We start from the raw sequence: 98,660 nt of genomic DNA, 5'->3' as shown, positions 1-98,660 counted from the left end.
CGCCCGGTCAGGAAGCCGGTGGCGGCGGGGCCGGCGGGACGAACGTGTCGCCGCCGCCCGTCGAGGGCTCGTCCTTGTGCGCGAGCCGGTCCATGGCTCCCTTGGCCTTGTCGGCGCCCGTGTGGATCCGGTCGCTGTATTTGCCCTTGGTCTTCTCGTCGACGACCTTGGCGGCCTTGTCGAGGCCGTGATGGACCTTGTCCCCGTGCTGCTGTGCGAGGTCGGAGACCTTGCCCTTGGCCGGGGCGAGCCTGGCCTTCAAATTGTCCAAGAGACCCATGGGCCACCTTCCTCGCGGGTGTGTCACGTGCGGGCGCCGTCGTCGGCGGCCTCACTGTCGGCCGTCTCCTCGGGGGACTGCTGACGGGGGATCCCGACGCCGTCGACACCGTCGTCGTCGGCGACCGGCTCCTTCGACGCCCCGGCGTGCGGGGCGTCGTCGGCCTCGGCCGCCTCCGGGGAGGCCTCCGCGGCCGCTTCCGCTGCGACTGCGTCCTCCGTCGGGCCGACCCCGGCCTCGGCGGCGGTGTCCGCCTGCTCCGTCGCCGGCTCCTCCACGGGCTTCGACCTCCGGAAAAGTCGCGCCAAAACGCCCATGTCCACTCCATACGGTACTCGTGCGGGCGAAATCCCGCGTCGTCCGGTGCGTCCGTTCGCGCCACCGGGGGAGGGCGCCGCCCTTGCGCAGGGTGACGGGAATCCCACAACGGGGAACGACCCCGGACCGGCGTCGTCACGTAACTCGTTCGGGGGCGGGCGCGAGGTTTGCGAGACTGGTGGGGTGAGCAGCGCACCCCCCGCCCCCCGTGTCATCGCCGTCGTCGGACCGACCGCGGCCGGAAAGTCCGATCTGGGCGTTTTCCTGGCCCGACGGCTCGGCGGCGAGGTCGTCAACGCCGACTCCATGCAGCTCTACCGAGGGATGGACATCGGCACCGCCAAACTGACGCCCGAGGAGCGCGCCGGAGTCCCGCACCACCTCCTGGACGTCTGGGACGTCACCGTCACCGCCTCCGTGGCCGAGTACCAGCGGCTGGCCCGTGAGCGGATCGACGCGCTGCTCGCCGAGGGGCGCTGGCCGGTCCTCGTCGGCGGCTCCGGGCTGTACGTCCGCGGCGCCGTCGACAACCTGGAGTTCCCCGGCACCGACCCCGAGGTGCGCGCCCGGCTGGAGGACGAACTCACGCTGCGCGGCTCGGGGGCGCTGCACGCGCGGCTGGCGGCCGCCGATCCCGAGGCGGCGCGCGCGATCCTGCCCGGCAACGGGCGCCGCATCGTGCGGGCCCTCGAAGTGATCGAGATCACCGGCAAGCCCTTCACGGCCAACCTCCCCGGCCACGACTCCGTGTACGACACCGTCCAGATCGGGGTCGACGTGGCGCGTCCCGAACTCGACGAGCGCATCGCCGCCCGCGTCGACCGGATGTGGGACGCGGGGCTCGTGGACGAGGTCCGCGCGCTGGCGGCGCGGGGCCTGCGCGAGGGGCGCACGGCCTCCCGCGCGCTCGGCTACCAGCAGATCCTCGCGGCCCTGGCCGGACAGTGCACCGAGGCCGAGGCGCGCGCGGAGACCGTGCGTGCCACCAAGCGCTTCGCGCGCCGTCAGGATTCGTGGTTCAGGCGCGATCCGCGGGTGCACTGGTTGAGTGGGGCCGCGGCTGATCTGGCAGAACTTCCGGAGCTCGCGCTCGCGTTGGTGGAGCGACCGGTCACAGCCTGATCACGTCATGGCATCGGGACGCCCAGGCCGTCATCCGTGCCTCCGACGTCGTGCCATCATCGAGCTTCGATCGACCAAGTGGAGTCCGAGTTGGGAGGGCGCGTGGCGATGGAGGCCGGCCCTCGCGACACCGCACAAGGCAGCGAGCACCGCACCACCGGGCGTGGTGAACCGGAGCCTGAGGAAGGCCGTCTGATTCCGGACGGGCCGGACGAGGACGACACCCAGGGCACAGTGACCGACGACGGTCCCGAGCCCGAGGAGATGTTCGCGAGCGGCCCCGAGGTCGAGGTCGAGCTGCGCCCGCAGCGCCGCCTGCGGATCTGGCAGCTCGCGCCCATCGTGGCCCTGGCCGCCGTCGGCTCCCTGATGTTCGCCTTCCCGCTCGCCTTCGACTTCGGCGACAGCGGGGCCATGATCGCCATGTTGGGGCTGCTGATCTGCTCCTGTGCGGCCGGCTGGGGCATGATGGCGGCCCGCCGCGTCGGTTACACGTGGCCCGGACTGCCCGCGCGCGGATCCGGGCGCCGTCCCGACTGGCGGGTCGTCCTCGCCTACGTCGTGATGGTCGCGGCGGTGGTGGCCCTGGCGGTCTGGCGCGTCGCCCGGCTCCGCTGAGCCGCACCCACGCGGGAGCGCCCGGCGGCCCCGGGCCCGCTGTCGTGGCCACCCCGTACGATCGAGGGATGAGCACGCGGATCGCCTTCCTCAAGGGACACGGCACCGAGAACGACTTCGTGATCCTTCCCGACCCCGAGAACGCCGTCGACCTCCCCCCGACCGCCGTCGCCGCCCTGTGCGACCGGCGCGCGGGCATCGGCGGTGACGGACTGCTGCACGTCGTGCGGTCCGCCGCGCACCCCGAGGCGAAGGACATGGCCGCCGAGGCGGAGTGGTTCATGGACTACCGCAACGGCGACGGCTCGATCGCCGAGATGTGCGGCAACGGCGTCCGCGTCTTCGCGCGCTACCTCCAGCACGCCGGTCTCGTCGCCGAGGGCGATCTGACGGTGGCCACGCGCGCGGGCGTCAAGCGCGTGCACCTCGACAAGGAGGGGAACGTCACCGTCGGCATGGGCAGCGCCCTCCTCCCCGAGGGGGACGTCACCGTGAGCGTCGGCGAGCGCAGCTGGCCCGCGCGCAACGTCAACATGGGCAACCCGCACGCCGTCGCCTTCGTCGACGACCTCGCGCACGCCGGGGACCTGTACGCGCCGCCGCCCTTCAGCCCGGCCTCCGCCTATCCCGACGGGGTCAACGTCGAGTTCGTCGTGGACCGCGGCCCGCGACACGTCGCCCTGCGCGTGCACGAGCGCGGGTCCGGCGAGACCCGCTCGTGCGGCACGGGCGCGTGCGCCGTCGCCGTGGCGACCGCCCGCAGGGACGGCGCCGACCCGGCGGTCACCGGGACGCCGGTCACGTACACCGTGGACGTGCCCGGCGGACGCCTGGTGATCACCGAGCGGCCGGACGGCGAGATCGAGATGACCGGCCCCGCAGTGATCGTCGCCACAGGGGAGATCGAGTCTGCGTGGCTGGAAACCGCCGGCCTCTGAGGCGGCCGCGGCTTGGCATCGGAGGCCGGTGCGCCGCCGCGGCTCACATGATCGATCCTGAGCAGAGCCACGGGTTCGAATGCCCGACCGGCACCAGGACGAGTGGCTCAAAACCGCAAACCTCCCATCCGTCGCTCGAATGGGTGATCCGTTTCACGCTCGGCGAGAGGCGGTCGGTCGGGCGTGATGGGCTCGGTAGCATCAAGCACCGGCCCGGACGGGGGACCGTTCACCAGTCCCCTGAGCCGTGTCCGCCCTGGGACACCCCGTCCGCCGGTCCACGCAGCCGGAGGTGCCCATGAGTGCGGAGGCCACGAACCCTGCGACCCCAGGCCCGGTAGCGCCGGCCACGCCCCGCAGGCGCAGCCGTCCCCGGATCGATCTGCGCCGCCTGGTCGGCGCCGCGCTGCTCGGCCCCGCCTCGCGCGGAAGGCTGCCGGACGCGATCGGCCACGTCGTCGAGGCGCACCGCGCCCACCATCCCGACGCCGACGTCGAAACCCTGCGCCGCGCCTACGTCCTCGCCGAGTCCTCGCACCGCGGCCAGACGCGCAAGAGCGGCGAGCCGTACATCACCCACCCGCTCGCCGTCACCCTGATCCTCGCCGAACTCGGCGCGGAGACCACGACCTTGACCGCCTCGCTGCTCCACGACACCGTGGAGGACACCGAGGTGACGCTCGACCAGGTCGGTGACCAGTTCGGCGCCGAGGTGCGCTATCTCGTCGACGGCGTCACCAAGTTGGAGAAGGTCGACTACGGCGCGGCCGCCGAGCCCGAGACCTTCCGCAAGATGCTCGTCGCCACCGGCAACGACGTCCGCGTGATGTCGATCAAGCTCGCCGACCGGCTGCACAACATGCGCACCCTGGGCGTGATGCGCCCCGAGAAGCAGGCGCGCATCGCCAAGGTCACCCGCGAGGTCCTCATCCCGCTCGCCGAACGCCTCGGCGTCCAGGCCCTCAAGACCGAGCTGGAAGACCTCGTCTTCGCGATCCTGCACCCCGAGGAGTACGAGCACACCCGCGAGCTGATCGTCGCGAACGCCTCCCGCGCGGACGACCCCCTCGCGGAGTTCGCCGACGCGATGCGCGCGATCCTGCGCGACGCCGGCATTCAGGCCGAAGTCCTCATCCGCCCGCGGCACTTCGTGTCCGTGCACCGTGTGTCCCGCAAGCGCGGCCGGATGCGCGGCTCCGACTTCGGCCGGCTGCTCGTCCTCGTGAACGAGGACGCCGACTGTTACGCGGTCCTGGGCGAACTGCACACCTGTATGACGCCGGTGGTCTCGGAGTTCAAGGACTTCATCGCCGTCCCCAAGTTCAACCTGTACCAGTCGCTGCACACCGCGGTCGCCCGCGAGGACGGCCAGGTCGCCGAAGTCCTCATCCGCACCCACCAGATGCACAAGGTCGCGGAGGCCGGCGTCGTCGCCCTCGGCAACCCCTACCCGGCTCCCGCCGAGGAACCGATCCGGGACCGGGCCGCGGCCGACGAGGAGCGCGTCGACCCCACGCGGCCCGGCTGGCTCTCCCGCCTCCTGGACTGGCAGGAGGCCGCCCCCGACCCCGACACCTTCTGGTCCACCCTGCGCGAGGACCTCGCCCAGGACCGCGAGATCACCGTCTTCCGGCCGGACGGCGGCACGCTCGGCCTGCCCGACGGCGCGACCTGCGTCGACGCCGCGTACGCCCAGTACGGCGAGGACGCCCACGCCTGCATCGGCGCCCGGGTGAACGGCCGCCTGGCGACCCTCAGCACCGCGTTGCGGGACGGCGACACCGTCCAGCTCCTCATGGGCCAGGACCCCGCCTCGGAGCCGTCCAGGGAGTGGCTGGAGCACGCCCACACCCCCGCCGCCCGCATCGCCATCCAGCGCTGGCTTGCGACCCACCCGGCCCCGGCCGAGCAGGACGACACCGCACCGGCCCCGGACCCCGGGGCCGCCAAGGCCGCCGAGGCGACCGCCCGGTCCACGGCCGACCCCTCCGGGGGCGGCGCGCCCGCTCCGCGCCCCGGAGCCGCCGTCACGGTCGTCGACCGGCCCGACGCCACGGTCCGGCTGGCCGGGTGCTGCACGCCCGTACCGCTCGACGACGTGACCGGGTTCCTGGTGCGCGGTGGAGTGGTCACCGTGCACCGCGCGGAGTGCGACGCCGTGGCGCGCATGGCGAGCGCGGGCCGCGAAGAGGTCGCCGTGCGCTGGGGCGACACCACCGGCTGCCGGGTCACCCTGGTCGCCGAATCGTTCGGCCGGCCTCATCTGCTCGCCGACCTCACCGAGGCCATGGCGCTGGAAGGCGCCGAGATCGTCTCGGCGACCGTCGAGCCGCCGAGCCAGCAGCGGGTGCGCCACACGTACACCGTCCAGCTCCCCGACGCCGCCCACCTGCCGACCCTCATGCGGGCCATGCGCAACGTGCCCGGCGTGTACGACGTGGACCGGGCCCAGCACCACGCGCAGGCGTCGGCGGAACCGGCGTAGGGCCCCCACGCGGGTGCGCGAGCCGCGTCCCGGTCGCCGCGGGCGCGTCCGCCCCCGCGCGCGGGCGCCATCCGTTCGGGTGGGCCGGGCGCGCGTCGCCGACACGGCCCAGGCCCGCGCTGGTAGCGGTGGTGCATGCTGCTCACCCCCCGCGTCCGGTTCAAGTCCGCGCTCCTCGCCTCGGCCGTCTCCGTCTGCCTCGTCGCCGCGAGCGCCCCGGCCGACCCGCTCGGCATCGGCGACCGCCTCTTCCCGCACCTGGGCAACCCCGGGTACGACGTGGCGTCGTACGACCTGTCCTTCACCTACTCCGGCGCCAACGACAAGCCTCTCCAGGCGGTCACCACCATCGACGCGTGGACCACGGCCGCCCTGGACCGGATCAACCTCGACTTCGCCCACGGCAAGGTCGACTCGGTCGAGGTCGACGGCCGGCCCGCCTCCTTCGCCGACGCCGGCGACGACCTGGTGGTCACCCCGAGCAGCGCGCTGCCCCCGGGCAGCTGGGTGCGGATCACCGTGCGGCACACCAGTGATCCGGTGAGCGCCGACGACCGGGACGGCGGCTGGGTCAGGACCGCGGACGGCCTCGCCATGGCCAACCAGGCGGACGCCGCCCACCTGGTCTTCCCGTGCAACGACCATCCCTCCGACAAGGCGATGTTCACCATCCGCGTCACCGCCCCCAACGACTACACGGCCGTCGCGGGCGGCCTGCCGGCCGGGGTCGAACGGGTCGGCGCGGCGACCACGTGGACCTACCGCACCCAGCACCCCATGGCGACCGAGCTCGCCCAGGTGTCGATCGGACGTTCCGCCGTCGTGCACCGTGAGGGACCGCACGCCCTGCCCGTGCGGGACGTCGTGCCCACCAAGGACCGCGACGCCCTCGAACCGTGGCTGAGGAAGACGCCCGAGCAGATCGCCTGGATGGAGGGCAAGGTCGGCCCCTACCCCTTCGAGACGTACGGCCTGCTCATGGCCGACGCCTCCACCGGGTTCGAGCTGGAGACGCAGACTCTCTCCCTCTTCGAGAAGGGCCTCTTCACGGAACCCGGCTACCCCAAGTGGTACGTCGAGTCGATCATGGTGCACGAGCTGTCCCACCAGTGGTTCGGCGACAGCGTCAGCCCGCGCGACTGGTCCGACCTGTGGCTCAACGAGGGACACGCCACCTGGTACGAGGCGCTGTACGCGCAGGAGAAGGCGGGCCGCACCCTGGAGGCGCGGATGAAGGCGGCGTACGGCGCCTCCGACCGCTGGCGCGCCGCGGGAGGCCCCCCGGCGCTGCCCAAGGCGCCCAACCCGGGCCAGAAGATCAGCATCTTCCGCCCCAACGTCTACGACGGCGCGGCCCTCGTCCTGTTCGCCCTGCGCCAGGAGATCGGCAGCCCCGCCTTCGAGCGCCTGGAGCGGGCCTGGGTGCACGACCACCGCGACTCCACGGCGAGCACGGCCGACTTCGAGCGCCTCGCCGAAGCGATCTCCGGCCGCGAGCTGAGCGGATTCTTCCGCGACTGGCTGTACAAGGACAAGACGCCGGCGATGCCCGGGCACCCGGACTGGAAGCCCGCGCCGCCGGTCGCCAGGGCCGAGCCGAAGGCCGAGCCGAAGACCGCGTCGAGGGCCGAACCGAAGGCCGAACCGAAGGCCGAACCGAAAACCGGACCGAGGGCCGTCCCGAAGGCAGGACCGAAAGCCGCGCGGGCATCGGAATAAGGCGGTGACGAGACGGGCCGTACCGTGCGACCATCGTGCGGTCGGCGCGGCACGGTACACGGGAATCTCCCGGGCTACTCGTGCGTTCTCCTTCATGAAGGCCGTCGAAGCGGCATTCCCAACGACGTAAGGACCCAATGACCTCCTCTTCTTCCCCTTCCCAGGACGCCAAGCGCATGGCGCACGCCTACCCCGAAGGTCTTCGGGCCGATGCCCTGATGGAAGAGGACGTCGCCTGGAGCCACGAGATCGACGAGGACCGGGACGGCGAGCAGTTCGACCGCTCCGAGCGCGCGGCCCTGCGCCGCGTGGCAGGTCTCTCCACCGAACTCGAGGACGTCACCGAAGTCGAATACCGCCAGCTCCGTCTGGAGCGGGTCGTGCTCGTCGGCGTCTGGACCACGGGAACCGCCCAGGACGCGGACAACTCCCTCGCGGAGCTGGCCGCCCTCGCGGAGACGGCGGGAGCCCTCGTGCTCGACGGCGTCATCCAGCGCCGCGACAAGCCCGACGCGGCCACCTACATCGGCTCCGGCAAGGCGAACGAGCTCCGGGACATCGTCCTCGAGACCGGCGCCGACACCGTCATCTGCGACGGTGAGCTCAGCCCCGGCCAGCTCATCCACCTGGAAGACGTCGTCAAGGTCAAGGTCATCGACCGTACGGCCCTGATCCTCGACATCTTCGCCCAGCACGCCAAGTCCCGAGAGGGCAAGGCGCAGGTCGCCCTCGCGCAGATGCAGTACATGCTGCCGCGGCTGCGCGGCTGGGGTCAGTCGCTGTCCCGTCAGATGGGCGGCGGCAAGGGCGGCGGCCTCGCCACCCGCGGCCCCGGTGAGACCAAGATCGAGACGGACCGTCGGCGGATCCGCGAGAAGATGGCGAAGATGCGCCGGGAGATCGCGGAGATGAAGACCGGCCGCGAGATCAAGCGTCAGGAGCGCAAGCGCCACAAGGTGCCGTCCGTCGCCATCGCGGGCTACACCAACGCCGGCAAGTCGTCGCTGCTCAACCGTCTCACGGGCGCCGGCGTCCTGGTCGAGAACGCCCTGTTCGCGACCCTGGACCCGACCGTGCGCCGGGCGGAGACCCCGAGCGGCCGGCTGTACACACTGGCCGACACCGTCGGGTTCGTCCGGCACCTGCCGCACCACCTGGTCGAGGCGTTCCGCTCCACCATGGAAGAGGTCGGCGAGTCCGACCTGATCCTGCACGTGGTGGACGGCTCGCACCCCGACCCGGAGGAGCAGCTGGCCGCCGTGCGCGAGGTGGTCCGGGACGTCGGCGCCACCGGCGTGCCCGAGATCGTCGTGATCAACAAGGCGGACGCGGCCGACCCGCTGACGCTCCAGCGACTCATGCGGGTCGAGAAGCGCTCCATCGCGGTCTCGGCCCGTACCGGTCAGGGCATCGCCGAGCTGCTCGCGCTGATCGACGACGAGCTGCCGCGGCCGTCGGTCGAGGTCGAGGTACTCGTGCCGTACACCCACGGCGGCCTGGTCGCCCGCGCCCACACCGAGGGCGAGGTGATCTCCGAGGAGCACACGGCGGAGGGCACCCTGCTGAAGGCCCGGGTGCACGAGGAACTGGCGGCGGATCTCGCGCCGTACGTTCCGGCGCCGGCCGTCTAGGCAGGCCTGGGGCCGTCGCGACCGGCTCCGCCCGGTGAACGCCGGAACGCCCGAAGGCCCGTCCCCGCTCACCGCGGGGACGGGCCTTCGGCGTGTCCGGCTCACCACCGGTCCGGTCAGCGTCCGGCGAACTTCTCGCTCACCGAGTCGTAGACGCCCTTGGCCACCTCGCCGAGCCGCGGGCCGGCCAGCCATCCCGAGCTCACCGGGCCGATCGAGGTGTTGGACACCAGCGCCGGCTTGCCGTCGGAGCCCGTCGCGACCCAGCCGCCGCCCGACGCACCACCGGTCATCGTGCAGCCGATGCGGTACATCGTCGGGTCCGCGGAACTGAGCGAGAACCGCCCCGGCCTGTCCTGGCACTGGTAGAGCTTCTGGCCGTCGTACGGCTTCGCCGCCGGGTAACCGGTCGCGGTGACGCGGGCGACCTTCGGGACCGCCGGGGCCTTGAAGTTCACCGGGAGAGCCGAACCGACCGTCTCCTCCAGGGACTTGCCGGAACCGCCCTCCTCCGGCGTGACATGGATGACGGCGTAGTCGTAGGAGGCGCCGTCGCCGCCGGTCTGACCGCCCTGCGCGATCCACTGGTCCGAGGTCTTCGTCCAGTCGCCCCACCAGACCCCGTACGGAGCGGCCTGTTCCCTGGTGGCCGTCTGCAACTGCGCGGAGGACAGGCCCTTGTCGTTGTACGACGGCACGAACGCGATGTTGCGGTACCAGCCGCCGCCCTTGCCCGCGTGCACGCAATGGCCCGCCGTCCACACCAGGTTGGACTTGCCCGGGTGGGCCGGGTCCCGCACGACCGTCGCCGAGCAGACCATCGTGCCCTCGGGCGAGTCGAAGAACACCTTGCCCGCCTCGGGGGCGTTGGCGTGGTACTTCGTCGGCACGGCCCGCGCCTCCACCGCCTGCGGCGTGGGGTCGGTCACACCCTGGTCACCGGAGAGGTCGCTCTCGTCGACGCTCCGGTCCGGGTCCTCCGCCTTGCGCATCCGGTCCGGGTCCCACAGGCCCTTGATGATGGGGTTGACGTAGTCCTTCGCCTCGCGCAGCCAGTCGTCCCTGTCCCAGTTCTTCCACGCGCCGTTCTTCCACTTGTCCAGATCTATCCCGTGCTCTTTGAGCCTGTCCTTGATGTCGTCCGGGATCGTGATCTTTCCGTCGCCGGTGGCCGACGCCGACGCGCCGGTCTCGCCGCCGGCGTCGGTGTCGCCCGAGTCGCACGCGGTCGCGGTGAGCGCGAGCACCGAGACGAGGGCCATGGCGCCCAGCACGGGGGAGGTTCTGCGGCGCGCGTTCCTCCCCCGGCGAACGGTGAACGACGGCCGTGTGGATCGCATGGTCTGACTCCCCCTGCTGTCAACGAACTTGAGACACCCGCCGTTCCCCCGGAGCGAACTCACGGGTGTCCCGCCCCCGGTTCGGGCGGGACTCGCGGCCAGGTGCGATGCCCCCACACGATATGCGCTCGCTGTGGGGGACTCCCGACGGAACGGCAACTGTTCGGTCACAGCGCCGATCTTGCGGCGACCCGTAACCGGGAAGACCGTCCGGGGTTGGTAGCGGTGGGGGGTCAGCTGTCCGCGCCCGGCCCCTGAACTGCGGGAGGACGGGGAGCCGTGGTCGTGACCGAGCCAGTGCCCGAGGGCATCCTGAGGCGTCAGTCGGCGCGTGAGTCGGCGGCGCGCACCTATGCGCGCGCCCTGCCCATCGTGCCGGTGCGGGCCCGCGGACTGACCATCGAGGGCGCCGACGGCCGCCGTTACCTCGACTGTCTCTCGGGCGCCGGCGCGCTCGCCCTCGGGCACAACCATCCCGTCGTGCTGGAGGCCATCCGCGGGGTGCTCGACTCGGGCGCGCCGCTGCAGGTGCTGGACCTCGCGACCCCCGTCAAGGACGCCTTCGTCACCGAACTGTTCCGCACCCTGCCGCCCGGTCTGGCCGACCACGCGCGCGTGCAGTTCTGCGGACCGGCCGGCACGGACGCCGTGGAGGCCGCCCTCAAGCTGGTCCGGGCCGCCACCGGCCGCACGGGCGTCCTGGCCTTCACCGGGGCCTACCACGGGATGACCGCCGGGTCCCTAGAAGTCTCCGGGGGCGCCGACGACGTCCGGGTGGCGCGGTTGCCGTACCCGCAGGACTACCGCTGCCCGTTCGGCGTCGGCGGCGAGCGCGGCGCCGAACTCGCCGCGCGCTGGACCGAGTCCGTCCTCGACGACCCCAAGTCGGGGGTACGGCACCCTGCAGGGATGATCCTGGAACCCGTGCAGGGCGAGGGCGGGGTGATTCCCGCCCCGGACGCCTGGCTGCGCCGCATGCGACAGATCACGGCGGACCGCTCCATCCCGCTGATCGCCGACGAGGTCCAGACGGGCGTCGGGCGGACCGGCGCCTTCTGGGCGGTGGAACACAGCGGGATCACCCCCGACGTGATGGTCCTGTCCAAGGCGATCGGCGGCAGTCTGCCCCTCGCCGTCGTCGTCTACCGCGACGACCTCGACGTCTGGGGGCCGGGCGCCCACGCGGGCACGTTCCGCGGCAATCAGCTCGCCATGGCCGCCGGCACGGCCACCCTCGCCTTCGTCCGCGAGAACGGCCTCGCCGACCGCGCCGCCGTCCTGGGCGCCCGCATGCTGTCCCGGCTCCGGCGCCTCGCCGAGGAGTTCCCGTGCGTGGGGGACGTGCGGGGGCGCGGACTGATGATCGGGATCGAGCTGGTGGACCCCCAAGAGCCCCGCGCCGGCACCGGGAGCACCGTGATGGCAGGGAGCGACCGGGTCGACGGAGCGGACCGGGGCGACGGGGTCGACGAGCCCTGTCGGCTCGACGGGATCGAGGGGGGCGCCGGTCCGCGCGCCCCCTTCCCCGCCGCTCCCGCGCTGGCCCTCGCGCTTCAGCGAGAGTGCCTGCGCCGCGGTCTGATCGTCGAGCTCGGCGGGCGTCACGCCGGCGTCGTACGGCTGCTACCGCCTCTGACCATCACCGACGAACAGGCGGCGGCGGTGCTGGACCGACTCGCGGACGCGATGGCGGCGGTGTCCGGGAACCACACCCGCGGGACGGCCCACCGCGGACGCACGCAACGCACGGGGCAAGCGGGACGCGCAGGGCAGGCGGAGCAGACGGGGTTCGTGGGGCAGGCGGGGCAGACGGGGTTCGTGGGGCAGGCGGGGCGCGCAGAGCCCCACCGCCCGAGCAGGCCGGACCACGCGGACCGCCCGAGCAGGCCGGACCACGCGGACCGCCCGGACCCCGCGGACCGGCCCCCCGAGGAGGTCCCGCGCCAGGGCGGCCGCGCCGACCGGGCCCGATGATCCCGTCTCCCGGCGCCCCCTGCCGCCTCCCACCGGTGTCCCCCGAGGCGGGCGCGCACGGCGTCCCCTCTCCGGGCGGGCCGCGTGCGGCGCCTCCTGTAGCCGCCCGTCCGCTTCGCCCCTTCACTCCACGAGGACCGACCTTGACCACCTCCCCGCAACCGGCCGACCTGAACTCCGCACTCGCCGGGCGTCCGTCCCCCGCTCCGGCCGAGCGGCCGTCCGCCTCCTCCGCCGGGTCCGCCGAACTCCGCGCGCGCTCGCTGCCGGTCCCGCGCGGGCCGGGAACGACCCTGCCCGCGGACCAGCCGCGTCCCGCCGTCGACGACCTCCTGGACCACCCCGATCCGCACACCGCGGCCCAGGGCGCGGCTGTGGAGAACCTGCTGCGCTGCTGGGTCCGAGAGACCGGTCTGTCCGCTCCCGGCGACGGCGTCCTGCGCGTGCCGCTGCCCGCCAGCGGTGTCGCCCTGCTCGTCCCCGTCCTCCACTGGTCCCCGACGGGCTGGCACCGCTTCGGCCTGCCGCGCCTGGCCGAGGCTCCCGACCAGTCGCGGCCCGTGGACGCCGTCACGGTCGCGGCCCTGCTGGCCCGCGAGACGCCCGCGATCGGCGGGGGCGGCGCGGACGGGAACGGTGCAGCGGACGGGAAGGGCTGCGCGGACGGAGGGGGCTGCGGCGGTGGTGGCGGAGGTGAAGGCGTCGACCTCGTCGCGCGCGTCGCCGACTCCGTCCGCCGTACCGCCGTCTTCATCGGCGAGCGCAGAGGACACCCCGCCGACGGCCCCGACCTGTTCCTGGCCGGCGAACAGGCCCTGGTGCTCGGGCACCCGCTGCACCCGACCCCCAAGAGCCGGGAAGGGCTCACGGACGGCGAGGCGCGCCGGTACTCACCCGAGTCGCGCGGTTCCTTCCCGCTCCACTGGCTGGCTGTCGCTCCCTCCGTGCTCGCCGCGGACTCCGCCTGGACCGAGCGCGGCCGTCCCGTCCCGGCCACCCGGCTGACGGCGCGGCTCGCCGGCGCCGGACTGCCGTCACTGCCCGAGGGATTCGCCGCCCTGCCGGCGCATCCCTGGCAGGTGAGGCGCATGCGGTCAGAACCCGGGGCCGAGGCGCTGTTCGACGCCGGGCTGCTCCGGGACCTGGGCGCGCACGGCCTCCCGTGGCATCCCACCTCGTCCGTGCGCACCGTGCACCGTTCCGGGGCCCCGGCCATGCTGAAACTCTCGTTGGGCCTGCGCATCACCAACTCCCGGCGCGAGAACCTCCGCAAGGAACTCCACCGGGGCGTCGAGGTGCACCGGCTGCTGCGTTCCGGCCTCGCCGAGCGGTGGCACGCGGTCCATCCGGGCTTCGACATCGTCCGCGACCCGGCCTGGCTGGCGGTCGACGACCGGGACGGCCGCCCTCTCACCGGACTGGACGTGATGATCCGCCACAACCCCTTCGCCCCGACGGACGACGTCTGCTGCGTCGCCGGTCTGGTGGCGCCCCGGCCCGGTGCCCGCGAGGCGGCGGCCGCGGACGGCCCGACGCCCCCGACGACACCCGCCCTCGCGGATGCGGGGTCCGCCTGGCGCTCCCGGCTGGCCGCGATCGTCACGCGTCTGGCCGGGCGCACCGGCCGGCCGGTGGGGGCGGTGGCCGCGGAGTGGTTCCTGCGGTACCTGGAGCAGGTCGTGCGGCCCGTGCTGTGGCTCGACGGCGCGGCCGGGATCGCGCTGGAGGCTCACCAGCAGAACACGCTCGTCCTGCTGGACGCGGACGGCTGGCCCAGGGGCGGCCGCTACCGCGACAACCAGGGCTACTACTTCCGTGAGTCCCGCCGCGCGGCCCTCGACGCCCGGCTGCCGGGGATCGGCGAGCGCAGCGACACCTTCGTCTCCGACGAGGTCACCGACGAGCGCTTCTGCTACTACCTGGGGATCAACAACGTGCTGGGGCTCGTCGGCGCCTTCGGCTCCCAGCGCCTCGCCGACGAACGTGTGCTGCTCGCGGCCTTCCGGCGCTTCCTCGCCGATGCCGACCGGACCGGGGCGGGCGCCGACTCCCGTACCGCCGTCGGCCGCGGGCGGACGGGCGGCCGCAGTTCGCTGCCCGCCCGGCTGCTCGACTCACCGGTCCTGCGCTGCAAGGCCAACCTGCTCACCCGGCTGCACGGGCTCGACGAACTCGTCGGACCGGTCGACACCCAGTCCGTGTACGTCGCCATCGCCAACCCGCTGCTTTCCTGAACCGCACTCTCCTGAACCGCACTCTGCTCGAGAGGAGCCCGCCGTGCCTTCTGCCGGGACGGACGCCCCCGCCGGCGTGCCCGCCGCCCCCGCCGTCGGCGACTGGGGGGCCGTCGGCACGCCCGCCGGAGCCTTCCGGCTCGTCCCCGTCCTGATCGAGCGGGACCTCTCGCTCGTCGCCCGCTGGATGAACGATCCGGCCGTCGCCGCGTTCTGGGAGCTGGCCGGGCCGGAGTCCGTGACCGAGCGGCATCTGCGCGGTCGATTCGCCGCCGGCGCAAGCAGCGTCCCGTGCCTGGGCGTGCTGGCGGGACGGCCGATGAGCTACTGGGAGATCTACCGGGCGGACCTCGATCCGCTGGCCCGTCACTACCCGGCCCGGCCCCACGACACCGGCCTCCATCTCCTCATCGGCGACGCGGCCGACCGGGGACGGGGGCTCGGGGGACCGCTGCTCGAAGCCGTCGCCGGTCTCGTCCTCGACAGGACGCCCGCGTGCGACCGCGTCCTCGCCGAACCGGATGCGCGCAACCTGGCGTCCGTCGCGGCCTTCAGGAACGCCGGTTTCCGGTTCTCCGCGGAACTCGATCTGCCCACCAAGCGGGCGGCCCTCATGATCCGAGAGCGTCACCCGCGTGATCTCCTGTGAAGCCGTTCGGGCGCGATCGGCCGGATCCGGCCACCTCTCGTCGGCGAACGGTCACCCTCAGCCACCACCGCTCCCGCCCCTTCCACCCCCATCAGGAAACCCACGGTCGTGATCCCTCCCCTCCCGTCCGCCTCGGCGACCCGTTTGTCAGTGCCGCGCCGTAGGGTGGTCGCGCTATGACGAAGCCCTCACTCCCCGAACTCCTGCATGCCGCCGTCGCCGCCGTCGGCGGCACGGAGCGCCCCGGCCAGGTGACCATGGCCGAAGCCGTCGCCCAGGCGATCGACGACGGCTCCCACCTGCTGGTCCAGGCCGGCACCGGCACCGGCAAGTCCCTCGGCTACCTCGTGCCCGCGCTCGCCCACGGGGAGCGTGTGGTGGTGGCGACGGCCACGCTGGCCCTGCAGCGCCAGCTCGTCGAGCGGGACCTGCCGCGCACGGTCGAGGCGCTGCATCCGCTGCTGCGCCGGCGCCCGGAGTTCGCGATGCTCAAGGGCCGGTCGAACTACCTGTGCCTGCACCGACTGCACGAAGGCGTCCCGCAGGACGAGGAGGAGGGCCTCTTCGACCAGTTCGAGGCCGCGGCCCCCACCAGCAAGCTCGGCCAGGACCTGCTGCGGCTGCGCGACTGGTCCGACGAGACCGAGTCGGGGGACCGCGACGATCTGACGCCGGGCGTGTCCGACCGGGCCTGGGCCCAGGTGTCGGTGTCCTCCCGGGAGTGCCTCGGCGCCACGAAGTGCGCCTACGGCGCCGAGTGCTTCGCCGAGATGGCCCGCGAGCGCGCCAAGCTGGCCGAGGTCGTCGTCACCAACCACGCGCTGCTGGCCATCGACGCCATCGAGGGCGCCCCGGTCCTGCCGCAGCACGAGGTGCTGATCGTCGACGAGGCGCACGAGCTGGTCTCACGGGTCACCGGCGTCGCCACCGGCGAGCTCACCCCGGGCCAGGTCAACCGGGCCGTGCGCCGGGCGGCCAAGCTGGTCAACGAGAAGGCCGCCGACCAGCTGCAGACCGCCGCCGAGGGCTTCGAGCGGCTCATGGAGCTCGCCCTGCCGGGTCGCCTGGAGGAGATCCCCGAGGACCTCGGCTACGCCCTCATGGCGCTGCGCGACGCCGCGCGGACGGTCATCTCCGCCATCGGCGCGACCCGCGACAAGTCCGTCCAGGACGAGGACGCCGTCCGCAAGCAGGCGCTGGCCTCGGTGGAGTCCGTGCACGACGTGGCGGAGCGGATCTGCAACGGCTCCGAGTGGGACGTCGTCTGGTACGAGCGCCACGACCGCTTCGGCGCCTCCCTGCGCGTCGCCCCCATGTCCGTCTCGGGCCTGCTACGGGAGAAGCTCTTCACCGACCGGTCCGTCACCCTGGCCTCGGCGACGCTGAAGCTGGGCGGGGACTTCAACGGGGTGGGCGCGTCGATGGGCCTCGCCCCGGAGGGCACGCAGGGCGAGGACGTCCCGCAGTGGAAGGGCCTCGACGTCGGCTCGCCCTTCGACTACCGCAAGCAGGGCATCATGTACGTCGCCAAACACCTGGCACGCCCCGCGCGGGACGGCGACCGCGCCGACATGCTCGACGAGCTGACCGAACTGATCCGGGCGGCCGGCGGGCGCACCCTCGGCCTCTTCTCCTCCATGCGCGCCGCGCAGCTCGCCGCCGAGGAACTGCGCGTGCGTCTCCCCGAGTTCCCGATCCTCCTCCAGGGCGAGGAGACCCTCGGCGAACTGATCAAGAACTTCTCGGCGGACCCCAGGACGTGCCTGTTCGGCACGCTCTCGCTCTGGCAGGGCGTCGACGTGCCCGGCCCCAGCTGTCAGCTGGTCGTCATGGACAAGATCCCCTTCCCGCGCCCGGACGATCCCTTGATGAGCGCCCGCCAGAAGGCGGTGGAGGACGCCGGAGGCAACGGGTTCATGGCCGTCGCGGCGACCCACGCGGCGCTGCTCATGGCCCAGGGAGCGGGCCGCCTCGTTCGGGCGTCGGGGGACCGGGGCGTGGTCGCCGTCCTGGACCAGCGGCTGGCGACGGCGCGGTACGGGAGCTACCTCAAGGCCTCCCTGCCCGACTTCTGGTACACCACGGACGGCGATCAGGTCCGCAGGTCCCTCGCGGCGATCGACGCCAAGGCGAAGCAGTCGGAGTCCGAGACGCCGACCGAGGCGGAGCAGGCCGAGGCGGAGCAGGCCGAGGCCTAGGAGGTCGCGGGAGGGCCCACTGTGGGGCCTGTGCCGTGCCGGGGGAGGGGGCGGGCCCGTCGGCACAGCGCAGGGCCCCGGAACCGGCGCAGGGATCCCGGGGCCCAGTCAGGGGGCCGGACGGGGGAGCCCCGCCCGGCTGCCGCGCTCAGACGCGGCGGAGTACGGCCACCACCTTGCCGAGGATGGTCGCGTCGTCACCCGGGATCGGCTCGTAGGCGGAGTTGTGCGGCAGCAGCCACACGTGGCCGTCCTCGCGCTTGAAGCGCTTGACGGTGGCCTCCCCGTCGAGCATCGCGGCCACGATGTCGCCGTTCTCGGCGACGGGCTGGCGGCGGACGGTGACCCAGTCGCCGTCACAGATGGCCGCCTCGATCATCGAGTCGCCGACGACCTTGAGGACGAACAGCTCGCCGTCGCCGACCAACTGCCTCGGAAGGGGGAAGACGTCCTCCACCGACTCCTCGGCCAGGATGGGGCCACCGGCGGCGATCCGGCCGACCAGCGGGACGTAGGACGCGGCCGGCTTGCCGGCGGTGTCCGTGGGCTGCACGGAGGCGGCCTGGTCGGAGCCGCGCACCTCGTACGCGCGCGGGCGGTGCGGGTCGCGGCGCAGGAAGCCCTTCCGCTCCAGTGCCATCAGCTGGTGGGCGACCGAGGACGTGCTGGACAGGCCGACCGCCTGACCGATCTCCCGCATGGACGGCGGGTAACCGCGCCGCTGCACCGAGTCCCTGATGACCTCGATCACTCGGCGCTGCCGGTCGGTGAGCCCCGAGCTGTCGGCGCGGATGCCTGGAGGTCGACCGGGCAACGAGCGCTTGTGCGCCTCGGGATTCATGGCTTCGTTCATCGCATGCACCGGCTCGAGTCGGCCCTGGGAGCGGTCCTGGGCAGTGATGGTGGCACTGTCTGCGGTGGTGGTCACGTCGGCCCCTCTCGGTTGTCTCCCTGCTGGACAACGGTAGTTGCTTTCGAAAGGTTGCGCCAAACACACGTTCGAGTGAAAAAGCGTGGATAAACGGACTTGATCATGTGTCTGGGTGTATGGCTAACGCGGTCTCCGACGGGCAAAAGGGCTGATTGTTGTACTCTTCACCGCCGGAGACGATGACCTGGTGAGGCGTTGCCCCAGTGTGCCATCCGGACTCCGGCCGCGTGAGGACCGGTCCCGCTGTTGCGCGAGAGTCCCACCGCTCCTCCGCGCGGCCCTCACGGTATCGCCGTGCGGGCCGCCGCGATGCGGCCGCACGCGCGCGTGCCGGGGTGGATTTCGCGTGCTCGGTGTGACGGCCGGATCGCGTGCGGTGAACGCGGCGGGCGCGACACGCGATCCGGCCTGGATGTATGCGCCAAGCCCCACATCTAGTGGTTGGATTGGCGCAGCGGCCCAGAAGTTGTGGTCCCCGGTGTCTCCCGATGCTGATGGATCCCCTATGCTTGGGGCTGCTTCGAGGGGTCCGTGAGGCCCGCGAGGCCATTGAGTCTGCTGTGAGGAGGGTTGGAGTTCATGCACTGCCCCTTCTGCAGGCACCCCGACAGCCGTGTGGTCGACAGCCGCACGACGGACGACGGCACGTCGATCCGCAGGCGCCGTCAGTGTCCCGACTGCTCCCGTCGTTTCACGACCGTGGAGACGTGCTCGCTGATGGTGGTGAAGCGGTCCGGGGTCACCGAGCCGTTCAGCCGCACCAAGGTCATCAACGGCGTGCGCAAGGCGTGTCAGGGGCGGCCCGTCACCGAGGACGCCCTCGCCCAGCTCGGCCAGCGGGTCGAGGAGGCGGTGCGGGCCACCGGAAGCGCCGAGCTGACCACGCACGACGTGGGGCTGGCCATACTCGGCCCGCTGCAGCAGCTCGACCTCGTCGCCTATCTGCGATTCGCCTCCGTGTATCGGGCGTTCGACTCGCTCGAGGACTTCGAGGCGGCCATCACGGAACTCAGGGACCAGACGGGACCCCCCGCCGCGGACGGCGACGACCGCGCGGACGATCCAGGGGATGTCGTGGGGAGCCGGAAGGACGACGGCGGGCGCGGCGGGACCGTTCAGGTCCCCGAGCCCGCCCGGGCCGCCGACTGACCGACGGCCCGCCTCCGGACCCGAATCGGAGCGGCCGGGCGACGGCGGACAAGACCTCTGTGGGCGGTAGCGCGTGGGTGCCCACAGTTCACTACAGAACAACGTGTCACGGAACAACGTGGCATTTCAGGGCGTTTTCGCCCGTAGAGGGAGGCGGCATGACAGAGACGGCGAGCGGTCCGGCACGAGGGTCCCGCACCAAGGCGGCCAAGACCACCAAGGGCCTGCGCATCGAGCGCATCCACACCACCCCGGGCGTGCACCCGTACGACGAGGTGGCGTGGGAGCGCCGAGACGTCGTCATGACCAACTGGCGCGACGGCTCGGTCAACTTCGAGCAGCGTGGCGTCGAGTTCCCCGACTTCTGGTCGGTGAACGCGGTCAACATCGTCACCAGCAAGTACTTCCGCGGTGCCGTGGGCACCCCCCAGCGCGAGACCGGCCTCCGGCAGCTGATCGACCGCATCGTGAAGACGTACCGCAAGGCCGGCGAGGACAACAGGTACTTCGCCTCGCCCGCGGACGCCGAGATCTTCGAGCACGAGCTGGCGTACGCCCTCCTGCACCAGATCTTCAGCTTCAACAGCCCGGTCTGGTTCAACGTCGGGACGCCGCAGCCCCAGCAGGTCTCCGCCTGCTTCATCCTGTCCGTCGACGACTCCATGGAGTCGATCCTCGACTGGTACAAGGAAGAGGGCATGATCTTCAAGGGCGGCTCCGGCGCCGGCCTGAACCTCTCCCGCATCCGCTCCTCCAAGGAGCTCCTCTCCTCCGGCGGCAACGCCTCCGGCCCGGTGTCCTTCATGCGCGGCGCCGACGCCTCCGCCGGCACCATCAAGTCGGGCGGCGCCACCCGACGCGCCGCCAAGATGGTGGTCCTCGACGTCGATCACCCCGACATCGAGGACTTCATCTCCACCAAGGTGAAGGAAGAGGAGAAGATCCGCGCCCTGCGTGACGCGGGCTTCGACATGGACCTGGGCGGGGACGACATCACGTCCGTCCAGTACCAGAACGCCAACAACAGCGTCCGCGTGAACGACGAGTTCATGACCGCCGTCGAGAACGGGGCCGAGTTCGGCCTGCGCGCCCGCATGACCGGCGAGATCATCGAGAAGGTCGACGCCAAGGCGCTGTTCCGCAAGCTCGCGGAGGCCGCGTGGGCCTGCGCCGACCCCGGCATCCAGTACGACGGTGTGATCAACAACTGGCACACCTGCCCCGAGTCCGGCCGGATCACCGCGTCGAACCCGTGCAGCGAGTACATGCACCTGGACAACACGTCCTGCAACCTCGCCTCGCTGAACCTGATGAAGTTCCTCAAGGACGACGGCAAGGGCACCCAGTCCTTCGAGGCGGACCGTTTCCAGAAGGTCGTCGAGCTCGTCATCACCGCGATGGACATCTCCATCTGCTTCGCGGACTTCCCGACCCAGAAGATCGGCGAGAACACGCGCGCGTTCCGCCAGCTCGGCATCGGCTACGCCAACCTCGGCGCCCTGCTGATGGCCACCGGCCACGCGTACGACTCCGACGGCGGCCGCTCCCTGGCCGGCGCCATCACCTCCCTGATGACAGGCACGGCATACCGCCGCTCCGCCGAGCTGGCCTCCGTCGTCGGCCCGTACGACGGCTACGCCCGCAACGCCGACGCCCACAACCGCGTCATGAAGCAGCACTCCGACGCCAACGGGACGGCCGTCCGCATGGACGACCTGGACTCCCCGGTCTGGGCCGCCGCCACCGAGGCCTGGCAGGACGTGCTGCGCCTCGGTGAGAAGAACGGTTTCCGTAACGCCCAGGCGTCCGTGCTCGCCCCGACCGGCACCATCGGTCTGGCGATGTCCTGCGACACCACCGGCGTCGAGCCCGACCTCGCCCTGGTCAAGTTCAAGAAGCTGGTCGGCGGCGGCTCGATGCAGATCGTCAACGGCACCGTCCCGCAGGCCCTGCGCCGCCTGGGCTACCAGGAGGAGCAGATCGAGGCGATCGTCGCCCACATCGCCGAGAACGGCAACGTGATCGACGCTCCCGGTCTCGCGCACGAGCACTACGAGGTGTTCGACTGCGCCATGGGCGAGCGGGCCATCTCCCCGATGGGCCACGTCCGCATGATGGCCGCGATCCAGCCCTGGATCTCCGGCGCCATCTCCAAGACGGTCAACATGCCGGAGACGGCGACCGTCGAGGAGGTCGAGGAGATCTACTTCGAGGCCTGGAAGCTCGGCGTCAAGGCGCTCGCGATCTACCGCGACAACTGCAAGGTCGGCCAGCCCCTCTCCGCGAAGACCAAGGAGAAGGAGAAGGCCGAGGTCACCGAGAAGGCCGAGGACACGATCCGTGCCGCGGTCGAGAAGGTCATCGAGTACCGCCCGGTCCGCAAGCGTCTGCCCAAGGGCCGTCCCGGCATCACGACCTCGTTCACGGTCGGCGGCGCCGAGGGCTACATGACCGCCAACTCCTACCCGGACGACGGTCTCGGCGAGGTCTTCCTGAAGATGTCCAAGCAGGGTTCGACCCTCGCCGGCATGATGGACGCCTTCTCCATCGCGGTCTCCGTCGGCCTCCAGTACGGCGTGCCGCTGGAGACGTACGTCTCCAAGTTCACCAACATGCGCTTCGAGCCGGCCGGCATGACCGACGACCCGGACGTGCGGATGGCGCAGTCGATCGTCGACTACATCTTCCGCCGCCTGGCGCTGGACTTCCTGCCCTTCGAGACGCGCTCGGCCCTCGGCATCCACTCCGCCGAGGAGCGCCAGCGTCACCTGGAGACCGGCTCCTACGAGCCGAACCTCGAGGAGGAGGACGTGGACGTGGAGGGCCTCGCGCAGTCCGCGCCGCGCCCGACGGACCTGAAGGCCGTCGCCACCCCGAAGGCCGGCGTCGAGGCGGCCATGCCCGCCCCGAAGCAGGCCCACACCAGTGCCGAGCTGGTGGAGATGCAGCTGGGCATCCAGGCCGACGCCCCGCTGTGCTTCTCCTGCGGGACGAAGATGCAGCGGGCCGGCTCCTGCTACATCTGCGAGGGCTGCGGCTCGACCAGCGGTTGCAGCTGACACCGGTCGTACGGCCCGGATCCGAGTGATCCGGTGAGGGCGGTGGAGCCGGTCTTCGGCTCCACCGCCCTCGGCGTTCACGCCCTGGCGCGCCCTACGTGCTCAGGACCGGTGTACCTGGCCCATGACCCTGGTGAACTCCACCGGGTCGTCCTCGAAGCCCCGGACACCCGGGTGGAACGACCAGCCGTCGGACGACTCGCGCACGAACTCCGCGACCGTCGCGGCGGTCGCGCCGAGGACGTCGCCGAAGTCGCCCTCGCCGAGGACGGTGTAGCCCTCCCTTATGCGCCAGCCGGGGTTGAGCACGCCGACGAAGGTCCGGTGCTGGGGGTTCTGCTGGATGACGACTCCGAGGACCACGCGCGCGTACCGCGCGTCCAGACGGTCGAGCTCCAGCGTCATGACCTCGTCCCAGCCGAAGCCCTTGCCGTCCTTGCTGTCCCGGTTGAGATAGATCGTGCCGTCGGGCGAGCGGCTGTCGAAGTGCACCACATAGGCCGGAGCGCCGTGCGGATCGCTCGCCAGGTAGGTCGCGGCCACGATGTCCAGGTCGGTGGGCGCCTGCCCCGACGGACTCGGGTCCCACTTCAGCGCCATCTCGATCTTGCGGAGTCCCTTGTTGAGGCCGCTCACCGGACTTCCCCTCCCCGTATTCGCGTGTGCTGTTCCCCCGAACGGCCCGACCGTCAGGGCCGGTTGCCCATCCTGCCACGCGCGCGTGCGCCGTCGCAGCGGAGCACTGTGCACGAGAGTGACCAACGCCACGCCCGCTGGCCTTACGATGGCGCGGTGCTGGTCAAGTGGATTCGCTGCACCGTGGTGGACCGCCGCGGTTTCGAACGGGGACAGCGGAAGTGGGCGGGGCTTCTGGGGGAGCCGGGATTTCGGGGACAGGGCGGGGGCTGGAGCAGGGCACGGCCCTCCGTCGCGCATGTCTTCACGTTCTGGGAGAGCCGCGCCTTCTACGACTCCTTCATGGCCCGCTCCCACGACCGGCTCGCGACGGCCCAGTCGGGCACCTTCAAGGACGCCCAGATACGCCTGTTCGACTATCGCTTCGACGTGAAGACGGGCTTCGAGCCCCGCTTCACCGACTCCGACCTGCTGCGGGTCGCGCTGTGCCGGGTCCACGAGGAACGCGCCGAGCACTTCACGCTGATGCAGGAGAAGGTGTGGAACCCCGCGATGGCCGGCTCTCCCGGCATGATCCGCGGACTGTTCGCCGAGGCGCCGGGACCCGAGTTCCTGGTCCTGTCGATGTGGCGCCAGCAGGCCGAGCACGGGAAGTACCGGACCGAACGCGTGGAACGGCTCGCCCTGCGCGCGCAGACCGAGACGGACGTCTCCTCCCTCATCGGCGACATCGTCGAGCTCGAATCGGCCTGGACGGTATGACGGCGCGGCCGTCCGACGTGCGCGTTCCGGGCGCTTCCCGGACAGTATGTGTGTGACCTACGCCGTATGCAGGCCGTACGAGTGCTCGATCGGCCGTCAACCGATTTAGGGTTTTGGCATGGCACGACCACGGCGCATCGTCCTTGTCCGGCACGGGGAGTCAACGGGCAATGTTGATGACACCGTCTACGAGCGGGAACCCGACCACGCACTGGCTCTGACCGACCGGGGCCGCGGGCAGGCCGAGGAGACGGGAAAGCACCTGCGCGAGGTCTTCGGCCGCGAGCGGGTCAGCGTGTACGTCTCGCCCTACCGGCGCACGCACGAGACCCTGCAGGCCTTCCACCTCGATCCCGAACTGATACGGGTGCGCGAGGAGCCCCGGCTGCGCGAGCAGGACTGGGGAAACTGGCAGGACCGCGACGACGTCCAGTTGCAGAAGACCTACCGTGACGCCTACGGGCACTTCTTCTACCGTTTCGCGCAGGGGGAGAGCGGGGCCGACGTCTACGACCGGGTCGGCGGCTTCCTGGAGAGCCTGTTCCGCAGCTTCGAGGCCCCCGACCACCCGCCGAACGTGCTGCTCGTGACCCATGGGTTGGCGATGCGCCTGTTCTGCATGCGCTGGTTCCACTGGACGGTCGCCGAGTTCGAGTCCCTCGCGAATCCGGGGAACGCGGAGATGCGGATGCTCGTTCTCCAGGACGACGACAGGTACGCCCTCGACCGTCCCTTCGACCGCTGGCGCGAACCGGCGCCCTATGGGATCACCGGGGATAGAGTGGGTGAAAGATGACCACTGACTCCTCTCCCGTCGGGCGCCTGGAGCGCGCCCTCGCCAGCCTCCGTGGCCTGGCCGTGGGCGACGCCCTGGGCTCCCAGTTCTTCGTGCTGGTGAACTATCCGCTGTTGCAGCGCCGCGAGTTGCCGCCCGGGCCCTGGCAGTGGACCGACGACACCGAGATGGCCTGCTCGGTGGTGGCGGTCCTGGCCGCACACCACCGCGTCGACCAGGACGCTCTGGCCCGCTCGTTCGCCGAGCACCATGACTTCGACCGCGGTTACGGCCCCGCCGTCAACCGGCTGCTCAGGCTGGTCAGGGAGGGCGCCGACTGGCGGGAGCTGTCGTCCGCCCTGTTCAACGGGCAGGGATCCTGGGGCAACGGCGCGGCCATGCGGATCGCGCCCCTGGGCGCCTGGTACGCGGACGACCCCGAGCAGGCGACCCACCAGGCGGAGATCTCCGCCTACCCCACGCATCAGCACCGCGAGGCCGTGGTCGGGGCCATGGCCGTCGCCGCGGCCGCCGCGCTGGCGGGAGCCCCGAGCGGGCCGCCCGGAGCGGAGGCGCTGCTGGACGGTGTCATCGCCCTGGTTCCCAGGAGCGCCGTGCGCGCGGGCCTGGGCCGTGCCCGGGACATGCTCGACTACGCCGACGCGACCACCGTCGCGGCCGTGCTGGGCTCCGGCAGACGGACGTCGGCCCACGACACCGTGCCCTTCGCGCTGTGGTCGGCCGCTCGCGCCCTCGGCGACTACGAGACGGCGTTCTGGACGACCGCACAGGTCGGCGGCGACGTGGACACCACCTGCGCCATCGTGGGCGGGGTGCTCGCCGCCGGCAAGGCCGGGACGCCGCCCGCGGCGTGGAGCCGGCAGGTGGAGGAATTGCCGAGGTGGCTGTCCTCGTCCGTGTGAGGACAGGGCGTAGGACGGAACGGGACGGTCGGCTTGTGGCGTCGGCGCCACTGCTTCGCGCGTGCCCGCCTTTCCCACCCTTGCCCGCTGGGCGGGGCGGCTGTCGGGGCCGCGCTCCGCGACCGCTCTTCTCGAACTCTCCGTGTTCGACGGGAACGCTGTGTGACGGTCCGGCGTTGTTCTGGCAACTGGCGGGCGACGTCTGCATGCGGGAGTCGGGAGAGCGAGGGACGTAGGGGGTGGGCTGTGCGGATCCCGGTGTTCATACTGGTCGCGATCACCCCGAGGTGTGGGGGAGGCCTGCGGGGCCGACCGAGGAGCGGGGGACGCGCCTCCACCGTGCGCGGTGGCGACACTCCGGGGCCGGCCCGCGAAGCCGTGCTGTCAGCCCGCCACAGGGGCAGCCGTGCCGGCCAGCGCCTCCAGGTCGCTCTTGCGGACACGGATGACGAACCAGGCGGTCAGGAGAGCGAGGAGGGCCATCCCGGCAGCGGGGACGAAAGCCGACGAGATCCCGTGCGCGAGCACGTCGTGGCCCCAGGGCGCGGGCAGTTGACGCGTCCGGGCGAACTCGGCCTTCTGTCCCGCCGAGCCTTCGGCGAGGAACTTCGGCAGCTGCTTCTGCGCCTCGTCCTTGGCCGCCGAGCCGAACACGGTCGTCAGGATGGAGAGGCCGAGCGAACCTCCCACCTGTTGCATGGCGTTGAGCAGCCCGGAGGCGGCTCCGGCCTCATGCGGGGCGACGCCCGCGACCGCGGTGACCGTCGCCGTCACGAAGTTCAGCCCCATGCCGAAGCCGAAGATCAGCATCGGCCCCAGCACTCCGCCGACGTAGGTGCTGTCCGGGGTGATGAAGGCCTGCCAGGTGAGGCCGATCACCACCAGCGTGGTCCCGGCGAGCATGAACGGCTTGGGCCCGAGGACCGGCAGGAAGCGCTGCGACAGGCCCGCGCCGGTGGCGATGGCGAACGTGACCGGGAGGAAGGCGAGCCCGGCCTTGATGGGCGTGTAGCCCAGCACGTTCTGCACGAAGAGCACGATGTAGAAGAACATGCCGAACATGGCCGCGGCCAGGCTCAACATGATCACGTACGTGCCGGAGCGGTTGCGGTCGGTGAACATCCTGAGCGGGGTGATGGGCTCCTTGGCGCGTCTCTCCGTGAACACGAAGGCGACCAGCAGGATCAGCGCTGCTCCGAAGGCGCCGAGCGTCAGACGGTCCCGCCAGCCCTCCTCCGCCGCCCGGATGAACGCGTACACCAGGGAGGCCATGCCGGTCGTGGAGGTCAGCGCGCCCGCGATGTCGAAGCGCCCGGGGTGGCGTTCGGACTCGGTGATGAACATCGGCGCGAGCGTCGCGATGAGGATGCCGATGGGCACGTTGACGAAGAGCACCCAACGCCAGTCGAGCCACTCGGTGAGCATGCCGCCGGCGAGCAGTCCGATGGCGCCGCCGCCCGCGGACACCGCGGCGAAGACGCCGAAGGCCCGGTTGCGCTCGGGGCCTTCGGGGAACGTCGTGGTGATGAGGGCCAGCGAGGTGGGCGAGGCGATGGCCCCTCCCATGCCCTGCAGGGCCCGCGCGGCCAGCAACTGCCAGGGCTCCTGGGCCAGTCCGCCGAGCAGCGAGGCGAAGGTGAAGAGGAGGATCCCGGCCATGAAGACCCGGCGTCGGCCGAGGATGTCGCCGGCACGGGCGCCGAGCAGGAGCAGGCCGCCGAAGGTGAGCGTGTAGGCGCTGACCACCCAGGTGAGGTCGGTGGTGCTGAACTCGAGGGCGCCTTGGATGTGCGGGAGCGCGATGTTCACAATCGTCGCGTCGAGTACCACCATGAGCTGGCAGGCGGCGATGACGGCGAGCGCTATGCCCGGATGCCCCGCACGCCGGGCGGCGCCCGGTTTCCGGTCTTGTGTCAACTGAGAGGCTGTCACTGTGAGTCCCCCACAAAGACTTTAGTGAACGATGGCGTTCACTGGCCCGTCAAAGGTAGTGAGTTCCTCGTAGTGAACGCAAGCGTTCACTTATGGCGTCGTCGCCCGGCGAGTCCCCCGCCGGCGCCGACCAGAGATTCTCCCCGCCCCCGTTCTTTCCGCTCGCTGGAGACACTCAGATGGTTACTTCGCGCTGGACGGCCGCCCCCGCTCCGGTGGCCTCCCCCCGCCGGCGCGGCGCCGTGCTCGAACGTGCGATTCTCGACGCAGCGCTGGAGCAGTTGGGCACCGTCGGCTGGAACGGCCTCACCATGGAAGGCGTCGCGGCCGGCGCCCAGACCGGCAAGGCCGCCGTCTACCGCCGCTGGCCGTCCAAGGAGGACCTCGTCGCCGAGGCCCTGCGGGCGGGGCTGCCGCGGCTGGACGGGGCGCCCGATCTGGGAAGCGTGCGTGAGGATCTGCTGGCGCTCTGCCGTGACGCCCGCGACGCGATGTTCTCCCGTCCGGGTCTGGCGTTGCGCTCGGTGATTCACGAATGCGATCCGTCCCAGGCCGAGCGCTTCCAGGTCCTGATCTTCGAGAGCGTGGTCGAGCCGACGATCAGACTGCTCCATGACGTCATCAGCAAGGGAATAGAGCGAGGTGAGGTACGAGCCGACGCGGCGAACAGTTACGTCTTCGACGCCATGCCGGCGATGATGATGTACCGGTCGAAAATATGCGGCTGCGAATGGAGTGATCGAGAGCTCGAGGAGATGGTCGACGGGCTCATGCTGCCCCTGCTCCGGCCGCACACGCCTTGAGCGCGGTGTCGACGCCGATGAGGCCGGCCCGCGAGGGGCCCCGGCCGACCGGGGTGTCGCGACGGGATCGAGGCGGCGTAATCTAAGGGCGCCATGCCGTACGAACCACCCACTCACACCGTCGAGCGCTCCCTGCGCGCCACGACCGGGGCCAAGGTCATCGCCGGCGTCGACGAGGTGGGCCGGGGTGCGTGGGCCGGTCCCGTCACCGTCTGCGCGGCGGTCACCGGCCTGCGCCGGCCTCCCCTGGGTCTCACCGACTCAAAGCTCCTCACCATCAAGCGTCGCAACGAGCTGTCCGAGGAACTGCTGAAGTGGGTGACGTCGTACGCCCTGGGGCACGCGTCGCCCGAGGAGATCGACCATCTCGGGATGACCGCCGCCCTGAGGCTCGCCGCAGGGCGCGCCCTGGAGGCCCTCCCGGTCCGCCCGGACGCGGTGATCCTCGACGGGAAGCACGACTATCTCGGGTCCCCGTGGCGGGTCCGCACGGTGATCAAAGGCGACCAGTCGTGCGTGGCCGTCGCGGCGGCCTCGGTGATCGCCAAGGTCCGGCGCGACAAAATGATGGCCGAACTGGGTGCCGACCATGCAGACTTCGGCTTTGCGGACAACGCCGGGTACCCGTCGCCCGTGCACAAGGCCGCACTGGAGGAGCGGGGACCCACCCCGCACCACCGGTTGTCGTGGGCGTATCTTGATGCGCTGCCCCAGTGGCGGCACCTCAAGAAGGCCCGCAGCTGGGCGAACGGAAGCGTTCCGGAGGTCGAAGGTCAACTCGGCTTCGACTTCTGACCTTTCCGGTCGCACTGATGTGCCACCCGCTGGCGCGTGCCGCACCACCCTTTGATAGACAACAGCTCATGCCTCTCATTCCCGAGGAGCCTCAGATTCACGAGAGTGCCCAGGGTCCCCGCGCCACTCCGGCCAGCGGCCGCATCGCGCCGACCCCTCGACCTGTACCCGGACCCCGTCCCGCGGCTCCGTCGCGTCCCGGTCGTCCCGGACCGCTCCGGCCCACGCCGCCGGCGCAACGCGCGCCGCGCGACACGGCCGCCAGGCCCGGGCCTGCGGTCCCGGCCGCTCCCGCCGCCGCGCCCGCTTCGGCGACTGCCCAGGTCCAGCTGATCCCGGCCTCGGCCGAGGGCGCGCTGGACGCCGCAGAGGAGGCCCTTGACCTCCTCCTGGAATCCGGTCGCGCCCCGGGGGACGTGCTGGTGATCACCACCGGCGAACAGCACCCCTGGGCCGCTCACGAGCTGTCCTTCGGCGAGGCGCCCTACTGGGCGCAGCACGACGCCGGGGACGACGTCTTCTACGCCGATGCCGCCGCGGCGGCCCGAGCCGGCGTGCGTCCGGTCGTCGTCGTCGCCGTCAACGGCGGAACAGACGCCGTGGTCGCCACCGCTCTGCCACTGGCCCTCGCACGCGCTTCGGCCCTGCTGATCGTCTGCGGCGACCCGCAGCAGATCAACGGGGTGCTGGGCGCGGGCGTCTGAGATCGTTCCGGTAGACCGGTAGACCGGTAGACCGGGATCCGCGCCCGGAGCTCAGGGAGGCGTCGCTGCTGCGGCGCCTCTTCCGTGCGTCCTGAGCCGCTTCACCGTGTCGGGCTCCCCGGCGTGGGTCTCGGAGGGGTGGTGCGCGTCACCGCGGGCCCTGTGTGTCAGGCGGTCGGCGTACGCGCGTCGTGCCGAGGACAGTACTCGGGCCGCCGCCACGACGGGCAGCGGTCGGCCCTGCAGACGGGGGATGGGCCGCCGGACGTCCAGGGCGGGTTCGCCGTCAGCGTGCGGCCGCGCGACGCATCACCTCGGAGGCGGCGCCGCCGGTCCGGGGCTGCGGCGGCGGGGCCTCGGACAGGGCGAACGGCTCCGGCGTCGAATCCGCGTTGGGCCGTCGGCCCCCGCGTCCCTCGCCGAGGACCTGCCAACCGTCCCGGGTCAGAGTGATGTACGCCCCGCAGCGCAGGCCGTGCAACGTGCAGGCGTCCCGCAGGCCCCACATCCACGCCCCGTCCTCCTCCGTCCACCGCGCGTCGCCGTCACGGCAGTAGAGCAGCACGGCGGTACGGACGGGGGTGCGCAGCCGCAGATCATGGGGTATGACCCGGCGTAGCTGGGCGAGCAGGGCGTTGCGGAACACCCAGCCGTCACTCGAAGCCTGCCGCCGGGTGAACGAGGCGCTGGCCCGCACCCGTTCCTCCGGATCGAGGACGGCCACGATCGCCGTCGTCGGCCGCGGCCGGTGCCGTGAGTGCAGTCCGCTGACGACTTCCCGAGGGTTGCGCAGCAGCGGTATGCCGGCCGCGGCCCATTCGGCAGGCTCGAGCAAGCGGTTGGCGGAGGTGGCGGCCGTGGACGTCGACAACGATGCCGCCGAGGACGGAGCGAATCCGAAGGTCACGATCCTCCCTTCGGCTACGGCCGCACACTGCGGGCAGGTCGGATTCGGGGGAGCGCACGCCGCAGCAGAGCCCAACCGGACTACGGGCCGAGCCGTGCGGGGAGCGGACTTCAATTCTTCCTGCCGAACTTGGATGCGGCAACGAGCAATTGGGGCCACCGACCGTTATATGGCGGTGAGTGGCTTATATCCCTACCCAGTGATTCACCGAAGGATGCGCGAGCCGACGGTTCAAGCCTTGTAGACGCTTCGGGACGAGGGATTCGCCTCTGGGCCGCCGCGGTCGCCGAGAGCCGAGGAGGCGTCCTGCCCAGGGCCGCTCGGGACCGCTTGGGACCGCTTGGGGCCGCTTCGGCGTCCCGCTGCCGTCGACCGGCCCGTGGGGTTCGGCCGGGCCATCCGGGAGAGCCTCCCCGGATGTTCCCACGGTGGGCCCCGCACGGTTCAGCCCTGCACGGCCAGCACCAACGGCAACACCCCCTGCGCGCCCGCCCGTCGGAGCATCCGGGCCGCCACCGCCAGCGTCCAGCCCGTCTCGGTGTAGTCGTCGACGAGCAGGACCGGGCCCGGAGCCCCGGCGAGCGCGGCTGCCAGCGCGGGCGGCACCTGCAGCATGCCGTCGAGCGCCTTGAGGCGTTGGGCGCTGTTGCTGCGGGAGATCGGCGCGGCGTCGGCGGCGTACTCCACAGCACCCAGCAGGGGCAGCCGGCCGACGTCCGCGATCCGCGCGCCCAGCGAGTGGACCAGCTGCGGCCGGGTGCGGGAGGCGACGGTGACCACACCGATCGGGCGCGGTGAGGCGTCCGCCCCGCCCGAAGCCCAACCGCCGGGCCCCTTCGCCCAGTCCGCCAGCACGTCCACCACGGCCCTCGCCACATCGTCCGGCACCTGAGCGTCCGGCGCCTGGGGGGTCAGCATCGGACGCAGCCTGTTGCCCCACCCGATGTCCGAGAGACGCCCCAGGGCCCGCCCGGTAGCCGCCTGCTCGTTCGCCGGGATGCGCCCCTTGAGGTCCATGCCGATCACCGCCAGCCCCGTCGGCCACATCCGGCGCGGCTCCACCTCGACGCCCGCACGGCCCAGGTCCACCCGTGCGGCGTCCAGCGCGGCCGATGAGGTGTCGGCGGCGTAGCGGGCCCCGGCGCAGTTGTCGCACCGCCCGCACGGTTTGGCGCCGTCGTCGTCGAGCTGGCGCTGGAGGAACTCCATCCGGCACTCCGTGGTCGACGCGTACTGCCGCATCGCCTCCTGCTCGGCCTTGCGCTGACGCGCGACCCACGCGTACCGCTCGGTGTCGTACCCCCACGGCTGTCCTGTCGACAGCCAGCCGCCCTTGACCCGTTTGACCGCCCCGTCCACGTCGAGAACCTTCAGCATGGTCTCCAGACGGGAGCGGCGCAGTTCCACCAGTGGTTCCAGGGCGGGCAACGACACGGGCCGCTCCGAGTGCGCGAGGACGTCCAGCGTGCGGCGCACCAGGTCTTCGGACGGGAAGGCGAGCGAGGCGAAGTACTCCCAGATCGCTTCGTCCTCCTTTCCCGGCAGCAGCAGCACCTCGGCGTGCTCGACTCCACGCCCGGCGCGGCCCACCTGCTGGTAGTACGCGATGGGGGAGGCCGGTGAGCCGAGGTGCACGACGAATCCCAGGTCGGGCTTGTCGAAGCCCATGCCGAGAGCGGAGGTCGCGACCAGCGCCTTCACCTTGTTGGCCAGCAGGTCCTCCTCGGCCTGCTGGCGGTCGGCGTTCTCGGTGCGGCCCGTGTACGAGGCGACGACATGACCGCGCTGCCGCAGGAAGGCGGTGACCTCCTCCGCAGCGGCCACCGTGAGCGTGTAGACGATTCCGGAGCCGGGCAGTTCGTCGAGATGGTCGGCGAGCCAGGCCATGCGGTGCGCGGCGTCGGGCAGCCGCAGGACGTTCAGACTGAGGCTCTCGCGATCCAGCGGGCCACGCAGCACCAGGGCGTCCGAGGCGCCCCCGGTGCCGAGCTGTTCGGCGACGTCGGCCGTCACGCGCGCGTTGGCGGTGGCGGTCGTCGCGAGCACCGGCACGCCCGGCGGGAGGTCGGTGAGCATGGTCCGCAGCCGACGGTAGTCCGGCCGGAAGTCGTGGCCCCAGTCGGAGATGCAGTGGGCCTCGTCGACCACGAGCAGCCCGGTCGCGGCGGACAGCTCGGGCAGCACCTGGTCACGGAAGTCCGGGTTGTTGAGCCGCTCGGGACTGACCAGCAGGACGTCGACCTCGCCCGCGGCGATCTCACTCTGCACGGTCTCCCACTCCTCCGTGTTCGAGGAGTTGATGGTCCGCGCACGGATACCGGCCCGGGCCGCGGCCTCGACCTGGTTGCGCATCAGGGCGAGCAGCGGGGAGACGATCACGGTGGGGCCGGAGCCACGGGCACGGAGCAGGGAGGTCGCCACGAAGTAGACCGCGGACTTCCCCCATCCCGTCCGCTGGACCACCAGGGCCCGGCGCCGCTCGGCGACCAGCGCCTCGATCGCCCGCCACTGGTCCTCGCGCAGCTTGGCCACGCCCGAGACGTCGCCGACGAGGCGGGCGAGGACGGCGTCGGCGTCGGCCCGGAGATCCGTGTTGCTCGTGTGCTCCATGCCTCCATACAACAGGACGGCGCTGACAATCCGGTCACGGCCGGTGCGGGAGCAGGGGCCTCGGCGGGGTCGAGGCTTGGGGAAACGGGTTGTCTGGCATGTCCGTGATCGGAGTTATCCACAGGTCGAGCGGGATTTCGGCATCCGCGAGATCGTCTCCGCATGACGAATCACAGCGAATCCACTGGATCCTCCGAAAACGGCGACATCGTCCGGCACGAAGCACGGCACGAAGCACGGCACGAAGCACGGGAGGAGCAGCGCGAAGGAGTCGGAGCGCTCGAAGGGGCAAGCGGACCGGAGGAAGTGGGATCCCCTGACGGAGAAGAGCTCGCGGCGGAAGGAGGGGACGGAGGCGAGGGAGGTGACCGGCGGAACCGATCTGACGGGGGCGGCCGACGGAAACGATCTGGCGGGAGCCCGTCGCCCGGCGGGCAACCGGTTCAGTCCGCCCGGTCGCCCCGGTCGCCCCGGTCGCCCCAGTCCGCCCAGTCGGTTCAGCCCCTTCGGCCGACGCACGAAGGGCCGCCGGAATATGGGGCGCGGACGGCGCTGGAAGGCCTGTCGGGAACCGGCGGTCACACGACGTACGTGAGTCACACGATGTACGACGGGGAGATCGACCACGGTGTTGACCGGTCCGCGCACCAGGTCACTCTGCGTTCCCCGGACGAACTGGCCGACGCGCTGCCCTACCTGCTCGGGTACCGGCCGGAGGACAGCATCGTCCTGGTGGCTCTGCACGACCGCGGCGGACGAGGCCGATTCGGCGGCCGGGCCCGGCTCGGCATTCCCGCGAACCCCGACGACTGGGGTGCCGTCGCGCAGCAGTTGGCGCAGGGCCTGGTCAAGGGCAGCGAACGCCGAGGCAGCCGCCCCGCTCAGATGGTGGCCTACCTCTGTCAGGAGCCGGAGAGGGGGGAGACGGGCCGCCAGGTCATGGAGCGCCTGGAGCCGCTGGCCCGCCGGCTGCGTCGCGAATGCGGCCGCCTCGACATCCCGGTGATCGAGGCCCTCTGCATCGCGGACGGTCGCTTCTGGTCGTACTGCTGCGCGGGCGAGGGGTGCTGCCCGGTCGAGGGCGTCCCGATGGGTTTGCCCGGGACCTCCGTGCTCGCCGCGGCCGCGACCTACGCGGGGATCCAGGTCCGAGGCACCTTGCGTGAGCTGCGCGCCCGGCTGCAACCCCTGGAGACGAGTGCGGCACTGGAGCAGGAGGTCGCCCTGGACACCGCCGCAATGGCGCTCGTCCCGAGGATCCTCGACGAGGCGAGCCGTGCGGCGGTGGCCGCCGAGACCCTCGGACTGGCCGGACGGGTCATGCGACGCCTCGCCGAAGCACCCGTCGTGCCGGGCGCTCTTCTCGCGGATCACCAAGACGACGAACTGCTCGCGTCCGACGAGGCCGCGGCTCTGATCCTCGGACTCCAAGATCGCGTGACGCGTGACCGGGCAGCCGAGTGGATGGAGGGCGACGAGGCCGCTCCCGCGCTGCGTCTGTGGCGAGGACTGGCGCGGCGCTGCGTCGGACCCTACGGCGAACACGCGGCGGCGCCGCTCACTCTCGCCGGCTGGGTCGCGTGGTCGAGCGGCGATGAACTGGAGGCGAGGGAGGCGTTCGCCATGGCCCTGGGCGCGGACCCGGGATATCTGTTCGCCCGACTGCTGCACCAGGCCTGTAACGAAGGCCTCGACCCCGAATCGGTGCGGCGTTGCCTGCGCGCCGAACGCGAAGGAAGCGGACGTCGCGCAGGAGCGGGGAGGTCGCGCGGGGGCGCGCCGGCCGCGGCAGGGCTGTGGACTCCGGACACCCCGGCCGTCGGCGAAACGGGCGCCACCGAGCGGACCGGCGGGATGGGGGAAACCGGTGAGGCCGCCGCGATCGGCCCGTTCGGCGCGCTCGGCGAGGCCGACGCCTTCGACGGGATCGCCGAAACCGGCGCTCTCGACGGGATCGGCGACCGGAAGGAGGCGGACGGGCGCGGCGAGATCGACGACGTGGGCCGCCCTCGCGACATGAAGGACACCGTGGACGCAGCCCCGCACGGCTCACCGGGATGCGCGTCGACGCCTTCGTCGCCTTCGAGGGCGTCGGAGCGCCCGACCGCGCGCAGGCGCCGGCGTCTGCGTCCCGCCGCTGCGGGGGCAGCTCCGGCGCAGGCGGCGGAAGGAAACGCCGCAGGCGAGGCGGAAGGGGACGGGCAAGGGGCGGAGACGAAGGGCGTTCGCTCCCGCACCACGAAAGGGCACGCCACGCGTCCCACCGCTCCCAGTCGTGCAGGGGGCCGCACCCGACCTGGAGGCAAACCCGCCGCACGAGGTCATGCCGAGGGCGTGAAAGACGCGCGCGCCCACGGCGGCGACAGCTCGGGCAAACCGTGACGCCCGGCCACCGCGGCGATCGTCGACATCCCGTCGCGAGCAGGCGCCGTGGGCCGCGGCCGGACGCGCCGGTCCCTTGCCCGGCCCCGGGAGGTGCCGAGTCGGGCCATGTCTCATGTCCGACCCGACATGTCCGGGCTCGGCCGCCATTCGGTGGGGCCTGCGGGCCGAGGCGTGACCTGGGAGAGTCCCGCCCCGTTCACCTGAGTGGCGGAACGCCTGCACAAAACCACCGCCACAGCTCACCCGTCCTGCCGGAGCCTTCTCCCAGGCCTCGAGCAGGCCCGAGGCGCACAGAGAGCAGAAGAAGTCACCGCATGCATCAGCCGACTCCGCCCTCCGCCGCCGAGGGACGCTTCAGCCTCGACGAACGCTCCGGCCCCGACAGCACGGCGCCACCCCGTGGCACGGACGCCGACCGACGACCTCCCGACCACTCGCTGTCCGAACCGGCCCCATCGCCATCCGACCGAGGGCATCCGGGCCGATCGGATCCACGCCGATCGGATCCACGCCGATCGGATCCACGCCGATCGGATCCACGCCGAACGGAACCGGGCCGCCCGCGTCCGGACCGATCGCCTCCGGACGGCCCGCCGGACCCTCGCCCCGTCCTGTCGCCCGGGGACGACCGGCCTTCCCCGCCGAGCGCCGGGCCGACAGGAGGGTCAGGCCCGTCGGCAGGCCCGGACGGCCGCACTGTGTCCGGCGTTCCGTCGCCCGGACAGCACAGCCGCGCCACCTCCCGTCTTCAGCCGCCCGGCGCCGGCGCTCCTCCGTCAGCGGCCTCGGTCAGAGGCGGCGGCCCACCGTCCGGCTCGTCGACCCTGCCGCGGATCGTGGGTCTGCCGCCCGCTCACACGGCGATGATCTGTGTCGCCCTGCCCGGCCTCGCCATCTCGACGGAACAGGGGCAGCTGACAGGGCGCGGCCTGGAGGGGTTCTACCGGGCGGGCCGGCGGGCCCTGTCCCGTTGCCAGCTGCGCGTGGCCGGACGCGAACCTTTCGTGGTGCAGGCCCGGATGACCTTGGCCGACACCGCCCGCTTCGTCGGCACCCTGCGCGTCACCCCGCACGGCGGCCCGGACCCGGACGTGATCGTCGAGCGGATCCGGTCCGCGGACGGCACGGAACGGATCACCCTGCGCAGCGCGGCCACCCGGCGGCTGCGCCTCCCGGTCGAGGTGACCCTCGGGACGGACCTGGCCGACCTCGGGGCGATCGCCGCCGGCGCCGTCGGCCCCGAACTGCCCGCCAGTGTCCACGACTCCGGGTTGCGCTGGTCCTGTGCCGCGGGCACCGCGAGCGTCAGCGCCGACCCCGCACCCGTCGACGCGATCGCCTCCGCGGGAATGCTGCGCTGGGATTTCGACGTGCCGCCCGGCGGCAGCGTCTGCGTGGAACTGAGAGTCCGGCTGGACGGGGCGGGACCGGTCCGCGCGGTCGGCCGTGCTGCGACGAGCCCCCTGGCGCCGGCACGCGCCACGGGCGACGACCCCCGCGTCCAGGCCCTGCTGGTGGGAAGCGTCCAGGATCTGCAGGCCCTGCTGGTACGCGATCCCGAACGCCCCGCGGACACCCACCTGGCGGCCGGCGCCCCGTGGCGCTGCGGTCTGGCCCCCGCCGAGGCACTGGCCGCGGCCCGGATGACTCTGCCCCTGGGCACCCGTCTCGCCGCGAGCACGCTGCGCACGCTCGCCCGCACCCAGGTCACCCTCCCGGGACCGCGGTGCGGCATGATCCCCGGACCGCGCCGGGACGCGGGCGTGCACCTGCCGCCGGCCTGTACCGGGACGGAGGCCACGCTGCTCTTCCCCGTGCTGCTCGCGGAAGCCCGTCGATGGGGTCTGCCGGAGAGCGAGACGGAGGAACTGCTGCCGGCGGCCGAGCGCTGTCTGACCTGGCTGCGCACCGCGGTCGGTGACGGGCCCTACCTGAGGGACCCGCAGCCCCACGGCCCCGTGCGCTGCGAGACCCAGGCCCACGCCCACCGTGCCGCACTGCTCGGCGCCGACCTGCTCGACGCCTGTGGCCGACCGGGCGGCGGTGGTCTGCGGGAGTGGGCCCGGACGGGGCGCGCGGTGTTCCGGCGGGACTTCTGGATCGACGACCGGGCAGGCGGCCGACCCGCGGCCGCCCTCGGCCCCGACGGACGGCCGCTGCCCCACCTGTGCGCGGCGACCGTCCACATCCTCGACACCGGGCTGCTCGGCGGCGGCGCCCACGCCCCCGGACTGCTGGACAAGGTGCAGACCGAGCAACTGGCCCGGCTGCTCGGCAGTCCCGCCATGGACTCGGGCTGGGGACTTCGGAGCCTCGGGGCGAAGGAGGCCGGCCACAACCCGTTCGGCCACCGCAGCGGCGCCGTCCGGGTGCACGAGACGGCGATCGCCGTAGCGGGACTGGCCGCCACGGGCTACGAGAGGGAAAGCGTGGCCCTGCTGCGAGGCGTGCTGGCGGCGGCCGAGGCCTTCGGCCATCGCCTCCCGGAGATGTACGCGGGGGAGCAGCGCGCACACGGAAGCGCCCCCCTGCCGCATCCGGCCGCCTGCCGTCCCGCCGCCACCGCGGCGGCGGCCGGGGTGCTGCTGCTGACCACGCTCGCCGGCATCCGGCCGGACGCCCCGGCCGGGACCGTCACCCTGCGCCCCCTGCCCAGCGCGCCGCTGGGCGAGGTCGGTCTGACCGGTCTGCGGGTCGCGGGCGCGCCCTTCTCCGTTCGGGTCAGTCGGCTCGGACTGGCCATGGTGGAGGAGGCGGCCGAACGGCTTCAACTGGGCGTCTGACCCGGGTGACCTGGCACGACGCCCGGTAGTCGGTCGGCGGAGCGAAGGGCTGGAGCCGTGCCCGATCACACGGGATCGGCCACCGATGCGGCCGACGAAAGGAGTGTTTATCGTCAGGGAGACGACTATGATCACCGCATGCCCTACGACCCGTCAGCCTTCCCGCCCTTCGCCGTCACCGTGGACCTGGTCGTGCTGACCGTGCGCCGTCACGCGCTGTGCGCGCTGGCGGTACGCAGGGGCGAGGCGCCGTTCCAGGGGCGGTGGGCGCTGCCCGGCGGCTTCGTGCGGGCCGACGAGGACCTGACGCAGGCGGCGGCGCGTGAACTCGCCGAGGAGACCGGTCTGCACGCCCACGACCCCTCGGTTCCGGCCCAGGACAACGGCGCCCACCTGGAACAGCTCGCCACCTACGGCGATCCCGGGCGCGACCCCCGGATGCGCGTCGTCAGCGTCGCGCATCTGGCACTCGCCCCGGACCTGCCGGCTCCTCGGGCGGGCGGCGACGCCAGCAACGCACGCTGGGCCCCCGTGGAGGAACTGCTGCAGCACGAGGGGTACGGCCGTGACGGCGAGACGGTCGCACCGCTGGCCTTCGATCACGCGCGCATCCTCGCGGACGGAGTCGAGCGAGCCCGCTCCAAGATCGAGTACTCGTCCCTCGCGACCGCCTTCTGCCCCACGGAGTTCACGGTCGGCGAACTGCGCCGGGTCTACGAGGCGGTGTGGGGCGTCGCACTCGACCCGCGCAACTTCCACCGCAAGGTGACCGGCACGCCCGGCTTCCTGGTGCCCACCGGCGGTACCACGACACGTCAAGGGGGCCGTCCGGCGCAGCTCTTCCGGGCGGGCGGCGCGACCTTGCTCAACCCGCCGATGCTGCGGCCCGAGGTCTGACGCCGGACCGCCGGATCGCCGGACCGCTCAAGCGTGGGGCTGATTCCCGACGGTGCGAGCGCGCTGACGCACCCGCCCGTGCGGTGACCGGAGAAAACGGACATAGCGCGCTATCTTGCTTCGGGTGATCCAGGCCTTCGGACTGACCAGCAATCCCCGCAAGGCGCTTCCGCCCGCCGTCGACGACGTCTCCTTCGAGGCGCGTGCGGGCCGCGTCACCGTGCTGCTCGGAGCGCCGGGCGCGGGCAAGACCACCGTGCTGAGATTGATGCTCGAGCTCCAACCGGGCCGCGGTCTCGCCTACTTCAGAGGCCGCCCCCTTCATCGCATCGCGCACCCCGCGCGTGAGGTCGGGGTCCTCCTGGGCGACGTGCCGGGGCACCCCGCGCGCACGGTCCGCGGTCATCTGCGCATGCTGTGCGCGGCCGCCGGCGTGCCGGTCCGCCGGGCCGACGAGGTGCTGGAGGTGGTCGGCCTGGTCAGCCTGCGCGACGAGCGCCTCGGCGCCCTCTCCCGCGGTGTGGACCGGCGGCTGGGCCTGGCCTGCGCCCTCCTCGCCGATCCGCACACCCTCGTCCTCGACGACCCGGCCCACGGGCTCTCCGGACGGGAGAGCCGTTGGCTGTTCGGCATGCTGCGCGCACACGCGGACCAGGGCGGCACCGTCCTGACGACCACGGCCGACCCCAAGGAGGCGGCCCGCACCGCCGACCACGTCGTCACCCTCGACCTGGGCAGGCTCGTCGCCGATCAGGAAGCCGCCGACTTCGCCCGCACCCGGCTGCGCCCGCGGGTGGCCGTGCGCACCCCCCACGCCGTCCGCCTCGCCGCCCTGCTCACCAAAGAGGCGCGAGTCGAGCGACGCTCGGTCGAGGTCGTGCAGGAGGACGGCAACCGGCTCTCCGTGTACGGGAGCACGTGCGCCCACGTCGGCGACACGGCGTTCCGGCACGGCATCCTCGTCCATCAACTGGCCGACGAGACCGGGGACATGGGGGCAGGAGCAGGAGCAGGAGCAGGAGCAGGAGCAGGCGCGGACACGGAGTCTTCGCCTCGCGCGCACGCCGAAGCGGAACCGCGCCTGTCGGGCGCCGCGCAGCCGCCACCGCCGACCGCCGAGCGGACCGCCGTCGGCGCGTGCGCGACGAACTCGGACGGCCTGGAATCGGACGGCCCGAAGTCGGACGGCCCGAAGTCGGACGGCCCGCTGTCGAGCAGTCCGGAATCGGACGGCTCGGTGCCGGTCGAGGGCGCCGACGGATGGGAGCCACGGAAGGCCCGTGACACCGTCGCGCCGCAGACGCCCGCCGGTGAACCGCTGCCCTTCGCCGCGACATACCGGTCGGCCGGCGAGCCTGCGCAGGACGCCCCCCCGGTCGCCGGACGCGGCTCCCGGTCCGGCGCCGCCGTGACGCGAGCCGACGGCGCGACCCCGGAATCCCCGGCCGGTGCCGCGCAGGCCGGTGCCGCGCAGGCCCGGACCGCGACTCTCGCCATGCGGGAGCGCCGACCTTCCGCCGCGCCACCCGTCCTGCCTTCCGCCCGGCGCACCCCCCGGACCTCCGCCTCCCGCACCCCCGACGCCCTGCCCGATCTGCCGCCCCCCATCTCCGTACGGTCCGCTCCCAGCCCCCTGCGACCCCTGCGCTACGAACTGCGTCGCGCCGCGGGGATCAGCACCGGGTTCGTCACCGCTGCCGTCGTGCTGCTCGTCTCCGCCGTCACCGCCCTGCTCCTCGCCCGCGCCGGCCACACCCGGCAGGCGCGGCTGCTGGCCGCGTGGCCCGTGGAGCTGCCGTTGCCGCCGGCCGCCCTCGGCGCCGGACTGCTCGGCGCGCTGGCCTTCGGCGACGAGTTCCGCCACCCCGCCCTGGCCGCGGACCGCGGCACCGTGCCCCGCAGACTCGGGATGCTCACCGCCAAGCTCCTCGTCGCCGCGCTCACCGCCGTGATGCTCGCCTTCCTCACGGTGGGCTGCGACGCCGAAGCGCTCTACCTCGTCTACGGACGGGAGCTCGCGCGAGTTCCCGCGGACTGGATGGCGCTGAGCGCGAGTTGGCTCGCCCTCGTCGTCGGCTGCGCCTGGGCCGGGGTGCTGGCCGCCGGTCTCTTCCGCTCCACCACGGCAGGGCTGGCGGCGGTCCTCGCCGTGCCCGTGGTCGTCGTACCCGTCGTACAACAGGTCGTGGGGGGCACGTCCGTGCGGACGGCGACGGGTCTGTCGATGCGGTTGCGGGAGACGCTTCTCGTGCAGTGGCCCTTCGGGGGAGGGCGATATCTGGCCGCCGCGGCACACGTGGTAGCTCAACCCGTCGGCGGGGCCATGACCTTGTCCCTCACCGCCCTGGTGTGCGCGTATGTGCTCACGACGCTGCGCAACAGGGTCCGATGACGACCGTCCCCGGTCGATCCCGTCGCCGTATGTGCGCAACTCCCCACAGAAAGCCCGTTTGTTTCCGATAAGGCGTCAATTGCGACGGGGTGAGCGATCACCCTTTCGTGTGCTTTTCACCAAAGACCTCAAGGGAGTTGGAGGCAGCGCCGACAAAGGATCCGTGAGTACCCTTGCGCACACCATGATGACCGCCGCCCGCTCCACCGACTCCGGTCTGGCCGGCCCGGGCGGACTCGACCGCTACCCCTACGCCGAGGCCCCCGCCGTCGACCGCGTCGGAGCTCCCGCCTGGGAGACCGCCGAACCCGAGCTGGGCCGCGTGGGGCGCCGCGCCACGGGCAACCGGGGACGCGGACTGCACGGACAACTCGTCCAGCAGCTCGGCCAGATGATCGTCTCGGGCGATCTCGGCGCCGACCGACCACTGGTGCCCGAGGAGATCGGCCAGCGGTTCGAGGTGTCCCGCACCGTCGTCCGCGAGTCGCTGCGCGTCCTCGAAGCCAAGGGCCTGGTCAGCGCCCGACCGAACGTCGGCACGCGTGTGCGCCCCGTGAGCGACTGGAATCTTCTCGACCCGGACATCATCGAGTGGCGCGCCTTCGGCCCTCAGCGCGACAACCAGCGGCGCGAGCTGAGCGAGCTGCGCTGGACGATCGAGCCGCTCGCCGCCCGCCTCGCCGCGGGACACGGGCGGCCCGACGTCCAGCAGCGCCTCTCCGACATGGTCGAGATCATGGCCCACGCCATGGGGCAGGGCGACGCGCTGACCTACTCCCGGGCCGACGCCGAGTTCCACTCGCTGCTCATCCAGGTCGCGAGCAACCGCATGCTGGAGCACCTCTGGGGGATCGTGTCGTCCGCGCTTCAGGTCTCCGGCGGCCCGGTCACGGGGTGTGACCGTCCGAACGACGCCTCGCTCTCCCACCACGGCAGGATCGTCGACGCCCTCGCCGCGGGCGACGGCACCGCGGCGGAGACGGCGATGCGGCAGCTGCTCGCCGTGCACCCCGAGGTGGAGCGCGTCGTGCCGGCGCCGCGCGAGCACTGACCGCACCCGCGGGTGGAACGGTCCGCGGATGTCTTCTCCTGCGCGCCATCTCCGGGGCGATGCGCTCGCCCTCCCGTCGGACCCCGCAGGACCCGTCACGGGACCTGCGGGGTCCGACGGGTGAGAGGGGGAAACGTGACGGGAGACGCAAGGGGGGATTCGGCTGCGGAGGCTCGGGTAGACACCACGAGTGACCGCCTCTGCCCGTGTCTGACCGTTTTTCGATGCTTACGCGGTGTGACTCGGGCCACGAAGATTGGGCGTAACGCTTGTGGAAACAACGCGATGACCTAAGAGGTGACTGTCGCGGAGGGAATACGGACGCCGTCGAAGGCGCTGTGTCTCCTCCCGGCCCCCGCCCGCACCGTCGGCCCACCCCCAGGCCGGTGGTCGGCTCCTGTTCCTTCGCGAACGGAGCCGGAAGCCGTTTTCCAACGTTCCGAGAGGTTGTTCGTGTCGGCCAGCACATCCCGTACGCTCCCGCCGGAGATCGCCGAGTCCGTCTCTGTCATGGCGCTCATTGAGCGGGGAAAGGCTGAGGGGCAGATCGCCGGCGACGATGTGCGTCGGGCCTTCGAAGCTGACCAGATTCCGGCCACTCAGTGGAAGAACGTACTGCGCAGCCTCAACCAGATCCTCGAGGAAGAGGGTGTGACGCTGATGGTCAGTGCCGCGGAGCCCAAGCGCACCCGAAAGAGCGTCGCAGCGAAGAGTCCGGCCAAGCGCACCGCCACCAAGACGGTCGCGGCGAAGACGGTGACCACGCGAAAGGCCACCGCCGCCACCGAGGCCGCCCCCGCCGCCCCTGTTGTCGACGACCCCGCAGACGAAGCCGCTCCCGCCAAGAAGGCGGCTGCCAAGAAGACGACGACCGCCAAGAAGGCGGTCGCCAAGAAGACCGTCGCCACGAAGAAGACGGCGGCCAAGAAGACCGCCGCGAAGAAGGACGACGCCGAGGCGGTCGAGGAAGAGGTCCTCGAGGACGCTCCCAAGGCCGAAGGCGAGCCCGAGGGCACCGAGAGCGCCGGCTTCGTGCTGTCGGACGACGACGAGGACGACGCGCCCGCTCAGCAGGTCGCGGCCGCCGGCGCCACCGCCGACCCCGTCAAGGACTACCTCAAGCAGATCGGCAAGGTCCCGCTGCTCAACGCCGAGCAGGAGGTCGAGCTCGCCAAGCGCATCGAGGCCGGTCTGTTCGCCGAGGACAAGCTGGCCAACGCCGACAAGCTCGCGCCGAAACTCAAGCGCGAACTGGAGATCATCGCGGAGGACGGCCGCCGCGCCAAGAACCACCTCCTGGAGGCCAACCTCCGTCTGGTGGTCTCCCTGGCCAAGCGCTACACCGGCCGCGGCATGCTCTTCCTGGACCTCATCCAGGAGGGCAACCTCGGTCTCATCCGCGCGGTCGAGAAGTTCGACTACACCAAGGGCTACAAGTTCTCCACCTACGCCACCTGGTGGATCCGTCAGGCGATCACGCGCGCGATGGCCGACCAGGCCCGCACCATCCGCATCCCGGTGCACATGGTCGAGGTCATCAACAAGCTCGCGCGCGTGCAGCGTCAGATGCTCCAGGACTTGGGCCGCGAGCCCACCCCGGAGGAGCTGGCCAAGGAACTCGACATGACGCCCGAGAAGGTCATCGAGGTCCAGAAGTACGGCCGCGAGCCCATCTCGCTGCACACCCCGCTCGGCGAGGACGGCGACAGCGAGTTCGGCGACCTCATCGAGGACTCCGAGGCCGTCGTCCCGGCCGACGCGGTCAGCTTCACACTCCTGCAGGAGCAGCTGCACTCGGTGCTCGACACCCTGTCCGAGCGGGAGGCGGGCGTCGTCTCCATGCGGTTCGGCCTCACCGACGGCCAGCCGAAGACCCTCGACGAGATCGGCAAGGTCTACGGCGTCACGCGCGAGCGCATCCGCCAGATCGAGTCCAAGACCATGTCGAAATTGCGCCACCCGTCCCGGTCGCAGGTCCTGCGCGACTACCTCGACTAGGTCGGCAGTCGTACCGAGCCGAAGGCCCGGCTCCCTTCGGGGAGCCGGGCCTTCGGCTTGCTGCGCGGGTGCGGGGCGGCATGCTCTGCATCACTCTGGGTGTTCATCGATCACTTCGAGTGAGGAGCGCGCATGCGTCGTCGTCTGGTCCGGGCGCTGTCCCGGCCGTTGATCCTGGCGGCCGCGGTGATGGCGATACCGTTGGCCTTCGCCGCCCCGGCGGCCTCCGACGGCATCGTCCTGGGGGGTGTTCCCGTCGACGTCTCACAGACCCCGTGGGTGGTCGCGCTGTCCAGTCGTGACCGGTTCGGGGGTACGCGCTCGGGCCAGTTCTGCGGAGGCGTGGCGGTCGGTCGGTCCACGGTGCTCACGGCGGCCCACTGCATGGGCGAGGACGTCCTGGGAGTGCCGCCGGAGCAGCTGGCCGACCTGAAGGTCGTCGCCGGCCGTACGGACCTGTACTCGGCCACGGGGCAGGAGATCTCCGTGCGCAGCGTCTGGGTCAACCCGGGCTACGACAGTTCCGGCAACGTCGGCGACTTCGCCGTGCTAAGCCTCGCCGAGCCCCTCGCGGCGACGACGGTCGTTCCCATGGCCGCCGCGGGCGACACGGCCTATCAGCCCGGCTCCGACGCCGTGGTCTACGGCTGGGGCGACACCACGGGATACGGCGCGTACGCCCACAGCCTGCGGGCGGCGCACGTCCACGTCCTGTCCGACGCGCTCTGCGAGGAGGCGTATCCCGGATCCGGCGACGGCTCCTACGAGCCACGGAGCATGGTGTGCGCCGGGGAGGCGCGCGGTGGATTCGACGCCTGTCAGGGCGACAGCGGCGGGCCGCTGGTCGTGCAGGGACGGCTCATCGGACTGGTGTCCTGGGGCAGCGGCTGCGGGCGTGCGGGAAGCCCGGGTGTCTACACACGGGTCTCCGACGCCCTGCGGACACTGCACTGGGACGCCGGCACTCGCAGTCGCCACGAGGCCCCTGGGGGCGCCTGAGCAGCTTTCTGCGGCCCGCCCCGGGCTCCCCGGGAGCGGACCGTGTGGACACGAGCGGGCGGCCGCCCCTGGAGCAGGGACGGCCGCCCGTATGCCGGCCTGTGCCGGTCTGGCTCGTCGTCGACGCGTCGGATCAGCGCTCTTCTTCGACGGACGCAGGAACGGTAGTCAGCCGCTCCGTCTCGTCCTGTATCTCAGCGGCGATCTTCTTGAGTTCCGGCTCGAACTTGCGGCCGTGGTGGGCGCAGAAGAGCAGTTCTCCGCCGCTGAGCAGGACGACGCGCACGTACGCCTGGGCGCCGCAGCGGTCGCAGCGGTCAGCGGCCGTCAGCGGGCTCGCGGGGGTCAGAACAGTAGTCACGTCGCCTCTTCTCTAGCTCGACGAGCTGTCGTACCAGGGTCAACATCCAACCAGCCCCAAAACGTTCCCGCTCGTGGCTTTTCCTCGAAAAATCTTTTCCGAGGTGGCCGTCTGCTGCCGGTTTGGCGGCGAATGTGCCGTATTGCGTGGTCTGGGGTGCTTACGGTTTCGCGCTGTCGGTCACGGTCCGGTCCTCCCGGCTGGCTTGCCGGTTTGTTCATGAGGACGTGCCCGGAGCCTAAATGGTTCATGCCTCGAAGGGAACGTGACTTGTGCTTCACTCCATCGAGGGATCGAACATGCATACGACGCTGGACTAGTGTGAGTTCAGACGCGAGGGTGGCGTGACAACGGCTCTACCAGGCCTCGGTACCCTCGTGGCGGCAAACCGAGCCGCGCCCTTACCCCGAAGGGCCCCAACTGAAATTCAGCGAGGAGCGAACCGCGTGACCGCCGAAATGTCCGTGCCGTCCACAGCGCTGCTGGCAGGAGCAGACCGGGACGGTTCCAATTACACCGCGCGGCACCTGCTCGTCCTCGAAGGCCTCGAGGCCGTGCGGAAGCGCCCGGGTATGTACATCGGCTCGACCGACAGCCGTGGCCTCATGCACTGCCTGTGGGAGATCATCGACAACTCCGTCGACGAGGCCCTGGGCGGTTATTGCGACCACATCGAGGTGATCCTCCACGACGACGCCTCGGTCGAGGTCCGTGACAACGGCCGTGGCATCCCTGTCGACGTCGAGCCCAAGACCGGCCTGTCCGGCGTCGAGGTCGTCATGACCAAGCTGCACGCCGGTGGCAAGTTCGGCGGCGGCTCCTACGCCGCCTCCGGCGGTCTGCACGGCGTCGGCGCCTCGGTCGTCAACGCCCTGTCCGCCCGGCTCGACGTCGAGGTGGACCGCAGCGGCCACACGCACGCGATCAGTTTCCGGCGAGGAGTGCCGGGCGCCTTCGCCGCGGACGGTCCGGACGCCAAGTTCGAGACCGGTGGCCTGCGCAAGGTCAAGCGGATCGCCAAGAACCGCACCGGCACGCGCGTGCGGTACTGGGCCGACCGGCAGATCTTCCTCAAGGACGCCAAGCTCTCCCTGGACAACCTTCACCAGCGCGCCCGCCAGACGGCCTTCCTGGTGCCCGGCCTGACCATCGTCGTGCGCGACGAGTACGGGCTCGGCGAGGGCGGCAGCAAGGGCGAGGAGTCCTTCCGCTTCGACGGCGGCATCAGCGAGTTCTGCGAGTACCTGGCCACCGACAAGCCCGTCTGCGACGTCCTGCGCTTCACCGGCCAGGGCACCTTCAAGGAGACGGTCCCGGTCCTGGACGACCATGGGCAGATGACCCCGACCGAGGTCACCCGCGAGCTCGGCGTCGACGTGGCGTTGCGGTGGGGCACCGGTTACGACACGACCCTGCGGTCGTTCGTCAACATCATCGCCACGCCCAAGGGCGGCACCCACGTGGCCGGCTTCGAACAGGCCGTCGCCAAGACGATGAACGAGGTGCTGCGCGCCAAGAAGCTGCTGCGCGTCGCCGAGGACGACATCGTCAAGGACGACGCCCTGGAGGGCCTGACCGCCGTCGTCACCGTCCGGCTCGCCGAGCCCCAGTTCGAGGGGCAGACCAAGGAGGTCCTCGGCACCTCCGCGGCCCGGCGCATCGTGAACACGGTGATCTCCCGGGAGCTCAAGGCGTTCCTGACCTCCACCAAGCGCGATGCCGCGGCCCAGGCGCGGGTCGTGATGGAGAAGGCGGTCTCCGCCGCGCGCACGCGCATCGCGGCGCGGCAGCACAAGGACGCGCAGCGCCGCAAGACGGCACTGGAGTCCTCGTCCCTGCCCGCGAAGCTGGCCGACTGCCGCAGCGACGACGTCGAGCGCAGCGAGCTGTTCATCGTCGAGGGAGACTCGGCGCTGGGCACGGCGAAGCTGGCCCGCAACTCCGAGTTCCAGGCGCTGCTGCCGATCCGGGGCAAGATCCTCAACGTCCAGAAGTCGTCCGTGACCGACATGCTGAAGAACGCCGAGTGCGGCGCGATCATCCAGGTCATAGGAGCGGGCTCCGGGCGGACCTTCGACATCGACGCGGCCCGCTACGGCAAGATCATCATGATGACGGACGCCGATGTGGACGGCTCCCACATCCGCACGTTGCTGCTGACGCTGTTCCACCGCTACATGCGGCCCATGGTCGAGTCCGGCCGGGTGTTCGCCGCGGTGCCGCCGCTGCACCGCATCGAGCTGGTCCAGCCCAAGAAGGGCCAGGACAAGTACGTGTACACGTACTCGGACCGGGAGCTGCGCGACAAGCTCATGGAGTTCCAGAGCAAGGGCGTCCGGTACAAGGACTCCATCCAGCGCTACAAGGGTCTCGGCGAGATGGACGCCGATCAGCTGGCAGAGACGACGATGGACCCGCGTCACCGCACCCTGCGGCGGATCAACCTCTCCGACCTGGAATCGGCCGAGCAGGTGTTCGACCTGCTCATGGGGAACGACGTGGCGCCGCGCAAGGAGTTCATCTCCAGCTCGGCGGCGACGCTGGACCGGTCGCGCATCGACGCCTAGCCCCGTCGAAGTCCACGCAGATCCCGCCCGCGAGCATGGCCGGTCAGGGGTCTCCACCCGTGGGTGGAGACCCCCGCTGCCGGGAAATCCACCCGTGATCCACCCCTGCTCCGATCTGGGCAGGGACGGATTTCCGTAGCGTCGAAGGCGTCGGCAGCGCTCGCTGCCGGCATCCCCTTCCGGCCCACGGAGGCTGTGATGTCCGGGCTCGTCGACGTACTGCTGATCATGGCCGTGATCGCCGTCGTGGTCGTGCGGCAGTTCCGCGCAAGCCGCGTCGACACGGACCGGCGATGGTGGCTCCTGCCCGGCGTCCTGGCCGTCGTGGCACTGCGCGAACCTCACCTGCTGGACGCGCAGCACCCCACGGCGGCGGCCCTGGTACTCGGTTCCGAACTGATCGTGGGCGTGGCCATGGGCGCCGCCTGGGCCTGGACCACCCGCGTCTGGGCGGAGCCGGACGGCGCGCTCTGGAGCAGGAGCACTCAGGCGAGCGTCGTCGTCTGGGTGGTCGGCATCGGTCTGCGGCTGGGGCTCTTCGGATTCGGCACACTGCTGGGCGTCCACCAGGACAGCTCGGCTCTGATGCTGGCCCTCGCGGCCACCCTCCTCGTCCGCTCGGGCATCCTGATCTGGCGCACCCGGTCTCTGTACCCGGTCTCCGCACCCGCCACGGCGTACGGTGACGGCGTGCCCCGGTCCGCGTGGAAGGAGCGCGTGTGACGGAGAACGGGTGGACGCGCTGGCCCTCGCGGGAGGCGCTGAGTCCCAAGGAGGTCTCGCGCCCCAGGAGGCTGCTGGCCTGGGGGGTGAGGCTGCTGGTGCTGGTCGCGCTGCTGTGGGCGGCCTTCCACGACAGCCGTGTCCACGGGTGGGTCGCGGTGGCCGGCGGCGGCGGAGCCCTGGTGGCGGGCGGGCTGGCGTGGGCCCTGTTCCGCACCACGCTCGCACACCGGCTGTGGCCGTCCCTGGCACTCGTCGCCATGCTGCTGGGTCTGGCGCTCGCATCCGGGACCGCCGGATTCCGCTCGCCGGCCATCGTCCTGTGCTGCGGGTGCGCCATCGCGGCTCTGGAGCGGCTGCCCCTGATCGCGGCCCTGCCGGTGGCCTCGGTCGGGTTCGCCGCCTTCGCCGCGGTCGACGACGGCACCGGTCTGACCTCCGCCTCTGCCATCGGAGGAATGGCTCTCGCCGGATACGCCCTGCGTCTGGACGCGGAGGCCCGAGGCAGCGCGCAGCGGCTGCTCGCCCAGGAGCGGGCGGCGCGCGCGGCCGAAGCCGAGTCCGCCGCGTTCGCCGAGCGGGCCCGTATCGCCCGGGAGATCCACGATGTGCTGGCGCACAGCCTCTCGGCGCAGCTCGTCCACCTGGAGGCGGCACGGTTGCTGATCGAGCGGGGTGCGGACCGCGAACAGGTTCTCGCGCGGGTGGTGGCGGCGCGGGGGATGGCCCGCGACGGTCTGGACGAGGCCAGACAGTCGCTCTCAGCCCTGCGTGGTGAGCTGACCCCGCTGGAGGACTTCCTGACCGATCTGGTCCGCATGTCCGACGGCGCCGAGGTCACCGTGGGGGGCGACCACCGGCCCTTGCCGGCCGAGGCGTCACAGGCCGTGCGCAGGGTCGCCCAGGAGGCCCTGACCAACGCGCGCAAGCACGCGCCGGGTGCGAAGGTCAGCGTCAGGCTGGAGTACGGCCCGCGCGAAGTCACCCTGGACGTGCGGGACACGGGGGGTTCGCCGGGCGAACTCGCCGAGGTCGGAGGCGGGTACGGTCTGCTGGGCATGCGGGAGCGCGCCGAGTTGCTGGGCGGGTCGCTCGCCGCGGGACCGGGCGAGGAAGGGTTCGTGGTGACGCTGAAGGTGCCGGTATGACCGAGGAGTCGGAGAAGAAGCCTGCAAGGGTGGTGGTCGCGGACGACCAGACGGTCGTCCGGGAAGGCATCGTGATGCTGCTCGGGCTGTTGCCGGGAGTCGAGGTCGTGGGCGCCGCGGGGGACGGGCACGAGGCGGTGCGGCTCGTCGCCGAACTCGCCCCCGACGTTGTGCTGATGGACCTGCGCATGCCGCGCTGCGACGGAGTGGAGGCGACGCGGCGCATCCGCGCGGAGCACCCGCGGACGCAGGTGGTGGTGCTCACGACGTACGCGGACGACGAGTCCCTGTTCCCGGCGCTGAAAGCGGGAGCGCGCGGCTATCTCACCAAGGACGCCGGCGGGGACGAGATCGTACGGGCCGTGCACAGTGTGCTGTCCGGGGACGCGGGGCTGTCGCCGAGCGTCCAGCGAAGACTGCTGGAGCGTCTGTCGGCTCCCGAACCGGAGCCGGCGGAGCCCGCGGTCGTGCCCGACGGGCTGACCACCCGGGAGGCGGAGGTCCTTGTGCTGATCGCCGACGGTCTCAGCAACCAGGAGATCGCACGCAGGTTGAGCGTGTCCACTGCCACGGTGAAGACGCACATCAACAACATGTTCACCAAGACGGGACTCAAGGACCGCGCCCAAGCGGTGCGTTACGCGTATCGAAAGGGGTTGGTGCGACCGCCCACAGGGTGAATGGCCCCTTGGTCACCTGATGGGGTGAAGCGTGCGGGGAAGAAGAGTCAGGGATCTTCCCGTTCTGTCCATCCTTGGGCATGCAGTCAAGCAACGGTCGTGCCCGAGCCGACGGGGACGGTCCCGAGACCGGCGGTCCCACGTCGCACGCGCGTGCACACCACGAAGATCCGGGCCGGGCATTCGTCGAGACCACAGGAGACCTGCACTACGAGGACCCGTGGTACGACGCTCTCGCCTCCGGCTGGGGCGAGTCGGCCGCCGTGAGCCCGCCCGTGAGCGAGGTGCCGGCGGCCCGACGCCGACGGGAGACCGGCGCCGCGGCGGCGGCCCAGGTCTACCTCGAGGTGCAGCGCAGTGCGGCCTTCCAGGAAGTCCGCCGCCGATACCGGCGCTTCGTGGTGCCCGCCGTCCTCGGGTTCTTCGTCTGGTACGTGGCCTACGTCGTGGCCGCCACGACCGCACCGGAGTTCATGGCGCGGCCCGTGGCGGGGTCGGTGAACGTGGGACTGATCGCCGGCCTCGGGCAGTTCCTCAGCACGTTTCTGCTCACCTGGGCCTACGCCCGGCACGCGCGGTTGCGCCGGGACCGTGCGGCGCTCGAACTGCGATGGGACACACAGGAGCTGACGCGTGGCGCGAGGGGCGGTGCGTCATGACCGGCAACCATCAGACGCCGGCGTTGCTGCTGTTCAGCGTCTTCGTCGCGGTGACGCTGGGGATCACCACCTGGGTGAGTCGCAACCGGCACGGCTCGGCGGAGGAGTTCTACGCGGGGGGACGGCTGTTCTCCCCGATGGAAAATGGTTTTGCCATCGCGGGCGACTACATGTCGGCCGCGTCCTTCCTGGGCGTCACCGGGCTTATCGCGCTGTTCGGGTACGACGGGCTGCTCTATGTGGTGGGCTTCCTCGTCGCCTGGCTGGTGGTGCTGTTCCTCGTCGCCGAACTGGTGCGCAACTGCGGGCGGTTCACCCTGGCCGACGTGGTCGCCGCGCGGATGAGCGAGCGGCCGGTGCGCATCGCGTCGGGCACGTCCTCCGTCACCGTGTCGGTCCTCTATCTGGTGGCGCAGATGGTGGGTGCGGGCAGTCTGGTCGCGCTGCTCCTGGGCGACACGGGCGAGGCGGCCCGGTCCTGGGCCGTCGTCGGGGTGGGCGCCCTCATGGTCGTCTACGTGTCGTTGGGAGGGATGCGGGCCACCACGTGGATCCAGATCGTGAAGGCGGTGCTGTTGCTGGGCGGCGCCGTCGTCCTCACCGTGCTCGTCCTGGTGCGCTTCCACGGTGACTTCGACCAGGTGCTGCGCACGGCGGCCGACCGCAGCGGGCACGGCGCCGCGTTCCTTTCGCCCGGGCTGAAATACGGCGGGGACTGGACCGCGCGGTTGGACTTCATGAGCCTGGGGCTCGCGCTGGTGCTGGGCACCGCAGGTCTGCCGCACATCCTGTCCCGCTTCTACACCGTGCCGACCGCGCAGGCCGCCCGGCGTTCCGCCGTCTGGGCGATCGGGCTGATCGGCGGCTTCTATCTCATGACGATCGTGCTCGGTTTCGGCGCGGCGGCGATCGTCGGCCCACAGGCGCTGCGCGGCTCGAACGCGTCCGGGAACACGGCGGTGCCCCTGCTGGCACTCGACCTGGGGGGCGGCGTCGACTCCACGGGAGGGACGGTTCTGTTCGCGGTCGTGACGGCCGTCGCCTTCGCCACGATCCTCGCCGTCGTCGCCGGCATCACCCTCGCCTCCTCGGCGTCGGTGGCGCACGACCTGTACGCCTCCCTGCGCCGACGGGACGCCCAGCCCCGCAGCGAGGTCACGGTGGCGAGGGTCGCCGCCGTGGGCGTCGGCGTGGTCGCGATCGGTCTCGGCCTGCTGGCCCGGGACCTCAACGTCGCCTTCCTGGTCGGGCTGGCCTTCGCCGTCGCCGCGTCCGCGAACCTGCCGGCTTTGCTGTACTCGCTGTTCTGGCGGAGCTTCACCACCCGGGGGGCCGTCTGGGCGGTCTACGGCGGACTGGTCCCGGCCCTGGCGCTCGTCGTGCTGTCGCCGGTGGTGTCGGGCAGCCCCGAGTCGCTCTTCCCGGACGTGGACTTCCAGTACTTCCCCCTGCAGAACCCCGGCCTGGTCTCGATCCCGCTGGGCTTCCTGGCGGGCTGGCTCGGCACCGTCACCTCGGCCGAGGTCGCGGACGAGGCCAAGCACGCGGAGACCGAGGTGCGGTCGCTGACCGGGGCCGGGGCCGCGTGACGGGCGGCCCCGCGGTCGTCGTGCCATGGCGGGTGTGCGGGTGTTTCGCGGGCCCGGCTACGGCACCACCCACGCGTACCGGTGCTCCGGGCGGCCTGTGTCGCCGTACTTCAGGGACAGATGCAGCCGTCCGGCCTGTTCCAGGTGGCGGAGGTAGCGCTGGGCGGTGGACCGGCTGAGGCCGGTCTCGGCGGCGACCTCGTGGGCGGACAGCGGTTGGCTCGCGCGGTGCAGGACGGTGCAGATCAGATCCGCCGTCGGTTCGGAGTGGCCGCTGGGCAGGCCCGGCGCGGACGGCGCCGGGCCGGTGCGCAGGGCGCCGAAGATCCGGTCGACCTGCTCCTGCCCGGCGACGCCGTGGCCGCCCACCCGGTCGACGGTGCGGCACAGAGCGGCGTAGGAGTCCAGGCGGGTGCGCAGCGCTGCGAACGTGAACGGTTTGACCAGGTAGTGCAGGGCGCCCAGCCGCATCGCGGTCTGCACGGTCGTCACGTCGCCCGCCGCTGTGATCATGATGACGTCGGTGCCGTGGCCCTGCTCCCGCATGCGGTGGACCAGGTCGAGGCCGGTCCCGTCGGGCAGGTAGTGGTCGAGCAGGACCAGGTCGATGGTCCCGCGCTGCACGCAGGCGAGCGCCTGGGCAGCACTGTGCGCGCGGGCGGCGACCCGGAAACCGGGAACCTTCCCCACGTACTTGGCGTTGATCTCGGCGACACGGAAGTCGTCGTCGACCACCAGGACGTCAATCATCGGGCTCTCCTGAGGGCCAGGCGGGCGTCGAGCCCGGGTTTCGGCTTCGCTGTTGTAGCGCGAGCAAAACGAGCACAACAGGCCTTTGCAAGCAAAAGAAGCGCATGCGCTCAGAAGGCTGATGCTCCCTGGTGGGTCGCCTCTACCGTCCCCGGCCATGAGCGCACACACCAGCCCCGCCATCGAGCTGCGGGGCGCGAGCAAGGTCTTCAGGACCCCGTCGGGAGCCCCGCACACCGCCGTGCGGGAACTCGACCTCACCGTCGGTCACGGCGAGTTCGTGGCCGTCGTCGGACCGACCGGTTGCGGGAAGTCGACCACGCTGACCCTGGTCAGCGGTCTTGAGGAGCCCACCCAGGGGGAGGTTCTGGTCGCCGGGCAGCCCGTGCGGGGCGTCGGCGACAAGGTCGGTTTCGTCTTCCAGCAGGACGCGACCTTTCCGTGGCGCACGGTCCTGTCGAACGTCATGGCCGGCCCCCGCTTCCGCGGGGTGCCCAAGGCGGAGGCGAAGAGCAGGGCCCGGGAATGGCTCGGCCGGGTCGGACTCTCCGCCTTCGAGGACCGCTACCCGCACCAGCTCTCCGGCGGCCAGCGCAAACGCGTCGCCCTCGCCGCGACCTTCGTCAACGACCCCGCGATCCTGCTCATGGACGAGCCGTTCTCCGCGCTCGACGTGCAGACCAGGGCTCTGATGTCGGACGAGTTGCTCGAACTGTGGGAGGGCACGGGCGCGTCCGTCGTGTTCGTCACCCACGACCTGGAGGAGTCCATCGCGTTGGCCGACAAGGTCGTCGTGATGACCGCAGGTCCCGCGACCGTGAAGCAGGTCTTCGACATCGACCTGCCGCGGCCGCGCAAGGTCGAGTCGGTACGCCTGGAGCCGCGGTTCATCGAGATCTACCGCGAGATCTGGGAGTCCCTCGGAGAAGAGGTCCGCATCACCCGCGAGAGAGGTGCGGCCCATGTCGCCTGACGTCCTCGACACACCGGTGGCCGACGCGGTCAAGGCGCCGGATCGCGCCCATGCACGCGCGCGTGCCGCACGCAGACGCAAGCTCGTCGTGATGGTGTGCCGAGTCCTGCTCCTCGTGGCCGTGCTCGCGCTGTGGGAGGGGTTGTCCCGCGCCAAGGTCATCGATCCGTTCAACTTCTCGATGCCCAGCAAGATCTGGGATCAGATCTCCACCTGGCTGACGCACGGGACCGCGCTCGGCTCGCTGGGCGAGCAGATCTGGTACACGCTCTACGAGGCGCTGCTCGGCTGGATCATCGGTGTGGTCGCCGGTGTCGTGTGCGGCATCGCGCTCGGCCGGGTCACCTTTCTCGCCGACATCCTTGGTCCATACATCAAGGTGCTCAACTCCATACCCAGGATCGTGCTGGCGCCGATCTTCGTGATCTGGTTCGGGCTCGGCCCGGCCTCCAAGGTCGCCTCGGCCGTGGTCCTGGTCTTCTTCCCCGTCTTCTTCAACGCCTTCCAGGGCGCCCGCGAGGTCGACCGCAACCTCGTCGCCAACGCCCGCATCCTCGGCGCGAGCGACCGCAGGGTGACCCTTCAGGTGGTCGTGCCCTCCGCCACCTCCTGGATCTTCACCAGCCTGCACGTGAGCTTCGGCTTCGCCCTGATCGGCGCGATCGTCGGCGAGTACATCGGCGCGACCAAGGGCATCGGGCTGCTCGTCGCGCAGTCCCAGGGCACCTTCAACGCGGCCGGCGTGTACGCGGCAATGGTCATCCTCGCGGTCGTCGCCCTGGTCGCCGAGGGGCTGCTGACCTTCGTCGAGAGCCGCATCTTCCGCTGGAAACCGACGGGCTCGGACGGCTGACCCTTCCTCGAACACCCCGGGACGGCACTTCTCGCGCATCGCCCCGTGCCGCTCCGCTCGTACCCTGCATCGCCTCTCACAAGGACGTGAACCCGCCATGCGCACAACCGCCAGATACGCGGCCGTGGCCGCCGCCGGCCTGCTCGCCCTCTCCTCGCTCACAGCCTGTGCCGACGACGCCGCCGGGACGGCGTCCAGCGGCGCCGACAGCAAGGGCGACGGCAAGGGAACCAAGGTCAAGATCATGGTCGGTGGCCTGGACAAGGTCATCTACCTGCCCGCCATGCTCACCCAGCGCCTGGGCTACTTCGACGCCGAGGGACTCGACGTCGAGCTGCTGAGCGAACCGGCCGGCGTGCAGGCCGAGACGGCACTCGTCTCCGGCCAGGTGCAGGGGGCCGTCGGCTTCTACGACCACACCCTCGACCTGCAGGTGAAGGGCAAGGAGGTGGAGTCCGTCGTCCAGTTCTCGCAGGCGCCCGGCGAGGTGGAGATCGTCTCGACCAAGGCCGAGGACGACATCGCCTCGCCCAAGGACTTCCCGGGCAAGAAGCTCGGCGTCACGGGCCTCGGCTCCTCGACCGACTTCCTCACCAAGTACCTCGCCGTCAAGAACGGCGTGAAGGTCAGCGAGTTCACCCCGGTCGCCGTGGGCGCGGGACCGACCTTCATCGCGGCGCTCCAACAAGGTGCGATCGACGGCGGCATGACGACCGACCCGACCGTGGCGACGATCCTGGACAAGAAGGCCGGCAAGATCCTCCTCGACATGCGGACGCCGCAGGGCTCCCAGGAGGCGTTCGGCGGACCGTACCCGTCGTCAAGTCTGTACATGCAGACCAGTTGGGTCAACGGCCACAAGGACACCGTCCAGAAGCTGGCCAATGCGTTCGTCAAGACCCTCAGGTGGATGTCCACACACAGCGCGAACCAGATCGCCGACAAGATGCCGGCCGACTACTCGCAGGGCGACAAGATGCTGTACTCCGCGGCCATCAAGAACACCCTGCCCATGTTCACCAAGGACGGTGTGATGCCCACGAACGGCCCCGAGACCGTGGAGAAGGTCCTCAAGGCGTTCAACCCCACCATCCAGAACGCCGACGTGGACCTCGCCAAGACCTACACGACCGAGTTCGTCGAGAAGGCGACGGGCTGACGGGCGGGCCGCCGGAAGCAGAGCGCGCGAGCCCCCGCCGCAGGGGCCGTGCCCAAGGGCGGCCGCCTCAGGAAAGGGCCGTGCCTCAGGAAAGGGCCGTGCCTCAGGCGCGGGTCGCCCACACGTAACGGTGTTCCGGGCGGCCCGCGTCGCCGTACTTCAGGGTCAGACGGGCCCTCCCCGTGCGCTCCAGGAGCTTCAGATAGCGCTGGGCGGTCTGCCGACTCACTCCGGTCCGGTCGGCGATCTCCTGGGCCGACAAGGGCCCCTCGGCGTTCATCAGCGACTGGCGTACGAGTTCGGCGGTGGTGGGGGAGTGCCCCTTGGGCAGACCGGGTTCCGAGGGGGCGGACAGGGCGCCGAAGATCCGGTCGACGTCGGCCTGCTCGGCCTCGCCGCCGCCGTCGAGGGTGCGGCGCAGATCCGCGTAGGCCTCCAGCTTGGTACGCAGACCCGCGAAGGCGAACGGTTTCACCAGGTACTGCAACGCTCCCTGGCGCATCGCGGCCTGTACCGTCCCGACGTCCCGTGCGGCGGTCACCATGATCACGTCGGCCTGGTGCCCGCGCCGCCGCATCTCCTGGACGACCTCCAGACCCGTCTCGTCGGGCAGGTAGTGGTCCAACAGGACGAGATCCAGGTGGGGCAGCGTCTCCAGCCGGTGCAGCGCCTCTGCCGCGCTGTGGGCCTCGCCCGCGACGTGGAAGCCGGGCACCTTCTCGACGTAGGCGGCGTTGACCCGGGCGACTCGGGTGTCGTCGTCCACGACCAGGACCTCGATCATCGCGAACCCTCCTCGACGGCGCCTGTGGCCGGTGCGGACCAGGCGGGTTCCGGGCCGGCCTGCGGATCCGGCCGGCCCGGCTGCGGGCCGGGCTCGGCCAGCGCCTCGGGCAGGACGACGGCGAACTCGGCGCCCCCGCCGGCCGCTTCGCCCACCGTCGCGGTGCCGCCCTGCCGCTCGGCGAGCCTGCGCACCAGCGAGAGTCCGATCCCGCGCTTGCCGTGCGCCGGCGGCTTCTTCGTGGACCAGCCCTCCGTGAAGATCATCTCGTGCTGCTCGGCCGGAACGCCGGGCCCGGTGTCGCGCACCCGCAGGACGGCGGTCCGGCCCTCCGCGCGCAGTTCGACCTCCACGCGCGCGTGCGGCTTGCCCGCGACGGCGTCGAGCGCGTTGTCCACGAGATTGCCGACGACCGTGACGAGTCCGCGCGGGTCGATCAGCCGGTCGGGCAGCCGGGTCCGGTCGGAGACCCACAGGGCGACGCCCCGCTCGGCCGCGACGGTCGCCTTGCCGACCAGCAGGGCGGCGAGCAGCGGATCCCCGATCTTCTCGGTCACCTGCTCCGCGGTGGCCCGGTGATCGCCGACCACCTCGCCGACGAACTCCACGGCGTCGTCGTACATCTCCAGTTCCAGCAGGCCCAGCAGCGTGTGCATACGGTTGGCGTGCTCGTGGTCCTGGGCCCGCAGGGCGTCGATGAGACCGTGGGTCGAGTCGAGCTCCCGGCCGAGCTGTTCCAGCTCGGTGCGGTCGCGCAGCGTGGCCACGGCGCCCCCGTCGTCGGTGGGCATGCGGTTGACGACCAGGACGCGCTGGCCGCGGACGGAGATCAGGTCGGTGCCGGCCACCCGGCCGGCCAGCACGTCGGCCGTACGGCCCGCGCCGAGGGCCTCGTCGGGGAGCCGGCCCACCGCCTCGTCGCCGATGCCCAGCAGGCGCTGGGCCTCGTCGTTGAGCAGGCGGACGCGGCCGGCCCGGTCCAGGGCGACGACGCCCTCCCGGATGCCGTGCAGCATGGCCTCGCGCTCGGCGAGCAGGGCGGAGATGTCAGAGAAGGCCAGGTCGCGGGTCTGCCGCTGGACCCGTCGTGAGATGAGCCAGGCCGCCAGCGCGCCCACGGCGAGCGCGCCTCCGGCATAGGCGAACAGCCCGGGGATCGCGTGGATGAGGCGGGCGCGCACGCTGTCGTACTCGATGCCGACCGACACCGCGCCGATGATGTGGCCGGCGCCGTCGCGCAGCGGTACCTTGCCACGGGCCGAGCGGCCCAGGGTGCCGCTGTCGATCTCCATGATCGCCCGGCCGGCCAGGGCCTCGCTCGGATCGGTCGAGACATGGCCGCCGACCTGGGCGGGATCGCGGTGGGACCAGCGGGTGCCGTGCAGGTCCATCACCACGACGTACTCCGCGCCGCTGGCCTTGCGGATCCGTTCGGCCTCCCGCTGCACCGGCCCGCCGACCGTCGGCCGCGAACGCTGGAGGTCCTCGGCGATCTGCGGCACCGCAGCAGTGGTCTGCGCGATGGCCAGCGCGCGGCGCATCGCCTGATCGTCCAGCTGGTCGCTGAGCGGGGCGAGGAACAGCCCGGTGGCGAGCACCACGACTCCCGCGGCGATCGTCAGCTGCATGAGCAGGAGCTGCGAGAACATGCGACGCGGCATTCCGAGGCGCAGGCGACGGGCGGGGGGAGTGGGGCTCATACCCAAGACGGTACGTGGACGGGACCGCGCACCCGTAGGGGCGGGTGATGTGGATCTCTTGACCGCGTCAAGAGAAACGACGGCTCAGCCCCTCGACGCCGCACCCGTGAGCTCTCGCACCGCCACCACGTCCATCCGCCCGGGGACGCCGAGGACCGACGTTCCACAGCTCTCCGGCCGGGGCGGCGACGAGGCGCCCTGGGCCACCACGACCTCCCAGTGGCGACCGTCGGTGTGCTCGACGGTCACCTCCCAGCGCGGTGCGCCCCCGGCGGTCGCCACGACGCTCAGCGCCTCCGCCGCGTCCTCTCCGGTCGCCTCGCGCACGGCCAGTTCCGCCGCCTGGCCGGGCCGCTCCCAGGCGGAGCTCCCGCGACACCCCCGCAGGAGGATCCGGCCCTCCTGGACACCGTGGAGGATCTCCTTGACGGTGTGCGCCTCGACGCGGCCGTACGCGTACCCGTGCGGCAGGACGAGCAGGGTGGGGGAGAAGCGGTGACCCCCCAGATGGGTCACCTCCCAGACGCCTTCCACCCCGGAGGCGGCCAGTTGCGCGGCCAGCGGACGGCCGAGGAGCGCGCAGCAGCGGTCGCGCTTGCCGTTGGTGCACACGAGGGCGAGCGGGTCGCCCGTGTGCGGACCGCCCCGCAGCGCGTCGTCGAAGGTGCGGTGGTCGCCCCGGCCGAGGGCGGCGAAGTCGAGGTCCAGCAACCGGCGGGGATCGTGGGTCGTGGCGCCGTGCAACCACACCCGACCGGGAGCGGTGTGGGCGGCGTACACCTGGCGCAGCGGCGGAGCGCCGAAGTCCGCGTGGCGGCCGGGGCGCCGGATGAGCGCGATGCGCACCCCGGTGCCCTGCGCGGCGGCCTCCAGGGCACGGCCCAGTGCAGGGTCCAGGTGGCTCGAGACCAGCGCCTTGGCGCCCCAGGGGCCCGCCTGCTCCAGGAGCAGCCAGGTGGTCGCCGTGGCCGCGGTTCCGGAGAGGGGCTCGTCGAGGTCCCGCGAGACGGTCGCGCACGTACTCACAGAGGTGAGCCTAACCTGACTCGCCGCGGAACGACTTGCGGGCCCGACGACGGCGCCCCCTCGGGAGCGGACGCATCCGCGGCGCCGGACGCCTCCCCGGAGCAGCGGATGACCGCAGAGATCGGCGCAGCGTCCGCGGCGGCAGCTCCGTCCGTGCGCCCGGTCTCTCAGCCGGGCAGGGGTTGCGGCGGCCTCGGGCCCGCATAGTGTCCGCTCGGCCGCATCCTCAAGGGGCGTTCGCCGTACTCCTCCAGGGCGTGCGCGATCCAGCCCGCCGTACGGGCGACGGCGAAGATCGTCTCGCCGGCCGACGCCTCCATGCCGCTCGACGCGGTGAGGACGGCGAGCGCCAGGTCCACATTGGCGTGCAGCGGTGCGTGGCGGGCGGTCGTGGCCACGACGTCCCGGGCCGCGGCCAGGGCGGGCGCGGCTTCGGGGAGCTCCTCCAGGAGGGCGAACAGAGCACGCGCGCGGGGGTCCTCGCCGGGGTAGAGCGGGTGGCCGAGACCGGGGACGCGACGACCGGCCCGCAGCTCCTCCGCGATCACGGGCCCCGCGCTGCCGACGTCGAGCACGTCGAGCAGCATCCGGTGGGCGAGCCCGCCGGCCGCGCCGTGCAGCGGTCCCTCGATCACGCCGAGGCCCGCGGACACGGCCGCGTAGGCGTGCGCGCGGGCCGAGGCGGCGACGCGCACCGCGAGCGTCGAGGCGGCGAGATCATGGTCGACCAGCAGGCCGAGAGCCGTGTCGAGGACGTGCAGCTGCGCCTTGCCGGCCGGCCGCCCGCTCAGCCGCCCCCACAGGCGGCCGGCGAGGGAGCCCCCGTCGCGGTGGGAGGGGCGCCTCGCAGGCAGAGCGGCGACCAGGGTGGGGATGAGGACGCGAGCCGTGGCGAGCACCGCTTCCTCGGACAGGTCGAAGCGCAGGGGATCGGCCGCCCCGGCGGCGACGGCCGCGACCCGCAACCGGTCCACGGGACCGGTGTGGCCGGGCAGGGCGCCGACGACACGACGGGCTGCCTCGACCGACGCCTCGGGCGCGGTGAAGGTGGCGCCGGGCCGCATCCGGCCCGTCCACAGCCACTCCGCGACCTCCTCGTAGGAGTGCCGGGCGGTCAGATCGACGGCGTCGACGCCCCGGAAGTAGTAGCGGTCCCCTTCGATGAGCGTGAGGCGCGTGCGCACGAACGGCTCCGTCCCCGACCCCGGACGTCGGCCGACCACCCGCCCGGTACGACGAGCCAGAGCCTCGACCTCCTGGGCGTCGAAGGTGCTGCCCCGACCGCCGGGCGCGCGTCGGCTGCTGAGCCGGCCGCGGCTGACGTACGCGTACACGGTGTCGGTTTTCACGCCGAGCAGCTCGGCGGCCTCTTTGGTGCTCAGCCGTCGTTCGGGGTGGCCGGGGCCGGATTCCTGATCACGCATGGGAGTCACCGTATCCACCAGCCCAGGTGTGGATTCCGTGCCTGTGGACAACGGTGTCTCAACGTGGGCCGTCCGTCGTCAAGCACGCGTCCGGAGGCGGGGACGGGTGAGTTGACGTGTCGGCAAGCGTTGACTTCGTGGGGTCTTCCGCGGCTCGTATCCTGGGCCGCGGTCCATCCTCGTGGGGGCGCCGGGCCCGCGAACCGGCGCACCGCAGGCGCAAGAGAGGTCGCACGTGTCGCAGAGCCGCAGTCCGCATCAGATCCCGGTCGTCGTGCTCGCCGGATTCCTCGGCTCCGGCAAGACGACCCTGCTCAACCATCTGCTGCACCGCAGCGGAGGCAGCCGGATCGGCGCGATCGTCAACGACTTCGGCGCCATCGAGATCGACGCCATGGCCGTGGCCGGCGCGCTCGGCGACTCCACGGTCTCCCTCGGCAACGGCTGCCTGTGCTGTGCCGTCGACACCAGCGAGCTGGACGTCTACCTCGAACGGCTCGCCCGCCCGGCCGCCGGCATCGATGTCATCGTGATCGAGGCGAGTGGACTGGCGGAGCCCCAGGAGCTGGTGCGGATGGTGCTCGCCGCCGGCCATCCCCGGATCATGTACGGCGGACTCGTCGAGGTCGTCGACGCGGCCGAGTTCGACGCGACCCGGGTGAGACACCCCGAGATCGACCGGCACCTCGCCCTCGCCGACCTGGTCGTGGTGAACAAACTGGACCGCGTGTCCGACGCCGGCCGGGTCCTCGGACTGGTCCGCTCCCTCGCCGACCGCGCCGCCGTCGTCCCCGCGACCTACGGCCGCATCGACCCCGAGTTCCTCTTCGACCGCAGGCCGAGCGAGGAGCGCGTCGGGCAGCTCACCTTCGACGATCTGCACGACCGCGGCGCGGACGAACACGCCGACCATCTCCACACCGCCTACGACAGCCTCTCCTTCACGTCCGAAGTCCCGCTGGGACCGAAACGGTTGATGGAGTTCCTGGACACCCGACCGGAGGGGCTGTACCGGATCAAGGGGTATGTCGATTTCGGTCCGCACGATCCGGCCAACAGGTACGCCGTGCACGCCGTCGGGCGCTTCCTCCGCTTCCAGCCCGAGCCCTGGCCGTCCGGCGCGGCCCGCCGCACCGAGCTCGTCCTCATCGGCTCCGGTATCGACGCCGCCGCCCTGGGCGCGGCACTGGAGGCCTGCGTGAGCGACGCCCCACCCGCCGGCGAACACGACATGTGGGGCGTCCTGCGCTACGTACAGGACCCCGAGGACCGAGAGGGCCCCGAGGGCACGGAGTATGCCGACGGCCTCCAGGAGCCCGGCGACCTCGAGGGTTCCGGGCCACCCCGGGACCTCCGGCACGAGGCCTTCCAGGAGGCCCAGGCCCAATAGGCCCAGGAGGCCCAGGCCCAAGAGGCCCAAGAGGCCCGGGAGGCCGGGGTCTAGACCGGCCCAGCCACCACCGACACCGTCTTCGGCAGCGACACGCCCGAGCCGTCACGGCGCGGGTCGACCTCCGGCAGATCGGCCGGCAGACCGTTCTTCTGCGCCGCCTTGGCCGGGACGGGGCCCGCCCAGGCCAGAGACAGGCAGTCCTCGCCCTTGAGGAACCGCTGGCAGCGCACCCCGCCGGTGGCCCGGCCCTTGCGCGGGTACTGGTCGAAGGGGGTGAGCTTGGCGGTCGTCTGGACCGAGTCGTCCAGAGTGCCGCGCGAGCCCGCGATGGTGAAGACGACCGCGTCCGCCGCGGGATCGACCGCCGTGAACGAGATCACCTTGGCGCCCTCGGTGAGCTTGATGCCCGTCATACCGCCGGCCGGTCGGCCCTGTGGACGCACCTGCGATGCCTGGTAGCGCAGCAGTTGGGCGTCGTCGGTGATGAAGACCAGGTCCTCCTCACCGGTGCGCAGCTCGACGGCGCCGACGATCCGGTCGCCGTCCCGCAGGCCGATGACCTCCAGCTCGCCCTTGTTGGTCGGGTAGTCGGGCACGACGCGCTTGACGACGCCCTGTTCGGTGCCGATCGCCAGACCGGGGGACGATTCGTCGAGCGTGGTCAGGCAGATCACCGTCTCGTCGCCCTCCAGGGAGACGAACTCCGCGAGCGGGGCGCCGCCCGACAGGTTCGGCACCGACGCGGTGTCGGGGAGCTGCGGTAGATCGACGACGTTGATCCGCAGCAGGCGGCCCGAGGAGGTGACCACGCCGATCTCCCCGCGCGCGGTGGCCGCAACGGCCGAGACGATCACATCGTGTTTGGTGCGCCGGCCGTCCGAGTCCTCGGAGCTCTCGGCGAAGGGCTCGGCGTTCGCGGTGCGCGCCAGCAGGCCCGTCGAGGACAGCAGCACACGGCAGGGGTCGTCGGCGACCTGCAGGGGCACGGCGGCGGCCGTGGCGCCCGAGGACTCCAGCAGCACCGTACGGCGCTCGGTGCCGAACTTCTTCGCCACCGCGGCCAGTTCGGCCGAGACCAGCTTGCGCAGCTCCGCGTCCGAGTCGAGGATCCGGGTCAGCTCGGCGATCTCCTCGTTGAGCCGTTCCTTCTCCGCCTCCAGCTCGATGCGGTCGAACCTGGTGAGCCTGCGCAGCGGGGTGTCCAGGATGTACTGGGTCTGGACGTCCGACAGCGAGAAGCGCTCCATGAGGCGCTCCTTGGCCTGAGCGCTGTTGTCGCTGGAGCGGATCAGCCGGATGACCTCGTCGATGTCGACGAGCGCCGTCAGCAGGCCCTCCACCAGGTGCAGGCGGTCGCGGCGCTTGGTGCGGCGGAACTCGCTGCGCCGGCGCACGACGTTGAAGCGGTGGTCGAGGTAGACCTCCAGGAGTTCCTTCAGGCCCAGCGTGAGCGGCTGGCCGTCGACCAGCGCCACGTTGTTGATGCCGAAGGACTCCTCCATGGGCGTCAGCTTGTAGAGCTGCTCCAGGACCGCCTCGGGCACGAAGCCGTTCTTGATCTCGATGACCAGGCGCAGGCCGTGCGCGCGGTCGGTGAGGTCCTTGACGTCGGCGATGCCCTGGATCTTCTTCGAGCCGACGAGGTCCTTGATCTTGGCGATGACCTTCTCGGGGCCCACCGTGAAGGGCAGTTCGGTGACGACCAGGCCCTTGCGGCGGGCCGTGACGGTCTCCACCGCCACCGTGGCGCGGATCTTGAAGGTGCCGCGTCCGCTCTCGTAGGCGTCCCGGATGCCGGAGAGGCCGACGATGCGGCCGCCGGTGGGCAGGTCGGGACCCGGGACGAACTTCATCAGGGCGTCCAGATCCGCGCCGGGGTGACGGATCAGGTGACGGGCGGCCGCGACGACCTCGCCCAGGTTGTGCGGCGGCATGTTGGTGGCCATGCCGACCGCGATGCCGGAGGCGCCGTTGACCAGGAGGTTCGGGAAGGCGGCGGGCAGCGCGACCGGCTCCTGCTCCTGGCCGTCGTAGTTGGGCGCGAAATCGACCGTGTCCTCGTCGATCGACTCCGTCATCAGGCTCGTCGCCGCGGCCTGACGGCACTCGGTGTAGCGCATGGCGGCCGGCGGGTCGTCGTTGCCCAGCGAGCCGAAGTTGCCGTGACCGTCGACCAGCGGCAGCCGCATGGAGAAGGGCTGGGCCATCCGCACCAGGGCGTCGTAGATCGACGCGTCGCCGTGCGGGTGCAGCTTGCCCATGACCTCGCCGACGACACGGGCGCACTTGACGTAGCCGCGCTCGGGGCGCAGGCCCATCTCGTTCATCTGGTAGACGATGCGGCGGTGCACCGGCTTCAGACCGTCACGGGCGTCCGGCAGGGCGCGGGAGTAGATGACCGAGTACGCGTACTCGAGGAAGGAGCCCTGCATCTCGTCGACGACGTCGATGTCGAGGATGCGCTCCTCGTACGAGTCGTCGGGCGGCGGGGTCTTCGTGCTGCGGCGGGCCATCGCTGCCGGCTCCTTGCTGGGGCGTGTGACGGGATCTGACGCGGACCATTGTGGACCGTGGCACTGACAGGGCGGGCGAGGACCCGGCGTCGACCGTCCGGGCCCGTACGCAGAGGCACCTCCTCCACGGCTGCCCGCAGGCTACGCGATCTCGCTCTCGGCGTACGTCGCCCGGGAACTTCGCCGACCGTCCGCACGCTTGCATACAGTGGCAGGACCGGCAGGAAAACCGCGGTTTCGACGACCGCGTCCGCGATCGGAAGGGACGTACATGCCCATGGGTCACACGGCCACAGCCCAGGCAGGCTCCGGGGGCCTGACAGCGACCGAGCACCGCCTGGCCAACGGGCTGCGCGTGGTGCTGTCGGAGGACCACCTGACCCCCGTCGCGGCGGTGTGCCTCTGGTACGACGTCGGCTCGCGCCACGAAGTCAAGGGGCGTACCGGCCTTGCTCACCTTTTCGAGCACCTGATGTTCCAGGGCTCCGGCCAGGTCAAGGGCAACGGCCACTTCGAGCTGGTCCAGGGCGCGGGTGGATCGCTCAACGGCACCACCAGCTTCGAGCGCACCAACTACTTCGAGACCATGCCCGCGCACCAGCTGGAGCTCGCCCTGTGGCTGGAGGCCGACCGCATGGGCTCGCTGCTCACCGCGCTCGACGACGAGTCGATGGAGAACCAGCGCGACGTCGTCAAGAACGAGCGCCGCCAGCGCTACGACAACGTCCCCTACGGCACGGCCTTCGAGAAGCTGACCGCTCTGGCCTACCCGGACGGCCACCCGTACCACCACACGCCGATCGGCTCGATGGCCGACCTGGACGCGGCGACGCTGGAGGACGCGCGCGCGTTCTTCCGCACCTACTACGCGCCCAACAACGCGGTGCTCTCCGTGGTGGGCGACATCGACCCCGAGCAGACGCTCGCCTGGGTCGAGAAGTACTTCGGCTCCATCTCGGGCCACGACGGCAAGCCCGCGCCCCGTGACGGCGCACTGCCCGACGTCATCGGCGAGCAGCTCCGTGAGGTCGTCGAGGAGGAGGTGCCGGCCCGCGCGCTGATGGCCGCCTACCGGCTGCCGCAGGACGGCACGCGCGCGTGCGACGCCGCCGACCTGGCGCTCACCGTCCTCGGCGGCGGCGAGTCCTCCCGCCTGTACAACCGGCTCGTGCGCCGCGACCGCACCGCTGTGGCGGCCGGTTTCGGCCTGCTGCGGCTCGCCGGTGCGCCCTCCCTGGGCTGGCTGGACGTGAAGACGTCCGGCGACGTGGAGGTGCCCGTCATCGAGGCCGCCATCGACGAGGAGCTCGCCCGGTTCGCCGAGGAGGGTCCCACCGACGAGGAGATGGAGCGCGCCCAGGCCCAGTTGGAGCGCGAGTGGCTGGACCGGCTCGGCACGGTCGCCGGCCGTGCCGACGAACTGTGCCGGTTCGCCGTCCTGTTCGGCGACCCGCAGCTGGCTCTGACCGCCGTCCAGCGCGTGCTGGACGTGACGGCCGAAGAGGTGCGGGAGGTCGCCAAGGCCCGACTGCGCCCCGACAACCGCGCGGTGCTCGTCTACGAGCCGACCGCCGCCGAAGCCCCCGCCGACCAGGACGAGAACGAGGAGGCGGCCCGGTGACCGAGCTCGCCACGATGGACTTCCACCCCCAGCCCGCGGCGGGCGAGGCCAAGCCGTGGGCGTTTCCGGCGCCCGAGCGCGGCACGCTGGACAACGGCCTGACCGTGCTGCACTGCCACCGTCCCGGCCAGCAGGTCGTGGCCGTCGAGGTCATCCTCGACGCGCCCCTGGACGCCGAGCCGGCCGGTCTCGACGGCATCGCCACGATCATGGCGCGCGCCTTCTCCGAGGGCACCGACAAGCACTCCGCCGAGGATTTCGCCGCCGAACTGGAGCGCTGCGGCGCCACTCTGGACGCGCACGCCGACCACCCCGGCGTCCGCCTCAGTCTCGAGGTGCCGGCCTCGCGCCTGGCCAAGGGCCTCGGTCTGCTCGCCGACGCGCTGCGGGCACCCGCGTTCGCCGACAGCGAGGTGGAGCGCCTCGTCCGCAACCGTCTGGACGAGATCCCGCACGAGCTGGCCAACCCCGCCCGGCGCGCCGCCAAGGAGCTCTCCAAGGAGCTGTTCCCGGCCACCGCGCGCATGTCGCGCCCGCGCCAGGGCACCGCGGAGACGGTCGAGAAGATCGACTCGGCCGCCGTCCGCGCCTTCTACGACCGGCACGTCCGCCCGGCCACGGCCACCGCCGTCGTCGTCGGCGACCTCACCGGAGTCGACCTCAAGGCGCTCCTGGACGACACCCTGGGCGCCTGGACGGGCTCCTCGGCAGAGCCGCGGCCGGTGCCGCCGGTGACCGCCGACGACGCCGGCCGGGTCGTCATCGTGGACCGCCCCGGCGCCGTCCAGACGCAGTTGCTGATCGGCCGGATCGGCCCCGACCGGCACGACCGCGTGTGGCCCGCCCAGGTGCTCGGCACGTACTGCCTCGGCGGCACCCTCACCTCCCGCCTGGACCGGGTCCTGCGGGAGGAGAAGGGCTACACCTACGGCGTGCGCGCCTTCGGGCAGGTCCTGCGGTCCGCCCCGGACGGCTCGGGCGCGGCGATGCTCGCCATCAGCGGCTCGGTGGACACCCCCAACACCGGTCCCGCGCTGGACGACCTGTGGAAGGTGCTGCGCACCCTCGCCGCCGACGGCCTGACCGACGCCGAGCGGGACGTGGCCGTGCAGAACCTGGTCGGGGTGGCGCCGCTGAAGTTCGAGACCGCCGCGGCTGTGGCGGGCACGCTCGCAGACCAGGTGGAACAGCACCTGCCCGACGACTTCCAGGCGACGCTGTACCGGCAACTGACGGCGACGGGCACGGTGGAGGCCACCGCGGCCGCCGTGAACGCCTTCCCGGTGGACCGGTTGGTGACGGTCCTGGTGGGTGACGCGGCACAGATCAGGGAGCCGGTCGAGGCCCTCGGCATCGGCGAGGTGAAGGTCGTCTCCGCGGAGTAGTCCGGCAACGGCACGCGCGTGTGGGGGCCCTGGTCGACGCAAGCGTCACCAGGGCCTCCGTGTGAGGGAATTGAACCCGTGATGTGTCCGAATTGCGGCGGAGTCCCCCATCTGCCCTGTGGGATGCGCTACAAAAACCGGGATTCGTTTGAGGAGGGAAACCCGGGCCGTTTAGCGTCATCCGGGCTGTTCGTCAGGCAGTGCGCCGCAGCCGCGGCACCGGACAGTCATCGCCGAGTCCCCGCATGGCGCGAGCCAGGGGAGCCGGGGACCCACTTGTGAAGTCCCTGGGGTGAATCGGACGCCCGCGCGAAGGCGAGGGGGTCCGTAGGAGACCTTCCTGCTCCGAACCCGTCAGCTAACCCGGTAGGCGAGAGGGAAGGAAAGGACACCCCTGACTTCATGGCGTTCACCTGCGCCACCGGGAAGCATCGTCGGCCCAGCCGGATGCAGCGCACCACCGCCCGCGCGGCGGGCGTCGCGGCCCTCACCACCACCGGCGTGATGGCGACCGTCGCCTCCGCCCCGGCCTTCGCCGCCGAGCCCACCCCCGAGCAGACCGGCCTGATCCCCGTCGTCACCGCCGGCGAGGCCGTCGTCGAGCAGCTCGACGACCAGGTCGCCGTACAGAAGCAGGCCGCCTTCGAGGAGGCCGCCCGCCAGGCCGCCGCCAAGAAGGCCGTCGAGGAGCGCGAGGCACGCGTGCGTGCCGCTCGCGAGGCCGAGCGCAGGCGCCTGAACACCTTCGTGATGCCGATCACCGGCTCCTACGTCTCCACCGGCTACCAGGCCAGCAGCTCGCTGTGGTCCTCCGGCAGCCACACCGGCATCGACTTCCACGCCGCCAGCGGCACCACCGTGCACGCGGTCGGCTCCGGCACCGTGGTCGAGACCGGCTGGGGCGGGGCGTACGGCAACCAGGTGGTCATCCGGATGAACGACGGGACGTACACCCAGTACGGCCACCTGTCGTCCATCGAGGTGTCGGTGGGACAGCAGGTCACCCCGGGACAGCGCATCGCGCTCTCCGGCGCCACCGGCAACGTCACCGGCCCGCATCTGCACTTCGAGGCCCGCACCACCCCGGAGTACGGCTCGGACATGGACCCCGTCGCCTATCTCCGCGGGCACGGCGTGAACGTCTGACGACGCCTGACGGCAGATCGTCCGGCCCCGGCCCTTCGGCCGGGGCTTTACCGTTTCCCGGGGCATGCTGTCCAAAAAATATCCATGGATTCCGGCCCGCCATCGGAAATTCCCGTTCATTGCAATAGAGTCGCTGAACGCACGTCAATCGTCGACGTTTCACGGGGATTAAGGCGGAGGTCCGTCATGCGTATTCCGGCGCACTCGGTGTGCACGGCCGTCCGGGACGACATCGTCGCGGGTGTCTACGAGCGCGGCAGCCGCCTCACCGAGGAACTCCTCGCCCGCCGCTACGGCGTCTCCCGTGTTCCCGTCCGGGAGGCGCTGCGCACGCTGGAGGCCGAGGGCTTCGTGGTCACGCGGCGGCACGCGGGCGCGTGCGTGGCCGAGCCGACCGAGCAGGAGGCCGGCGACCTGCTGGAGATGCGGATGCTGCTGGAGCCGTTCGGCGCCTCCCGGGCCGCCCAGCGGCGCACCGAGGCCCACCTGAAGGTGTTGCGCGGGCTCGTCCGGCTGGGCCAGGAGCGGGCCAGAAGGGGCAGCAGCGACGATCTGCGCTCCTTGGGAGGCTGGTTCCACGAGACGCTCGCCCAGGCCTCCGGAAGCCCCGCCCTGACCTCGATGCTCACCCAGCTGCGTCACAAGATCGCCTGGATGTACACGGTGGACGCCCCGGCGGACCCGGTGGAGTCCTGGGCGGAGCACGGCGCGATCGTGGACGCGGTGACGCGCGGGGACGGGGAGCGCGCCCGGACGATCACGGCGCTGCACACCGAGCGTTCGACGTCGGCGCACCGGCTGCGCTTTTCCGGCGCAGCGGACCGCGCCGACCGTGTGAGAACTTCGCAACCTCCCGTAAACATGTCGGGTCTGCGGCATTAACACGGGGGCCGTATACAAAGAAGGGGATAATTCGCGGGAGATTATTTCCGCTGCCCGGGAACGGGAAATGTGAAGGGCTCGCCCGATAATTCGGGCGAGCCCTTCACTGAATACGACGACGTGCTCAGACGGTCTCGGGGAGTTCCTCGAGGCCCTCGGCGACCAGCTTGGCCAGTCGGTCGAGTGCGACGTCCGCGCCCTCGGCGTCGGAGGCGAGGACGACCTCCTCGCCGCCCTGGGCGCCCAGGCCGAGCACGGCCAGCATGGAGGCCGCGTTGACGGGGTTGCCGTCGGCCTTGGCGATCGTCACGGGGATGCCTGCGGCCGTGGCGGCCCGGACGAAGATGGAAGCGGGGCGGGCGTGGAGGCCCTCGGCCCAGCCGACGTTGACGCGGCGCTCAGCCATGTGATGCTGCCCTTCGGTGTTCAGGTTGTCTAGACCAGTGTTCCACACGTGAAGCGTGTGAGGGAGAGTACGTTTCGTCCTCTCCCCGCGTGGTCGTCGGATCGCGGCCTCGACCCGACGTCCGTCCTGCACAGACTGCCTCGCGCCGTTGTCCCGCGCGAGCCGTACGCTGGGGCCCATGCAGAGCGCGCCGCAGCGGCACGAGTACCCCGCCCACTGGGAGGCCGACGTGGTGCTGCGCGACGGCGGCACCGCACGCATCCGTCCCATCACCGTCGACGACGCCGAACGCCTGGTCAGCTTCTACGAGCAGGTCTCGGACGAGTCGAAGTACTATCGCTTCTTCGCGCCCTATCCGCGCCTGTCCGCCAAGGACGTCCACCGCTTCACGCACCACGACTTCGTGGACCGGGTGGGACTCGCGGCCACGGTGGGCGGCGAGTTCATCGCCACCGTACGCTACGACCGCATCGGAGCCGACGGCATGGCCGCCTCCGCGCCCGCCGACGAGGCCGAGGTCGCCTTCCTCGTACAGGACGCCCACCAGGGGCGCGGTGTCGCCTCGGCGCTCCTCGAACACATAGCGGCCGTCGCGCGCGAGCGCGGCATCCGCCGCTTCGCCGCCGAGGTGCTCCCCGCCAACACCAAGATGATCAAGGTCTTCACGGACGCCGGCTACACCCAGAAGCGCAGCTTCGAGGACGGCGTCGTGCACCTGGAGTTCGGTCTCGAACCCACCGAGCGCTCCCTGGCGGTGCAGCGCGCGCGGGAACAGCGCGCCGAGGCGCACTCCGTGGGGCGGCTGCTCGCGCCGGGCTCCGTCGCCGTCGTCGGCGTCGGCCGCGCCCCGGGCGGCGTCGGCCGCAGCGTCCTGGGCAACCTCCGGGAAGCCGGGTTCACCGGCCTCCTGTACGCCGTCAACAAGGCCTTCCCCGAGGACCTGAAGGAGCTCGACGGAGTGCCCGCGCACCGCTCGGTGCGTGACGTGGCGGCGCCCGTCGACCTCGCGGTCCTCGCCGTCCCGGCCGAGTCCGTGCCCGAGGCCGTCGACGAGTGCGGCGAACACGGCGTGCAGGGGCTCGTCGTCCTCTCCGCCGGGTACGCCGAGAGCGGCCCCGACGGGCGCGAGCGCCAGCGCCGACTGGTGCGCCAGGCACGCGCGTACGGCATGCGGATCATCGGGCCCAACGCCTTCGGCGTCATCAACACCTCCCCGCGGGTGCGCCTGAACGCCTCCCTCGCCCCGGAGATGCCCAGGGCCGGCCGCATCGGCCTGTTCGCCCAGTCGGGCGCCATCGGCATCGCCCTGCTGTCCCGCCTCCACCGGCGCGGCGGGGGCGTCACCGGCGTCACCGGCGTGTCCACCTTCGTCTCCTCCGGCAACCGCGCGGACGTCTCCGGCAACGACGTCCTGCAGTACTGGTACGACGACCCCGACACCGACGTCGCCCTCATGTACCTGGAGTCGATCGGCAACCCCCGCAAGTTCACCCGCCTCGCGCGGCGCACGGCGGCGGCCAAACCCCTGGTCGTCGTCCAGGGAGCCGGCTCCGCCCCGCAGGGCCACGCCGTGCGGGCGACCCGGCTGCCGCACGCGACCGTGTCGGCCCTGCTGCGGCAGGCCGGCGTGATCCGCGTCGACACCATCACCGAACTGGTCGACGCCGGCCTGCTGCTGGCCCGCCAGCCGCTGCCGCCGGGACCGAGAGTGGCCATCCTCGGCAACTCCGAGTCGCTGGGACTGCTCACCTACGACGCCTGCCTCTCCGAGGGGCTGCGTCCGCTGCCTCCGTCGGACCTGACGACGGAGGCCTCCGCGGAGGACTTCCACGCCGCGCTCGCGCGGGCGCTGGCCGACGAGACGTGCGACGCGGTGGTGGTGACGGCGATCCCGGCGATCGGCGAGCGGTCCCCCCAGGACGGGGAACTCGCGCAGGCCCTGCGCTCGGCCGCCGCCGCCGCGCCCGCCAAGCCGGTACTCGTCGTGCACGTGGAGCTCGGCGGCCTCGCGGCGGCCCTGTCCGCCGCCGCGAGCACCGCACCGCGCGCGGAAGGCGTGGCACGCGCGCGTGCGGCGACGGAGAACGCCCCGGCGTCGCAGCCCGCAGCCGTCGAGGCGCCCGAGGGAACACACCTCATCCCCGCCTACCCCGCCGCCGAACGCGCCGTCCGCGCCCTCGCCGAGGCGGTGCGGTACGCCCAGTGGCGACGCGAGGCCGCCGACCCCGGCAAGGTCCCCGAGTACGAGGACATCGACGAGAAGGGCGCCGCCCGGCTGATCGGCGGGCTCCTCGCGCGCGGGCAGGGCCTCACCCTCGGCGCCGAGGAGACCTGCGAGCTGCTCGGCCGCTACGGCATCCGCACCCGCCGGGCGATCCCCGCGCCCACCCCCGACGAGGCCGCGCGGGCCGCGAAGGCCCTCGGCTACCCCGTCGCCCTGAAGGCGACCGCCCCGCACCTGCGACACCGCGCCGACCTGGGCGGCGTACGCCTCGACCTGGCCGACGAGGAGCAACTGCGCAGGGCATACGGCGAGTTGACGGAGCTCTTCGGCAAGCCGGAGGAGCTTCGTCCGGTCGTCCAGGCGATGGCGCCGCGAGGGGTCGACACGGTCGTGCGCGCGGTCATCGACCCGGCTGCCGGGGCGGTGCTGTCGTTCGGACTCGCCGGAGCCGCCTCGCAACTGCTCGGGGACATGGCGCACCGGCTCGTCCCGGTCACCGACCGCGACGCCACGTCGCTGGTCCGCTCCATCCGCACCGCCCCGCTCCTGTTCGGCTGGCGCGGCTCGACGCCCGTCGACACCCCGGCCCTCGAAGAGCTCCTCCTGCGCGTCTCCCGGCTGGTCGACGACCACCCCGAGGTCGTCGCCGTCACCCTGGAGCCGGCCGTCGTCGCCCCGCGCGGAGTCACCGTCCTCGGAGCGTCGGTCCGCCTCGCGCCCCCACCCGCGCGCGACGACCTCGGACCGAGGACCCTGCCGGCGTACTGAGCCGCCCCGACAGCGCGCGAGGGGGACGCGGGCGGCCGCCGGGCGGCCCCCCGGGAAGCGTGACCGCGCGAGTCAGGCCCCATCGGAGGGCCCCTGAGCGGTGCCTCGCAGTCAGTGGGTCCCCGTAGGATGGAGGGCATGGCCAAGACCAGTACGACGACCCAGGGGCTGCGCGCGGCGATCGAGCGCAGCGGCTACTACCCGGCCCTCGTGGCCGAGGCGGTGGAGGCCGCCGTGGGCGGCGATCCGATCCGGTCGTTCCTGGTCCACCAGGAGACCACGTTCGACCAGAACGAGGTGCGCCGGCACGTGACCGTGCTGGTGCTCACCGGCAACCGCTTCATCGTCAGCCACACCGACGAACAGGCCGCCGACACCACCTCCCCGACGCCGTACGCCACGACGTCCACGGAGTCCGTCAAGCTCGGCAGGATCTCGTCGGTCGTGCTCAGCCGTGTGGTCGCCAATCCGGAGTCGTACGCGCCGGGCACCCTGCCGCGTGAGGTGGTGCTCACCATCGGCTGGGGCGCCGTCTCCCGCATCGACCTGGAGCCGGCCGCCTGCGGCGACCCCGACTGCGACGCCGACCACGGCTACACGGGCAGCTCGACGGCGGACGACCTCAGCCTGCGCGTCAGCGAGGCCGGGGACGGCCCGGAGACGGTGCGCCAGGCCCTCGCCTTCGCGCAGTCGCTCTCCGAAGCCACCGCGGACGTCACCCGCTGATGGATCGGTCCGCCCCCTGGGACTACCCCGAACCGCTCGCCGTCGGCTCCGCCCCCGTCCCCGAATACGGCTCCGGCTCCCTCGCCGACCTGTTGCCCACGCTCGCCGCGGGCATGGCCGTGCCCGGCATGACCGCGGCGATCCCGGAGCTCACGCCGGCGGACCGCAACTGCGTCTTCCTCGTCGACGGCCTCGGCTGGGAGCAGATCAAGGCCCACCCCGACGAGGCGCCGTACCTGCACGCGCTGCTCGGCAGCTCGCGCGGCGGCACCGGACGCCCGCTGACCGCCGGCTATCCCGCGACCACCGCGACCTCCCTCGCCTCGGTGGGCACCGGCCTCCCGCCGGGCGCCCACGGCCTGCCCGGCTACACCGTGCGCAACCCGGCCACCGGCGAGCTGATGAACCAGCTGCGCTGGCAGCCGTGGACCGCGCCGGGCGTCTGGCAGCCGTACCCGACCGTCTTCCAGCTGGCCCACCGGGCGGGCGTGCACGCCGCCCAGGTGTCGTCCCCCACGTTCCAGAACACCCCCCTGACCAAGGTCGCGCTCAGCGGCGGAACGTTTCACGGGCGGCTCACCGGCGAGGAGCGCATGGATCTCGCCGCCGAACAGCTCGCCGCCGGCGACCGCTCCCTCGTCTACACGTACTACGCCGAGCTGGACGGCGCGGGGCACCGCCACGGCGTCGCGTCCGACACCTGGCGCGGTCAGCTCATGTACGTCGACCGGCTGGTCCAGCGCCTCGCCGAGCAACTGCCGCCGCGCAGCGCGCTGTACGTCACCGCGGACCACGGCATGGTCGACGTGCCCTTCGACGAGGAGCACCGCATCGACTTCGACGCGGACTGGGAGCTGCGCGCCGGCGTCGCCCTGTTGGGCGGCGAGGGCCGCGCCCGCCATGTCTACGCCGTGCCGGGCGCCGAGGACGACGTGCTGACCTGCTGGCGCGAGGTGCTCGGCGAGCAGTTCTGGGTCGCCTCGCGCGACGAGGCGATCGCGGCGGGCTGGTTCGGTCCGCAGGTCGAGGAGCGGGTGTACGCGCGCCTCGGCGACGTGGTCGCGGCCGCCCGCGACGACGTCCTGATCGTCGCGTCGGAGCGGGAGCCCAAGGAGTCGGCGATGGTCGGCAACCACGGGTCGATGACCCCTGCCGAGCAGTTCGTCCCTCTGCTCGAAGTACGCTCCTGAGGCTCGAACCGTTTCTCCTCCGTCCGCCGGCTCCGCTGCCCTCCTCTCTTCCCTCTCCTTGACCGAAAGGCGCTCGACTCCCCATGCCCGAGCTGGTGTTCTTCTCCGGAACCATGGACTGCGGGAAGTCGACGCTGGCTCTCCAGATAGAGCACAACCGTTCCGCGCGCGGTCTGCAGGGCATGATCTTCACCCGTGACGACCGCGCGGGCGAGGGCAAGCTGTCCTCCCGCCTCGGCCTGGTCACCGACGCGGTCGAGGTCGAGGACGGCCAGGATCTCTACGCCTACCTGGTGGAACACCTCTCGCAGGGCGGCCGCGCGGACTACGTGATCGCGGACGAGGCGCAGTTCCTGGCCGAGGAGCAGATCGACCAGCTCGCGCGTGTGGTCGACGACCTCGACATCGACGTCTACGCCTTCGGCATCACCACCGACTTCCGCTCCAAGCTCTTCCCCGGCTCCCAGCGGCTCGTCGAGCTCGCCGACCGCGTCGAGGTGCTGCAGGTCGAGGCGCTGTGCTGGTGCGGGGCCCGCGCCACGCACAACGCCCGCACGGTGGGCGGCCTCATGGTCGTCGAGGGCGCCCAGGTCGTCGTCGGCGACGTCGACCAGGCCGACACGATCGGCTACGAGGTCCTGTGCCGGCGCCACCACCGGCGCCGCATGACCGCGTCGTCGGCGCGGGCGGCGGCCCTGTCGCCCGACGTGCTGCCGGTGCAGCAGGCCTGACCCGGCCCGGCCCGGCCCCGGCGGACCGGCGGGTCCGGCCCGCGTGCTCAGCGCGCGAGCTGGATCAGGGAGAAGCGGGCCCCCTCGGGGTCGGCAACGCCCGCCACGCGCCCGTGCGGGCTGTCGTGGGCCGGTTCGAGGACGTGCCCGCCGAGTCCGACGACGAGTGTGAGCGCCGCGTCGACGTCGGCCACCTCGAAGTACGTCGTCCAGTGCGGCCCCAGATCCCGGGGCAGCGCGGCGCCCACCCCGTGGACGCCGGCGACCGGCCGGCCGCCGACGCGCAGGGTCACATGGTCGAAGTCGGGCAGAGGCGCCGGCTCCTCCTCGTAACCGAACACCGTCGCGTAGAACTTGCGGACGCCGACGGTCTCGTAGGTCGTCAGCTCGTACCAGGCGGGTGTGCCCGGCACGCCGGTGATCTCGGTGCCCACGTGGCCCGAGGCCTGCCAGACGCCGAAGACGGCGCCGGAGGGGTCGGATCCGATCGCCAGGCGTCCGGCGTCGGCGGCCTCCAGGGGGCCGACTCCGATCGTGCCGCCGCACAGCCGGACCGTTTCGGCGGTCGTGTCCACGTCGTCCGAGGCGAAGTAGGGCGTCCAGGCGACCGGGAGGTGGCGGTCCGGGGCGAGCTGGCCGATGCCCGCCACCTCGCGGCCGTCGAGCAACGCCCGCACGTAGGGGCCGAGCTGCTGCGGACCGGGTTGGAATTCCCAACCGAACAGCTCGGCGTAGAAGTCCTCGGTCGCGGTCAACCCGTGCGCCATCAGACTCACCCAGCAGGGTGTACCGGACGCATAGCGGGCGTGTGCTGCGCCGATCGGGCCGGCCGGCCCACCTGCCTCGGTCATCGTCACTCTCTCCTCGGCCACTCGTGGTGGCCGCGTCGCTTCGGCCCTCGGAGGTTGCCTGATGGGGGGTTTCTCGTCGGTTTACGCGCGGTTGTCGCCGTATGTCGATCGCCTGTACGGCACGTGTTCGATCCTGCACGGGTCGTGATCGAGCGTGTCCGGCCGAGCAGAGTAGCCGGACATGAGCGGCGGGGCCACCCCGTACGCGAGGATGGCGGACATGAACGCCATCATCACCGCACCGGAACTGGCCGAGGAACTGGCCGGGGACCATCCGCCCGTGGTTCTCGACGTCCGCTGGCAGCTCAGCGTGGCCAAGGCGGCCGGGGAGCCGCCGTTCGACGGCCGGGCCGCGTACGCGGCCGGGCATGTGCCGGGCGCTGTCTACGTCGACCTGGACGAGGAGTTGGCGGGAACCGCGGGCGTCCGTGGCCGCCATCCGCTGCCCGACCTCGCGCAGTTCGGCGCCGCCATGCGCCGGGCGGGTGTCTCGGCCGGAACGCCGGTGGTCGTGTACGACGGTGGGCAGGGGTGGGCGGCGGCGCGCGCGTGGTGGTTGCTGCGCTGGACGGGTCACCCGGACGTGCGGGTCCTCGACGGCGGGTTGCCGTCGTGGCGGGGCGAGCTCTCGGTCGAGGTGCCCGCGCGCGGGGAAGGCGATTTCGAGCCGACCCCGGGCGCCACGGGTCTGCTCGACGCGGACGGCGCGGCGGCCCTGGCCCGCTCCGGCGTGTTGTTCGACGCCCGCGCGGGGGAACGGTACCGGGGCGAGGTCGAGCCGATCGACCGGGTCGGCGGGCACATCCCCGGCGCGGTGTCCGCGCCCACGAACGACAACGTCGGCCCGGACGGACGCTTCTTGCCCGCCGAGGAGTTGCAGGACCGCTTCGAGGCGCTCGGGGCGTCGGACGGCGTCGAGGTGGGCGTGTACTGCGGCTCCGGCGTCTCCGGGGCCCACGAGGTGCTGGCCCTGGCGGTGGCGGGCATCCCCGCGGCCCTGTACGTCGGATCCTGGTCGGAGTGGTCGGCGGACCCGGCCCGGCCGGTCGCCGTGGGCCCGGACCCCCGGTGACCCCTCGCAGGTGACCTGCCGCCCGGACCGGCCGGCGACGCACAGACGACGAAGGGCCGCACCGAGGAGGTGCGGCCCTTCACGCGTGCCTGCGAACGCCGACGCCACGAAGGGCGCACGCCCGGTGCGGGTTGCTGTTCGAGGGCCGCTCACTCCTGCGGCGTCGCCGCCCGAGACCCGCTCACTCCTGCTTCTTGCGCCGGGTGCCGAACACGATCTCGTCCCAGCTCGGCACCGCGGCGCGGCGGCCGGGACGGACGCCGTCCGCCTCGGCCTGGCGGTCGGTGGCGCCGATCAGGCGGTCACGGTGGCTTCCGACGGACCGCGGCATGAGGACGTCCGCGTAGGCGGAACCGGCGGAGGCGGCGGGCGCCGGGGGCTCCTCGGCGACGACCTCCTGCTCGTCGGGCTCCTCCGTGACGGGCTCCGTCGACGGGCGCTCCGGGACGACCATGTCGCCGCGGAAGCTCGGCACCGCCTCCAACAGGCTGGTCAGCGAGTCGCGTTCCCGCTCGCCGACGCTGTCCTCGTCCGGCTCGGACGGCGGGGCCGGCAGGCTGGGCCGGTCGAGGGTGCGGTCCAGCGGGCGGTCGCGCGGCAGCCGGGCGATACGCGGGACGAACGGAAAGCTGGGCTCGGGAGCGGCCAGGTCGTCGGACTCGCCGATCAGCGAACGCGCCTCGTCGTCGACGGCCTGGACGAGCCGCCGGGGCGGATCGTACGTCCAGCTCGCCGAGTGCGGTTCGCCCGCGACCAGGTAGACCAGCAGGACCTCCCAGGTGCCGTCGTCGCGGCGCCATGAGTCCCACTGGACGGTGTCCTTCTCGGCGCCGCGCAGCAACAGGCGTTCCTGGACGGCCTCGCCGAGCTGCGGACCGGCGTTCTCGCCGGGCCGGCGGACCGGCGTCTTACGGGCGCGCTCGGCCATGAAGGCACGCTCGGCCAGCACGGGGCCCTCGAAGCGGCGTACGCGGTCGACGGGGATCCCGGCCATCTGCGCGACTTCCTCCGCCGTCGCACCGGCACGTATACGCGCCTGGATGTCGCGGGGGCGGAGATGGCTCTCCACCTCGATCTCGATCTGGCCGAGGCGGGGACGGTCGCCGCGGACGGCGGCGCGCAGACGCTCATCGATCGGAAGCGTGTACTCCGTGCTGTCCGCAGCCTTCAGCACCAGCCGTGTGCCGTCATTCGAGACGGCCACGACACGCAGTTCGGGCATGGGGACCTCCCGGGTGGTGCCTGCCGACGTCACGTGCGTCGCTGCTTCCGCTAGTCGAGTGTGGCCTGCCCGGGTGCAGCCTGCCACAACCTTGCCGAGTTGCCCGGCGTGTCGGGCACAGGCCCTGCGTCGCCGTTATGGCACGGTTACCTATTCGCCACGCTGAGTGACCAACACCGTCACCCTGTGCAACTAGCCCCTCCAGGCGGTCCAGCGAGGCCCCGGACATCCTGGCGGGAGACCGGGCCCAGGGCTCGCAACAGTACTCCATTTGGGCCACGTGCGTGGATTGGCGCGCTGCCCGACTTCTGGCAAGAGAGGGGTTCCGGCCCCCCGTCACACGGCTTCCCGATCTTGGGCGTGGCACACTTCACGCGATCTTCCGACAGGGAGCCGCCGGTTTCCTGCGAGCCGGCGACGCCCCGGTCCGCGGTGCGCGAGGGGGGCGACCGCCCGGCCGCCCGACGCGTCCGCGGGGCACGTCACGCCCCCAGAACCCTCCGCAGGTAGTCGTTCTGGAACAGGCGACCTGGGTCCAGCCGGTCCCGCAGGGCCGTGAACTCCTCGAAGCGCGGATAGACGCCGGCGAAGTACTCCGCGTCCCGCGTGTGCACCTTCCCCCAGTGCGGACGGCCCTGGTGCGCGGTGAAGATGCGCTCGGCCGCCGTGAAGTACCCCTGATAGGCCGTTCCCTTGACCATGTGGACGGCGATGTACGCGCTGTCGCGGCCGGACGCGGTGGACAGCGTGATGTCGTCGGCGGGAGCGGTGCGCACCTCGACGGGGAAGCTGATCCGCAGCCCCGACCGGTCGACCATCGCCTTCAGCTCGCGCAGCGTCTCGGTCACCGCCTCGCGCGGGACCGCGTACTCCATCTCCACGAACCGCACCCGACGCGGCGAGGTGAACACCTTGTAGGGGATGTCGGTGTAGGTGCGCGCCGACAGGGCCCTGCTGGAGATGCGGGCGATCGCCGGGACCGTGGCCGGAACCGCCCGGCCGACCCACTGGGCCGCCTGGAAGACGCCGTTGGAGAGGAACTCGTCCTCGATCCACCCCGCGATCGGGCTCACCGGCTGGGCCGGGCCGGCGCTGCGGTTGTTGCGCTTGGTGGTGGTGCTGCCGGTGTGCGGGAACCAGTAGAACTCGAAGTGCTCGTTCTCGGCCCACAGTTCGTCGAACTCGGCGAGCACTTTGTCGAGGGCCATCGGCTCCTCGCGCGCGGTGAGCAGGAACACCGGCTCCACCGCGAAGGTGAGGGCGGTGACGACGCCGAGGGCGCCCAGGCCGATCCGGGCGGCCGCGAAGACCTCGGGGTTCTCCTTCTCGGAGCACACGAGCACCGAGCCGTCCGCGGTGACCAGTTCCAGGCCCTTGATCTGGGCGGCGATGGAGGCGGAGTCGCGGCCGGTGCCGTGGGTGCCGGTGCTGGTGGCCCCGGAGACCGTCTGCTCCATGATGTCGCCCATGTTGGTGAGCGACAGGCCCTCGCGCGCCAGGGCCAGGTTGAGCCTCTTGAGCGGCGTTCCGGCCTCGACCGTGACGGTCATGTTGTCGCGATCAATGCTGCGGATACCGGTCAGGAGCTGGGGACGGATCAATACGCCGTCGGTCGCGGCGATCGACGTGAAGGAGTGGCCGGTGCCGACCGCCTTCACCTTCAGGCCGTCCTCGGCGGCCCGGCGCACGGCCTCCGCCAGCTCGTCGACGGAGGCGGGCGTGACCTCCCGCGCGGGGCGTGCGACGACGTTGCCGCCCCAGTTACGCCACGTGCCGTTCTTCCCGCTCGCTGTCCTGCTCAACGGTGCCTCCCCGACCCGGTGCCGGCCTGCTCAGCCGGCGGTAGCCCAGGAAACCGACCGCGACCGCGACGGCTCCGGAGACCGCCGGAACCCCGTACCCGGCCCGTGCCCCGGCCGCGTCGATGACCCAGCCGGCGATGGAGGAGCCGAGCGCGACCCCGACCGCGAGCCCGGTGCTTATCCAGGTCATCCCCTCGGTCAGCTGTGCGCGTGGTACGTGCTCTTCGATGAGGGACATGGTGGTGATCATCGTGGGAGCGATGGCCAGGCCCGCTACGAACAGCGCCACGGCCAGAAACGGCAAGTCTCCGACCAGTAGGAGGGGGATCATACTCACGCCCATCACGAACACGCCCAGCAGCCAGCGACGTTCCGGCGACCCCTTGAGCCGCAGCAGACCGAACACCAGCCCCGCCAGACAGGAACCGGCCGCGTACAGCGCCAGGACGACGCTGGCGGCGCCCTTGTGACCACGCTCGTCGGCGAAGGCCACGGTGACCACGTCGACCGCCCCGAAGATCGCGCCGGTCGCCACGAAGGTGGACACCAGGACCTGCAGGCCCGGTGAGCGCAGCGCCGAGCCCCTGTCGCGCTGCGAGCGCGGATGGGGCTCGGGCTCGGTGGCCCGCTGAGCGGTCAGCCAGAAAACGCCGACGGCGAGGAAACAGGCCGCCAGCAGCGGTCCGGCCTCGGGGAACCAGACTGTGGACAGGCCGATCGAGATGATCGGCCCGACGATGAAGCAGACCTCGTCCACCACGGATTCGAAGGAGTACGCGGTGTGCAGTCGCGGGGTGCCCCGGTACAGGGCCGCCCAGCGGGCCCGGACCATCGCGCCGAGGCTGGGCACGGTCCCGACGCCGGCGGCGCACACGAACAACACCCAGTCCGGCCACGCGAGGTGCGCGGCCAGCAGCAGTCCGGTCGCGGCCGCCAGGGCGACCAGCGTCGCCGGGCGCAGGACCCTGCGCTGTCCGTGCAGGTCCACCATGCGCGAGATCTGCGGACCGAAGACCGCGGCCGCCAGCGCGATGGTCGCCGACAGCGCGCCCGCGAGCCCGTACCGTCCGGTGAGCTGGGAGACCATGGTGACCACGCCGATGCCCATCATCGACAGCGGCATCCTGCCCAGGAAGCCCGCGGCGGAGAAGCCCTTGGAGCCGGGGGCTGCGAACAGAGCGCGGTACGGGCTGGGCACGGGGGTCTCCGTCGGTCCGGTCACGCGCGCGGGGGCGCTGTGCGGCGTGAGAGAGGGCGGCCCGACGGGCCCGGCGCGCAGCGCGGAGGGCCCGGCAGAGCCGGTAAGGCGTGAAGACAGCTCATACAGCTTACGAACTTAGGCAACCCTCATGCACCCTCGCGTGCCGGGACCGCACCGGCTCGGGCCGGGGGCGCGCCCGGCGCCCCGCCGTTTCCCCGCTGTCGGAGCCGGGTGGCAGGATCGACTCATGCCAGACGCGCTCGATGCCACCCCCTACGACGCCCTGCTCCTGCTCTCCTTCGGCGGCCCGGAAGGCCCGGACGACGTGGTCCCGTTCCTGGAGAACGTGACCCGCGGGCGCGGCATCCCCAAGGAACGCCTGAAGGAAGTGGGGCAGCACTACTTCCTGTTCGGCGGGGTCAGCCCCATCAACGACCAGAACCGCGCCCTGCTGGAGGCCCTGCGCAAGGACTTCGCCGACCACGGGCTGGACCTGCCGATCTACTGGGGCAACCGCAACTGGGCCCCGTACCTCACGGACACCCTGCGCGAGATGGTCGTCGACGGTCGCCGACGCGTCCTCGTCCTCGCCACCAGCGCGTACGCCTCCTACTCCGGCTGCCGCCAGTACCGCGAGAACCTCGCCGACTCGCTGGCCGCGCTGGAGGCCGAAGGCCTCGCACTGCCGAAGGTCGACAAGCTGCGGCACTACTTCAACCACCCCGGCTTCGTGGAGCCCATGGTCGAGGGCGTCCTGCGATCGCTGGCCGACCTTCCCGAGGACGTCCGCGACGGAGCGCACCTGGCCTTCTCGACCCACTCCATCCCGATCGCGGCCGCGGACGCCTCCGGCCCCGTCGAGGACCACGGCGACGGCGGCGCGTACGTGAGGCAGCACCTGGAGACCGCCCGGCTGGTCGCCGACGCCGTCCGCGAGCGCACCGGCGTGGACCACCCCTGGCAGCTCGTCTACCAGTCCCGCTCGGGCGCCCCGCACATCCCCTGGCTGGAGCCGGACATCTGCGACCACCTGGAGGAACGGCACGCGGCCGGCGTCCCGGCGGTCGTCGTCGCACCCATCGGCTTCGTCTCCGACCACATGGAGGTCCTCTACGACCTCGACACGGAGGCCGAGGCCAAGGCGCGCGAACTGGGTCTGCCGATGCGCCGTTCGGCCACCGTCGGCGCCGACCCCCGCTTCGCGGCCGCGATCCGCGAGCTCGTCCTGGAGCGCGCCGCGGTGGAGAGCGGCCTGGAGGTCGCCCCGTGCGCCCTCGGAGCGCTCGGGCCGAGCCACCACCTGTGCCCGGTCGGCTGCTGCCCCGCCCGCGCCCCCAGGCCCGCCGCCGCGGGCGCCGACAGCCCCTACGCGTGAGGAACGGCGTGACCGACCCCCTGCACACAGAACTGCTCGCGCTCGCCCAGGAGGCCGCCCGCCGCGCCGGTGAGCTCCTGCGCGACGGCCGCCCGGCCGACCTGACGGTCGCCGCCACCAAGTCCAGTCCGATCGACGTCGTCACCGAGATGGACATCGCGGCCGAGAAGCTGATCACCGGCCTGATCTCCGAGCGCCGCCCCGACGACGGCTTCCTCGGCGAGGAGGGCGCCTCCAGCGAGGGCAGCAGCGGCGTCCGCTGGGTGATCGATCCCCTCGACGGCACGGTCAACTACCTCTACGGGCTGCCCACGTGGGCCGTCTCCATCGCGGCCGAGCAGGACGGCGAGACCGTCGTCGGGGTCGTCGCGATCCCGATGCGCGGCGAGACGTTCCACGCCGTGCGCGGCGGCGGCGCCCGAGGGGCCGGCGCCTGGACGGGGGAGCGCGTCCTGGCCTGCCGCCCGACCGCCCCCCTCGACCAGGCCCTGGTGTCGACCGGCTTCAACTACGTCACCGAGGTCCGCACCCGTCAGGCGGACGTCGCGCAGCGGCTGATCCCGCTGCTGCGGGACATCCGGCGCACCGGCTCGGCCGCCGTCGACCTGTGCGACGTGGCCGTCGGCCGGCTCGACGGCTACTACGAGCGCGGCCTGCACGCCTGGGACCTCGCCGCCGGCGACCTGATCGCCCGTGAAGCGGGCGCGCTGACCGGTGGGCGCCCCGGAGAGCGCCCCGGACGCGATCTCGCGATCGCCGCCGCCCCCGGCGTCTTCGAGCCGCTCCAGCGGCTGCTGGAGGACCTCGGCGCCTGGCACGACTGAGCCCGCCCGCTCCGCCGCCCCGGCGGACACGCGAAGGGGCCCCGGCGCTGGATTCGCCGGGGCCCCTGCGCGTACGCGCCTACCGCTACACGCTCGTCGCGCCGACCTCCACACCGTGCTCGGCGGCGAGGCGACGCAGGTCGTCGAGCTCGGCCTGCTCCACCTCGACGAGGAAGTCGTCGCCCTCGTCGCGAGCCCGCGTCAGGTCGGTCTCGGTCGCCCTTATGCGCTGCAGAAGTCCTGCGGTGAATGCATCCATGCTGCGCCCCCTCGTCCTGGGTCGTGGGTCGATGGCACGGGGGTGTGCCGGTTGGGAAGGGGCGATCACGTCTCTCACAGGTGCCCAGCGCTGCCCTGCCGGGCGGCGACGGTGCCGGACACCCACGCCCGCTCTGCGGCAAGCGGACCGCGGTGTGCCCCATGGTGCAGCGGCACATGCAGAGCGTGATCGCGGGGTGTAAAGCCGTCCTCCCCTCGCTCCCTTCCACGGAAACCTCACCGGGACGAGAAAAATTCGCCTTCCCGGGCCCTCACACCCGTCCTTCATCTCGCTCGCACCCGCCTTACCGCCGACTTACGGCCGAAAAGGGCAGGATGGACGCACACACTCACCGAAGACCCCGCCCGCGTGCGTCCAGGACGCTACGCGGGTGGACACAGGAAGGACTGCGACGTGCGCGTACTCGTCGTCGAGGACGAGCAGCTGCTCGCCGATGCGGTGGCCACCGGACTGCGCCGGGAGGCCATGGCCGTCGACGTCGTGTACGACGGTGCGGCCGCCCTGGAGCGCATCGGCGTCAACGACTACGACGTGGTCGTCCTCGACCGCGACCTCCCCCTCGTGCACGGGGACGACGTCTGCCGCAAGATCGTCGAACTCGGCATGCCCACGCGCGTGCTGATGCTCACGGCCTCAGGCGACGTCAGCGACCGCGTCGAGGGCCTGGAGATCGGCGCCGACGACTACCTCCCCAAGCCCTTCGCCTTCAGCGAGCTGATCGCCCGGGTGCGTGCGCTCGGCCGGCGCACCAGCGTGCCGTTGCCGCCCGTCCTGGAGCGGGCCGGCATCAAGCTGGACCCCAACCGCCGCGAGGTCTTCCGCGACGGCAAGGAGGTGCAGCTCGCGCCCAAGGAGTTCGCCGTCCTGGAGGTGCTGATGCGCAGCGAGGGAGCGGTGGTCTCCGCGGAGCAGCTCCTGGAGAAGGCGTGGGACGAGAACACCGACCCGTTCACCAACGTCGTCCGCGTGACCGTCATGACGCTCCGCCGCAAGCTCGGCGAACCCCCGGTGATCGTCACCGTCCCCGGTTCGGGCTACCGGATCTGACCGCCGTGGCATCGACGCCCGCGCCTCCCCAGGCGCCCCCCAAGCCCACCTGGGACCCCCGCAGCCCACAGCTGCCCTTTCCATGGCTGCGCCCGACCATCCGCATACGGCTCACCCTGCTGTACGGCGGCATGTTCCTGATCGCCGGCATCATGCTGCTGTCGATCATCTACCTGCTGGCCGCGCAGGCCCTCCACGAAGGCAGCGGCCAGGCGTTCAAGGTGACCGGGAGCGATCTCCACGTCACCAGTTCCACCTGCCCGCAGCTGGGCGCGGCGACCAACCAGGACCAGTTCAACGCGTTCCTCAAGCAGTGCGACGACATCCAGCGTCAGCACGCGCTCGACGACCTCCTCAGCCGCTCGCTGCTCGCCCTCCTGGGCCTGGCGATCATCGCCTTCGCGTTCGGGTACGCGATGGCCGGCCGCGTGCTGTCCCCGCTCGGCAGGATCACCCGCACCGCGCGCGCGGTGGCGGGCTCGGACCTGTCCCGCCGCATCGAGCTGGACGGCCCGGACGACGAGCTCAAGGAACTGGCCGACACCTTCGACGACATGCTCGAACGGCTGCAGCGCGCGTTCACCGCACAGCAGCGCTTCGTGGGCAACGCCTCGCACGAGCTGAGAACGCCGCTGGCGATCAACCGCACGCTGCTCGAAGTGCACCTCTCCGATCCGGGCGCGCCGGTGGAGCTGCAGCAACTGGGGAAGACGCTGCTGGCCACCAACGAACGCAGCGAGCAGCTCGTCGAGGGTCTGCTGCTGCTCGCCCGCAGCGACAACCAGATCGTCGAGCGCAAGCCGGTCGACCTCGCGGAGGTGGCCGAGCAGGCCGTGGACCAGGTGCACGCAGAGGCGGCGGCCAAGGGCGTGGTGCTCCGCGGTGAGCAGAAAACCGCGGTCGTTCAGGGCAACGGCGTCCTTTTGGAGAGAATCGCACTGAATCTCGTGCAGAATGCCGTGCGGTACAACGTGCCCGAGGACGGCTGGGTCGAGGTGACCACCGACGTCCGGCACGGCCAGGCGGTTCTGGTCGTGTCGAACACCGGCCCGGTCGTGCCGGCGTACGAGATCGATAATCTGTTCGAGCCGTTCCGTCGGCTGCGTACCGAGCGGACGGGCAGCGACAAGGGGGTCGGGCTCGGTCTGTCCATCGTGCGGTCCGTGGCCCGGGCGCACGGCGGTCATATCGTGGCCGAGCCGCGCGAGGGGGGTGGTCTCGTGATGCGAGTCACCTTCCCCGTCTGAGATCATGTCGCCGACACACGCGGGGATGTTCGCTTTGCGCGGAATTTTCTGGGCTGAGAACGGGCTTCACCGTGTGTGATCGATCACAGGGACGAATTTCCGGTCATCTACTCTCCGTGATCATGGATGCCTGTGTAAAGCCCGGAAAATCCGGGTTTTCGGGGGTCCCGATCACGGGAAGTACACGGTGAGACGCCTTTGAAGTGCGGCAATCGGACCGTGTACGGTCCCGATCGCCATCCAAGCCGGTCACTCGTGAGGAGTTCGGTTGGGTGTCGATTGAGTAACAGACCTTGATGTGAGGCAAAATCTCCGCCTCGAGGCGGGCACAAGTCCGGCCTCTCACGCGTTACGTGCGCTGGAGACACCGCAGACACCCAGAGGGGGAGAGGCGAAATGGCTACCGATTACGACACCCCACGCAAGACCGATGACGACGTCGACTCAGACAGTCTTGAAGAGCTGAAGGCCAGGCGGAACGACAAGTCCGCCTCCGCAGTCGATGTCGACGAATTCGAGGCCGCAGAAGGTCTTGAACTGCCCGGCGCAGACCTCTCGAACGAGGAGCTGGCCGTCCGGGTGCTGCCGAAGCAGCAGGACGAGTTCACGTGCATGAGCTGCTTCCTGGTGCACCACCGCAGCCAGCTGGCCCGGGAGAAGAACGGTCAGCCGATCTGCCGCGACTGCGACTGAGGCGGGGTCGGCCGTGACTGGCTCGACCCCTCCTCGGAAGCGCCGCTTCCCCCTGCGGGGAACGGACAAAGGGCCGTCCGACGGCCCTCACGGCGTGCGTGACGACGAGCGGGGCTCATCCGGCACGGGAGCAGTCCCGGCGGGATCTGCCTCGCTCGAACCCGCGGCGGACCGGAGTGACCTCCCGGAGTCGGCGCGGAACGCCGCCCCCGTCGCAAGGCGGAGGGCGGCGGTCATCCGGGACAAGGCCGCCGGCCTGGCCCGGGAAGGCGCCCGACAGGGCGGCAGACGGGCCAGGGCGGGCCTCGGGCACCTGGCCGACCGGATCATCGACATGGCCCCCCGGGTGCCCGTACGGGACCTCCAGACGCTTCGCCGGCAGTTCCCGGGTCTGGGGCCGGAAGAGATCGCCGACAAACTCGTGGCGGGCGCGGCGAACGCCACGTCCACCGTCGGCGCGGGCATCGGAGCGGCGGCGATGCTGCCCGTGCCGCCCGCGATGCCGACCGAGCTGGCCGCGGAGATCACCGGGGTCGCGGCGATCGAACTGAAGCTGATCGCCGAGCTCCACGAGGTCTACGGCGTGCGGCCGGCGGGCAACCTCAAGGACCGCAGCACCGCGTATGTGCGCTCGTGGTCGGGTGAACGCGGGGTCGACGTCCTGAAGCCGTCCTCCATCAACTCGGCCCTCGGCGGCCAGATGAAGCGCGAGCTGCGCCAGCAGATCATGAAGCGCATGGTCCGCGATCTGCCGAACCTGATGCCCTTCATGGTGGGCGCCGTCGTCGGCGCGGTCATGAACCGGCGGGACACCAGAAGGGTCGCCGCGAAGGTCCGGGCCGACCTGCGCAGGATGCAGGTGCCCTGGGACGAGCTGCCGGAACTGCCGGCTCTGGAGAAGCCGGCGGACCCGCTGACCATGGGGGAGATCCCCGGAACCCCCGGCGAACCGGGGCGCTGAATCCGACGTCCGCCCGGCTCCGCCGAAGGCTGCCGGGGCCCGCGGTTACGCCGTCGCCTCCCGCGCCGCGGCGAGGGCCTGCGCCAGGCGCTCCGGCTCCCGCGTCGACAGGTACAGGTACGGCGTGGGGTCGTCCGGGTCGGTGACCTCGACCTTCAGGGCCGTGGGGATGTAGGAGCGCAGCAGCAGGAAGGCGCGGGTGTCGGCCTTGTGGGTGCGCCAGGCGCGCGCTTCCTCGGCGTCCAGGACCTCCGCGTCGCCGAGGGCCGCGACCGGGATCTTCGCCTCGCCCGCGATCAGGGAGTCGCCCACCACGCGGATGCGCAGAGAGCCGTACGAACTGGCCACGACGGCAGCGGCCGCGGTGCCGCCGACCAGGCCGCCGAGCAACGGCAGGGTGCCGAAGGGCAACAGGATCAAGGCCATGGAGACGCCCACCAGGAACGAGACGAACCACCACGAGCGAGGGGCGGTGAGGCGTTCTTCGTAAGGGGCGGCGGAGAGCTGCATGCAGCCAAGCTTGGCACGGTGTCCGGACAGGGCGGACGCGCGGGTAAGGTCTGCGGCTGTGAGTGGTACTTCCGCAGCTCTTGAGCCTCCGGCCGACGCCGTGAAACCCGTGCGCCACCCCGCCGCCCCCGCACCCGGCGAGCTTCTCGGCGCCCACTACGAACACTGTTTCGGATGTGGCGGCGGGCAGGCCCACGGGCTGCACCTGGAGACGCGGGCCGGCGAGGGCGTGAGGGTCACCGCCGAGTTCACCGTGCGGCCCGCTCACCAGGGCGCCCCCGGTCTCGCGCACGGCGGGATCCTGGCGACCGCTCTCGACGAGACCCTGGGCTCGCTGAACTGGCTGCTGCGGACGATCGCGGTGACCGGACGGCTGGAGACGGACTTCGTGCGGCCCGTCCCCGTCGGCGCCACCCTGTACCTGGAGGCCGAGGTGACGGCGGTGGCCCGCCGCAAGATCTATTCGAGCGCCACCGGGCGGATCGGCGGCCCCGACGGGCCCGTCGCCGTCCGTGCCGACGCGCTCTTCGTGGAGGTCGCGGTCGAGCACTTCGTGCGGCACGGCCGTGAGGAGGAGATCCGGGCCGCCATGAGCGATCCGGACCGGATCAGGCGCGATCGCGCCTTCGAGGTGAACCCGTGAGCCGAGACGCGCTGAACGTCCTGATCCGGCGCGTCGACCCCGACGTACCGCTTCCGTCGTACGAGCACCCCGGGGACGCGGGGGCCGACCTGCGCACCACCCGGAGCCGGGAGCTGGCGCCGGGGGAGCGGGCCGTCCTGCCCACGGGGGTGTCGATCGCCCTGCCCGAGGGGTACGCGGCCTTCGTGCACCCGCGTTCGGGGCTGGCCGCCCGATGCGGCGTCGCCCTCGTGAATGCCCCGGGGACGGTTGATGCCGGGTACCGTGGGGAGATCAAGGTGATCGTGGTGAATCTCGACCCGCACGAGTCCGTGCGGTTCGAGCGCTTCGACCGGATTGCCCAACTGGTCGTCCAGCAGGTCGAGAGGGTCCGCTTCCAGGAGGTGGCGGAGCTTCCCGAATCGGCGCGGGCCGCAGGGGGCTTCGGGTCCACCGGCGGGCACGCCGCCGTGGGCGACGCAAGCGGTACAAGCGGTCAGGCCGCCGAGGGCGGCGCGACGGGTGGGAATCGATACGCTTCGGCCGTATCCGACCGGGAAGGACAGTGACGTGTTCGGACGTCGCAACAAGAAGGGTGCCGCCGAAGACGCGGCCGGCGAGGCCGAGCAGGTCGTCGACAGCGTCGACACTGAGGCGGACGACGTAGAGGGTGAGCGCGAGCGCGTGCGGCTCGAGCCGGAGCCCCGGCCCGACGGGCCCTGGGACGACTCCGAGGTGCGCGACCCCGCCGAGGGCCGCGTGGACCTGGGCGGTCTCTTCGTGCCCGGGGTCGACGGCATGGAGCTGCGGGTCGAGGTCGCCGGTGACGCGATCGTCGCCGCGACGGTCGTGCTGCGCGACAGCGCCATCCAGCTGCAGGCCTTCGCCGCTCCCAAGCGCGAGGGCATCTGGGGCGAGGTGCGCGATGAGATCGGCTCCGGCATCACCCAGCAGGGCGGCATCGTCGACGAGGTGGAGGGCCCGCTGGGCTGGGAGCTGCGGGCCCAGGTGCCGGTACAGCTGCCGGACGGCACGAGCGGCTTCCACGTCGTGCGGTTCGTCGGCGTGGACGGCCCGCGCTGGTTCCTGCGCGGGGTGATCTCGGGCCAGGGCGCGGTGCAGCCGCAGGCGGCGGGTCTGCTGGAGCAGATCTTCCGGGACACGGTCGTGGTCCGCGGCGAGGGCCCGATGGCGCCCCGTGACCCGATCGTCCTCAAGCTGCCGAACGACGCGCAGATGGTGCCCGAGGGCGTCCAGCAGCAGGACGAGAGCTCACGCTTCTCCGGCGGCATGGGCCAGCTCCAGCGCGGACCGGAGATCACCGAGGTCCGCTGACCCGCCGAGCCCCTGAACCGCCGAGTCCTCGACCGATCGGCTCGTCGGCCAAGCGCACGGCTGAAAGGGCCGCACCCCTCACCGGGGGTGCGGCCCTTCGGCGTGTCCGGCGCCGTCCCGCCGACCGCCGTCCCGCATGCGCCCTGTCGCCCGCCTTCCCGCCTTCCTCTGCGGGAAGGCTTGACGGTTCATTGGTCCGGACCTACGGTCTCCGCTCAGCGCCTGAGTTCACAAGGGCGCTCTCAGTTCTCATACATGAACGGGAAACGGAGTCTCCGTGCGTCGAGCCGCATTCCTCGTGACCGTCACCTCCCTGGTCCTGGGCGCCCTCGCGTCCCCTGCCGCCCCGCGGGCCCACGCCGCCCCGACCGCGTTCGTCCACCCCGGAGTCACCGTCTCGCGGGCCCAACTGGACTTCGTCCGCACCCAGGTCGGCGCGGCGGCCCAACCCTGGAAGGGCGCCTTCGACCAACTGCTGGCGAGCAAGTACGCCGACCTCGGCCGCACCCCCAAGCCCCGCGCCGTCGTCGAGTGCGGGTCCTACTCCAACCCGAACATCGGTTGCACGGACGAGCGCGAGGACGCGCTCGCCGCCTACACCGACGCCCTCGCCTGGTACGTCACGCGGGACGAGCGGTACGCCGAAAAGGCCATCGAGCTCATGGACGCCTGGTCGGGCGTCATCAAGGACCACACCAACAGCAACGCCCCGCTGCAGACCGGCTGGGCGGGCTCCTCCTGGCCGCGGGCCGCCGAGATCGTCAAGTACACGTACCCGGGGAACTGGGCGAACTCCGGCCGCTTCGCGACCATGCTGCGCGACGTCTACCTGCCCGAGGTGATCAACGGGTCGAACTCCAACGGCAACTGGGAGCTGTCCATGACGGAGGCGGCCATCGGGATCTCCGTCTTCCTGGAGGACAGGGCGTCCTACGACAAGGCGATGGCCAGGTTCCGCACCCGCACCGCCGCCTACGTCTACCTGGCCTCCGACGGCGACCTCCCGAAGACCGTGCCCGGCCAGAACCTGAACACCAGGGAGAAGATCGTCGCGTACTGGCAGGGGCAGGGCACCTTCGTCACCGGGCTGACCCAGGAGACCTGCCGGGACCTCACCCACACCGGGTACGGCATCTCCGCGATCTCGCACGTCGCCGAGACCAGCCGGATCCAGGGCCAGGACCTGTACGGCACCGACGTCGGGGAACGGCTGCGGCAGGCGCTCGGCTTCCAGGCGAAGTACGAGCTCGGCGAGGCCGTCCCGAGCCGGCTGTGCGGAGGCTCCCTCAACCTGGGACTCGGCCCGGTCACCGAGGTCGGCTACAACGCGCTGCACAACCGGCTGGGCGTCGCGATGTCCAACACCCAGACCCTCACCCTGCGCAACCGTCCGGCCGGCGGCAACAACCTCTTCGTCGCCTGGGAGACGCTGACCCACGGGGACAATCCCGCGTGAACCGATCCGGGGGGCTCGTCCGATGAGGGGGCGAGGGGCGCCGGTGCCCGCCGTACGCGTCAGGGTTGCGTCAAAGGCGCGCCTCGCCCCTCGGCTCGCCCCTCCTCCCCGAAGCGTGGGCCGTAAGGTCGACGCTGCGTAAGCAGCACGGACAGGAAGACAATGAGGCCATGGCACGCGGCAAGCTTCGGATCTACCTCGGCGCCGCACCGGGCGTGGGCAAGACGTACGCCATGCTGTCCGAGGCCCATCGCCGCGTGGAGCGCGGCACGGACTGCGTGGTGGGGTTCGTGGAGCACCACGGCCGCCGGCGCACCGAGGTGATGCTGCACGGCCTGGAGGAGGTCCCGCGCCGCGCCCTGGAGTACCGGGGCGCGACCTTCACCGAGATGGACGTGGACGCCGTCCTCGCCCGTGCCCCGAAGGTCGCCCTGGTGGACGAACTCGCCCACACCAACGTTCCCGGCTCCCGCAACGCCAAGCGCTGGCAGGACGTGGAGGAGCTGCTCGCCTTCGGAGTCGACGTGATCTCCACGGTGAACATCCAGCACCTGGAGTCCCTGGGCGACGTCGTGGACTTCATCACGGGCGTACGCCAGCAGGAGACGGTGCCCGACGAGTTCGTCCGGCGCGCCGACGAGATCGAGCTGGTGGACATGTCGCCGCAGGCCCTGCGCCGGCGGATGGCGCACGGCAACGTGTACCAGCCGGACAAGGTCGACGCGGCCCTGTCCAACTACTTCCGGCCCGGGAACCTCACCGCGCTGCGTGAGCTGGCCCTGCTGTGGGTCGCCGACCGGGTCGACGCGTACCTGCAGCAGTACCGCAGCGAGCACCGGGTGTCGGCGATCTGGGGCTCGCGCGAGCGGATCGTGGTCGGACTGACCGGCGGGCCCGAAGGGCGCACCCTCATCCGGCGGGCGGCGCGGCTCGCGGAGAAGGGCGCGGGCGGCGAGGTGCTCGCCGTGTACATAGCGCGCAGCGACGGGCTGACCTCGGCTTCGCCCAAGGAGCTGGCGGTCCAGCGCACCCTCGCGGAGGACCTCGGCGGCACCTTCCACCACGTGGTCGGCGACGACATACCGGCCGCGCTGCTCGACTTCGCCCGCGGGGTCAACGCCACCCAGATCGTGCTCGGCTCCTCGCGCCGCAAGGCCTGGCAGTACGTCTTCGGGCCCGGGGTCGGCGCGACGGTCGCCCGGGAGTCGGGGGCGGACCTCGACGTCCACATCGTCACCCACGAGGAGGCCGCCAAGGGGCGCGGGCTGCCCGTGGCCCGCGGCGCCCGGCTGGGGCGGGCCCGCATCGCCTGGGGCTGGCTGGTCGGCGTGGCCGGCCCGGTGCTGCTGGCGCTGCTGCTGAGCACCGTCCGCCTCGGCCTCGCCAACGACATGCTGCTGTTCCTGGCGGTCACGGTGGCGGCGGCGCTGCTCGGCGGCCTGCTGCCCGCGCTGGCCTCGGCGGCCGTGGGCTCGCTGCTGCTGAACTACTTCTACACCCCGCCCCTGCACAGATGGACCATCGCCGACCCGAAGAACATCGTCGCCATCGTGATCTTCGTCGGGGTGGGGATCTCGGTGGCGTCGGTGGTGGACCTGGCCGCCCGGCGCACCCATCAGGCGGCCCGGCTGCGGGCCGAGTCGGAGATCCTGTCCTACCTGGCGGGCAACGTCCTGCGCGGCGAGACCAGCCTGGAGGCGCTGCTGGAGCGGGTGCGCGAGACCTTCGGGATGGAGTCGGCGGCGCTGCTGGAGCGGGCGGACGACCGCGCGCCGTGGACCCGGGCCGGCCACGTCGGCTTCGGGCGGCCGGTCGAACGGCCCGAGGACGCCGACGTGGAGGTGCCGGTCGGCGACCGCACGGCGCTGGCGCTCACCGGACGCGTGCTGCCCGCGGAGGACCGGCGGGTGCTGGCCGCGTTCGCCGCGCAGGCGGTCGTCGTGCTCGACCGCAGGCGTCTGCAGGAGGAGGCCGACCAGGCCCGCGCGCTGGCCGAGGGCAACCGGATCCGCACGGCGCTGCTGGCCGCCGTCAGCCATGACCTGCGCACGCCGCTGGCCGGGATCAAGGCGGCGGTGTCGAGCCTCAGGTCGGACGACGTGGCCTGGTCCGAGGAGGACCGGGCGGCGCTGCTGGAAGGCATCGAGGACGGCGCGGACCGTCTCGACCACCTGGTGGGCAACCTGTTGGACATGTCCCGCCTCCAGACCGGCACGGTCACGCCGATCCTCCGCGAGACCGACCTCGACGAGGTGGTGCCGATGGCGCTCGGCGGGGTCCCCGACCCGCGGGTGAGCGTGGAACTGGACATCCCCGAGACACTGCCGATGGTCGCCGTGGACGCCGGACTGCTGGAGCGGGCGGTCGCCAACCTGGTGGAGAACGCCGTCAAGTACAGCCCGGGCGGCGCACCCGTGCTGGTCTCGGCGAGCGCCCTGTCCGGCCGGGTCGAGGTGCGGGTCGTGGACCGCGGGCCCGGCGTCCCCGACGAGGCCAAGGAGCGGATATTCGCTCCCTTCCAGCGCTACGGCGACGCCCCGCGGGGCGCCGGAGTGGGGCTCGGGCTGGCGGTCGCCCGGGGTTTCGCCGAGGCCATGGGCGGCACCCTCGACGCCGAGGACACCCCCGGCGGCGGACTCACCATGGTCCTCACCCTCCGCGCGGCCGGACCACGCCCCGAGACACAGCCCGGCCCGGACCCCGAGCCGCGACCCGCGACACCCGCAACACCCGCAACACCCGAAAGGCAGGCCCCATGCTGAGCCCGGCTGGGGGGACACCCCAGGCCCCCACGAGGGTGCTCGTGATCGACGACGAGCCGCAGATCGTGCGCGCCCTCGTGATCAACCTCAAGGCCCGCAAGTACGAGGTCGACGCCGCCCATGACGGCGCCACCGCCCTCCGGCTCGCCGCCGCCCGCCACCCGGACGTCGTCGTCCTCGATCTCGGGCTGCCGGACATGGACGGCGTGGAGGTGATCAAGGGGCTGCGCGGCTGGACCAGGGTGCCGATCCTGGTGCTGTCCGCCCGGCACTCCTCGGACGAGAAGGTCGAGGCGCTCGACGCGGGCGCCGACGACTACGTCACCAAGCCGTTCGGCATGGACGAGCTGCTGGCCCGGCTGCGGGCCGCCGTGCGGCGCGCCGAGCCGGCCGGAGGCGGGGAGGACGAGGTCCTGGTCGAGACCGACGACTTCACCGTGGACCTGGCGGCGAAGAAGGTGAACCGGGCCGGCAAGGACGTACGGCTGACGCCCACGGAGTGGCATGTGCTGGAGGTGCTGGTGCGCAACACCGGCCGCCTGGTCAGCCAGAAGCAGCTGCTGCAGGAGGTGTGGGGGCCGTCGTACGGGACGGAGACGAACTACCTGCGGGTGTACATGGCACAGCTCAGACGCAAGCTGGAGGCGGACCCCTCGCATCCGCGGCACTTCGTCACGGAGCCCGGGATGGGGTACCGGTTCGAGCGATAGGCCGCCGGGCGGACCCGACGCGAACCGGGCGTCCCCTCGGGCCCGCCGAGGGCAGCGCCGCTGGTACGGCCGCGGGTACGGCTCTGTCGGCGGGCCCCGGTACGCTTCAGATATGAGCGCTGTTCCTCGTTCCGAAAAGCCGGTGGGCCGGTTCCGGCGCATGCTCGACCGGCTCTCCTCGTCGCAGGAGGACCTGGAGTCGGAGGAGCTGCGCGAGGACGCCGAGACGGCCGGATGCACCCGGATCGGGGACTGCCAGGACCGGCAGATCGTCACCGTTACTGGTACCTTGCGCACGGTCACCCTGCGACCGCGCGCCGGAGTCCCGGCCCTGGAGGCCGAGCTGTTCGACGGCACCGCGGCACTCGACGTGGTGTGGCTGGGCAGGCGCTCCATCGTGGGGATAGAACCGGGGCGCAAGCTCATCGCATCGGGCCGGGTCTCCATGAGCCGCGGCCGCCGGGTGCTGTTCAACCCCAAGTACGAACTGAGACCCCTGGGTAGGGAGTAGCCGGTGACGTCGCTCGACGAGCCGACCGAAGACACGACCGCGGAGGACACGGCCGCGGCCGACGCCCGGGCGGTGACCGAGGCCGCGCTGTTCGAGGCGTTCGGCGGGGCCCGCGGAATGGTCGAGACGGTGGTGCCCGGCCTGGTCTTCGTCACGATCTTCACGATCAACAAGAACCTGCACATGTCCGCGATCGCTGCGCTCGCGGTGTCGCTGGTCCTGGTCGTGGTCCGCCTGGCGATGAAGGACACGGTCAAGCACGCCTTCAGCGGGGTCTTCGGCGTCGCGTTCGGCGTCGTCTTCGCCATGATGACCGGCAACGCCAAGGCCTTCTACCTCCCCGGCATGCTCTACACGCTGGGCCTGGCGCTGGCTTACATCGTGACGACGCTGTGCGGGGTGCCGCTGATCGGTCTGATCCTGGGCCCGGTCTTCAAGGAGAACCTCTCCTGGCGGACCCGCAACCCCGGGCGCAAGAAGGCCTACGCCAAGGCCAGTTGGGCGTGGGGCCTGATCCTGCTCGCCAAGTGCGCGATCCTCTTCCCGCTGTACCTGTGGGCCAACACCGCGCAGCTGGGCTGGGTGCTGGTGGCCCTGAAGATCCCGCCGTTCCTGCTCGCCGTCTGGCTGACCTGGGTGTTCCTGGCGAAGGCGCCCGCACCGATCGACGTGTTCGCGGAGATGGAGGCGGAGGAGAAGGCCGCTGCCGCGGCGGAGGCGACGGCGGAGGCCGGCGGGCGGCACCGCCGCGAGGGCTAGAACGCGCCGGACAGGCTGACGGACACAGGTGAGGGGGCGCCC

Annotated in this window: 80 protein-coding genes and 1 riboswitch; of the genes, 58 read left to right on the top strand and 22 right to left on the bottom strand. The window is 71.8% G+C overall.

The genetic code is table 11. The annotated features are described in order from the left end of the window. Positions 1-7: 7 nt before the first annotated feature. Together ACFVYK_RS14365 and ACFVYK_RS14360 are read right to left on the bottom strand one after the other, a co-directional pair. Positions 8-280 carry an antitoxin gene (locus ACFVYK_RS14365; RefSeq protein ID WP_389773036.1) on the bottom strand — a complete coding sequence of 91 codons (273 nt, stop codon included), beginning with the start codon at positions 278-280 and terminating at the stop codon, positions 8-10. Positions 281-303: 23 nt separating this feature from the next. Beyond that, the gene (locus tag ACFVYK_RS14360; RefSeq protein WP_389773033.1) at positions 304-558 is read right to left on the bottom strand and encodes a hypothetical protein; all 255 of its coding nucleotides are present in this window, start codon (positions 556-558) and stop codon (positions 304-306) included. A 223-nt stretch (positions 559-781) separates the two neighbouring features. On the opposite strand from ACFVYK_RS14360, the gene miaA reads away from it, so the two are divergent. From miaA to hflX, 6 genes are all read left to right on the top strand, one after another. Continuing rightward, entirely contained in the window at positions 782-1,720 is a 939-nt protein-coding gene (gene miaA / locus ACFVYK_RS14355) for a tRNA (adenosine(37)-N6)-dimethylallyltransferase MiaA (RefSeq protein WP_389773032.1), read from the top strand. Positions 1,721-1,828: 108 nt separating this feature from the next. After that, positions 1,829-2,338, top strand: coding sequence for a hypothetical protein (locus ACFVYK_RS14350; protein WP_389773045.1), 510 nt, complete (start codon positions 1,829-1,831; stop codon positions 2,336-2,338). Positions 2,339-2,406: 68 nt separating this feature from the next. Then, a complete protein-coding gene (gene dapF, locus ACFVYK_RS14345) occupies positions 2,407-3,276 on the top strand; it encodes a diaminopimelate epimerase (RefSeq protein ID WP_389773030.1) in 870 nt (289 codons plus the stop codon). 298 nt (positions 3,277-3,574) lie between these two features. Next, the gene (locus tag ACFVYK_RS14340) at positions 3,575-5,761 is read left to right on the top strand and encodes a RelA/SpoT family protein (RefSeq protein ID WP_389773027.1); all 2,187 of its coding nucleotides are present in this window, start codon (positions 3,575-3,577) and stop codon (positions 5,759-5,761) included. Positions 5,762-5,896: 135 nt separating this feature from the next. Then, a complete protein-coding gene (locus ACFVYK_RS14335; protein ID WP_389773025.1) occupies positions 5,897-7,480 on the top strand; it encodes a M1 family metallopeptidase in 1,584 nt (527 codons plus the stop codon). Between the two features lie 137 nt (positions 7,481-7,617). Beyond that, complete coding sequence (gene hflX / locus ACFVYK_RS14330; protein WP_389773022.1) at positions 7,618-9,111, top strand: GTPase HflX; 1,494 nt, start codon at positions 7,618-7,620, stop codon at positions 9,109-9,111. A 116-nt stretch (positions 9,112-9,227) separates the two neighbouring features. Here the strand turns inward: hflX and ACFVYK_RS14325 are convergent, their stop codons facing one another. Further along, on the bottom strand, positions 9,228-10,451 hold the full coding sequence (locus ACFVYK_RS14325) for a trypsin-like serine peptidase (protein WP_389773019.1): 1,224 nt from the start codon (positions 10,449-10,451) through the stop codon (positions 9,228-9,230). Positions 10,452-10,730: 279 nt separating this feature from the next. On the opposite strand from ACFVYK_RS14325, the gene ACFVYK_RS14320 reads away from it, so the two are divergent. From ACFVYK_RS14320 to ACFVYK_RS14305, 4 genes are all read left to right on the top strand, one after another. Next, positions 10,731-12,425, top strand: a complete 1,695-nt coding sequence (locus ACFVYK_RS14320; protein WP_389773016.1) for a diaminobutyrate--2-oxoglutarate transaminase family protein — start codon at positions 10,731-10,733, stop codon at positions 12,423-12,425. 143 nt (positions 12,426-12,568) lie between these two features. Further along, positions 12,569-14,659: an IucA/IucC family protein gene (locus ACFVYK_RS14315; protein ID WP_389773013.1), complete on the top strand. Its 2,091-nt coding sequence runs from the start codon at positions 12,569-12,571 to the stop codon at positions 14,657-14,659. Positions 14,660-14,702: 43 nt separating this feature from the next. Beyond that, positions 14,703-15,308, top strand: a complete 606-nt coding sequence (locus tag ACFVYK_RS14310; RefSeq protein WP_389773010.1) for a GNAT family N-acetyltransferase — start codon at positions 14,703-14,705, stop codon at positions 15,306-15,308. A 176-nt stretch (positions 15,309-15,484) separates the two neighbouring features. After that, positions 15,485-17,506, top strand: a complete 2,022-nt coding sequence (locus tag ACFVYK_RS14305) for an ATP-dependent DNA helicase (protein ID WP_389773007.1) — start codon at positions 15,485-15,487, stop codon at positions 17,504-17,506. 148 nt (positions 17,507-17,654) lie between these two features. Here ACFVYK_RS14305 and lexA read toward each other — a convergent pair whose 3' ends face one another. Continuing rightward, a complete protein-coding gene (gene lexA, locus ACFVYK_RS14300) occupies positions 17,655-18,434 on the bottom strand; it encodes a transcriptional repressor LexA (protein WP_069767422.1) in 780 nt (259 codons plus the stop codon). Positions 18,435-19,016: 582 nt separating this feature from the next. Here lexA and nrdR point away from each other — a divergent pair. Both nrdR and ACFVYK_RS14290 read left to right on the top strand, forming a co-directional pair. Continuing rightward, a complete protein-coding gene (gene nrdR / locus ACFVYK_RS14295; protein WP_389773004.1) occupies positions 19,017-19,586 on the top strand; it encodes a transcriptional regulator NrdR in 570 nt (189 codons plus the stop codon). A gap of 158 nt (positions 19,587-19,744) precedes the next feature. After that, complete coding sequence (locus ACFVYK_RS14290) at positions 19,745-22,645, top strand: vitamin B12-dependent ribonucleotide reductase (RefSeq protein WP_389773002.1); 2,901 nt, start codon at positions 19,745-19,747, stop codon at positions 22,643-22,645. Between the two features lie 102 nt (positions 22,646-22,747). Here the strand turns inward: ACFVYK_RS14290 and ACFVYK_RS14285 are convergent, their stop codons facing one another. Then, entirely contained in the window at positions 22,748-23,281 is a 534-nt protein-coding gene (locus tag ACFVYK_RS14285) for a TerD family protein (RefSeq protein WP_389772999.1), read from the bottom strand. A gap of 156 nt (positions 23,282-23,437) precedes the next feature. Between ACFVYK_RS14285 and ACFVYK_RS14280 the strand changes: the two genes are divergently transcribed. The 3 genes from ACFVYK_RS14280 (at position 23,438) to ACFVYK_RS14270 (ending at position 25,741) form a co-directional block, all read left to right on the top strand. Continuing rightward, positions 23,438-24,043: a YdbC family protein gene (locus ACFVYK_RS14280; protein WP_389772996.1), complete on the top strand. Its 606-nt coding sequence runs from the start codon at positions 23,438-23,440 to the stop codon at positions 24,041-24,043. Positions 24,044-24,161: 118 nt separating this feature from the next. After that, positions 24,162-24,839 (top strand): histidine phosphatase family protein, encoded by a 678-nt coding sequence (locus ACFVYK_RS14275; RefSeq protein ID WP_389772993.1) that lies wholly within the window; start codon positions 24,162-24,164, stop codon positions 24,837-24,839. Continuing rightward, positions 24,836-25,741, top strand: a complete 906-nt coding sequence (locus ACFVYK_RS14270; protein WP_389772990.1) for an ADP-ribosylglycohydrolase family protein — start codon at positions 24,836-24,838, stop codon at positions 25,739-25,741. Before ACFVYK_RS14275 ends, ACFVYK_RS14270 begins: the two co-directional genes overlap by 4 nt. A gap of 384 nt (positions 25,742-26,125) precedes the next feature. On the opposite strand, the gene ACFVYK_RS14265 is transcribed toward ACFVYK_RS14270, so the two are convergent. After that, positions 26,126-27,673: an MFS transporter gene (locus ACFVYK_RS14265; RefSeq protein ID WP_389772987.1), complete on the bottom strand. Its 1,548-nt coding sequence runs from the start codon at positions 27,671-27,673 to the stop codon at positions 26,126-26,128. 179 nt (positions 27,674-27,852) lie between these two features. Here ACFVYK_RS14265 and ACFVYK_RS14260 point away from each other — a divergent pair, with 179 nt between their 5' ends. The 3 genes from ACFVYK_RS14260 to ACFVYK_RS14250 all read left to right on the top strand — a co-directional run bounded on the left by ACFVYK_RS14260 (position 27,853) and on the right by ACFVYK_RS14250 (position 29,975). After that, positions 27,853-28,476, top strand: a complete 624-nt coding sequence (locus tag ACFVYK_RS14260; protein WP_389772985.1) for a TetR/AcrR family transcriptional regulator — start codon at positions 27,853-27,855, stop codon at positions 28,474-28,476. Positions 28,477-28,569: 93 nt separating this feature from the next. Continuing rightward, entirely contained in the window at positions 28,570-29,271 is a 702-nt protein-coding gene (locus ACFVYK_RS14255; RefSeq protein ID WP_389772983.1) for a ribonuclease HII, read from the top strand. A gap of 68 nt (positions 29,272-29,339) precedes the next feature. After that, positions 29,340-29,975, top strand: a complete 636-nt coding sequence (locus ACFVYK_RS14250; protein WP_389772981.1) for a hypothetical protein — start codon at positions 29,340-29,342, stop codon at positions 29,973-29,975. A 286-nt stretch (positions 29,976-30,261) separates the two neighbouring features. On the opposite strand, the gene ACFVYK_RS14245 is transcribed toward ACFVYK_RS14250, so the two are convergent. Then, on the bottom strand, positions 30,262-30,882 hold the full coding sequence (locus ACFVYK_RS14245; RefSeq protein WP_389772978.1) for a hypothetical protein: 621 nt from the start codon (positions 30,880-30,882) through the stop codon (positions 30,262-30,264). A gap of 444 nt (positions 30,883-31,326) precedes the next feature. After that, positions 31,327-33,492: a RecQ family ATP-dependent DNA helicase gene (locus ACFVYK_RS14240; protein WP_389772975.1), complete on the bottom strand. Its 2,166-nt coding sequence runs from the start codon at positions 33,490-33,492 to the stop codon at positions 31,327-31,329. Positions 33,493-34,095: 603 nt separating this feature from the next. Between ACFVYK_RS14240 and ACFVYK_RS14235 the strand changes: the two genes are divergently transcribed. The 7 genes from ACFVYK_RS14235 to ACFVYK_RS14205 all read left to right on the top strand — a co-directional run bounded on the left by ACFVYK_RS14235 (position 34,096) and on the right by ACFVYK_RS14205 (position 45,997). Continuing rightward, positions 34,096-35,874 (top strand): DUF4192 domain-containing protein, encoded by a 1,779-nt coding sequence (locus tag ACFVYK_RS14235; protein ID WP_389773043.1) that lies wholly within the window; start codon positions 34,096-34,098, stop codon positions 35,872-35,874. 866 nt (positions 35,875-36,740) lie between these two features. Beyond that, the gene (locus ACFVYK_RS14230) at positions 36,741-38,660 is read left to right on the top strand and encodes a glycogen debranching N-terminal domain-containing protein (RefSeq protein ID WP_389773040.1); all 1,920 of its coding nucleotides are present in this window, start codon (positions 36,741-36,743) and stop codon (positions 38,658-38,660) included. A gap of 138 nt (positions 38,661-38,798) precedes the next feature. Next, positions 38,799-39,557 (top strand): NUDIX domain-containing protein, encoded by a 759-nt coding sequence (locus tag ACFVYK_RS14225; protein WP_389772973.1) that lies wholly within the window; start codon positions 38,799-38,801, stop codon positions 39,555-39,557. A 124-nt stretch (positions 39,558-39,681) separates the two neighbouring features. Next, positions 39,682-41,949, top strand: coding sequence for an ATP-binding cassette domain-containing protein (locus tag ACFVYK_RS14220; RefSeq protein ID WP_389772970.1), 2,268 nt, complete (start codon positions 39,682-39,684; stop codon positions 41,947-41,949). Positions 41,950-42,112: 163 nt separating this feature from the next. Then, on the top strand, positions 42,113-43,000 hold the full coding sequence (locus ACFVYK_RS14215) for a FadR/GntR family transcriptional regulator (protein WP_389772968.1): 888 nt from the start codon (positions 42,113-42,115) through the stop codon (positions 42,998-43,000). Between the two features lie 453 nt (positions 43,001-43,453). Continuing rightward, a complete protein-coding gene (locus tag ACFVYK_RS14210) occupies positions 43,454-44,998 on the top strand; it encodes an RNA polymerase sigma factor (protein ID WP_389772966.1) in 1,545 nt (514 codons plus the stop codon). A 132-nt stretch (positions 44,999-45,130) separates the two neighbouring features. Continuing rightward, on the top strand, positions 45,131-45,997 hold the full coding sequence (locus ACFVYK_RS14205; RefSeq protein WP_389772964.1) for a S1 family peptidase: 867 nt from the start codon (positions 45,131-45,133) through the stop codon (positions 45,995-45,997). Between the two features lie 133 nt (positions 45,998-46,130). On the opposite strand, the gene ACFVYK_RS14200 is transcribed toward ACFVYK_RS14205, so the two are convergent. Next, positions 46,131-46,358, bottom strand: a complete 228-nt coding sequence (locus ACFVYK_RS14200) for a hypothetical protein (protein WP_389772962.1) — start codon at positions 46,356-46,358, stop codon at positions 46,131-46,133. Between the two features lie 446 nt (positions 46,359-46,804). Here ACFVYK_RS14200 and ACFVYK_RS14195 point away from each other — a divergent pair, with 446 nt between their 5' ends. From ACFVYK_RS14195 to ACFVYK_RS14170, 6 genes are all read left to right on the top strand, one after another. After that, positions 46,805-48,925: a type IIA DNA topoisomerase subunit B gene (locus ACFVYK_RS14195; protein WP_389772960.1), complete on the top strand. Its 2,121-nt coding sequence runs from the start codon at positions 46,805-46,807 to the stop codon at positions 48,923-48,925. Between the two features lie 198 nt (positions 48,926-49,123). Continuing rightward, the gene (locus ACFVYK_RS14190) at positions 49,124-49,648 is read left to right on the top strand and encodes a DUF1453 domain-containing protein (RefSeq protein ID WP_389772957.1); all 525 of its coding nucleotides are present in this window, start codon (positions 49,124-49,126) and stop codon (positions 49,646-49,648) included. Beyond that, the gene (locus ACFVYK_RS14185) at positions 49,645-50,796 is read left to right on the top strand and encodes a sensor histidine kinase (RefSeq protein ID WP_389772955.1); all 1,152 of its coding nucleotides are present in this window, start codon (positions 49,645-49,647) and stop codon (positions 50,794-50,796) included. The genes ACFVYK_RS14190 and ACFVYK_RS14185 overlap by 4 nt, the downstream gene beginning before the upstream one ends. Continuing rightward, a complete protein-coding gene (locus ACFVYK_RS14180; RefSeq protein WP_389772952.1) occupies positions 50,793-51,476 on the top strand; it encodes a response regulator in 684 nt (227 codons plus the stop codon). Before ACFVYK_RS14185 ends, ACFVYK_RS14180 begins: the two co-directional genes overlap by 4 nt. Before the next feature lie 80 nt (positions 51,477-51,556). Further along, positions 51,557-52,135: a DUF485 domain-containing protein gene (locus tag ACFVYK_RS14175; RefSeq protein WP_389772950.1), complete on the top strand. Its 579-nt coding sequence runs from the start codon at positions 51,557-51,559 to the stop codon at positions 52,133-52,135. Further along, entirely contained in the window at positions 52,132-53,724 is a 1,593-nt protein-coding gene (locus ACFVYK_RS14170) for a cation acetate symporter (RefSeq protein ID WP_389772948.1), read from the top strand. Before ACFVYK_RS14175 ends, ACFVYK_RS14170 begins: the two co-directional genes overlap by 4 nt. Before the next feature lie 57 nt (positions 53,725-53,781). On the opposite strand, the gene ACFVYK_RS14165 is transcribed toward ACFVYK_RS14170, so the two are convergent. Further along, on the bottom strand, positions 53,782-54,474 hold the full coding sequence (locus tag ACFVYK_RS14165; RefSeq protein WP_389772945.1) for a response regulator: 693 nt from the start codon (positions 54,472-54,474) through the stop codon (positions 53,782-53,784). A 157-nt stretch (positions 54,475-54,631) separates the two neighbouring features. On the opposite strand from ACFVYK_RS14165, the gene ACFVYK_RS14160 reads away from it, so the two are divergent. The 3 genes from ACFVYK_RS14160 to ACFVYK_RS14150 all read left to right on the top strand — a co-directional run bounded on the left by ACFVYK_RS14160 (position 54,632) and on the right by ACFVYK_RS14150 (position 57,459). Beyond that, positions 54,632-55,447, top strand: coding sequence for an ABC transporter ATP-binding protein (locus ACFVYK_RS14160; protein ID WP_389772942.1), 816 nt, complete (start codon positions 54,632-54,634; stop codon positions 55,445-55,447). Continuing rightward, positions 55,437-56,300 (top strand): ABC transporter permease, encoded by an 864-nt coding sequence (locus tag ACFVYK_RS14155; RefSeq protein WP_389772939.1) that lies wholly within the window; start codon positions 55,437-55,439, stop codon positions 56,298-56,300. The genes ACFVYK_RS14160 and ACFVYK_RS14155 overlap by 11 nt, the downstream gene beginning before the upstream one ends. Positions 56,301-56,397: 97 nt before the next feature. Next, entirely contained in the window at positions 56,398-57,459 is a 1,062-nt protein-coding gene (locus tag ACFVYK_RS14150; protein WP_389772936.1) for an ABC transporter substrate-binding protein, read from the top strand. A 103-nt stretch (positions 57,460-57,562) separates the two neighbouring features. Here ACFVYK_RS14150 and ACFVYK_RS14145 read toward each other — a convergent pair whose 3' ends face one another. From ACFVYK_RS14145 to ACFVYK_RS14130, 4 genes are all read right to left on the bottom strand, one after another. Then, the gene (locus tag ACFVYK_RS14145; protein WP_389772933.1) at positions 57,563-58,243 is read right to left on the bottom strand and encodes a response regulator; all 681 of its coding nucleotides are present in this window, start codon (positions 58,241-58,243) and stop codon (positions 57,563-57,565) included. Beyond that, a complete protein-coding gene (locus tag ACFVYK_RS14140; protein ID WP_389772931.1) occupies positions 58,240-59,943 on the bottom strand; it encodes an ATP-binding protein in 1,704 nt (567 codons plus the stop codon). Before ACFVYK_RS14140 ends, ACFVYK_RS14145 begins: the two co-directional genes overlap by 4 nt. Before the next feature lie 84 nt (positions 59,944-60,027). Further along, the gene (locus tag ACFVYK_RS14135) at positions 60,028-60,969 is read right to left on the bottom strand and encodes a sucrase ferredoxin (protein ID WP_389772927.1); all 942 of its coding nucleotides are present in this window, start codon (positions 60,967-60,969) and stop codon (positions 60,028-60,030) included. A gap of 167 nt (positions 60,970-61,136) precedes the next feature. Continuing rightward, the gene (locus tag ACFVYK_RS14130) at positions 61,137-62,393 is read right to left on the bottom strand and encodes a citrate/2-methylcitrate synthase (protein ID WP_389772924.1); all 1,257 of its coding nucleotides are present in this window, start codon (positions 62,391-62,393) and stop codon (positions 61,137-61,139) included. Positions 62,394-62,628: 235 nt separating this feature from the next. Between ACFVYK_RS14130 and ACFVYK_RS14125 the strand changes: the two genes are divergently transcribed. Further along, a complete protein-coding gene (locus ACFVYK_RS14125; RefSeq protein ID WP_389772921.1) occupies positions 62,629-63,783 on the top strand; it encodes a CobW family GTP-binding protein in 1,155 nt (384 codons plus the stop codon). Positions 63,784-63,833: 50 nt separating this feature from the next. On the opposite strand, the gene ACFVYK_RS14120 is transcribed toward ACFVYK_RS14125, so the two are convergent. Beyond that, entirely contained in the window at positions 63,834-66,299 is a 2,466-nt protein-coding gene (locus ACFVYK_RS14120) for a DNA topoisomerase (ATP-hydrolyzing) subunit A (RefSeq protein ID WP_389772918.1), read from the bottom strand. A 271-nt stretch (positions 66,300-66,570) separates the two neighbouring features. Between ACFVYK_RS14120 and ACFVYK_RS14115 the strand changes: the two genes are divergently transcribed. The 4 genes from ACFVYK_RS14115 (at position 66,571) to ACFVYK_RS14100 (ending at position 71,333) form a co-directional block, all read left to right on the top strand. Then, positions 66,571-67,920, top strand: coding sequence for a M16 family metallopeptidase (locus ACFVYK_RS14115; protein ID WP_389772915.1), 1,350 nt, complete (start codon positions 66,571-66,573; stop codon positions 67,918-67,920). Then, positions 67,917-69,305 (top strand): M16 family metallopeptidase, encoded by a 1,389-nt coding sequence (locus tag ACFVYK_RS14110; protein ID WP_389772912.1) that lies wholly within the window; start codon positions 67,917-67,919, stop codon positions 69,303-69,305. Before ACFVYK_RS14115 ends, ACFVYK_RS14110 begins: the two co-directional genes overlap by 4 nt. Before the next feature lie 221 nt (positions 69,306-69,526). Beyond that, positions 69,527-69,693: riboswitch (cyclic di-AMP (ydaO/yuaA leader) on the top strand. A gap of 14 nt (positions 69,694-69,707) precedes the next feature. Beyond that, entirely contained in the window at positions 69,708-70,451 is a 744-nt protein-coding gene (locus tag ACFVYK_RS14105) for a M23 family metallopeptidase (RefSeq protein ID WP_389772910.1), read from the top strand. A 186-nt stretch (positions 70,452-70,637) separates the two neighbouring features. Continuing rightward, the gene (locus ACFVYK_RS14100) at positions 70,638-71,333 is read left to right on the top strand and encodes a GntR family transcriptional regulator (protein WP_389772907.1); all 696 of its coding nucleotides are present in this window, start codon (positions 70,638-70,640) and stop codon (positions 71,331-71,333) included. A 124-nt stretch (positions 71,334-71,457) separates the two neighbouring features. Here the strand turns inward: ACFVYK_RS14100 and ACFVYK_RS14095 are convergent, their stop codons facing one another. Further along, positions 71,458-71,739, bottom strand: a complete 282-nt coding sequence (locus ACFVYK_RS14095) for an HPr family phosphocarrier protein (RefSeq protein WP_389772905.1) — start codon at positions 71,737-71,739, stop codon at positions 71,458-71,460. Positions 71,740-71,917: 178 nt separating this feature from the next. On the opposite strand from ACFVYK_RS14095, the gene ACFVYK_RS14090 reads away from it, so the two are divergent. The 4 genes from ACFVYK_RS14090 (at position 71,918) to ACFVYK_RS14075 (ending at position 77,378) form a co-directional block, all read left to right on the top strand. Further along, entirely contained in the window at positions 71,918-74,731 is a 2,814-nt protein-coding gene (locus ACFVYK_RS14090; RefSeq protein ID WP_389772902.1) for a GNAT family N-acetyltransferase, read from the top strand. A gap of 129 nt (positions 74,732-74,860) precedes the next feature. Further along, entirely contained in the window at positions 74,861-75,457 is a 597-nt protein-coding gene (locus tag ACFVYK_RS14085; RefSeq protein WP_389773038.1) for a DUF5998 family protein, read from the top strand. After that, positions 75,457-76,647 carry an alkaline phosphatase family protein gene (locus tag ACFVYK_RS14080; RefSeq protein ID WP_389772899.1) on the top strand — a complete coding sequence of 397 codons (1,191 nt, stop codon included), beginning with the start codon at positions 75,457-75,459 and terminating at the stop codon, positions 76,645-76,647. The genes ACFVYK_RS14085 and ACFVYK_RS14080 overlap by 1 nt, the downstream gene beginning before the upstream one ends. Positions 76,648-76,730: 83 nt before the next feature. Further along, on the top strand, positions 76,731-77,378 hold the full coding sequence (locus ACFVYK_RS14075) for a thymidine kinase (protein ID WP_389772897.1): 648 nt from the start codon (positions 76,731-76,733) through the stop codon (positions 77,376-77,378). Positions 77,379-77,425: 47 nt separating this feature from the next. Here ACFVYK_RS14075 and ACFVYK_RS14070 read toward each other — a convergent pair whose 3' ends face one another. Next, positions 77,426-78,229, bottom strand: a complete 804-nt coding sequence (locus ACFVYK_RS14070) for a VOC family protein (protein ID WP_389772894.1) — start codon at positions 78,227-78,229, stop codon at positions 77,426-77,428. A 220-nt stretch (positions 78,230-78,449) separates the two neighbouring features. Here ACFVYK_RS14070 and ACFVYK_RS14065 point away from each other — a divergent pair, with 220 nt between their 5' ends. After that, on the top strand, positions 78,450-79,301 hold the full coding sequence (locus ACFVYK_RS14065) for a sulfurtransferase (protein ID WP_389772892.1): 852 nt from the start codon (positions 78,450-78,452) through the stop codon (positions 79,299-79,301). 181 nt (positions 79,302-79,482) lie between these two features. On the opposite strand, the gene sepH is transcribed toward ACFVYK_RS14065, so the two are convergent. The 3 genes from sepH to ACFVYK_RS14050 form a co-directional block, all read right to left on the bottom strand. After that, positions 79,483-80,523, bottom strand: a complete 1,041-nt coding sequence (gene sepH, locus ACFVYK_RS14060; protein ID WP_389772889.1) for a septation protein SepH — start codon at positions 80,521-80,523, stop codon at positions 79,483-79,485. Positions 80,524-81,005: 482 nt separating this feature from the next. Then, positions 81,006-82,325 (bottom strand): D-arabinono-1,4-lactone oxidase, encoded by a 1,320-nt coding sequence (locus tag ACFVYK_RS14055; protein ID WP_389772886.1) that lies wholly within the window; start codon positions 82,323-82,325, stop codon positions 81,006-81,008. Continuing rightward, positions 82,285-83,523: an MFS transporter gene (locus ACFVYK_RS14050; protein ID WP_389772883.1), complete on the bottom strand. Its 1,239-nt coding sequence runs from the start codon at positions 83,521-83,523 to the stop codon at positions 82,285-82,287. The genes ACFVYK_RS14055 and ACFVYK_RS14050 overlap by 41 nt, the downstream gene beginning before the upstream one ends. 250 nt (positions 83,524-83,773) lie before the next feature. On the opposite strand from ACFVYK_RS14050, the gene ACFVYK_RS14045 reads away from it, so the two are divergent. After that, positions 83,774-84,901 carry a ferrochelatase gene (locus ACFVYK_RS14045; protein ID WP_389772881.1) on the top strand — a complete coding sequence of 376 codons (1,128 nt, stop codon included), beginning with the start codon at positions 83,774-83,776 and terminating at the stop codon, positions 84,899-84,901. An 8-nt stretch (positions 84,902-84,909) separates the two neighbouring features. Continuing rightward, positions 84,910-85,725 carry an inositol monophosphatase family protein gene (locus ACFVYK_RS14040; RefSeq protein WP_389772878.1) on the top strand — a complete coding sequence of 272 codons (816 nt, stop codon included), beginning with the start codon at positions 84,910-84,912 and terminating at the stop codon, positions 85,723-85,725. A gap of 85 nt (positions 85,726-85,810) precedes the next feature. On the opposite strand, the gene ACFVYK_RS14035 is transcribed toward ACFVYK_RS14040, so the two are convergent. Further along, positions 85,811-85,984 carry a hypothetical protein gene (locus tag ACFVYK_RS14035; RefSeq protein ID WP_167467697.1) on the bottom strand — a complete coding sequence of 58 codons (174 nt, stop codon included), beginning with the start codon at positions 85,982-85,984 and terminating at the stop codon, positions 85,811-85,813. Positions 85,985-86,398: 414 nt separating this feature from the next. Here ACFVYK_RS14035 and ACFVYK_RS14030 point away from each other — a divergent pair, with 414 nt between their 5' ends. The 4 genes from ACFVYK_RS14030 (at position 86,399) to ACFVYK_RS14015 (ending at position 89,953) form a co-directional block, all read left to right on the top strand. Next, positions 86,399-87,052 carry a response regulator transcription factor gene (locus ACFVYK_RS14030; protein ID WP_003993508.1) on the top strand — a complete coding sequence of 218 codons (654 nt, stop codon included), beginning with the start codon at positions 86,399-86,401 and terminating at the stop codon, positions 87,050-87,052. 5 nt (positions 87,053-87,057) lie between these two features. Then, entirely contained in the window at positions 87,058-88,299 is a 1,242-nt protein-coding gene (locus tag ACFVYK_RS14025; protein ID WP_389772874.1) for a sensor histidine kinase, read from the top strand. A 396-nt stretch (positions 88,300-88,695) separates the two neighbouring features. Then, on the top strand, positions 88,696-88,992 hold the full coding sequence (locus tag ACFVYK_RS14020; RefSeq protein ID WP_003993510.1) for a DUF4193 domain-containing protein: 297 nt from the start codon (positions 88,696-88,698) through the stop codon (positions 88,990-88,992). Between the two features lie 13 nt (positions 88,993-89,005). Then, positions 89,006-89,953 (top strand): hypothetical protein, encoded by a 948-nt coding sequence (locus tag ACFVYK_RS14015; protein WP_389772872.1) that lies wholly within the window; start codon positions 89,006-89,008, stop codon positions 89,951-89,953. Positions 89,954-89,998: 45 nt separating this feature from the next. On the opposite strand, the gene ACFVYK_RS14010 is transcribed toward ACFVYK_RS14015, so the two are convergent. Next, positions 89,999-90,463: a DUF3093 domain-containing protein gene (locus ACFVYK_RS14010; RefSeq protein WP_389772869.1), complete on the bottom strand. Its 465-nt coding sequence runs from the start codon at positions 90,461-90,463 to the stop codon at positions 89,999-90,001. 58 nt (positions 90,464-90,521) lie between these two features. Between ACFVYK_RS14010 and ACFVYK_RS14005 the strand changes: the two genes are divergently transcribed. The 8 genes from ACFVYK_RS14005 to ACFVYK_RS13970 all read left to right on the top strand — a co-directional run bounded on the left by ACFVYK_RS14005 (position 90,522) and on the right by ACFVYK_RS13970 (position 98,618). Continuing rightward, entirely contained in the window at positions 90,522-91,106 is a 585-nt protein-coding gene (locus tag ACFVYK_RS14005; protein ID WP_389772867.1) for a PaaI family thioesterase, read from the top strand. Beyond that, on the top strand, positions 91,103-91,654 hold the full coding sequence (gene dut / locus ACFVYK_RS14000; RefSeq protein ID WP_389772864.1) for a dUTP diphosphatase: 552 nt from the start codon (positions 91,103-91,105) through the stop codon (positions 91,652-91,654). Before ACFVYK_RS14005 ends, dut begins: the two co-directional genes overlap by 4 nt. A 1-nt stretch (position 91,655) precedes the next feature. Further along, the gene (locus tag ACFVYK_RS13995; RefSeq protein WP_389772862.1) at positions 91,656-92,420 is read left to right on the top strand and encodes a DUF3710 domain-containing protein; all 765 of its coding nucleotides are present in this window, start codon (positions 91,656-91,658) and stop codon (positions 92,418-92,420) included. A 277-nt stretch (positions 92,421-92,697) separates the two neighbouring features. After that, positions 92,698-93,876, top strand: coding sequence for an alginate lyase family protein (locus tag ACFVYK_RS13990; RefSeq protein WP_389772859.1), 1,179 nt, complete (start codon positions 92,698-92,700; stop codon positions 93,874-93,876). Positions 93,877-94,046: 170 nt separating this feature from the next. Further along, a complete protein-coding gene (locus tag ACFVYK_RS13985; RefSeq protein ID WP_389772856.1) occupies positions 94,047-96,638 on the top strand; it encodes an ATP-binding protein in 2,592 nt (863 codons plus the stop codon). After that, the gene (locus tag ACFVYK_RS13980) at positions 96,632-97,348 is read left to right on the top strand and encodes a response regulator (protein ID WP_389772853.1); all 717 of its coding nucleotides are present in this window, start codon (positions 96,632-96,634) and stop codon (positions 97,346-97,348) included. The genes ACFVYK_RS13985 and ACFVYK_RS13980 overlap by 7 nt, the downstream gene beginning before the upstream one ends. Before the next feature lie 112 nt (positions 97,349-97,460). Continuing rightward, positions 97,461-97,859 carry an OB-fold nucleic acid binding domain-containing protein gene (locus tag ACFVYK_RS13975; RefSeq protein WP_109005818.1) on the top strand — a complete coding sequence of 133 codons (399 nt, stop codon included), beginning with the start codon at positions 97,461-97,463 and terminating at the stop codon, positions 97,857-97,859. A gap of 3 nt (positions 97,860-97,862) precedes the next feature. Continuing rightward, complete coding sequence (locus tag ACFVYK_RS13970) at positions 97,863-98,618, top strand: DUF3159 domain-containing protein (RefSeq protein ID WP_389772850.1); 756 nt, start codon at positions 97,863-97,865, stop codon at positions 98,616-98,618. The last annotated feature ends 42 nt before the right edge of the window (positions 98,619-98,660 follow it).

It is taken from the genome of Streptomyces sp. NPDC058291 (assembly GCF_042880855.1).
GTDB lineage: Bacteria > Actinomycetota > Actinomycetes > Streptomycetales > Streptomycetaceae > Streptomyces.
Note: the sequence above shows the minus strand (reverse complement) of the source record. Positions and strands in the feature narration are given on the sequence as shown.

Bases quoted from the DNA above. Each gene is read 5' to 3' on its own strand.
- ACFVYK_RS14365 (WP_389773036.1), bottom strand. From the start codon at position 280: ATGGGTCTCTTGGACAATTTGAAGGCCAGGCTCGCCCCGGCCAAGGGC.
- ACFVYK_RS14350 (WP_389773045.1), top strand. From the start codon at position 1,829: ATGGAGGCCGGCCCTCGCGACACCGCACAAGGCAGCGAGCACCGCACC.
- dapF (WP_389773030.1), top strand. From the start codon at position 2,407: ATGAGCACGCGGATCGCCTTCCTCAAGGGACACGGCACCGAGAACGAC.
- ACFVYK_RS14340 (WP_389773027.1), top strand. From the start codon at position 3,575: ATGAGTGCGGAGGCCACGAACCCTGCGACCCCAGGCCCGGTAGCGCCG.
- ACFVYK_RS14335 (WP_389773025.1), top strand. From the start codon at position 5,897: ATGCTGCTCACCCCCCGCGTCCGGTTCAAGTCCGCGCTCCTCGCCTCG.
- hflX (WP_389773022.1), top strand. From the start codon at position 7,618: ATGACCTCCTCTTCTTCCCCTTCCCAGGACGCCAAGCGCATGGCGCAC.
- ACFVYK_RS14325 (WP_389773019.1), bottom strand. From the start codon at position 10,451: ATGCGATCCACACGGCCGTCGTTCACCGTTCGCCGGGGGAGGAACGCG.
- ACFVYK_RS14305 (WP_389773007.1), top strand. From the start codon at position 15,485: ATGACGAAGCCCTCACTCCCCGAACTCCTGCATGCCGCCGTCGCCGCC.
- nrdR (WP_389773004.1), top strand. From the start codon at position 19,017: ATGCACTGCCCCTTCTGCAGGCACCCCGACAGCCGTGTGGTCGACAGC.
- ACFVYK_RS14290 (WP_389773002.1), top strand. From the start codon at position 19,745: ATGACAGAGACGGCGAGCGGTCCGGCACGAGGGTCCCGCACCAAGGCG.
- ACFVYK_RS14275 (WP_389772993.1), top strand. From the start codon at position 24,162: ATGGCACGACCACGGCGCATCGTCCTTGTCCGGCACGGGGAGTCAACG.
- ACFVYK_RS14270 (WP_389772990.1), top strand. From the start codon at position 24,836: ATGACCACTGACTCCTCTCCCGTCGGGCGCCTGGAGCGCGCCCTCGCC.
- ACFVYK_RS14260 (WP_389772985.1), top strand. From the start codon at position 27,853: ATGGTTACTTCGCGCTGGACGGCCGCCCCCGCTCCGGTGGCCTCCCCC.
- ACFVYK_RS14255 (WP_389772983.1), top strand. From the start codon at position 28,570: ATGCCGTACGAACCACCCACTCACACCGTCGAGCGCTCCCTGCGCGCC.
- ACFVYK_RS14250 (WP_389772981.1), top strand. From the start codon at position 29,340: ATGCCTCTCATTCCCGAGGAGCCTCAGATTCACGAGAGTGCCCAGGGT.
- ACFVYK_RS14240 (WP_389772975.1), bottom strand. From the start codon at position 33,492: ATGGAGCACACGAGCAACACGGATCTCCGGGCCGACGCCGACGCCGTC.
- ACFVYK_RS14235 (WP_389773043.1), top strand. From the start codon at position 34,096: ATGTACGACGGGGAGATCGACCACGGTGTTGACCGGTCCGCGCACCAG.
- ACFVYK_RS14230 (WP_389773040.1), top strand. From the start codon at position 36,741: ATGATCTGTGTCGCCCTGCCCGGCCTCGCCATCTCGACGGAACAGGGG.
- ACFVYK_RS14225 (WP_389772973.1), top strand. From the start codon at position 38,799: ATGCCCTACGACCCGTCAGCCTTCCCGCCCTTCGCCGTCACCGTGGAC.
- ACFVYK_RS14205 (WP_389772964.1), top strand. From the start codon at position 45,131: ATGCGTCGTCGTCTGGTCCGGGCGCTGTCCCGGCCGTTGATCCTGGCG.
- ACFVYK_RS14190 (WP_389772957.1), top strand. From the start codon at position 49,124: ATGTCCGGGCTCGTCGACGTACTGCTGATCATGGCCGTGATCGCCGTC.
- ACFVYK_RS14180 (WP_389772952.1), top strand. From the start codon at position 50,793: ATGACCGAGGAGTCGGAGAAGAAGCCTGCAAGGGTGGTGGTCGCGGAC.
- ACFVYK_RS14175 (WP_389772950.1), top strand. From the start codon at position 51,557: ATGCAGTCAAGCAACGGTCGTGCCCGAGCCGACGGGGACGGTCCCGAG.
- ACFVYK_RS14170 (WP_389772948.1), top strand. From the start codon at position 52,132: ATGACCGGCAACCATCAGACGCCGGCGTTGCTGCTGTTCAGCGTCTTC.
- ACFVYK_RS14165 (WP_389772945.1), bottom strand. From the start codon at position 54,474: ATGATTGACGTCCTGGTGGTCGACGACGACTTCCGTGTCGCCGAGATC.
- ACFVYK_RS14160 (WP_389772942.1), top strand. From the start codon at position 54,632: ATGAGCGCACACACCAGCCCCGCCATCGAGCTGCGGGGCGCGAGCAAG.
- ACFVYK_RS14155 (WP_389772939.1), top strand. From the start codon at position 55,437: ATGTCGCCTGACGTCCTCGACACACCGGTGGCCGACGCGGTCAAGGCG.
- ACFVYK_RS14150 (WP_389772936.1), top strand. From the start codon at position 56,398: ATGCGCACAACCGCCAGATACGCGGCCGTGGCCGCCGCCGGCCTGCTC.
- ACFVYK_RS14145 (WP_389772933.1), bottom strand. From the start codon at position 58,243: ATGATCGAGGTCCTGGTCGTGGACGACGACACCCGAGTCGCCCGGGTC.
- ACFVYK_RS14140 (WP_389772931.1), bottom strand. From the start codon at position 59,943: ATGAGCCCCACTCCCCCCGCCCGTCGCCTGCGCCTCGGAATGCCGCGT.
- ACFVYK_RS14130 (WP_389772924.1), bottom strand. From the start codon at position 62,393: ATGCGTGATCAGGAATCCGGCCCCGGCCACCCCGAACGACGGCTGAGC.
- ACFVYK_RS14120 (WP_389772918.1), bottom strand. From the start codon at position 66,299: ATGGCCCGCCGCAGCACGAAGACCCCGCCGCCCGACGACTCGTACGAG.
- ACFVYK_RS14115 (WP_389772915.1), top strand. From the start codon at position 66,571: ATGCCCATGGGTCACACGGCCACAGCCCAGGCAGGCTCCGGGGGCCTG.
- ACFVYK_RS14105 (WP_389772910.1), top strand. From the start codon at position 69,708: ATGGCGTTCACCTGCGCCACCGGGAAGCATCGTCGGCCCAGCCGGATG.
- ACFVYK_RS14100 (WP_389772907.1), top strand. From the start codon at position 70,638: ATGCGTATTCCGGCGCACTCGGTGTGCACGGCCGTCCGGGACGACATC.
- ACFVYK_RS14095 (WP_389772905.1), bottom strand. From the start codon at position 71,739: ATGGCTGAGCGCCGCGTCAACGTCGGCTGGGCCGAGGGCCTCCACGCC.
- ACFVYK_RS14090 (WP_389772902.1), top strand. From the start codon at position 71,918: ATGCAGAGCGCGCCGCAGCGGCACGAGTACCCCGCCCACTGGGAGGCC.
- ACFVYK_RS14085 (WP_389773038.1), top strand. From the start codon at position 74,861: ATGGAGGGCATGGCCAAGACCAGTACGACGACCCAGGGGCTGCGCGCG.
- ACFVYK_RS14080 (WP_389772899.1), top strand. From the start codon at position 75,457: ATGGATCGGTCCGCCCCCTGGGACTACCCCGAACCGCTCGCCGTCGGC.
- ACFVYK_RS14075 (WP_389772897.1), top strand. From the start codon at position 76,731: ATGCCCGAGCTGGTGTTCTTCTCCGGAACCATGGACTGCGGGAAGTCG.
- ACFVYK_RS14070 (WP_389772894.1), bottom strand. From the start codon at position 78,229: ATGACCGAGGCAGGTGGGCCGGCCGGCCCGATCGGCGCAGCACACGCC.
- ACFVYK_RS14065 (WP_389772892.1), top strand. From the start codon at position 78,450: ATGAACGCCATCATCACCGCACCGGAACTGGCCGAGGAACTGGCCGGG.
- sepH (WP_389772889.1), bottom strand. From the start codon at position 80,523: ATGCCCGAACTGCGTGTCGTGGCCGTCTCGAATGACGGCACACGGCTG.
- ACFVYK_RS14045 (WP_389772881.1), top strand. From the start codon at position 83,774: ATGCCAGACGCGCTCGATGCCACCCCCTACGACGCCCTGCTCCTGCTC.
- ACFVYK_RS14035 (WP_167467697.1), bottom strand. From the start codon at position 85,984: ATGGATGCATTCACCGCAGGACTTCTGCAGCGCATAAGGGCGACCGAG.
- ACFVYK_RS14020 (WP_003993510.1), top strand. From the start codon at position 88,696: ATGGCTACCGATTACGACACCCCACGCAAGACCGATGACGACGTCGAC.
- ACFVYK_RS14010 (WP_389772869.1), bottom strand. From the start codon at position 90,463: ATGCAGCTCTCCGCCGCCCCTTACGAAGAACGCCTCACCGCCCCTCGC.
- ACFVYK_RS13985 (WP_389772856.1), top strand. From the start codon at position 94,047: ATGGCACGCGGCAAGCTTCGGATCTACCTCGGCGCCGCACCGGGCGTG.
- ACFVYK_RS13980 (WP_389772853.1), top strand. From the start codon at position 96,632: ATGCTGAGCCCGGCTGGGGGGACACCCCAGGCCCCCACGAGGGTGCTC.
- ACFVYK_RS13975 (WP_109005818.1), top strand. From the start codon at position 97,461: ATGAGCGCTGTTCCTCGTTCCGAAAAGCCGGTGGGCCGGTTCCGGCGC.